Source organism: Pseudoalteromonas sp. NFXS53, assembly GCF_056629255.1.
Genome location: NZ_JBWVBR010000001.1, coordinates 461,369 through 576,711 on the forward strand (window position 1 = coordinate 461,369; position 115,343 = coordinate 576,711).

Below are 115,343 nucleotides of genomic sequence, written 5' to 3' on the forward strand. Positions count from 1 at the left end.
CGTCAGAAAAAGATGCGACAGATTATCTTAAGCGTTTGTCTGCGTTTGCAATTCTAACAGAGCAGGTACGCAGCAAGGTGGCAGATGATGCTAGCAAAGGCATTATCTTACCTAAACCACTTTTCCCGAACACCTTAGGATATTTAAATAATTTCACAGCGCCAGATGCATCTGAACACCCGTTGGTGAATAGCTTTGCAGAGAAACTAAACGAACTCAAAGCGCTTGATGATAAAACCAAAGCTGTTTTAGTTAAAAAAGCGGCAAATATTGTTGAGTCGGAGATTTATCCCGCTTTTGCTAAAGTAACCCAAGATATGCAGGCACTTGAAGCAACTGCGCCGACGAAAGTTGGTATTTGGGCACAGCCAAACGGTGAAGCATTTTATCAACATGAGATCACCTATTTAGCCGACTCAACCATGACAGCAGAAGAAATTCACAATGTGGGTTTGGCTGAAGTTAAACGTATTTCGGAGCAGATGGATGCAATTTTAACAGCGAATGGTTATACACAAGGCTCAGTTGGCAAGCGTATGCAAAAGCTAAGCGAAGAGTCGCGCTTCTTATTTGCTGACAGCGATGAAGGTCGCGAAGAGCTATTAGCGTTTTTACGTGGTGAAATCAAAACCATTGAAGAGAAAGCGCTCAACCTATTTTCATCTTTACCTCCTCAAGCGGTTGAAGTAAAACGTATTCCTAAAGCCGTTGAAGCCGGAGCTCCAGGTGGTTACTACAATGCCCCATCACTTGACGGTAGTCGCCCGGGTATTTTTGCTATTAATCTAAAAGACATGAAAGCAGTCCCAAGCTTTGGCTTAAAAACATTGACTTATCATGAAGCTGTACCAGGCCATCACTTCCAAATCGCATTAAATATGTTGCAAACAGATATCGGCTTAATGCGTCAAAATGCATCATTTAACGGTTTCATTGAGGGCTGGGCACTGTACTCTGAACTAGTCGCTTACGAGATGGGCATGTACGAAAACGACCCATTTGGCGATTTGGGCCGCCTGCAAGCAGAAGCTTACCGTGCAGCGCGTTTAGTGGTTGATACCGGTTTACATCACAAGCGATGGACGCGCCAGCAAGCAATAGAATACTTTGCAGAAGCGACGGGCTCTGCGATGAGTGATGTGGTGTCGGCAATAGACCGTTATATCGCATGGCCGGGTCAGGCGTTAGGTTATAAGCTAGGCATGATAAAGTTCGTTGAATTGCGTGATAAAGCAAAAGCAGAGCTTAGTGAGAAGTTTGATATTAAAGCATTTCATGATTTGATTTTGCTTAAAGGTGCACGCCCACTGGCCATTGTTGAAAGTGATGTTGATGCTTGGATAAAAGTACAAAACTCTAAAAGCTAAAGAAAAGTCAGTATATTTGTGATCAAAAATGGCCACGTAAGTGGCCATGGTCTCTCAGCTTTGGTTCAACTTACCAAAAAACTTTAGTCACTCGCATAGTTCCACCATCTGCTGTACAACGTGCACCTATAGAGCGATCATAAGTTGAAGAAATCTCAAACCATAATTGTTTACTATTACTGTCTAAACACTGGAAATGATAATAGCGAAAATCTTCTATACTTGAACCTCTAGCATCTGTGATTGCGCTAAAAGAGAACGTGCTTGCTGCAATCAATGCAGTTAAAATTAGTTTTTTCATTTTAGTATCCTTCATTTTTAGTTTTTTTCCTTTCACATCTGACAAATTCATTGTGGTTATTAAATTATCAGTATGAACAAAATTAATACTACTCACATGAAGGGGAGCTGTCTATATCTAGAATAATCTCTGATTAAAACGCACCATTTTCTTTTAGAAGTAGATGAATTGATTCAGCCATTGTTTTGTAGCCAGCCTTATTAAAGTGAATGTAATCAGACTTCATGGATGGCTTTTTCATTAGCCTAGCGATTAATGTGGGCTCAAATACAACTTGATGCTTGTCTGCTAGGGCTTGATAAAGCGGCGCGGAGCTCGAGAAAAGGCTTTTTTGAGGCACACCGATGAGCACAACTTCAACGCCGTAGCTTTTCGCTATGTTTATCATGTCATCGAGGTTTGCTTTGGTTTCGTGAAGGTTTTTATTTTGTAAAATATCATTCCCACCTTCTAATAAAATGACAATAGCAGGCGCATGTTGTTCAATGACATCGGCAAATCGATTTATCCCTTCACTGGTTGTTTCTCCAGATATCCCCTCGTTGATTACTTTCACACCAGAGAGCGATTCAAGCACGCTTGGGTAGCTATGTTGCTTCGACACACCAACACCTTGCGTTAAGCTGTCGCCAAAGGCCAGAATAACATCATGTTGCTGTAAACGGGTTAGCTTAGGAGCATCACTGCATCCTGTTAAAAAGAAAATGGAAAGTAAGCTGAGTATTTTGAAAAGTTGCATACTTAAACCTTAGACGAGATAAAATTGCTTTAAACAAGATATAAGCAACACCAAGTAAACCATTGAAAAGAATATAAAGGACTACTTTAAGAAGCAACAATTAGGACTTGGTTGTTCACCTATTGAAAGGTGTTAAATGTAGTGGGCTTTTTCGTTTTTTGCTCTTTAAATTTAAGCAGGTTAAAACGTTGGTTAATACCAAATAGCAGAGAAAGGAAAAATAAGCAGAAAAATAACACTACACTATAGATGTTATCTTCAATCATATTGAATACCAATAAAGCCAAAAAACAAAACGCAGCTAAAAAATACGAGCTTGGTTTAAAGACTTGCTTTGCCATTTAAAAGAGACGCCCTATTAAAAAGTTTATTAAGAATCATTATCAAGTTCCTAAATTTGCACCTAATTTTTAGAACTTGCAACTATTGTCGTTAGAATACATATAAAAACATCCTTTATTATTAATTTTAAATGATGCAGACAGTGCATCGATAAAAATGTTTCCACTATGAAAACGTACGGGATGAACTCACCGTATAGCAAGATGACTCTACTTGTGAGACTCGCCGTAAAGGCATAACTTAAACGTTAGAACAATAAAAAAGGCGACAATAAATGAAGGGCTACATACCTATTGCACTGTCATCGTTATTAAGTTTGGTTGCGACAACAGTGAATGCAAACACGCAAATAGATTACATCGATCAACATAAACTTCATGACATCAATAAAGCAGTATCGGCGGCGAATATTGAAAAAGACATCAAAAAGCTTGTCAGCTTTGGCACACGCCATACGCTGTCAGAAACAAAGTCGGACACACGAGGTATTGGCGCGGCTAGGCGCTGGATAAAGGCTGAGTTTGAAGCGATTTCTAAAGCCTGTGGTGGCTGCTTAGAGGTGTATTATCAATCAGAAGTTATCAGCGGCGAAAAACGCATCCCTAACCCAACTGAAGTCGTGAGTGTGATTGCCATACAGCGCGGACAAACAGACCCTAATCGCTATGTGATGATGTCGGGTGACATAGATTCTCGCATTACAGACGTGATGAACTTTACCGATGATGCACCGGGTGCAAACGATAATGCATCGGGTTTGGCTGGCACGCTAGAAGCCGCGCGTGTTCTGAGCAAATACAAGTTTAATGGCAGTATTGTCTATGCGGCGCTCGCGGGCGAAGAGCAAGGCTTGTTCGGTGGCAAGATCATGGCTAAGCAAGCAAAGGCAGACGGCTGGCGATTAAAGGCGGTATTGAATAACGACATGATCGGTAATATTGAAGGCGTGAATGGGGTGTTCAACAACACCACAGCGCGCATATTCGCTGAAGGCACTCGACAAACAGAAAGCGAAGATGATATTCGCAATCGCCGTTTTCGAGGTGGCGAAGTTGACTCGCCAAGCCGAAATTTAGCCCGTTACATAGATTGGATGGCCGACCGTTATATTCCAAATTTAGATACCATGGTGGTATATCGTTTAGATAGATTTCGCCGTGGCGGACATCATCGTCCGTTTAACGATTTAGGCTTTCCGGGTGTGCGCATCATGGAAACCAACGAAAACTACAACCGACAACATCAAGATTTACGCACCGAAAACGGTATTGTTTATGGTGACACCATTGATGGCGTGAACTTTGATTATGCGGCTAAATTAACTGCGCTCAATGCCGTTTCACTTGCTGGCATGGCTTGGGCACCGACGCCACCAGCACAAGTCAGCATTAAAGGGGCTGTTTCGCCCGACACCACACTGTCGTGGCAACTCGCAGATAACAAAGAAAACCCACAGCTAGCAGGTTATAAAATTTATTGGCGACTGACAGATGCGCCGCAATGGCAATATAGTAAGTTCGTTGGCAAAGTTGATAGTTACACGCTTAAAAATGTGGTGATAGATAACTATTTCTTTGGCGTCGCAAGTGTTAGTAAAGACGGATTTGAGAGCCCGGTGGTGTTCCCAGGTCATGCGGGTGATTTTGGCGATTAAGTCCACTCATCGCTAAAATACTTTAGCCGAGCCATTGAGTTCGGCTTTTTTATGCCAGATAAACGGTTTATTCATTCTTAAGTCAGTTAAATTTCCTATAATCCCGCTCTTTTTCTAAATTTAAATAAAATAATAGGCGGCGAGCGATATTGTGAAAACCTTATGGGCTTTTTTAGGTAACCGAAATTGGATGCTGTGGGCGCTATTGCTAGGTGTGGCAACGGGGCTTATTTTTGGTGAGCGGGTGGCATTTTTACAACCCATAGGCACTGGCTTTGTTAAGCTGATGCAGATCACGATTTTCCCTTATATTGTGGTCAGCTTAATTGTTGGTTTAGGTAAGTTTAACCCCGAGCAAGTACGGAGTATTTTAGTTAAAGCCGCCACAGTCATGGTTATGCTATGGGTGTTAGGCTTGGCAGCAATTTGGTGTTTTGCGTTCACACTGCCCCAGCATGATGCGGGCACGTTTTTTTCTCCTGCACTGATATCTCCGGCAGGGTCAATCGACTTTGTTGAGCAATATATTCCCGATAATCCATTTGCCTCTTTGGCCGAAGGTAACGTGCCAGCCATTGTGATATTTTGTATTGCACTCGGTATGTCACTGATTGCCAATAAGCGCAAAGGGCAAGTACTCGACTTTTTAGAAGTCGTTGGGCAAGGTTTAACGGTGATCTCTAAAAAAGTTATCGCGATTTTCCCAATTGGTATTTTTGCCATGACAGCCAGTACGGCGGGCACACTGAGTGTCGAGCAGCTCCATAACTTGCAAGTCTACTGGGTGCTGGTGCTATGTTTGGGTTTGTATTTAATGTTGGTGCTGATGCCCATGCTGGTGGCCGCTGCAACCCCCGTTAAATATCGAGATCTTATTTATGTGATGCGTAATGCGTGGATCACGGCGTTCAGTACCGGTAATGTGTTTATTGTTTTACCAGTGATCACTGAGGGTATTAAGGCGCATTTACGTAAAATAGGTCGCGCCGACGAGCAAGCCGATCATATTGCCGAAGTCTTGGTGCCGATTGCCTATACTTTCCCAAGTCTTGGTAAACTAACCACCTTAATGTTTGTGATGTTTGCAGCATGGCTAACGGGCAATCCCGTCAGCTTTAGTGATATTCCTAACGTGACCTTATCGGCCATGCTCAGTTATTTTGCCAATGTGCACATTGCCATTCCATTTATGCTCGATACGCTGCGCATTCCAGCCGACAGCTATCAGCTTTATCTGTCAATGTCGGTGCTGAGTGCCAAAGTTGTCTCGCCAACCACTGTGGTGTATATCTTTGCCTTTGTGCTATTGAGCATTTTTTATTGTCGAAAACAGCTGCACTTTAAGCGTTTAAGAGCGGCATATTATGTCATGTTACCAGCGGTGTTATTACCAGCATTTATGTTGGCCAGTTTCACTTTTAATACTCAACTGGCAGCGAGCAGCAAAGCAGCGAATGAAGTCATAGCGAACATGGCAGTGTCTGACAAAGTGCCAGCACATGTATTGAATCATGTGCCAAAAGCCTACCAAAGCGGTGAGCTATCTTTGACTAACATTGACGTCATTAAAAAACGCAATTTACTGCGTATTGGCTACGTAGTCGATAACGTGCCGTTTAGTTATTTCAATCAGAATAATGAACTTGTGGGCTTTGATATTAGCTTGGCGCACAAATTAGCAAATGACTTAGATGTTGAAGTCGAATTTATTCCATTCAAAAAGCACCAATTGAGCGAATACCTTAATAAAGGCTATTTCGATATTGCGATGTCGGGATTGGAGATAAATGTAGCCGACTTAACCAAGGTGCGCTTCAGTCACAAGGTGTTAGAACTGCAATTGGCTATTTTAGCGAAGGACTATGAACTGGCGCGTTTTAAAAGTGTTGAGCAGATCAGAAGTCTGGGAGATTTAAATTTTGCGCACATGGAATATGGTCCTTTGTTAAAGCAAGTGAGCCAGCGTACCAGCTCAATTCAGTTTAAACAGTTGTCGACCTTGCAAGATTACTTTAAATCCCCTGAGCAATTTGATGGCTTAGTTATTAGTGCTGAAGCTGGGTTTGCATGGAGTATGTTCTATCCTGAATATGGGGTGGTGGTGCCTGAAGGCGGTATGCAAAAGTATCCAGTTGGTTTTGCTGTTGCAAAACGTAATCTTGATTTATTGAGTTATGTAGATGCATGGCTGGCCATTCAGCAAACCAATGGTAGCATTGATAATGCCTACAATTATTGGATTTTAGGGCAGGGAACCCAGTCAAAAGAAACCCGCTGGTCAGTACTTGATGATGTAATTCAATATAAATAACCTGAGTTCAGGTTAAATAAAACTTTAATGCGAGGAGCTCTTAGAGCTCCTCCGTGTTGTGGCTATAAATATTCAAATTATTCACTAACCGCTTCTAATTGCTTTTGTTTACTAAAACTATATTGTAAGAAAACAGCAATACTCCAAATCGACAAAGACACTGCGGTTGCCATTGCAGCACCGGTTAAGCCAAATCTAGGAATTAAAAAGCCATTCGCGAGTACATTGATAATAATGGCCAAAACACCGTACTGAACCACCTGCTTACCTTGTCCTGTGTATTGTAGCCAAGTTGCCGTTAACGCCGCGAGAGCGCAAATACCATAACTTGGAATGAGGATCAGTAAAGCGTTTTTAGCATCTATATATTCGTGCCCAAAAAGTACTAGTAGTGGTTCTGACAGACTTAAAAGCAATAAAGCCACCAGCACAGTGACGATTAAGGTGATAGTTTTTGCTTGCTTAAATAGCTTTTCGGCGGTGCTGGGTTCTTTATCTAAATATTTACCGATGAGGGGTAAAAACAAACTGGCAATGGTCACTTGCGCAACGGGAATAATATGCGCGAGTGTATTGGCTGCCGCAAAGTGACCTACGCCATGTTCGTTCGACAGCCATTCAAGCATGAGTAAATCACTTTGATTTAGCAAAAGCGTCACCAGCATGGCTAGCATCATAGGAATTGATAGCTTGAGCAATTCATTGTCAGGCGTGTTTGATTCGATGGGGGTGAGTGTAACAATATTTCTTTTGACCAGTAGCCACATCTGCCAAACCACGATAGAAATAACAACCATGATCCCCGCGATAATGACAAGCTCGACACTCATATCAATATAAAACTGCGCTAGGATAAGTATGGCAAAGGTCTTAAGCAGAGGCAGTGCAACACGCCATGGTAAATTAGAAAATGCCAGTAGTTTTGCGCTTTGTAGAACGCGGCTTAATAGAGCGCCTAGCGCAATAATAGGCACAGCCACAATCATTAAAGATAAGGCATGGTGGCCATCAGCATCGAAGTGAATGACATGAAAATAACTTAAAAACCAAACTAACGAAATAATTAAAACGGAGATGATAAATGCATGTTTTATATAGCAAGCTAAATAAGCTGATACAGCAGAGTTATCATTATCAGCGATGTGTTTAGATAAAATTCGAGGTGCAAGCCTATCCCCGCCAAGTAACACTAACACTGAGGCTAACATAGTTAGGCTATAGGCGACTTTGTAGTCACCATATTGGTGTGCTTTTAAGTGTTGACTTAAAGTTAGATTAAAGCCGTAGTCGGCGGCATAACCTAAAATAATTGAGCAAACGAGTATCCAAGCACCTTTACTTAGATAAATTTTTTGGTCTTCCACGGTGTCATCCTAGTTCACGTTTTATCAGACTATAGACATAAATATTGAACAGAATGTGGAAGAAGCCCGAATCCAATACAATTTGAACCCGGGGGAAACCGGTATTACTTCACCATGACACTTTGTATTTTAATGTAAGCCTCACCACCTTTAGCATCAGTCAAGTCTGGGACAAAATACAACGCAGAGACATGCTTTGTAATAATGCCTTTATCGATTGAAGAAGCGGGTGTCCAACTTGGTCGTTGAAAATCATTCAGGGTGACGGTCTGAGTCGTCCAAGTACTGGCTGCAGGTAAAACAGTTTGGTAATGAGCATATGTTTTATCGCCTTCTCCCCCATAATCTTTTTGCGATAACTTGATGACCATGTCTTTATCACTTTGGTAGGTCAGGGTAATACTTGCCTGCTTCGGCAACTGCTTGTTTGGGAGGTCGTAAATGAGCTCAACCCAAGAGTTATTTAGCTTGTCTACTCGAGGAACTCGTTTAAATGCAATTTCTACACGCTCTGAGGTGACGAGTGAGCCATTGAGAATAGCTTGGCTACCGTGTGGATCGGTTGCATAACGCCATTGCGTTTCATCCAGTTTGGTTGAGCCTGTAACTTGGCAGCCAAGTAAAACAACAGAGAGTATGGCACCTAAGCCGAGAGCTAACTTATTCATGAGAGTGTCCCTTTATTATTGAAGACGCCACGATAAAGTTGAGGTGATATAAAAAGCAAAAGAATCCGACAAGCTGAAAAGTGCATATATGAAGGTTTTGAAAGCCATTGCACTGTTATAGCCAGTTAAAAATACTAAATTGGTGCAATATAAAGAAAGTAGTGAATTTTTCTCAATAAAATCAGAGCAAAAAACATGGTCTAGGAGTTGCTTGTAAGTTGTCGGATAATTTTAAAAGTGACTTTATTATGACAGCGGCATTATGTTACCAAAACACAGCTTCTCTGCATTTTTTACCGGCTCAAATACGTATAGGTGGGCTTGAAGAGCGACAAGTTATCAAGCTTTTAAAAGAGCATATCATTGATATGTATGCAACCTCACCAGAGGAGTGCGTGCATACTCTAAATATTAATGCACTACAAAGTGAGACCATTAAATTTTGGAGTGCGTGGCGCGGTGATGAAGCCGTAGGATGTGTCGCGATTAAATATTTATCACCTTATCACTGTGAAATAAAATCAATGCGCACCAGCAACAAAGCTAGAGGCACAGGAGTGGGTCGTAAATTGCTCGAGCATGTTATTCAGTATGCCAAACTCAACGGTGTAAAACGTTTGAGTCTAGAAACCGGCACCATGGATTTCTTTGCCCCCGCTCGCAAAATGTATAGCCAAAATGGCTTTGAACCATGTGGGCCATTTGGGGATTATGAGGTTGACCCGCATTCGTGTTTTATGACTTTGATCCTCTAGCAAGAAATATCTGTACCTAAATGTAATATATCTGAAATAAATCTGTAGTAATGTCAGTGCCTTCAAAGTTGTAGCAAGTTACCAATAAACTTGCTTAGGTCGCGGCAAAGTCAGGTTGGGTAAAGTGCCGAAATTCAGATATAAATTCAAAGCATTCAGTATTGCGCTGGCAGGGATGCTGATCGTCATCGCAATACTTTACCCAAGAGAAATTGCCAATAAAAAGCAAGCTTTGCTCACTCAGGTACAATCTGACTTTAATTGGTTACTACGAGATTTAAACCAACAGCTCGAACAACTTAATCACTTCTTTATAGAGCACGACGACCTTGATGCAGCTTGCACTGAGCAAACTTTGTATGAGCTTCGCCGTGCGCACTTTAAAATTCCCAACATTGCCGAAATGGGTATAGTGAACCCAAACGGTGAATTAATTTGTACCAGTTGGAGCAAGCTCACTACCCCTCTTAAAACCGCGGGGCCAAAGCCGGCTCGTTCGGCAGAGTTACGTTTCTTTGGGCCAATTCACACTAGCTTTATTGGCGAAGCTGCGCTGGTTATTGCGAAAACTCGCACCGATGGTTATGAGATAAACGCACTGTTACCGCAATCTATATTAAATCGCCACTTGGATGACTTAGATAGACCTTATAACTACATTGTGATTGCCGACTCAAAATCGGGTGTGCCTATTTTTAAAGTAGGGGGTTACAGCTTGCCGATAGACAGTCCGTTGTTTCCTATAAATAAGCCAATTAAGCTCGAAAGTAGCTTATTTGATGATGGCCTGTCGCACGTGCTGGTGGCATCTCCCCTTGAGAATTTGTCATCCTTGTCGTTGTTGTTAGCCATCAATGAAGATGCGCTTTATAAAAAAGTCTATCAGCCATCTACTATCAGCTTAGTCATTTATGGGGTGACATTTTTACTGCTGTTTTTATTAGTTAAAAACTATCAAAAATATTATCAAAGCCGTAAAAGTCAGCTCAAAGATGCCATTGCACAAGGGCAAGTGACTAATTTCTATCAGCTCATTTGGGATACCAGAACCCGTGGTTTTATCGGTGCAGAAACCTTAGTACGCTTAAATGATCCGATTGAGGGCATATTAACCCCCAACTTGTTTTTGGCAGATATTGAAGCCAATAACCTACTCAAAGAAATGACCTATGAAATCATAAAAACACTGATACAAGACGCCGAAGTGCTCACTCAGCAGCATAAAATTAAAAAGGTGAATCTCAATATCACTGGTGAGCATTTAAAAGACGCGCACTTTAAAACTCTTATTTTAGAATTAAATCAGCTTATTCCTTTATTAGTACTAGAGCTGACCGAAAATGAGCTGTTAGAGTTTGATAATCAGCAAATTATGCAAACCATTCAAGACTTTAAAGCCGAAGGTATTTTATTGGCGATAGATGACTTTGGGACGGGCTATGCGGGCTTACAGTATTTAAAGTCGCTACCGCTAGATATTATCAAAATCGATCAAAGTTATGTGGCGGCCATAGGCACTGACTCGCAACTTGCGACTATGTTAGATGCTCTAATTGAGCTTGCAAAAACCTTTAAGATAGATGTCGTGGCAGAAGGAGTCGAAACTCAAGCACAAGCCGATTACTTGATCGATAAAGGCGTGTATTTACATCAAGGCTGGAAATATCACAAAGCTTGTTTGCTCAGTGATATTCCCATTCGATAATAGGTTTATAGTTTAGTCAAAGCTATAACGTCTTTTAACCTCAACAACTTCGACGACATAAGATTTATACCATTTATCACGACCTAACTGTTGAGCAACGGCATGTTGGCTGTCTTGGTGCCAGCGTTTTATGTCATCTTCGTTTAGCCAGTAAGAAATCGCGACTTCTTGTTCTCCCTCTTGCACTGCTAAAAAGTCTTGGCAGTTGTACTTTTCAAAAGCGAGTTCTCGCATTACTTTGACCATTTTGAATAGTCTGCATCTTGTTGATTTGCGATGGCTTTAAAAATGACGGCGTACATACTTGCTCCTCTATACTCAATAAACGACTTATAAATGTGTGGTTCTGAAAGCTTGGTAGGCGGTAAGCGCTTTAGGCACCGATACCACCGGGTTCTCGCCATGTCCTGCGCCTTGGCTAAAGCTATGCTGCCAAGTGAGGTTTTCAGGCGCACCTTGCTCTAATACTTCAATTAAGCCATTAAATGATCCTGTAATGATGCTAGGCTCTTCTGCCCCTAGGCTTAAATAAAAGAGTTTAGGCTTTCCAGCTAATTGCTGAATGTCTTTTCGAAATTGCTCAACTACTACTGAATCGTCATACCAAGCAGCGGGGCTAAAAGCAAAGTAACCGTTAAATAAATCAGGTTTGGTGACCATGGTATAAATCACAAAACTGCCACCAGCAGAGTAACCACTTAAAATACGCTCGCCACTGAGAGAATAATGCTTATGCATATAAGGCAGTACTTCGGTTTCTATAAAGGATAAGAATAAATCTGCTTTACCAAATATCTCAGGGTCGTTATCACTGGCAGGACGTGGGTCTATATTTACATCACGGCGCGCATAAGGGGGCACTAAATCTCGGTTGCGGGTATTGGTCCAAAACTGATTGGGAATAGACACTAAAATTGCTTCGGGGTAAGTTTTTTGCTCGGCAAACTCGTCTAGTACAGCGTCCCAACGGGCTAGGTTAAAGTTGCCGTCAGAGCGAATAATGAGGGGATATTGTTTATCAGCAGAGTAATTTTTGGGCAGGCGGATAAATATTTTTCGAGATTCATTGAGCACCTGAGACTCAATCATTCGGTCTTCAAAGTCAGACATATAGTATTTGTTATATTGATAGGCTTTAAAACCTGAAAACCCTACCGCAGCAAGTAAAGCACAGCCTAACAGCCAAGATTTCTTATTTGATTTTATTTTTTTAAACATACTTTAAACGACCAAGTCCTTGTTTCTGAATAGGTAACTTAATTTAAAACAACGAGCATGAAAAGCAATCGGTGTTTTCTTGCTAATTAAATTTGTAAGCAAAGGTGTGAAAATGTTTCTTCACATTCCTTTCACAGCCAATCAGAAAGACTAAGCCCATACATAAAAATAAACGGAGTTCACCATGGGCATCGCAATCAACTTAACGAACCTGACACACCATATTCCTGTTAATAAGGACATGAACTTAGCGCTACTTGAAGACGCATCATTGCAAATTAAAGCAACTGAACAAGTTGCCATAGTGGGCGCGTCAGGCAGTGGTAAAACGACTTTGTTGAGCATTTTGGCAGGTCTTGAGCCGCTGCAAAGTGGTGAACTGTCTTTTATAAAACAGCAAGTAGCGCTTAAATCAGGCGATATCAATCAGCATAGTGGTTTTGTGTTCCAACAATTCCATTTAATTCCTGAGTTAGATGCATTGAATAATGTGGCACTGCCTTTGAAATTAAAAGGCGATAAACAGGCATTTGAAAAAGCGCGTAATTGGTTGTCTAAAGTCGGTCTTGCTGAGCGTGCAGACTTCTCTGTCAGCAAGCTCAGTGGAGGGGAGCAACAGCGCGTAGCCATCGCGCGGGCTTTTGTCTCTGAACCTGCACTTATTTTTGCCGATGAGCCAACGGGGAATCTTGATGAGCAAACCGCTGAGCATATCAGCCAATTGATGTTGCAATGCTGTCGCGAGACCAAAGCGACTTTAGTGTTAATTACCCATAACCAAGCTTTAGCTGAAAAGCTCGACACAGTTTATAAATTAGAACATGGGAGATTGCAGCTATGCTCGTAAATGCACTTTCAAGCCTCATTGATAGACGCGCGCCAGCGTCAGGCAATGGTTATTCTATTAAGTCGTTATGGGCGCTCTCTTGGCAATTTCATTGGCAGCAAACTCGCTCACGCGTCAATCTGGTTCAGTTACTTACGCTGTTCATCTTATTCTTCTATTTGAGTTTCACAACATTGCTTGGCAATGGTGTACAAGGGTATTTAAAACAAAACTTGCAACAATTGTTAGGTGCTGACTCTGTTGTACAAACCTTTCAATCTTTGAACCAAGCACAGCGTGAAGCGCTTACCCAACATAGCCACGAGTTTAGTGAAACCCAAACTTTTAATGTCACGTTGACTCATCAATTCGCTGATAAGCATTTGGCCCAATTAGTGAGATTAAAAGCCGTTGACGATAATTATCCAGTACTTGGCACGCTTGGTGTGAGTGAGGAACAAGGATTAACTACAACAGAGTATGTAAAAGGGCCAAACCAAGATGAAATTTGGCTAGAGTCACGCTTAGCCGCAGCTTTGTCACTTAAGATCAATGATGAAATTAACGTTGCGGGGCAAACCTTTAGATTCACTCATTATTTAATCTCAGAGCCTGACAGATTAAGTGAGGGGCATAACAGTGATATGCGTGCCATGGTGCACTTAGCCTCCCTTGCAAAGCTAATAGAAGGCAATACGCTTGAAGCCAAATCATATCGATACTTAATGGCGCATGGTGAAACACAACTACAAAGCCTAGTCGCGACCAGCGATGACATTGATGGCGCGACACTCATCAGTCAAACCCTGGGTAATCATCCTTTAGCTAAAAGCTGGCAGCGAGTCGAAAAGTTTATGGGGTTAGTGTCTGTGTTATTGGTCATTTTGGCGAGTATCATTTTGGCATTGAGCAATCAAAACGTCATTAAACCATTACAAACCTTCAGCGCTATTTGTATAGCGAATGGTTTAGCAAAACAGGCCAGTAAATGGTTGGTTATTTTTGGGTGTTTATTTACGACTGCAATTACCCTAGTACCAAGTGTTTTATTGGCAACAGCGACCACTTATGTTGCGGTGCAATGGCTAGAAAATTACCATATTGTGATTGCGCTTGATTGGCAGTGGACAGCGCTGTTCGAGGTGATAGCCATCGCACTTAGTCTTTATATTGCACTCACTCTACCAGCTTGGTATTCGGTACTCACTTCATCGGTTAAGCGTTTACTTATGAGCTATCAAGCGCCAGAGCGTAAGCAATGGCTCAAGATTATGATGCCCGTCGTCGCTATTATTGCACTTATTGTATGGTACTCAGACAATTGGACTTTAACCGTCATGGTCGTCGGCACACTGGCGGCTTGCCTATTCGGTTTAGTTTTGTTGACTTGGTGTGTACTTGGCTTGGGCAAATGGGGGCTATCAAAGCGCGCTCAGCTATTTGGTTTTGCACTTTATCTTATGCAGCAACGTATTTATGTTAAAGGCGCGCAGATCATCGCCTTAGGCTTGAGTTTGACCTTACTGTTATTATCACTGCGGATCACGCAAGATGTCACTAATATACTTGAGCAACTTACTTATAAAGATCAAGGCAATGTGGTGATAAGCCAAGTAACTAAAACTGAGCAACAGGCATTAGCGCAGTTTTTAACTCAATACCAAGGGCAAATTAACCATATCGCACCTTTTCAATACGCGCAGCTAACGCATATCAATCAAGTAAAGGTTAACGAGACTGGGCTGCAACCCAGTGAGTCATCAGCGCGTTTAGAACGACCAATTCGTCTGCACTGGCAAGCGCAAGTGCCGAGCAACAATGAAGTTGTATTGGGCAGTTGGCAAAGTGACCAAGTTCTTAAAGCAAATCAGTGGCCGGTTTCTATCGAAAGTGAAGTGTTTGAAGACATGCAATTTAAATTGGGTGATGTATTGCAAATGCGCATGGGGGATCAGTCTGTGGAGTTGTTTGTTGCCGCTAAACACGACTTTGTTTCGGGTGGTAGTAACACGACATTCTGGTTTGTGAGACATAGCAATGATGCGGTTGAAGACGTTGAGACATTTTATATGGGAGATGCACAACTGAGCGATGAAGCGCTGGCAAACCTTGGTCAAGTTTGGCAAGCACATCCAAGTATGCGCATGATGTCGGTGGATACTATGCTGGCAGATATACGTTTCTACATGAACTTTTTAATCATGATAGTGGTGATTTACAGTGTGTTTATTGCACTTCTTACAAACTTACTTTTAGCGGCGGCAATTTCGGTGCATCAAAAGCAAGATAAAGCCCGCAATGGTTTATTGACTGTATTTGGCATTGATAAAACAAAGCAAAAGCTACTGATATTTTATGAATGGGCAATTATTACTTTGTTGCCAGCATTGGTTGCCACCTTGTGCGTTTACTTATCAATTGCTAGTTTTTACAAATATGAGTTGGCCATGCCTTATCAAGCAAATTTTTTTGCTGTGTTAACGCAGGCTCTAGTGATGGCTTCAATGATAGCAATCACAGGTATTGTGATGTCTCTCAGGCAGTTAAAGTCACCAACACGGGGGCTACTCGAAGAGCAGTAATATTTTGTTAAGCTTTTTCTAAGAGTGGTGCTTGGCTAAAGCACCACTCTTGTGTGATAGTGCGTTCCTAAAGAGTGAACGTAAGCAATAAAAGATGATGAGCTAAAGGTGAAATCGTATGCACAGACCTTGGGTTAATTGGGCAATTAAAACCATTGAAGCAGATTACACGCGCTCTGCAGATACACATTTAATTCGTTTAGATCTAAAGTCTCACCCTGACGTGCTTTTGTATCTAAAAGATGAAAGTACACATCCAACCGGCTCTTTGAAACACCGCCTTGCTCGTTCATTATTTTTATATGCCTTATGTAACGGCCATATTACTGAAAATACTCCCATCATAGAGTCTTCATCTGGTAGTACAGCTGTCTCGGAAGCCTATTTTGCAAAGTTACTCGGTCTTGATTTTATTGCTGTAGTACCAAAGTCTACGGCACATGAAAAAATCAAACAGATTGAGTTTTATGGTGGTCGCTGTCATTTGGTTGAACAGACAGATCAGATTTACAGCGAGTCTCAGCGTTTGGCCGATGAGTTAAACGGTCATTATATGGACCAATTTACTTATGCCGAGCGTGCGACTGATTGGCGCGGTAATAACAACATTGCTGAAAGTATTTTTAAGCAAATGCAAGATGAGCCTCACCCTATACCTACTTGGATTGTGATGAGCCCGGGAACTGGAGGCACTTCAGCGACGCTGGGCCGTTATTTACGTTTTCAAAAATACGATACCAATTTGTTGGTGGTTGATCCCGAGCACTCAGTATTTTTCGACTATTTTCAAACCCGTGACAACAGTATTACGCTCGGTCGAGGCAGTCGAATTGAAGGCATAGGCAGACCGCGCGTTGAACCTTCTTTTATTGCAGGGGTCGTAGATGAGATGCAAAAAGTACCCGATGCCGCCAGTATTGCCACCATGCATTGGCTCAGTAAAAAACTAGGTAAGCGTGTTGGGCCGTCATCAGGGACCAATATGTTTGGCGTCTTGAATAAGATCTTGGAGATGCAGCAGCAGGGGCAGTCAGGTGCAATCGTAACGCTTTTATGCGACAGCGGCGAAAGGTACTTAAATACCTACCATGACGATCAGTGGGTTGATGAGCACATTGGTGATTACAGCCAATTTGATAAATTTTTGGCTCAATTTAATTAACAATAAGAAGTAAGCAGATGCATTTAAGAATCGCGACTCAGGATGATATAAACGATTTACTACACCTAGAGCAAGCCGTCGTTGAGGCTGAAAGACCTTACAACAGTCATATTAAAGCGCACAACGCGACATATTATGATTTACCCGCGTTGATAAGTGAAACAAACAGCCAAGTACTCGTGCTTGAAGAAAAAGATCAGATCATTGCGACTGGCTATATTCAGATCAGAGCAAGTAAACAGTCATTGTCTCACGAACAACACGGCTACCTTGGCTTTATGTATGTTGCACCTGACTTTCGTGGTCGAGGCCTAAATAGATTGGTCATGGATGCGTTAATGGGCTGGGGGCGAGCACATGGTGTAAACATATTTTACTTAGATGTGTATGCCGAAAATCAAGCTGCCATTAATGCTTATCAAAAGCTAGGCTTTACCCCTTCATTGGTCGAGATGAAACTTGAATGCGCATAACAAATTAGGGCGTGTATATTATTGATAACTTTGAGTAACCAAAGCTTAGGTTAATTAATTTCAGTACGCCCTAATTCATTTTAACTTTTAGTTTTTTAAAGGCTTGTCAGGCCAAAAAATGAAAATGACAAAGTAGCTACCGATCCAATCGCCAACATAGAGTATTCAGTCACCTTCTGTTGGTAGCGATTTTCATCATCTTTAGGTTCTAAAATAATCATCAAAATACCAGTAATGAAAAAAGCAAAAGAGTAGATAACGAGGATCGTTAAAAGCGTATCAGTAAACATGATGACCTCAATAAATTAAGCACGAATAATAAAGCGTTGTTTCATTGTGGAGCACAGTGAACACAGCACAGACCACGCAATTTTATCTCAATGTTCCTACCTCATCTATAAAATCTAACCTGACGATATCAAAATAAAATTCGACCTTTTTCATATGCTTTGCATATAACACCTCTAAACTAAATTTAAGAAATAAAAACAATATTGATAAATAAACTCCTTTGTTACATTATCACAATTGTGGTTAGAGTAATTGTACGAATTTAAATTTGGGGGGAAGTAATGGTCTCACGTAGACAATTTACATTCAGTGCTGCGGCATTGGCTTTTTCGGGGTTAACCGTCAATATGATGGGCTGTCGCAGCAAAGAAGGCAATAGTGTGGCTTTGGCTGACATGCCGCTGTCATCAGGGTATGGCGATTTAGTTTCCGACAAAAATAATATCCTAGACTTGCCGCCAGGCTTTAATTATCGAGTGATCTCACAATTCGGTGATAAAATGGATGATGGTATGCCAGTACCTGACAACGCAGATGGTATGGGGTGTATCAAACTAGATGAAGACCGTGTCGCTTTGGTTCGTAATCACGAGCTGGCTCAAAAGCACATAAAAAAGTCAGCAGTGCCATGGCAGTCTTTCCAATCGAATAAAAGCTACGACAACTTAAAGTCTGGTACAGCTTTACCGGGTGGTACCTCAACACTGGTTTACAACCTAAAAACACAAACATTAGAAAAACAGTACATGAGCCTGATCGGTACAATCAGAAATTGTGCGGGCGGTACAACCCCTTGGGGCACTTGGCTAACGTGTGAAGAGTCAGTCGATCGTCCCGATGGCAACATCTCAAAAGACCATGGTTATATTTTTGAAGTACCCGCAGAGGCGAATGGGTTAGTAGAGCCTAAACCATTAGTCGCTATGGGTCGTTTTAACCATGAAGCGGCAGCTGTCGACCCAAGAACTGGTATTATTTACCTGACAGAAGACAGAGGCGATAGTCTACTTTATCGCTTTATTCCAAAGGTAAAAGGTCAGTTAAGTGAAGGGGGAATATTACAAGCCCTTGTCGTTAAACAAAAACCACAGTTTGATACTCGAAACTGGGCTGAAAACAGCATGGCACTGGGTGATTGGCTAGAGGTTGAATGGATCACGCTTTCAAACCCTGAAAGTCCCAATGATGATTTACGTGAGCAGGGTTATGAAGCGGGCGCAGCGCTGTTTGCACGCGGTGAAGGCATTCATTTTGGCAGCAATGAATTGTATTTCTGCTGTACCAATGGGGGGCAAAAACAGTTTGGCCAAGTAATGCGTTATCAGCCATCTGCCTACGAAGGGACAAAGCAAGAATCTCAGCACCCAGGCTTATTACAGTTATTTGTTGAGAGTACTGATGGCAGTCAGTACAACTTTGGTGACAACTTAACGGTAACTCCACAAGGCCATTTATTAGTGTGTGAAGACCAATACACCGATATAACTCGAAACTTTTTAAGAGGCGTGACACCAAAAGGTGCAGTGTATCCGTTTGCAAAACTTCACATTCAAACAGAGCCAGCAGGTGCCTGTTTTTCTCATGACGGAAAAACGCTATTTGTAAATCTTTACTCTCCGACCAAAACTCTCGCTATTACAGGCCCTTGGGAGCAGTTTTCAACACAGAAAGCCTAACTACTTTTATGACTGAAATCATAGGATATTAAGTGGGCTCAGGTCTTAAGGAAGCAATTTATTACAATTGCTTCCTTTCAATTCTAATTTTGTGCTTGTTTAATTATTTGGCATTTGACACAACTTGTTCCTGGTATGGGTTTTTGTGTTAGCATCAATATGTAGCTAACTGTCTAAAAATTATAATTTTTTACTCTGTTAGGTAACAAGCAATAAGGAAAATAGAGAAATATAACAATGAAGAATATTATTTCAGCCGTTGCACTGGGCGTGATCAGTGCTTTTTCAGCCAATGCGGCAGATGAAACTCGACTGTTAAGACAACCGACGCTCAGCGACTCTCATGTCGGATTTGTTTATGGTGGAGATGTGTGGGTGTCAGACCTTGACGGTGAAAACGTTAAGCGTATTACCAGTACGCAAGCAGTTGAGACTGAACCACATTTATCACCTGATGGTGAGACCATTGCATTTAGCTCTAATCGAAATGGTCAGCAATCTGTCTACATTGTGCCTGTTGCCGGTGGAGAGCCAAAACGTCTCACTTGGCATGCAAACAACGCGTATGTAAGAGGCTGGACGCCCGATGGCAAAAAGGTGTTATTTGCTTCTTCTCGAGGTACCGCACCAAAACGTTATGAACGTTTATGGACCGTGTCTGTCGATGGCGGAGCACCAGAGCTTGTCACGCATCAATGGGGCTTTAATGGCGCATTTTCTAAAGACGGTGACAAACTCATTATTGACCGTATGAGTCGCTGGGATACCGAGTGGCGTAACTACAAAGGCGGCCAGAATACCCCACTTGTGTTACTTGATTTAGAAACACAAGAAGAAACCCAACTACCTCATTTCGATACGTCAACAGATATTGAGCCGGTATGGCTTAAAGGCAAAGTGTATTATTTGTCTGATAGAGATTGGGTATCGAACATTTGGGAATATGACCCAAAAAGCAAAAAGACCAAACAAATCACCCAATTTAAAGGTGGTGACATTAAGCAACTTGCCAGCAATGGTAAGCAATTAGCGTTTGAAAAAGACGGCTATTTGTATACTTATAATGTAAAGCGTAAGCGTGCTAAAAAGCTCGACATTAGCATTCAAGCCGACTTCCCATGGGCAGAAACTAAGTGGCAAAACGTCGCAAGCAGCGCTAAAAATGCCTCTTTATCGCCTTCTGGCAAACGCGCGTTATTCGAATCGCGTGGTGAAATATTCACAGTGCCTGTCGAGCATGGTTCAACGCGTAATTTAACCAAAGATCATAGCTCAGCCGATAGAGCGCCAATCTGGTCACCAAAAGGCGATAAAATAGCTTGGTTCTCAGATGAGGGTGAGCAAGGTTATAAATTAGTGTTACAAAACCAAGATGGTATGGGTGAGCGTAAAACCATTTCTATTGGTGAATCGAAAATGGCCTGGGAACCACAGTGGTCACCAGATGGTAAGTACATTGCCTTTGTTGACGACGATGTGCGTTACCGTTTAGTCGATTTAGAATCTGAGACGATTAAAACCATTGATGTCGGCGGTAACAATTTAGAACGTGGCCGCACAGGTTTAACTTGGGCACCCGATTCAAAATGGCTAGCGTATGCCAAGCAAGCTGATAATGGCTTTAAACAAATCAAAGTTTGGTCTTTAGAAGAAGGGCAAAGCCGTGCCATCACAAATCGCATGGCTAACTCAGTTTCGCCTGCATGGGATCAAAGTGGTAAACATTTATTTTTCTTAGCCAGTACTGATTATGGCTTAGACAGTGGTTGGGCAAATACCAGCTCAATGTCGGCAGATCATGAGTATGCGCCTTATATTATCAATCTTGCCAAAGATCTAGATTCACCTTTTGCGCTGCGTAGCGATGAAGAAAAGGTGAAAAAAGAAGCTAAGCCTGACGAAGGTAAAGCTGATGCAGATAAAAAGGCTGATAAAGCGGAAAAAGCTGAGTCTTCAGATAAGCCAAAAGATGCGGCTAAGAAAAAAGAAGGAAAAGACAAAAAGAAAGATGGCGTCGTTGTTAGCATAGATTTTGATAACATTGAACGTCGTATCATGCCACTACCTATGCCTGAAGGCCGTTACAGCGGTGTGATACATGGTCCAAAAGGCAGTGTGTTCTTTGCTAAACGTGCCGACAAAGGTTGGTCGTTCTCACTACATAAATACAGTGTTAAAAAGCGCAAGGCCAAACCATATGTAAGCGGTATCAGTGATGTGAACATTTCTGCTGACACTAAAAAGCTCATAGTGAAAAAAGGTCGCAGTTGGCATGTGGTTGATGCAACGAAACCATCTGTAAAGTTAGGTAAGCCACTTAAAGTTGATTTGGAAACGCGTTTAGACCGTCAAGCAGAATGGCGTCAGATGTTTGTAGAAGCATGGCGTTATCAGCGTGACTATTTCTACGACCCTGATATGCATGGTCGTGATTGGGATGAAGTGTTTTCGCGTTATGAGCCTTTGGTTGAGCATGTTAAACACCGCTCGGACTTAAATTACTTACTTGATATGGTTAACGGTGAGTTGTCTGTTGGTCACAGCTTTGTATTCGGTGGTGATATGCCAGATGTTGAAAAACGTCGAGCGGGTCTATTGGGTGCAGACTTAGTTCAAGATAACGGTTATTGGAAAATCGAGCGAATTTATACCTCAGAAAGCTGGAATCCAAAACTAAAAGGTCCACTTGATCAGCCAAATCTAAAAGTGGCAGAGCAGCAATATATCGTTTCGATTAACGGCCAGCCGCTTACAGCAAACGATAACCCTTATGCGCTATTAGACGGCACCGCGGGTAAACAAACGACCTTGAAAGTAAACGACAAGCCAGACTATGAAGGGGCGCATCAAGTAATTGTTGAGCCGATTTCAAGTGAGTATGGCCTTCGTCAGCGTGCTTGGGTTGAAGACAATCGTCGCTTAGTTGATAAGTTGTCAGACGGCAAACTTGCTTATGTGTGGGTGCCAAATACTTCAACACCTGGTTTCACTTCATTTAACCGTTACTTCTTTGCACAGCAAGACAAAATGGGCGCGGTGATCGATGAGCGCTTTAATGGCGGTGGTTTATTAGATGACTACATGGTTGATTTAATGAATCGCAAGCTGCGCGCGGCGATCACCAATGAAGTACCAAACGGCAAACCTATGCTCTTACCAGCGGGTATAAAAGGGCCAAAAGCTCTTCTTATCAATGAACTAGCGGGTTCGGGTGGTGACTATTTCCCATGGGCGTTTAGACAGCAAAAAGTGGGTAAGCTGATTGGTGCTACAACCTGGGGAGGCGTAGTGAAATCATCGGTGCATTATCCACTTGTTGATGGTGGCGCACTGACAGCACCAGATAATGCCGTGTTTGACCCTATCAACAATGAGTGGGTAGGTGAAAACAAGGGGATCGCCCCAGATATCAAGGTTTATCAAGATGCGCGTTCGCTTTCGCAAGGGAAAGACCCTCAGCTAGAGCGTGCAGTATCAGAGCTATTGAAAGAGCTTGAAGGCAAGTCGCCACTTGATATTAAACCGCCTAAGTACTCAACCCCAGCGGTAAAACCATAAATTAAAATTGATGTAAATCGATAATGAAAGAGGCTACTTCGCAGGAAGTAGCCGCTTTTCTTTGCAAAGTTGCAAGTCAACTTGCGAGAGAATGAACTTTTAATTGTTACATTATCTCGCTTTTATGTGGTTTTATCTTGTTTGTTTCTGATTTGTGACAAAATCATTAAACTATTTGCGCTATTACTGCTCTAAGTGGGTTAATGCTGAACAAAGAGCATAATTAAAATAACAAAATAGGAAGTAAAAAGGTGTCGACAAGTGAAGTAGCTCAGCCGAGCAGCGGTGGTGTCATCGCATTTATAGAAAAGGCAGGTAAAAAAATACCCGATCCCATCATTATTTTTATGTGGTTCTTGGTATTCGTATTTGCCTTAACCGCATTAATAGGCGGCTTAACGTTCGAAACGCAAAGTGCCGATGGCAGCGCAATAACCCATACCATCAAAAACATGACAGAAGCCGAACATGTCCGCTGGGTATTTGATAATGCCCTGCTGAATAATTGGCTCGGTTTTGGTGGCGGCGTATTAGGGGTTATCTTAATCGTGATGCTAGGTGTAGGGGTGGCTGAAAGCTCTGGTTTATTCAATGCCCTTATCAAGAAAATTGGAACACGTTTAAACGAGAAGTTCTTAGCGCCAGCGCTTATCTTTTTAGGGATCATGAGCTCAATCGCAACCGATGCGGGCTACCTTATTCTTATTCCTTTAGCCGGTCTTTTGTATGCAGGCCTAGGTAAAAACCCGATGATAGGTATGGCGGCTGCATTTGCCGGTGTATCAGCAGGGTTCAGTGCCAACTTAATTCCAGCCACGCCAGTGGATGTGATCATTGGTTTGAATGCACAAATTTTTGCTGAATCTCAAGGCATTCCTTTTCAAGCGGCAGATGGCAGTGCGCTTACGCCAGCAACCATGCATTACTACTTTATTTTTGTCTCGACCTTTATGCTGGTGGGTTTAGGTGCTTGGGTAACTAAGAAGTTCATCGAACCTAAGTTTAAAGACATGCCTTATGATCTGCCTGAAGGTATGGACTTGTCTGATTTCTCAGTGACTGAAGACGAGAAAAAAGGTCTTCGTGCCGCATTTTGGGGTCTACTTGCTTCAATTGGCGTAGTGGTTTTATTGGCGCTAGGGCCGCTAGCTCCATACGAAAATGACGCGGGCAAAACCGTGACGCCTTACCTAAATAATGTGATCTTATTGATCACCTTTATTTTTACCTCTGTGGGTGCTGCTTTTGGTGTCGCAACAGGTAAATTCAAAAGTCTGATGGACGTAGTAAAAGCCATGGTCGCGCAAATGAATACCATGGGTTACATCTTAGTGCTTACCTTCTTCTGTTATAACTTCTTAGGTATTTTAGGTTACTCAGGTTTAGGTACATATATCACTTATCTAGGCGCAAGTGGTTTATCTGCGATGGGGTTACAAGATTCCCCAATTATGTTGATCATCGGCTTTGTATTAACCACAGCACTGATTAACTTATTCGTTGGTGGCCTAACATCAAAGTGGATGCTATTGGGCCCAATATTCGTACCTATGCTGTATGCAGTCAACCCAGCCATGACGCCAGAACTTGTCGCCGCTGCGTATCGAGTTGCAGACTCTTCTACAAACATCATTACTCCGATGATGACGTATGCCGGCGTTATTTTAGCGTTTATGCGTAAGTACAATAAAAACCTCAGTTTCGGTGATGTGATCACCATGATGATCCCTTACTCGCTGACCTTCTTAGTGTTCTGGACTGGCTTATTAATCGCGTTCTTCGCGTTCAACATCCCGTTTGGGTTCTAGGTGCAAAATACATCTCGCTCCGCGAGATTACTTTTGCGCAAGGGTGACGAGTGACCGGAACGTAGTTCCGCAGCACGAGGAAGTGAGGGTATGGATACCCGAAGGGCAATGCTACAGGGAAGTAATACGGCTCGAATACTGCCTACTCTTTTAATTTTTTAGCAAGACTAGCGCCGAGCGTGAGGCCCAGGATGGCCGAACCGGATCCGCTACAGGGACGTAATACAACACAATACTTTTCTTACAAAGAGTTGCGCTTTAACCTTAGTCTTCAAATCTCTCATTTGTCGCATTGGCGACTACAACCAAAGGGAGGTTGAGTTAGCGGAAACATTCATCCATGAAGCTTCAGCCTGTCGGCATCCATGCCTCCACTTCCTCACGCTGCGGAACTGCGTTCCGGTCGCTCGTCACCCATCCTTGGACTAAATCAGACTTGTTGGCGCATTGCCTAAATGGATTTAGGTACTTGGGATTTGTCTGGAACAAAAATCCCGCCATGCGCTAACATTACTCATCAATTGCTTATTTTCAGGCGAGATAGAAGGGGGATAGGGCGTTGTCTGTTGGTTTTTTAAAATGGGGTGTACTATGCAGGGTCTAATAATTATTAAGATGTAGGTCGTGCTTTAGCGCGACACATTTAAGCCATCCAGTTTATCTATTTTGCACGATATAAAATCGCACTTACAAAGCAGCAACCTACTCAAACTCAACCTGTAGGCGCGGCTTTATGCCGCGCTTTGTTTAATTACTTCTGTGCAAAATTAACCAGCGTTTCACCACTCATGCGATAACCAATCCACTCATGTTGTGGCTCTGCGCCTAATGATTCGTAGAACTCGCGTGATGGCGTATTCCAATCTAAACAGCTCCATTCAAATCTGCCACAGCCTTTTTCAACGGCGATTTGTGCTAAACGTTTGAGTAGTGCAATACCAGCACCTTTGCCTCTATGTTCTGGTGACACGTATAAATCTTCAAGATAAAGCCCAGGCTTTGCTAGCCAAGTTGAGTAGTTATAGAAATACACTGAGAAACCAATGGCTTCACCGTCTAACTCACAAATTAAACCATGCACGCCACTGTGCTCTGCGAACATGCTCGACTTAATGGTTTCAGGTGTGGCTAACACTTCATGCTCTGCTTTTTCATAAATGGCGAGCTCTTTAATGAAATATAAAATGGTGTCGATGTCGGTGACTTCAGCTGGTCGAATGGTAAGTTGTGACATAGCGCTTCCTCTTAGAGCGTATTCGCTCGGTATTTACTTTTTTAATATATTAACCGAACAAGATAATGAAACCAGTGCATAATGTTCATAGTTAAATGAATATAGTGCAGGTTTATGGATCTCAAACAGTTTGACCTCAATTTATTACTGCTGTTCGATAAGCTTTATCAATATCGGTCGGTCTCAAAGGCCGCGGAGTCGTTATATTTAAGTCAGTCTGCGTTTAGTCACGGCTTAGCTAGGCTTAGAAAGCGTCTAGACGATCCTTTATTTATTCGAGTGAATAATCAAATGCAGGCGACTGAAAGAGCTGAGCAATTAGCCCAGTATGTAAAGCAAGCCTTGCCGTTACTAGAGCTCGGACTAGGTCAAGCAAGCGGATTCCACGCAAGTCACAGTGAGAAAACATTCCGTATCGCCGCGACCGATTACACTGAGTTTTGTTTTTTGCCTATATTAACTCGGCACTTTGCCAAACAGGCGCCGCATATTCAGATTGAGATCTTGCCAGCCAGCCCTTTACCAATTAAAGAACAGTTGGAGCAGCGAAACTTAGATTTCGTATTAGGTTTTCAGCATGACGAACACCCGCAAGCCGGTGTTGAGCAGCTTGCTTGGTTCAGCGACAGTTACAGTACCTTAGTGTGTAAAGCACACCCGAGAATAAAAAATGCGCTGTCTCTAGAGCAATTTTTACAAGAGCAGCATATACGCATCGCACCGTGGGGAGAGTCACAAGGTATTGTCGACCAAGTATTGGCGAATTTAGGTCATACGCGTCATGTCGCGTGTCAGCAAACCAGTGTACTTGTAGCGCCGCACTTAGTGGCAGGCAGCGAGTATTTATTAACCTTGCCGACTCAAGTTGCCAAACAAGTACAGCAAGGGCAAAAGCTAACACGACTTCCACCACCAATCACGGTACCTAACTATCATTTACAGCTTTATTGGCATCCTTTAAAAGCCAGTAATCAGGCCAATAGATGGTTTGTAGAGCAAGTTAAAGGCTTATTTTTATAGGCTTAATCAATACAGAAATAACTGGGGTGAAAAAACTTCAAAAATATTTCACCCCCTAATTCATAGTCGTCCGTTTATAGCAGTAAACCTTCTATAAAAAGAGACCGAATATGAAAACCAACAAAACCTTAATTGCATTAACCCTTGGCGCTTTGTTTAGTTCTTTATTAATCACTGGCTGCTCGAACCAAGACAGCAAGAGTGAACAAACGGCGCAAAAAAACCAAAAACAATCGCAACAAGAACGTACATCAGCTCAAGAAGCTGTAGAAAAAATTACGGTGACGGGCAGTCGTGTTGCAAAGGTAAAAGGCGATGGCCAAGCCGATGGTGCAGCAATTGGCACTGCGGTTGAATATATGCAGATTAGTCAACCACAGCTTCTAATGGCGGCGCCTGCAATGCGAAAAAGAATTGCACCGCCAGCCCCTGAGTTTTTTGCTCATTCCAAGAATCGTGATAATTACCTACCTAGCGATAGCAATGGGGTATTTCAAGCCGCAACCACCCCTCTGTCGACCTTTTCGGTGGATGTAGACACGGGCAGCTACGCCAATATTCGCAGCTATTTAAGTATGGGGCAAATGCCACCGACCGATGCAGTGCGCGAAGAAGCCTTTATTAATTACTTTGATTACAACTACAGCGTGCCAGAAGACAAATCTCAGCCGTTTGCGACTTTCACTGAGTTGGCTCCAGCTCCTTGGAATGATGAACGCCATATTTTGCGTATCGGCCTGCAAGGTTATGACTTACCGGCAAGTGAAAGAAAACCATCGAATCTGGTGTTTTTAGTCGATGTATCGGGGTCGATGCACGACAAAAATAAACTGCCTTTATTGGTGCAAAGCCTAACTATGATGGTAAAGCAGCTATCTGCCCGCGATACCGTGAGTTTAGTGACTTACGCCGGTAATGTGCAGGTGGTGTTAAGCCCTACTAAAGGCAAAGAAAAGCAAACCATCATCAATGCCTTAAAAGAACTCAAAGCAGGGGGCGGCACGCATGGGGAAAGTGGTATCAAAATGGCTTATCAAGAAGCGAAAAAGGCCTTTATAAAGGGCGGAGTGAACCGGGTGATTTTAGCCACTGATGGTGACTTTAATGTTGGCACCACAAGTATCTATGCGTTAAAAGACTTGATCGCAGAGCAGCGTAAGCAAGGTATTTCGTTAACCACACTGGGCTTTGGACGAGGCAATTACAACGACGCCATGATGGAGCAATTAGCCAACATAGGTGATGGTAATCACGCTTATATTGATACCCTACATGAAGCACAAAAAGTCTTGTTAAGACAAATGAGTGGCACACTGCAAAGCATCGCCAATGACGTGAAAATTCAACTTGAGTTTAACCCTGCAGAGGTTAAAGAATATCGTCTGATCGGTTATCAAAATCGTTTATTAAAAGATGAAGACTTTAATAACGATAAAGTTGATGCCGGTGAAATTGGGGTAGGTCATACGGTGACTGCATTGTACGAAGTGACTTTAGCAGGTAATAAAGGGCAAGTGGATGAGCTGCGTTACCAGCAAAAGAAAATGGTCAGTACCAGTGATGAACTTCTACAGGTGAAAATTCGTTATAAATTACCGGGCGACACGGAGAGTAAACTGATCAGCCAAGTGGTCAATAAACAGCAGGTGTTACCCGACTTTAATAGCGCAAGCTCCGACTTTAAATTTGCAACCTCGGTGGCCGCATTTGCTCAAAAGCTTAAACACAGCCAGTACCTTGGTGACATGAACTATCAAGATATTGCCAGTATTGCGCGCGCAAATAGAGGGGATGATCCGTTTAACTATCGCGGTGAATTTGTTAACTTGGTCGAATTAGCCAGTGCAATGTAACACATAGAAACTCTAATATTTATGACTCAAATCGCGCAATTACAATCAGACACGGACGAAGCACTGATGCTCAGCTATGGCAAAGGCTGCCAAGCCGCCTTTGCCGAGTTATACGGCCGACATAAAGGACCAATGTATCGTTATGTGTGTCGTCAATTAGGTGCAAAGCATCAGGCTAAAGCTCAAGAGCTATTTCAAGAAGTTTGGCTCAGAGTCATCGACAATCGGGCGAGTTATACGGTTGAGGCTAAATTCAGCACTTGGCTTTACCGCATCGCCCATAATTTGTTGATTGATGAACACAGAAAACACACTGCGCGCGGTGAACATCTAACGCTTGTTGATGAGGCGCATAATGACAATGAAAGTGCGTCACCTACTGTGCTTAGTTCAAGCCAAGACAATCAAGAAAGCGAGATACATAATGACTTTTTGCAACGGACGATTAAACACTGTGTAGAGTTACTGGTACCACAGCAAAGAGAAGCATTTTTGTTGCGCCATGAAGCCGGATTTAGCGCAAGCCAAGTATGTGAAATTGTTGAGGCAAAACCCGAAACTGTGAAAACACGATTACGCTATGCCATGTCACAGCTACGAGATTGTTTGCAACGCAAAGTAGATGCATCAGAAACAGGAGGCGCACGACAAGCATGAATAAGCAATTTAGTGATGACGAGCTCATCAAGCTTTATCAGCAAGATAACGACGCAATGCCGCCTAAACATATCGATGACGCTATTTTAGCCCGTGCTGCAGATGCCGTTAATGATGAAAATAAAGTTTTTGATCAAAAAGTATTTGGTAACAAAGCTTTAGAGAGTAAATCGCGAGCGCAAAAAGCAACGAAAACCTCAAGCAGGTGGTGGCAATATTCAGGGCTCGCAGCCGCCATCGTCGCCGTTGCTGTGTTAGCGCCTTGGCAGTATTACCAAGATCCTATGTTAGTTTCAGTTGAATCAGCTGAAGTGCCTGCGATGGCAAAAGCGAAGCAAGCACAAGAAAGCGCCACACAAATTGAGCGTGTAGAAATACTAGCTGAAGACGTGCAAATGGAACGAATAGAAGTCACAGGCGCGAGAGTTGAACGCGCAGCGCCAGAGCAAAAAGCACGAGCTGTTCAGGCTGTCTCACCAGTTATGTATGGTATTAATTTGTCTGAGCCAAATACCGAGCTGAATGCCAAGCTAAACGGCAAGTTTAAAGAGATTTTGGCAAAGCTAGAAAACAAAGATGAAGCAGGTGCCCAAAGCGCATTAATTAAGCTACTTAAAGTGAAACCTGAATATCATGATGATATTCCAGAGCAATTAGAAGGCTTATATCAAGCGCTTTTAAAAAGTGGCAAAATTGAGCGCCCAGACACGTCGTCAAAATCAAACGATAAATCAAAAGATAAGAACTAAAGTACTTAGCTTTACTAGAAGAACAAATATGTACGAAATTAAACAAGGTCAACTCAGCGATATTTTGGCTATCGAAACCAATATCCCTGAGTTTGGCACACCAAAAACGCTAGAAATCATAAAGCAAAAGCTAGCAGATAAAACCTATTTACTGCTGGTGGCTTATCGCAACGAGCAACCTGTAGGATATAAATTGGGTTATGCGCTGAGTGACACGGTTTTTTATAGCTGGTTAGGTGCAGTTATGCCTGAGCATAGAGGCCATGGTCTCGCACAGAAAATGCTCAACGAACAAGAAGCTTGGTTAAAAGCGCACAACTATCAAGCGGTGCAAGTGAAAACTATGAACCGCTTTAGAGCCATGCTCGCCATGTTAGTGAAAAACCATTACCACATCATTGATATTGAGCCGCGTGATATGTCACTCGACAATAAGATACGCTTTGAGAAAGTGTTTTAATCTTTACCGACCAAAACATTATTCTTTAAGTCAAAAAATCTAGAGTAAAAAGCTAAAAGGAAAGTAAAAACAATGCGGTTTATTTATGTGGTCGACCCAATGTGTGCATGGTGCTATGGCTTTGCGCCCGAGCTTGCGGCATTTTTAAAACAACACTCAGAGATTCAAGTCGATTGGATAATGGGCGGTCTCGCCCCCGATAATGACCAACCAATGGACGACAGCCTTCGCACCGCAATTGCTGGCTACTGGCAGCAAATTGAACAACGCACGCAAGTGCGTTTTAATCACGATTACTGGCAGTTAAACACCCCATATCGCTCTACCTACCCAGCCTGTCGCGCCGTGATAGCAGCAGAAACCTTAAGCCCCAACAGTGCAGAGCTTATGGTTAAAGCGATTCAATCAGCGTATTACCAAAAAGCACAAAATCCGTCTTTGCAACAAACGCTTGTTGAATGTGCGTTAAGCTTAGGTTTGGATGGTGCTGAGTTTGAAAAGGTGTTGTTATCGACTGAAACTGAAAGTCAGTTACAGCAGCATTTGGGGTTAGTGCAACAGCTTAGAGTGAGCGGTTTTCCTGCGTTGTTTTATGTGAATGACAATAATGAAGCGTTTGCTTTGGCGTTGGGGTTTTGTGAGGTAGGGGATTTAGAAGAAAGGTTTGATAAGTGTAAAAACGACATTGCATAGCAAGGTTACTTTTACGTAATTTGAGTTTTTTGTGTGTAGGTCGTGCTTTAGCGCGACAGGTCTGAAACCTGTTTTCAATTTAACCCTTTGTCGCGTTGGCGACGACAACCAAGGGGAGGCTGCCGCCGGTCTCCCCTTGGAACCCCTCGGCGCCCCTCTATCTCACTTTTTCTTCAAATAATGCAATTGATAAAAGTGCAAAATATACGTTGCGAAGCAAGGTTACTTTTGCGCAAGGTGAATTGAGCAATTCTAACTTTTGATGGGCTTTTAACCTTTCCATCCATGGACTAAATCAGCCTTGCAGCGCATCCATGCGCTGACATTACTCATCAATTGCTTATTTTCAGGCGAGATAGAAGGGGAAAGGGCGTTGCCTGTTGGATTTGAGAAAAGGTTATAGTATGCAATATCTGCCACCAAAAATTCTAGATTTTGCCTTTCGGTAGCAGCGGCTTTATGCCGCGATTTCTAACTGTTTTTAGTCATTCTGAACTTGTTTCAGAATCTATGCTTTGTTCATCATTTATTTTCAATTTAACCCTTTGTCGTGTTGGCGACGGCAACCAAAGGGCGGCTGCCGCTGGCCGCTCGGGTGCGACCTTCGCTCTGGACTCCCACGGCGCCCCTCTATCTCGCTTGTTTTTCAAATAATGCAATTGATAAAGGTGCAAAATAACCTTGCTTCGCAACGTGTATTTTGCACGTTAATCCGACACTTCAAAAAGAAGCACCTGATTCAATTGCGGGCCATGCACATTAAAATTATTATCCGCGACCATCAGCAAACTGCGATTGCCATTCGCTAAAGTCGGCCCAAACGTTAAACCTTCCAAGTTATCAATCTGCTTCGACCCTAACTTGTCGGTAATAGTCGCTAAATCTAGCACTAAGGTTTTCTTCGCGGCTTTAAACGACTGGTTTTTTAAAGAGGCAATGTTCGATGTGTCAGTCGCACCTTGCGTATCGATTAAGTAAATACTTACATTATTGCCACCATCTTTTAACCCTGACGTGTAAGAGCGTTCCATGGTTAAAAATTGGTGTTCGCTGATTTGTAAGATCTCAACTAAACCTGTGGTGCGAAATGCATCGGGTTTAGCGCCTTTGCGGTCTACCAGTGGTTCAACGTAATAGGCGAACTGTTTTTGCATTTGCTTGCTGGCAAAATCAAAGTGTGAAATACGCACCATGCTGCCATGTTTTAAAGTGGCTTCTTCACCATCTTGTTTCAGTGCACCTTCCATCGACACCCAAATACCTTTACCCGACATATCGAGTGTCACGCCTTCAAATACTGCGTTATGGCGTGGGCCGTTGTTTTTGCCGATGTTAAACATGCTAGGTAGCGTAAAAGTGGTTTGAGTTTGGTCTATGTCACCTGCGAGTGATTGCATAAAAATAGCAGGCGGTTTGTTGTATTTCACACTGCCTTCACTGGTCCAGACGATGCTGTTTTCTTTAGGGGCAGGAATTAAACTTTCAGGGTCGACGACACGCTTGCTCGATTTTTGGCCCATTAGCGGTAATGACTTTTCGAACGTAATATTGCTGATTTTCGTGTTTTCTATCTCAGTACCTTCGATACTGATTTTAGCCTGAAAATAGCGCGGCTTTTCATAATCATCAGCAATCATTAAATACTTGCCGTTTACGAACTCAATACTTGATAAACCACCGACCTTATCACCATCTACGCTTAGCTCTGCAGGGATTATGTATTCGTCGAGAAAGTTAAGTTTGATAGGGGTTGTGTGTGCAAATACGTTTGTAGAGAGCGTCGCCGATAACGCGAAAGCCAAAAATATTAAATTGCGCATAGTTTTACTGTGTCGAATTAAAAATCTAAACGACAAATATACGTGGCTGTAGCTCTGATTGCATCTTTTTTGGGTGAGGAGTGGCTGAAACGCAGTTTCGAGCTTGAGGAAGTGGAGGCATTGATGCCGACAGGCAGAAGCTTCAGGGGGGATTTCTGCGAGAGGCTAAATTGAAATGTTTAGCCTTCCCTTGGTTGTCGTCGCCAACGCGACAAAGGGTTAAATTGAAGACTAGGGTTAAGACTTTAAACTTTGTAAGAAGAGTTTTGTGTTGTATTACATCCTTGTAGCTTGGGTCCGGTTCGGCCATCCAAGGCCTCACGCTCGGCGCTAGTCTTGCTGCGCGCCCTCGCAAGCCTCAAGACGCGCCTCCCCCTTGCGCAGAAGTAACCTTGCTTCGCAATGAGAGTCCCGTGGCATTAGTTAAAACTGCTCATTTCACGTTGCGCAGAAATAACCTTGCTACGCAACGTGTATTCTGCACTTAAAACTTAACGTTCACACCTACCCAGATGTTTCTCGCTTTGTCTTTTACGTTGTAGTCATCTGTAAATACGACTTCGCTTACTGCGCCACGGCCACTTGAGTAAGTGAACTCGCCGTCACCATCTAGGTCTGTGTAATCAACGCTGTAAGATGTAAAGTCGTTGTCTAGTAAGTTGTTGATACGAGCAAACACAGTGACGTTTTCGTTTAGGTTATATTTCGCACCTAAGTGAAGCAGTTGATAGTTTTTATAGTACAGCGGCTTTTCAAGTGTGCTGTCCCAACCACGGTAACGGTCTGAACGTACTTCTGCGTTAAGAGTGACAGAGAACTCGTCCGTCACTTGCCAATCAAGGGTCGCGTTTGCCATGTGCTCAGCAGTATTTGTCAGCGGTTGGCCTTCTTGTGGGCCACTCTTTTGCTCGCTGTCAGTCCATGTGTAGTTTGCGTATAAAGACACTGCATCGTTAAACGCATAACGACCTGCGACTTCTAAACCTTGGATCTCGACTTTGTCGATGTTGATCTTTTGGCTATAGCTGTTGTAACCCAATTCGTCGTACTGACCTAGGTTTACACATGGCTTAACATTGCTGGTCGCAGTACAGCTTTGAATGCGGTCGCCACGGGCAATTTTGTCTTCAAACTCTGTTGTGAAGTACGTGATATTGAAGTTGTGCTCTTCACTTGGGTGATTCCAGTAAAGGGCAATTTCGTTGTTGGTACTTGTTTCAGGCTTTAGATCTGGGTTACCTGCAAACGGTGAGGTCCCTTGGCCACCAAAACCGGTAATACCGTTATACAAGTCAGTTGTTTTCGGTGTTTTATAGCCTGTGCTGATCCCGCCTTTTACCGTCCAGGCTTCACCAAGTTCGTAAACACCGTATAGACGCGGTGAGGTTTGGCTACCAAATACATCATGGTTGTCGTGGCGTACACCCACAGTAACAGTTAGTGGATCAGCAATATGCCAGTTATCTTCAACGAATAGGGCGGTCATTTTGTGCGATTGTAAGCCTTGTGTCTCACCTGACTCCATACCGAAAACACCGTCTTGTAATTCGCCATCAACCAGTTGGCCGCCAATAACAAATACATGGTCGCCCGCTAAATCGTCTACAGGAATATCAACACGTGCATCGAGGGTGTACTGGTTGCTATTTAGTGTACGTTTAGGGCGTGGCAAGAAAGTACGCTCAGCTAAGGCTTTACGCGCAGCGTCGTCTAGGTTTGCATACTCACCTGTCCCATCGTACATAGCTTGTAACTGCTTACGCTCGGCAACTGATAGCGGCATTGTACGGCCGTTGTTGTCTGTATCAACATAAGCCAAAGAAACAAATGTGGTGAAATTTTCAAAATCGCCGTTGTGGGTTAATGACCACCAAGTTCTGTCGAACTCCTGATCAGCTGCATAACCGGCACGTGGGTTTACAACACCTTTGCGGTCTTGCCAGATAGACTCAATATTGTCTTTGGTACCAAGCGGGTATGTAATGCGGCCAGTTTCAATATCGTAATTTGGCTTGTTGTCATACTCTTGGTTTGATACATCGTAATCAAAGGTAATGGTGTTCTGCTCGTTTGGCGTGAATACGAACGTTGCACCTAATTGTGTGTTGGTGTTATCAACGGTTTTACCACCACGGCCAAAACCAAGTTCGCGGTGATGTACTTTACCATTAGCATCGACAGCTGGCGCAAATTCAGGGTTTGACGCTTGGCGCTCGTATACGCTGCCGCGTGCAGAGAAGTTAACTAGGCCTTCGATTAGCGGGCCGAAAACACTGAAGTCAGTGGTGATGTCATCACCAAATTGATCGTTTGTTTGAAAGCTACGACCAAAATCAATGCTACCGGTCCATTCGTTTAATGACTTTTTGGTGATGATATTAATTACACCACCCATGGCATCGGCGCCGTAAAGTGTAGAAGCAGGCCCTCTGATCACTTCAATACGTTCAATGGCACTTTTTGGTGGAATGTGGTTAAACGCGTTGCCACCAAAGTTGTTTGGATAAATGTCACCATGGTTGTTTTGGCGCTTACCATCAATAAGCAAAAGGGTGTACTCGCCGGTTAAACCACGCATGCTCACACTACCTTGACCTGTTTTGTCGCGCGTAGTCCCCACATCGACACCCTCTTGATACTTAACAGCATCAAGTAGAGTTGTGTAAGACTGACCTTGAATGTCTTCAGCGGTAATAACAGAAATACTTGCTGGTGCGTCAGGTACTTTTTGTTCAAAACCTGTTGCAGTCACAACGATGCGTTCCATGTCATCTTGTTCAGCCTTAGGTGCTTGTTGGGCCAGTGCAGAAGTGCTTAATGTCGCAGCAATAAGCGAAGAAAGTGCGCAGAGTTTAAAAGGTGTGTTCATCTTGAGAGAGCCTAGTTTATTGCTATTAATGAAATTTTTTGGGTACTGTATAGATCAAAAATGCAAAAGTAAAGCGAATTGATAATAATTCGCATTAGTTCAATTTATAAAGATTAAGAGCAGGCTTTTAAATTACGCTTAAATTCCTAGGTTATTTAAAATATGAATTAGTTTTAGATAGTTAGAGCAAGCACTAAAAGTGCTTTTAAGGCCCAAATCACACTCATGAAGCGGGTATTACTGATTAAGAGCGCTTTTGCGCGCTTTTTCAGCGCGCAAAAGATTTTTATTTAACACTTTATAAGTTGTTGTTCATATTGGTATAAGTTTATCTCGGTATTTCGCTTTTAAGCTGGCATAAAATGACAGTTGCGTTAAACCAACAACAGCTAATAAACGTCTTTGCGATAAAGACCTTGTTGCTCAAGTTTGCTCAGGGTTGTTTGTCCTAAAATTTGCACTAAAGTGGCTTCAACATCTTTTGCCATACCTTGTAAGCTGCCACAGATAAAAATCGCCGCTCCATTTTTAACCCAGTCTTTTAACTTTGCCTGTTGCGCTAATATGGCATCTTGCACATAACCTGCGTGGCATCGACCTACTTTTATTTTGTTATCAGCGGTCTGCCTAGAAAAAGCGAGGTCGATTTCAGTTAAATGCTTGGCATTAAACCACTCTGAGAGCTCTTGATGCCATGGTAAATCATGCTCGGCGCAGCGCTCGCCATAAATCAGCCAATTGCTATGTTGCTGCGCGATTTCGCGATGCTTTATATGGGCCCTAAGCCCTGCTAAACCGCTGCCGTTACCGATCAAAATCAGCTTTTGGTTTTCATTTAAAGGATGAAATTTAGGGTTTGCTCTGATCGAGAATGCTTGCGCACTGTTCAAATCTGCTTGGTGGCAAAGCCAACCAGAGCCTAGACCAAGTTCGCCATTTGGGTGTTTTTGTTCTCGCACCAGTAGCTTTAAGTTTTGCTCTTGCGGGACACTGGCAATACTGTATTCACGTACTTTATTGTTAATGTGCAAACGGGCAATATCACCCGCCTGCCATGTTAAACCATCTGGCACAGCGAGGTTTATTTCAAATAAAGGAGCACCGGGGCTATTGATATTCACTTGCTCCCGAGCGGTCAGTAAGAGTTCTTGAACGGACTGCTGAACTTCAGTCAGGGCTGAACTGACAGCAAGTTGTTTTAAAACTCCTGCATTATGAAGATGCGCGTACCAATCGTCTATGCTGGCAGTGTTAAGCTTGTCGACTAAAATTGGCTCAAACAGGGGTTTGCAGTGTGTGTTTTGCAGCGCTTTACTGAGCGCAAGGCCAAATTGACAATACTGGCTATATGCTCTGTCTCCAAGAGCAAGTATCGCGTAATTTAGGTGAGCAAATGTGCTTTTAAAGGTGTTTAACTTACCCAGAAAATGCCTACCATTATCAGGGGCTTCGCCTTCGCCATAAGTGCTGGCTATGATCAATAAGGTCTCGGCTTGTTTTAATTGTTGCTCGGTGACTTGGTTTAGTGAAATACAAATTGCTGGGTCGCCCTGATTTTTTAGTTTTACATGTAATTCACGAGCTAGTTGCTCACCAGAGCCGCTTTCACTTGCATAGGCAATGAACGTTTTTGCGCGGCGCTGTTTATGGTTTTGCCATTTAGCAATAATGACTTTGCGATAGCAAAGCAGCGTAAAGGCAAAATAGCCGACCAAAAGTAGGCCGGCTTGTATAAAGGGAGATGCGTTCAGCATATTGGGTAATTAAAGCTCAGGTTAATCAGGTAAAACTTCTAACACAGCAACATAAGTACCACGACGCACAGTCGCAGGAGCCGCCGCTTTATTATCTTGGTACTCTGCTTCGAAGAAGTAACGGCCTGCGCCATTCCAGTTAAGCGTTACAACCCCATTTTCATCTGCTTTTACGCTGATCTCTTCTTGCGCATTGCGATAGCGAGTGCCTTCTCGAATAGCAACAACTTCAGCGCCAACAGCAGGTTTTCCATCAATTAAAAACTTAAACTTAGCTGCTTCACCCGCATAAAGCTCATTCGGATGGGTAATGGCAATCAGCTCTAAGCCTTTGTTTGTTGCTTGTAATGTTTTTTCGGTCGGCGCACCCAAAGTTACAAAGGTTTCCATACGACGAGAAAACTGGGTAACGGTTAGCTTGTCGGCATTTTTTGGTACGCGTTTTTTAAACTCTTCCATAGAGAAGGCTTCTCCACGACCTGGATACCACTTACGTTTGCCGTCTTCATACCATCTTGCCGATAGGCCACTGCTTGCAGTAAATACTTTATAAGTGCCTTCTTGGGTTAAGGCTAAATCGAACACATGGCGATACTTACCTTTATGCATATTCTCGACCTCAGTCGGAGTGCCATCAGGTGCATGCACTTTAACGCCCGAGAAACGACCCGGATTGTAGTTAGATAAAAAGATGTCATTCGATACCGCAGCATCAAAACTGACCCAGCGGTTTTCACCCGAAAGCTGTGTTTCTTGTGGTACGATCCAAGCTCGGTGGGCGTTTACGTTAAAACAGCTTGCAGCTAGGCCCGCCAATAATAGCGATTTAAGAAGGGTTACTTTCATGGTATTTCCTATGGGTTAATCGTGAATGAAATAGCGCCGAGCTCAGAGTTACCGGCTTGTTTAAATGTGGTTGTTTTAGTTTGCGGCCAAGTAAAAGGCAGATTAATGAGTTCGCGACCACCCACTTCGCGCGCGGCTTCAACACGCAGGCGATATTCTCCAGCAGGGAGGTTTTTAAGTTGTGCTTGCTCTAAAGAAAAACGCATTTGGTGTGTGCCTGGCCCGCGGGTCGCGCCGCTCATGCCATCAACAGGCAAGTCAAGGTTACGGCCCGTTCTTCGCCACCACTGACGCATATCTTTAAGCCATTTTTCGCCTTCGTTATTACGCATATCAACGTCATACCACACAGCTAGATTACTGACGACTTTGTTGCTGTCATTTTCAATCCAAACAGCGACATAAGGCTTGTGATATTCGGCAACTTGTAATCTTGGCAGCTCAACAGAGACGCTGAGCTCCGCGGCGAAGCTCGGAGCTGCGGCCGCAACAAGTAAAAGTGGGGCAATATAATGTTTCATCAAACGCTCCTTAATGCGCACTGAGAATTAAAATAATGACAGGGAAAACCGCACCAGCAACGACCAGTGGCCAAGTGCTAGGGCGTTGATTTGCATAGCGAATAAGTAACCAAAAACCACTGATTGAAAACACAATGCAAAGCACAGAAAAAAAGTCGATAAACCAGCGCCATGCTATGCTGGTATTACGGCCTTTGTGTAAATCGTTAAGATATGAGATCACACCGCGGTCGGTGTTTTCATACACGAGTAACCCACTATCAAGTTCGATACTCAACCAAGCATCGCCACCTGGTTTGGGCATGCCTAAATACACCTCGTAGTCATCCCACTCAGCATCTGTTTTTGGGGTCGTGATGTTGTGCTCGTTGATTAAAAACTTTCTAACGGCTTGAGGAAGTGGGCCGCTAACGCGATTGTTAAGCGTCTGCTTAATACCTTCACTCAGCTCGACTTCAAGTGTGGTTATCACTGGCGTGGCTTTTATATCTGCAGCATGGTTCAGCGTGATCCCCGTTACAGCAAATAACAGCATACCGACTAGGCATAATGCGGATGTGATCCAGTGCCATTGTCTGACAGTGCCAAGTAAATTTGAAAGTTTCATTATTAAATACAACGAGCTGACGACTATTTTATCTCGCGCAATTATACATATGAAATTTTAAATGAGAAGGATTTTTATTTGTGTTTGTTTTGGGTTCGAAGTTGCTCTCTAGAATGACTAAGGCGAAAGATTAATATCTAAACATGATTAAGTGATGTTACCGATTGGTATCATTTGCAAAGTGTTAGCTGATGAGCCCAGAAAACATCACACTGCTTTTTAGGCTCAAACAAAAGGGATTACTGGCCGCTTAAACGTTTACCAAATGAAATGGCATAAGCCATTGAACGCATTTTTAATACTGGGTCGTCACTGGCTGAAAAGCCTTGAGAAATAATATTTGGATCAAAGTTGATTGGCGTACAAGCATCTCCGCCTGATTGTTTAAGAACCACTTTGCCAAGTGCGACTTGTGCTCTGTCTGAAGGCCATTGAACAGACGGGTCATTGATCACATCTTGCGCTTCACCAATCGCAGCATTAAGCGTAAAAGAGACTGTGCCTTGGTTAATTTGATTGGCGAGCTTATCAGCTAAAAAAGCGGGCTTAAGCTGCTGGGCTTGCTCTTTAGACAGTGTTTTTACACCTAAGTCTGGCGTAAGCTGCCAGCGGAATTTTACTTGCTCAGCGCCATTACTGTAAAAGAAAGTATGTAGACCAAAAAACTCGGTGTTAGCGAATGAAGCGGGCGTTTTGGCTTGTGCATTCCATGCCACATTGCCTTGCACGCTTGGGTTATTCTTAATGTATTCTTGGGTTTTCTTTGGATCGTGCTTACCATTTTCATCGGGCAATAAGGTTGATAAAAAGCCAAAGAAGGTCTCGGGATCTTTGCCTGCAAAAACCGGGAAGTTATTGCCCGTAAAGATGTGTCGAGCGCCACCCGGTAAGTTAATTTGCATGCCCATACCACGCGTACCCGTTGTGCGTTCGTCTGCGATTGGGTTACCACCACCCATTGAAAACCTTAATGTGACGGGAAGTGAGCCGTTATTTAACAGTGGCGCATTTTTGAATAAGTTAGATTGCGTGTTGGGCTGAAACTCACCGACGGCGCATACACCCGAAGCATGAGCTTTACGAACGCCAGGGTGTTTACCGTTTAACTTTTCGAATAATTGAATAAACTCGTTGGCAGAGACGGGTTTTGGAGAAGCGATAGTTTGATTTGAAAAAGTTATTCCTAAGGCGGCACTAATTACGAATAAGTGCTTGATCATGATGAGCAGTCCTCTGTCTTGTTGAAGTTAACTGTTGTACTGTTAAAGACAGAGAATTGTTCAATTAAATTTCATAAAGAAGTCACTTTAATTTCTTAGTTGGAAATAAATTATTGTCGCTAATCATTATTCGCTCTTGGATGGACATAAACTGATTGCAGAGAATCTTTGTAGTGCTTGACGCAGTTCTTACCTTGCTCTTTGGCTAAAAACAGCGCTTTATCGGCTCCGGTTAATAAGCGTTTTGGCGATAAGTTTTCATCTGCCAGTGACGTATGGATACCGATGCTCAACGTTTGATGTTCTGGCCACTTTGATTCGTCATTAAAGAATTGCTTACGCAATCTTTGCGCAAATTGCAGCGAATCTTTAGGGCCTAAGTTAGGGCATATCAATATAAACTCATCCCCGCCCCAACGTACAATATGATCATATTGTCTCGAGTGGCTTTTTAAAAATTGAGCTAAAAACACGAGTGCTTTATCACCCATTTCGTGACCATATTCGTCATTAATTAATTTGAAGTTATCAAGGTCGATTAAGATTAATGACAGTGGCTGTTTTCTATGTTCGCATTGCTGTAATTCAACTTCTAGGGCGCTGTCAAAGGCTCTCCTGTTGAGTAAGCCGGTTAGGTGATCTGTGGTGGCGTCAATAGTGAGTTGTTTGTGCACGGTTTTGTCTTTTATGACACAGACAGAATGAAATTGCTTGCCGATTAACTTATTGGCTAAAGAGACGGCAACTTCGATTTCACCTCTGTCTTTGGTTTTACAAAATAAGTTTGTATGTCTTTGTTCCATATTCAAAGATTGTGGCTTAGACATAAATTTGGCTCTTTCACTCAGGTGTGCTTGTTTAAATTGTTCAGGCACTAGCTGCTCTACGGTCATTTTACAGAGCTCGTCAGAGGTATAACCCAAAATAGTTGAAGCAGATTCATTGCTGCGAATAATCTTACCTTGCTCGTTGATGTATAAGATGCCATCGGGAGAGAGGTTCAAAATAGTATTAAGTTGTCTTGAAGAGCGATATTCTTTTCTAAGAAACTTCAGAGTAAATAGGCTCGAGATCAGGAGTAAAGGCAATAATATGGTGAGTAGAATAATGTTACGTTGATTAATTTGTTTTGTTTCTTGTGCGGTTTGAGTTTTAAGTGTTTTTAATTTGGGTAAAATTGCGAGTCGCAGAGTTTCAAGTGCGGCTTGAGCGCGACTGTCATCGACTTTTACCAGCTCATCAAGCTGTGCAATATCCAAGTGTTGATTGTCTCGGGCATAGAGCAGTTTTTGATAATAAAGCTCAAGGGTTTCAAGGACAGCGGCTATATGTTGATCTGAGCTTGGGTCATTTAAAGTATTTTTTAATTGAGCAAGAGAGGCTTTACTTTTAACGTAGCGTCTTTCTGCTTGGTCAAAATAATGAGGCTCTCTGCGAATAACATAGTTTTTAAAATGGTGAATAAAACCGACATAGCCAAAATTTCTTTCCAGCTCAGCTAGTTCAATGGCATTCACAACTTTAATGGTGGCTTTGCCATCCCAGTTTTCTTGTAAGGCATCTGTACTGTTAATTTGTAATATCGTAAAAACGATCAAAGACACATTCACTAAAACAGTAAGGAGTATCACTAACATGAAATTAAGATTGATTTTTTTCATTGTCTTCCGTGTGAATAAACTAAAACGACGCTTATTAAATTTAGTTCATACTTAACAGTTAGTACAAAGTATAAGGTATATAGTTTATTCGGCCTTACCAAGCTTAAATGGTATTTATTAACTTTAAGCTGTTTTAACTTTTTAAAATAATAATGAAAACGCTCATCAATCTTAAACTGAGCACTAATGGATATTAAGTGCTTTTTTAAACTTATATTTTACAGAGCGCCAATGAGTCATTGGGGTGGTGGGCGCTGACTCTATCAAACTGTCGAAGTCTATATCAGCAAAGTCTAACTCGCCGTCATGAGCCAAAATAACAGACTTGGGCTGAAGTAATTTAATGGCCAGCAACGAGTTGCGGTAACGTCGCGGATAAAACAGTGGAAACGGTGGAATTAACTTGCCTTTTACTTTAACCATTAAATCAGCCACATAAACACGCTCTGATGGAATATGATAAGCGGCAATGTCGCGGTCGGTGTGACCAGGAATGTGCATGACTTGCCAGTCATCAAACCCTGGTATGGTCATGCCGTCTGCGAGAAAATGGTCGGCGCGCAACTTTCTTGGATAAAACAGATTTTGTTTTTTCTTCCCTTTTCGACCAGCAACATAAAGCGCGAGTAGCATATCAGTCCAATGCATTAACACGCCATCTAAGCCACGATACCAGTCCCCCGGCGCATTACATGCCGCAATTTTTGCCCCTGTGGTTTTAGCGAGTTTATGTGCGCCACCGGCATGATCTGGGTGCATATGAGTAACTAAAATAATTTTTAAATCACTGAGCGGGCGATTTAATTTTTGCTGAATAAACTCAGTGACGACATCATGATCAGCTCGACAACAACCATCTAATAACATGAGTTTGTTATTGTCTTCAACGAGATAAATGGTTTGGATATACCCTTCAAGCTGATGAATATTCATAGTTTACTCTAAAAAATTATGGCAAAAAAATGGACGCTAAAAAACAGCTATGATTGCATAGCCGTCTTTATTTATAGCGTGATTTAATGTTTAGTGTAAAGACTCTATTTTTGCAAAGGCACCTATCACAGTATTAAATCACTCACTCATCATGTCACTTTCTCTCTCCAGAGTTTTATGAGCCAGACCATCAGCAAAGAACTGTGGCGCTGTTGTAAAGTTATGCCAGAGTTGATGTTCGACGCTGTTTAAAGATGCGGGTTGATAGTCAGGTAATTTAGCGATGCGTGTAGCAACAGAGTAATGCACGAGAGGTTTTAATTGGTGACTAATTTGCTCATTTTCTATGACGCAACAGCGTCGATCATCTAGTGAGATCCATTCAAGTACCGAATTACGACTTTGTTGATGACTTTTTCCAAGCGGGTTTGGGGTACAAAACAAGTCGTCAATTTGAATTGTTTGTTGTAACGCGTCGGGACAAAGAGATTGAAGTTGGCTTTGTGTGGGTACCCTTAAATTGAAATGCGCTAAACAGTGGTAAGCTTGGTTATGATTGAGCCATTGCATTGCAAAGTTCAAACACACGTCAGATAGAGCGTCATGATAATAGCCTCCGCCGATGTTTGAGTGTGCGCCAGCAAACCATAATTCAAGCACTTTGTTAGCTTCATGATTCATCAAAGTTGGTTGGAAAGCTTTGCGTTTTTCATCGAGGCTCACTAAATGTAGTGCTTTCTTAACAATATCAGCCAGCTTATGGCCGTGTTCAAACACGACGTCAAAACGAGGTCTATTCTGGGTGCTTAAATCTGGCAATCCCATACTTGCAACGGTATCGAATACACACAGGTAAACAAAAGCGTCAGTGTTTTTATCTACATTAGATTGAATGAGTGTCACAAAGCGTCTCGCTATGGCAGCACCACGAGAAAATCCTGTGACTAAAAGAGTGTCACCTTGTTGGTAATGTTGACAAAAATCTTCAACAGCACGATTTAAAATGCTTGTGACATCTGCACTTTGCGGCGCTAACCCTTGATTGATGAGTTTGCTCAACCAGTTGCCGTAAGTGCCCACACCTTGATAGTAGAAGCAACGGTGAATACGACTTTGCAGGCAGTGACCTCTTAAATCGCTGCCAGAATACAAATTACCACCTAGCATTAGGTGTAATTTCAAAATATTACTGATGCTCTCATCTTTAAATTGATCAGAGATTACACCTTGATCAGCGTCTTTGGGTTCATTTCCTGTGCCATCAAAATTAAAGACTAACAAGCGACTCACAAATAAATCCTTTATTTATATATGTTTTTCAAGCAGTTGAGCATAACTGAATTTGAGCTTAGTTGTGTAGTTTTATTTGGAACGTTCAGGCACTTATTCTAAATGATATTGCAAATAAATATCATTTAGAATAATCTGTTGCGGAATTTCCAATAATAAACGCTTGAGGCGCTCTCATGAAAAGTCGTATTTTTAAATTAAATACTCTCTTTGTGGCCACTACTATGGCCCTTTCTTACCCTGTTTTAGCGGATAATGCTGATAAAAAAATCGAAAAGATAGAAGTACTGGGTGATAAACACAGTAACTATTTAGCTGTAGAGGCGGAGTCGGCATCAAAGCTTGGACTTTCAATTAAAGAAACACCTCAAACGGTACATGTAGTAACACGCGCATTGATGGACGACTTTTCATTGGATGATGTAAACCAAGTACTTGAAACAACGCCTGGTGTATCGGTTGAAAAAATAGAAACTGACCGAACTTATTATAAAGCGCGTGGCTTTGATATTTTAAACTTCCAAGTTGATGGACTGGGTTTACCGCAAGATCAAGGTGCACTGCAAGGCACGATAGATACAGCTATTTATCAGCGCGTTGAAGTTGTGATGGGCGCAAACGGTATGATGACTGGGGCGGGTAATCCATCTGCTACAGTGAATTTTATTCGTAAACGCCCAACGGATGACTTACGTGCCAATGTTTCTTTTACGGCGGGTTCTTGGGCAAATAAACGATTAGAAGCTGATGTATCAGGGCGCCTGAATGATTTAGTGTCTGCACGCGCTGTCGTTGTTAAGCAAAAGCGTGATTCGTATTTAGATCGTTACTCGGTCGACCGAGATGTATTTTACGGTATTACCGAGTTGGCGCTGAGTGACTCAACAACTTTAACCACCAGCTTAACTTATCAAAGTAATGATGCTGATAGCCCACTTTGGGGCGCATTAGCTTTATTTGATAATAAAGGGCAGCCAACAAACTATGATGTTTCAACGTCAACAGCTGCTGATTGGGCATATTGGAATAACACTTCAAAACAAGCATTTGTCGAGCTCGAACAATATATTGGTGATGATTGGAGTGTGGTAGCGCGTTATGCACATACGCAAAACGAACAAGACTCAAACCTTTTCTACGTTTATGGTACGCCAGATTCAGAAACAGGCTTAGGCTTAACAGGGTACGCCAGTGACTATCAGTTGCAGCAGCGCTTAAATCTATTTGATGTATATACCCGCGGTAGTTTTGAATTGTTTGGTCAAATACATTTAGTGGCATTGGGGGCCAGCGAAGCAGATATGGCTTATCGCGACCGCTCTCTGTACGATTATCAAACCGGAAATGGTTTTCCTGCTATGCCAAACATGCATGAATGGGATGGGGTAGCGCCAGTACCAACATTGGTTGATGTTAACCCTTCTGCGCCTGGCTCAGATGTTGACAGCGATCAAAGCTCACAATACGCATCGGCGCGTTTTTCGTTGTCTGAAGACTTAAAGTTATTAGCTGGTTTACGTCACACAGCTTGGCAAAGCAAGGGCATGTCTTACGGTAAGAATAAAGGCACCAAAGAAAGCGATCTAACTCACCATTTAGGTGCGGTGTACACCGTGAACGATAATGTGAACCTATATTCTTCATATAGCGAAACCTTTGCGCCTCAAACCGAAAAAGACGTTAACGGCAATCAATTAGCACCGATTGAAGGCGACACTAAAGAGTTGGGTATAAAAGCTGAATTGTTCGATGACAACATGATGGTGAACTTTGCCATTTTCAATGCTGAGCAAGTGAATATTGCAGTAGGTGATACGGTTAATTCAACCCCAGATAATAGTGTGTATATTGCAGCACCAGGCATTCAGTCTCAAGGCTATGAGCTAGAGATCAGTGGTGAACTAGGTTGGGGCGTAAGCGCCAATTTAGGTTACACCTACACAGATATTGATGTTTCTGACACATTGAATGCGGGTAACAGCGAAGCACAATTAGTGAAAGATTACACGCCAAAACAAGTCTTTAAGCTTGCTGTTAAACAAGACGTTGCTGCAGTTGAAGGCTTAAGCTTTGGTCTTAATATGCGTTGGCAAGACGACATCAGTCGTGTGCAAAATGCTGCAGCGAACTTTGTCACAAAGCAAGGTGCTTATGCGCTTGTGAATCTCATGGCCAGCTATGATGTGAACGAACAAGTGAATGTGACCTTTAATATCAATAATGCATTTGATGAAAAATACATTAATTCATTGTATTGGGCACAGGGGTTCTATGGTGCACCTCGTAACTATGCATTGACCCTAAACTGGTCGATGTAATTCTACACTTGAAGGCTGCGATCGCAGCCTTATCTATTTTAGCCTTCTGTCACATTATGGTTTTCAATTCATGAGAGGGCTTTAAAGGGGCATAAATTTATGAAAAAAACACTCCATTTATGGCATCGCTATCTTGGATTAGTCGTCGCCATTCCACTTATCATTATTTCTTTAACAGGCAGTATTTTAGTTTTTAAAGAAGAACTTGATCATTGGTTAATGCCAGAACTTGCAGTTGTTGCCGGCGAAACAGGGAACAGACTAAGTTATGACGAGTTAAGAGGTGAGCTCAACAACCAGCTTCAGGGCTATGAAATTGGCAGTTGGGAAGTCTTTGATGATGGTATAACAGCAGATCGTGTATATGTGCTCAAGCACGGTACGAGTGAATGGTTTAAAGTCTATCTTGATCAATACCAAGGGGTTGTACGCTCTGAGCCCGTTGCGGTCAATCATTACCTAACAGACTGGCTGCTTGATTTACACTATAAGTTTTTGATTGGTGATACCGGGCTGTGGGTTACGGGTGTCGCATCACTCATTTTGCTTTTTATGGGCATTTCCGGGCTAATTATTTATCGCCAGTTTTGGAAAAAGTTTTTTACCTTGAGACTAAAGGTGAAACGTATTGCATTATTTAGCGATATTCATAAGTTAGTTGGCATTTGGTCTGCGCCTATTTTGATAATCATTGGTTTTACAGGTGTGTATTGGAATATTTCTGAGATCATTCATCATGAGCTAGAACATGGTGAAGAACATCAGTATGTGGTCACTGAAAGACTTTATAATCACCAGCTTTCACTAGATGAAATGGTGACAGAATCAACTCAGCAAATGGGTGGGTTTAGGCCAACTTATTTACTTTTTCCATATGAGCCTGAACTTCAAGTCACATTCTTTGGAGAAGTAAATAACACCAGTTTTGTTACCAGCGAATATGCTTCTATGGTCACCTTTAATAAGCAAACAGGTGCGCGCATGCCGAATTATGATATTCGTGAAGCGCCGTTTTTTTTAGTGGCAGTTGATAGCTTTCGTAAGCTCCACTTTGGCTATTTTGCTGGTCTAACTAGCCGAATTATTTGGTGTATCATTGGCTTAACGCCACTTATTTTTGCTATTACAGGCTGCTATTTGTGGCTAAAAAGAAGAAGACCAAAGAAACGTGCGGTGAAAGTTGCACAGCCAATTTGAGCTGGCTTGAGCTCCACACAGAAATAAACTTACCGAATAAGCAATAATTAAGCCTCTTAAAAAGAGGCTTAATTATATTTGGGAGGACTAATTTAGGCTTGCTGTAGAGCAATAAATGCAGGTTCTTTGCGTAAGCCACTGAAATAAGACTCCCTATCGAGCTCTTCTTTAAGGGTGCTAGATAGAGTCAATGCGGTGCGAATATCTTCAAGGGCTTCTTGAACTTGTGCCAATTTAGATTTAGCACAGGCTCTTTGCCAGTAGGCAAGTGCATAATTACTATCAAGTTCAATAGCTTGATTTACAAGCGATAATGCCCAAGCATCATCATTCATATCTAATAATAAATCCGCTTTGTAAGTCAGAGCTTCAACGTCATGTGGATTGATTTCTAAAATTTGGTCGTAAATATTCAGCTTTTCTTGATCGCTTTTTTCAAGACCCGCTCGCATCCAAAGTGAGTGCACCATGTTGCTTTCGGATATGACTTTTTGTGCTTCAACAATCTGATTCGAACGCTCTTTAATGGTGTCTTCTAGTTGATTTAAGCGGTCTTCATATTTGGCAGTTAGCTTTTCAATACGTCGTGTCGTTGATGCTTCCATACTTTCTTTGATATCACGAATCGATTTCCATCCGAGTAAGACCAAGATAGAAGCGGCAGCGGTAATGATGTAAAAAATAGTATTGGTGGTGTCAGCAGTGTAACGGATCGCTCTGTCAGACGACTCTAATTTGGCATTGACGACTTTTTCAATCAGCTCTGCACGCGTAGCCTGTTGGTCTTGGCGCAGCTGTTTGAGCTCATCCAAAATATAGCGTTCAACAAGCGGTTTATAGAGTGGGGACTCAATCTGTTGCACGGTCTTTTCTGAGTCATTATCGGTTTTTGCGTGGCTGATAAATGTCAGCAATGTAAAAAGAATACTGAGTAATATTGCGTGAGGGCGCATCTTTAAGTTGGCTCCTTTAATTTGATTTACGTGATGCAAATCGTGAAGTTCAATCTTTACCTTAACAAAAATCGAGCTGTTTTTCTCTTCAATAACAGAATCTTGTTGGTGAAAGCTTGTTTTTTGTACTTTACTTAAGCGCAATGAATATATTTTGGATAAAGTTAGATGCTCTCTTTTATTAAGAATATTTTTGCACCAAATCAGACGTCCACATCATCGTCAGCAAGTGACGGACAAAGCTATTACCAGGCCGTATTAGAGCAAGCTATTGATGCGGTGGTATCGATAAACCAACATAACCAAGTGACTTTTTTCAACGCGGCAGCCGAAGCTCTTTGGGGTTATCAAAGAGAAGAAGTCATTGGCCAAAACGTAAAAATGTTGGTGCCTAAAGGTATACAGCCTCAGCATGACCAATTCGTAAATAAAAACAGAACATCTGGTATTAATAAAATTGTAGGCTCTGCAAGAGATGTAGAGATCAATCGAAAAGATGGCTCAAAACGCTGGGGCAAGTTGTCTTTATCGAAGTTTTCAATTGGAGATGAAATTCATTACACCGCCTTTTTAAGAGACATCACCGCAGAGCGCTTTCAAAGTGAATTTATTAAGCAGCTATTAGAAGACGCATTAGATGCCATAGTCAGTATTGATGAACACAATAATGTGATCCAATTCAACAAAGCGGCTGAGCAGCTTTGGGGTTACTCACGACAAGAAGTGATAGGACAAAACGTTAAAATGTTGGTGCCCGCCAACATACAAGCTAATCACGATAATTTTGTGAATGCCAATCGAAAAACGCGACAAGATAAAATAGTAGGCTCGAATCGAGAAGTTGAGATTTTCCGTAAAGATGGCACTAAGGTGTGGGGCAATTTATCCTTATGTCGTGTTGAGTGCGACGGTAAAATGCAATACACCGCGTTTGTCCGAGATGTGACTGAACAAAGAGTACAGCGAGAGTATTTAAATCAAGTGCTAGAGCAAGCAATTGATGCCGTCGTATCAATTAACCCAGACAATATAGTCACGCAGTTTAATGCCGCGGCTGAAGCACTTTGGGGGTATGACCGCAAAGAAGTGTTAGGCAAAAATGTGAAAATGCTGGTGCCGATGGATATTCAGCAAAATCATGATGCTTATGTAAATAAAAACCGCACAACGGGTCAGAATAAGATTGTCGGCACTAGTCGTGAGGTGCCTGTTTTTAGAAAAGATGGGTCGCAAGTGTGGGGCAGTTTGGCACTGTCTAAAGTGGTAATAGATGGAGATATTCATTACACCGCCTTTGTGCGTGATGTAACTGAAGAAGTTGCAAGGCGAACTACTTTCGAAACCTTGTCATTAGTGGCGAATAAAACTGACAACTCGGTGGTTATTACTGATGCTGAAGGCAAGATTGAATATATAAACCCGGGTTTTACTAAATTAACGGGTTATACCTTAGAAGAAGTGAGGGGCAAAAAGCCTGGTGACTTCTTACAAGGGCCAGATACCGATGCAAATACGGTAAAAAGAATTCGCGAAAAATTGAACGCACAAGAAGCCTTCTATGATGAAATTCTAAACTATGACCAAGATGGTGGCTCATACTGGATTTCGCTGGCGATTAATCCGGTATTTGATGCCGAAGGTACACTCACGAAATTTATTTCAGTTCAGGCGAATATCACCGAGACTAAAATGAAAGCGCTCGAATTTACCTATAAGCTGGATGCAATTAGCCGTGCAAATGCAGTGGCTGAGTTTTCTACTCAAGGTATTTTAGAGCAGGTGAATGAAAATTATTTGTCGGTGTTTAACTGCCATCAGGCCACTGATATGGTCGGTATGAGCTTAGAATCATTGTTACATCCAGACTTTATTTCATCACCTGAGTACCAAGATTTCAGTCAAAAGCTATCGAGCGGTGAGTTTGTGACCGGTGACTTTAAACACCAAACTCAGTCAGGGGAAGCGCGTTGGATCAACGCATCTTTCAACCCAATTTTTAATACCGCGGGTGAGATCACCAAAATCGTCATGTATGGTGAAGATGCAACCCAGCGTAAGCAAGGTACTGATACCATTGCTGAGGTGCTGTCTTATTTAGAGCAAGGCGATCTATTGCAAAGAGTCGAAGGCGACTTTGGCCCTGAGCTTAATTTGGTCAGAGATTCCCTCAATGCGTCAATTGAAAAACTTAAATCGACCTTAGTGTCTATTTTAGATCTCGCTGATAACGTGAGCTCTGGTGCATCGGAAATCTCAACAGGTAATGCCGATTTAAGTACGCGAGTTGAGTCACAAGCCTCCTCTTTAGAAGAAACCGCTGCAACGATGGAAGAGCTCACGGCATCGGCGAAAAATAATGCTGAAAATGCTCAAAACGTTAACACACACGCGCAGCAAACCAGTGATGCGGCTGAACGTGGCCGTGAAGTTGTCAAAGGCGCCATTGATGCGATGGGAGAAATTTCTGATTCGAGCAAACGTATTTCTGACATCGTTGGTATGATTGACGAAATAGCTTTCCAAACCAACTTACTGGCACTAAATGCCGCAGTGGAAGCAGCAAGGGCTGGCGAGCAGGGGCGCGGTTTTGCGGTGGTTGCCGGAGAGGTGCGAAATCTAGCCCAGCGTTCATCTTCTGCAGCCAAAGAAATTAGTACCCTGATCCAAGATTCGGTCAGAAAAGTTGAAGAGGGCACAGTGCTGGTAAATCGCTCTGGTGAATCCCTCGATGAAATTACCGCTTCAGTTAGAGAGGTGATGTCGATGATCAAAGAGATCACCGATGCCAGTAATAACCAACTCAATGGTATTCAGCAAGCCTCGTCGGCGGTGTCTGAGATGGACGAAATGACTCAGAAAAATGCCGCTTTAGTAGAGGAAGTGACAGCAGCAAGTACCGAGATGAGCGAGCGAGCACAAGATATGCACAAAGATCTGAGCTTCTTTAAAACACAGTAATGGTTAGGCAAAGAGAGTATTTGAATAAAACGGCGTGTTCTTATCACGCCGTTTTAAATGAATTAAGCTACTGCTGGAATTCGTAAACCGAGCCTAAGTTCATAATTTGTGTCAGTTCATCTAACGCGTGTTGAGATTCCTGCATTAAACTTGGATCTGCTAAGTCAGCTTCAACTAAGCGATCACGATAATGTTTATTTACCCACTGGGTTAATCTGTCGTATAGCAAATCGGTCATTAAACAATTTGGGTTAACTGCGTTTAATTCTTGTTGTGATAATGCAACTCTTAATCTCAGACAAGCCGGTCCTCCGCCATTTTGCATACTTTGTTTTAAGTCCATATAAATGACTTCGTTGATAGGGTTGCTGGCTTGGCAAAGTGCCGCCAAATAGCGCTCTACAGAATCAATTGTTTGGCATTCACTCGGTGCAATCAATGCCATGCCACCATTTGGCAAGCTCACTAACTGGCTGTTAAAGATATAGCTTTTAACAGCTTCATCAACACTCAAGTCTGCGTCAATGACTTCGATTAAATGTAACGGGCGCGTGCCAGTGTAATTTTGTCTGATTTGCGCAATGACTTTTTTCTGTTGATAGAAAGCCTGCTCATGAAATAAAAAGACATTTTCATTACCAATGGCAATCACATCGTTATGGAATACACCTTGATCTATGACTTCTGGGTTCTGCTGAATATACAGGGTTTGTGCTGGATCTAGTAAATGACTGCGGGCAATTGCTTCACTGGCTTGGCGAGTTTGTCTCGCCGGAAAAACTTGCGGTTTTACTTTGCTGTTCATGTCTTCGCCATACACAAAAAGCGCTAACCCTGGATGACCATAACTGTCGGCTAAACGGGTATAATTTGCAGCGCCTTCATCACCAAACAAAGCATGTTGAGGCAAAGGGGCATGATGCTTGAACACAGAGTCATTCGCAAAAGTGGCTTTTAAAATGTTGCTGGTGGTTTTGGCTTCAATGGCTCGGTGAATTTTATTATTCAAATTCGCTGGGGTGAAATGCACTTTTCCGTCGCCACTGTCTGCACTCGGTGACACGGTTGCCGCATTGGCTGTCCACATAGAAGATGCTGAATAACAGGCTTTCAAAAATTGCGGGGCTGATTTTGCTGCTTGTGAAATAACATTGGCATCTGAGCCTGAAAAGCCAAGGCTTCTTAATGTGATTAAATCAGGTCGAGCATTGGGCGCTAATACACCTTGATGTAACCCCATCTGGTTAAGCGTATGCATTTTTTCTAAACCCTGTAGCGCAGCTTTTTTTGGATTTGCGACTCTATTGGCATTCGACTTAGATGCCACGTTGCCATATGACAGCCCGGCATAATTATGTGTTGGTCCAACTAACCCATCAAAATTGACTTCAGTGTAATTCATAGTTGCCTCATTGTGGTGCAATCGTGCACTAATTCAGTGTTGTTTTTATCCCGATAGTTAGTTCTATAATTAAAAACTCAATTATTTCATTGGTTTATTTTTGAATTAACTACATTTAGCTATAATTAGTTCAAGCTATGTGCCAAGCGGCTTTAATAAACAGAATAAAGACGATTAATCCTGTATATTTCTATGGCTGTGACTGAGTCACAATAGTCAATAAGTGGTACAGACCTAAAAAAGGATAAATTATGCTCGCGAAATTAAGTGCGCTTTTGAACCATGCCATTTTTACATTCAATGAAGAACCGCTCACCGTTGGTGAAGTACTGATCATTCCTTTATGGCTGATATTGAGCTTCTGGCTAGTGCGAGTGATCGTTAAATCTGTCGAAAAGCGTTTAGCAGCGAAAAAGCGAGACCCCAATATCATTCAGCTAATTCGTAAAATCATCGTCATCGTGTCTTTGGCGATTATCTTCTTAACGACGCTGTCGATGCTTAATGTGCCGATCACGGCATTCGCGTTTTTATCAGGGGCGATTGCAATCGGCTTTGGTTTTGGTGCGCAAAACATCATTAATAACTTTATCAGTGGCTGGATTTTAATTGGTGAAAAACCCATTCGTATTGGTGATTTTTTAGAGGTTGAGGGAGTTAAGGGCATTGTTGAAGAAATAAATACCCGCTCAACACGGATCCGTCGTGTTGATGGCGTACATATGCTCATCCCAAACAGCAAATTGCTTGAAAATACAGTGGTGAATTGGACGTTAAGAGACAGATTAGTGCGTGGTACGGTGAGAATAGGCGTGGCTTATGGTTCTGATTGTGAGCAAGTCGCAAAGCTCATGTTAGCAGCTACCAAAGCCCATGACAAAGTGTTGGATGACCCTGAGCCTTCCGTATTTTTCTTAGACTTTGGTGATAATGCATTGATCTTTGAGTCTTATTTTTGGATCAACTCAACTGTCGAAGGTGGACTGAGGCTCGTCTCTAGTGATATTCGTTTTGCCTTAGATAAAGCATTTAAAGACGCTGATATCGTGATTGCCTTCCCACAAAGAGATATTCATATCGATGGTGAATTGAAAATCACCAGATAAAGCATAAATAAAAAGGGCTCATCGTGAGCCCTTTTTAGAATGAGGAGGTTGCCAAAATAGTGCTAGAGGTTTTAGGTTGCATTACTTGCCTGTCCCGTTTCCTTAGGCATCAGTGCAAAAGCAGTTTTATTACTCAGCCTTTTCGATATATGCCAATACATCAGCCAGTGTTTTAAATGTATTGTACTCACCTGCGATCATTTCTTCATTCACGCAATCAAGTAGCTGTTTCTCATCTTTGTCACCGTAAGCCTCAACACAGTATAAATACGCGTCTTTTACTTCCCATGGCGAAGCATTTTCAGACTCGGCGGCATTGACTAAGGTCATTGCAGATGCAAACAAAAAGACAACACATAAAAGGTATTTCATCGTTTTTCCTAGTGAGGTTATTTCCGAGATAAATTTATGGTGGAAATTCCAAAAAGAAAAACTAAAAAGTTTTTATTTCACGACAATTATTATTTGTTTTTCAAACTTTAAATCTTCTTTTATGTTTGCTTTGTCCCTAGCTTGTTAGGGCCTACATTTTGGAGACAGTTATGATTGCGGATATTCGTCCGGGAAGTAAAAAGTTTTATGCTGAAGAGCACTTCTTTGGGGGTATTGACCGTTCTGGGTTTTTTACAATCTCAGAGGCAAATTATTTAATTCATTATGGGCATACACTGAAAGGTCTTTATGACGGTTCGTTGATGCCAGAAACTGAAACAGAACACAAATTTGTGGCGGCATTAAGTTCGCAAGAACCCGTTTTGCTTTACGAGCACAAGTTGTGGCAGAAGTTTTTATATGCGGTTTATCGCGCTTCTCACCGCTCAAGCGCTGTGAGTAATAGCAAAGGGTCGATGAGCCCAAGTGATTACTATAATGAGATGTTCCATGATGCGTATTAGTTGTGACTCACTCAGAAATGACAAACAAGAAAGACGTAATAAGAAGATGCGTGATGAAAAACGCAAAAAACAAAAGCGAAGTTATATCGAAGCCGATAAACCAAAGTGGCGTTAATTTAAAACAGTATTAAGGCCCTCATAATTTAGTGTCTTCATTGCCCTTGGTAAATGACTATTCGGATGTGGTTATTTATGCAAGGGTAATTTTATTCGCGTTATGAAATAGACGACGCTAAGATTCTATAAGCGCCCTGAATCATAACGAATAAAGTCATTGTCATTCACAATTTATTTAACAAGAAATAATAATGACGACATCCAGCACGGAACCTGTAATGGAAAAAATGAATACCACACAACGCGTTTATAATTTAAAGTCACAAGCTCAAGTGTCGCTTGAGTCTCTTGATCAAAGCCAGCCTTTTTGGGTACATCTAGATTATAGTGAAGCGCATGCAGTTGAGTGGATTGAACACGCTGCGTTTTTATCTGAAACAGTAAAAGAAGCTCTCATTTCTGAAGAAACTCGCCCTAGAGCACAGTTTTTTGGTAGTGGTTTGTTTGTTTCTTTACGCGGTATTAACTTAGCGAAATCGGCAAAACCAGAAGATATGGTGTCTATTCGACTTTATATCACTGAAAATTGCGTGGTTTCGACAGCGCACAGGCGTATTTTTTCAGTATCAGAAATTGCAGCTTTACTGAATCAAGCTGAGGGCCCCAAAACGAGCTCTGAATGGCTCGTGAGTATGATTGAACACTTAACTGATAACATGTCTGATACGGTTCATTTTATTGATGACAAACTCGGTGAATATGAAGACTCGGTATTGACGGGAGAGCAAGCGAGCTTTCAATCTGAGTTGGCTAATTTACGCAGGCAAATTATCGCGATTCGTCGTCATTTATCGCCGCAGAGAGAGGCTTTACAGTCATTACTTCATGATAAAAACATTCTGCTAAGCAGTGAATGTAAACACCAAATTCGTGAATCGCTTGACCATATTACGCGCTATATCGAAGAGTTAGATTCATGCAAAGAGCGTGCAGCCGTATTGCAAGAAGAGATTAATGTGCGAGTTGGACAGATCATGAATGACCGCATGTATGTGTTGTCGATTGTGGCTGCGATTTTCTTACCGCTTGGTTTTTTAACCGGGTTATTAGGCATTAATGTGGGTGGAGTGCCAGGTACAGATAATCCAATGGCTTTCTACATATTCAGTGGCATGCTGTTTGTTTTAGTGGTGGCACAAGTGATTTATTTTCGCCGCAATAAATGGGTGAGTTAAACTGAAATAGACACAATTCCTCAATGCTGATCAGCTATGGCCGATCAGCATATTACTGAATAATACTAAGGCATAGCCAAATACAGCACCAAGCGGAGGCCCCCAATGTTTTTTGAGCTTAGACTGCGGTGCTATATCTTGGAATATTAAGTATAAGATCCCGCCAGATGCAAAGAGCATGATAGCGCCTAACATGGCTTGATGTCCTGCCAACACGTAATAACCAAACAACCCAGATAAAGGGCCCAATGGCACCAGTAAGAACATAATCATTAAAGTGGTTTTAGTACTCTTATTTTGTTCTTTTAATTCGCGAAAAGCGTTAAAACCCTCAGGCAAATTTTGCAAACCGATCAGCAGAGCGAGCATTAAAGCGGTTGATGATCCTGTGGCGACCAGACCACCTAATGCAATTGCTTCTGGCACAAAATCTAAAGTCATACCCATTAGTTGAGGTGATTCGCGTCGTTTGAGTCCAAGTTGTCGCTCTATAAAGAAAAAACTCAGCGCACCTAATAACAAAATCGCAATTGCAATGAACTGACTTGGTAAATTATGCATGCCTTCAGGCACTAATACAGTTGTTACGGCACCCAATAAAATGCCACCGCCAAATGCGATAAGAAAATGTCTCAGCTCTTTTTCTAGCCAATAAGGGCGAATAGATTCAATACTGGCAATTAAACCGCCAACAGGGATACATAATCCAGCTAGGCTGGTGAGAAGAATAATATTTAGATATTCGGGCATATTTGCGCAGCCATTCAAGTTACCTATCAAAGCAAAGCCTCTTCAATATAGAAGATTAATTCAGCTCTGTTAAGGGTTTTATTACAAGTGTTTAGCTTTACATTATGGTGGTTGGCGACTAGCTTTTTATATTAACCGTGTGGCTGAAAACATACAAATTTGCCACTTGGAAGTTGGTTGCCATTTTATATTTATCCCATCCAAAGAGATGCCATGCAATTATCAACAGTCACGTTATTATTAATGAGTGGTGTCGGTGTATTTACTTCTGCCGTTTCTTTGATTTTTCTGTGGTTGGCAAACAGAGATATCACAGCGGTGCGTTATTGGGCCATATCATCTTGTTTCCTGATGACAGGCTTATTGTTATTTAATAGCCAAAGTGTGTTACCAGAAGCGCTTAAATATGTACTCCCTAATTTTGTGGTACAAACGTCATTTTTGTTTATTTTACAGGGTACTTACCGAGCTTGTGAGCAAAGTATTCCAAAAGTTGAACTCGCAACGTTGATAACTTGTTACGTCGTACTGCATCTTATTCTGACCTTTATTTACCCTAGTTACCCTTTACGGTTCACGCTTGGAGTAACGACTGTTGTGATTTTTCTGAGTTGGGTCTTGTGGTGTTTATATCGCCATAGCCGAGGGCGTTTTAAGGTCTCCAGCTTTTTAATACTACTCAGTGTGGTGATTTTATTTGTGGTGTCGTTCAATAAGATCATCGATATGAATTGGCAAGGGGTTAATAATCTGCAACAAGATGACTCTATAAAAGCCCAGTGGTTTATTATTGCTGTGTTCATGAGTCAGCTATTGTTTAATTTCGCGTTTGCGATCATGACGGGTGAAATAAGAAATAACAAAAATAAATCAGTACAAAAACAACTTATCACTGCCAATGAAGCCTTGAAAATTGAAAAAGCACGAGCAGAGAAACATTCAAAACTCAAATCTGAATTCTTGGCAAACATGAGTCATGAGATCAGAACGCCCATTAATGGGGTGATAGGGTGTTTGGAGCTTTTACAAAATACCCCTCTGTCAAAACAACAAGATCAATACACAGAGCTCGCTCATGCGAGTGCAAACTCATTGCTTGGTGTGATAAATGACATTTTAGACTTTTCAAAGATTGAATCAGGAAAGCTAGAAATTAACAATGAACCGGTTGAGCTAATTGCATTATTAGACAGTGTCGCCAAATCATTCGCCATAGCGTTAAGTAGCAAACCAGTTATGTTATTTGTCGATTGTCACCAAGTCACAGATCATAATTTACAACTAGATCCAGTCAGAGTTCGGCAAATACTCAATAATTTATTGAGCAATGCGATTAAGTTTACCGAGAAAGGGCATGTCAAACTTGAGCTCATGTCTGAATTACAAGAAGGAGGCAGAGTCCGGTTAACTGGCAAAGTTATAGATACTGGGATCGGGATAGATAGCCAAGCTCAAGATAAATTATTCAATGCATTCAGCCAGTGTGATGCATCAACAACTCGATTATATGGTGGAACAGGGCTTGGGCTCGTGATTGTAAAGCGCTTATGTAATTTGATGGCAGGCGATGTGACACTAGTATCAAGCTCACCTGAAAAAGGCACTGAATTTGTTTTTTCTTTAGTTGCCGAACGGGATGGGTCTAAGTCAAGTGATAACTGTGAATTACAGATACCTAAGTCTATTGGGTTATATAGCCCTAGCTCCACTTTTGCTGAAATCATAGAAAGTCAGCTTGTAGCAAAAGGTTTACCCCTTAAATTGCTGACACCTAAATCTTTGCATCAATCCTCATGTGATTTAATCATTTTAGATTTGGTGAATTGCTCTGAATCAGGTTTAGAAAGTACTTACTTAATTGAAAGTGCACGAAGACAAGCGAAGCAGACCTGCATTATTTGTAATGTTAATAGTGATTTTCCAAATAGTCAGTTAGCGAGAGAGTCTGCTTGTCGCGTGTTTTATCATCCCTTTACCTGTTTTGACTTGATGCAGATATTTACAGAAAAAGCATTCGAAAATAACTATAAATCAACTCAATCAGAGCCCGTTGAAACGTCGCAATCTTTAGCTGGGCTTTCTGTGCTGCTTGCCGAAGATAATAAGGTAAATCAACTAGTAGCCACTAAAATACTCAGTAATTGGCAAGTTAAATATAAAATAGCGAATTCAGGGAGAGAAGTGCTCGATATGCTTGAACATGCAACACCAGAGCAATTTGATGTAATTTTAATGGATTGCCAAATGCCTATTCTCGATGGTTATCAAACGACAAAAGAGATCCGAGAAAACCCACGCTATAAAGTGTTTAAAGATATTCCAATTATTGCGCAAACAGCCAATGCAATGAGCGGTGATAAAGAAAAATGTTTAGCTGAAGGTATGAGTGGTTATGTGAGTAAACCAATAGATGCAAATATGCTTTACCAAACAATCCTCTCATTTTTTAGTAATAACGAAAAAAGGCAAGGTTAACCTTGCCTTTTGTGTAAGTTCAGGGAGATTAGAACTTATAAGTTACGTTAGCAAATACTCGACGACCCCAAGGATCGTAAAGTGATGAGCCAGAACCATTACCAGAAACGTAGTCAGGTAGTAGCTTATCGAAGACGTTACGGAAACCTACTTCAACAGTCGCTTTGTCTAAGTTGTATCGCGCAGAGATATCATGCGTGAAGTGGCTACCAATATATGAGTGTTCTTGGTCTTCTGTAGTATCACCGCGAGGCTCGCCATCAGCAGTCAAAGTGTCTTCTAAGTCAATTAGCGCTGAACGGTCAATAAAGCGTGTTGACCAAGTTACAGATAGATCATCTAAGCGGTAGTTGACACTGAAGTTACCCTGTAATTCAGGGTCACCAAGCTCACCATGCTCTCTACTAATTAGCTCTGGACGGTTTTGGAACTGATATGTGTTGAATTCTAAAGTATGACTTAGGAATAAGTTAACTCTTGCTTCACCTGGCAGGTTGAAGTCGGCAAGGTCAAGTTTATATTTCAGATCAAAATCGATGCCTTTTAATTCAAGCTTCGCTGTATTTAACTCACCTGATTCAACTTGTGTAATTTCTAAAGTACTCGAGTCACGTGTTACTTGACCACAGAAAGTCGGGTCAAGGTCAGGACCGTCTACACAGTTATCAGCTACAGTTTGTACTGAAAGGCTGTCGATCGCATCGGTGATCTCAATATCGTAATAGTCAATACTGAACGTCAGATCGTCGATTGGGTTCATTACTAAACCAACCGTTAATGATTCTGATGATTCAACGTCAAGATTTGGGTTACCACCGCTGATAACGCGTTTACTTACCGCATCATCAGGCTGGAAGTTAGTCGGAATACCTAGTGCTGCACAGTTCTTAGCACGGTTCGGTTGGTCACCAACATTATCAGCATCACAAGGATCAGCAACACGACCAAAACCAGGTGAACGAGGTGAGAAAGCTTCAGCAATGTTTGGTGCTCTTACTGCTTCACCATATGTACCACGAAGACTGTAGCCTTCAATTGGCGACCACATAAAGCCTGTTTTCCAAGAATCTACTTTACCTGCATGCGAGTAATCTGCTTTACGGAATGCTGCATCTAAAGTTAGTTCGTGCGCTAAGAAAGCATCCGCTAAAATAGGTAAACTTGTTTCAATAAAGGTTTCAGATACATCGTACTCACCGTACGTATTCGGTGTTGCAGCGTTCGCCATTGCACCTGAACGAGTCAGTTCATCAGTTAATGTTTCAGACGATTCCCAGCGCTTTTCATAACCTACAGCTAAACCTACCGCGCCACCTGGTAATTCAAAAAACTCAGCTGTATCAAACGATACTGAACCACCAAAGTAACGTTGCTTGATTGTATCGTTACGCTGAACGTCAGCTGTTACCCAGTCTTGCGCTGCTTGCGAAGCTAAGCCATGACCGAATGGGTTGTAAGGTACACAAGCATCACGATTCACAGTTGCAGGGTTTGAGTAGCCATCAGGTTGGGCTGATGGTACGTTTGCTCTACATGCTGCTTTACCTGTTTCTGGGTCGATTACAGCATCAATCGCAGCAGCATAGTTGCCTACAATTAGGTCATTTTGAGTGATACGGTCGTTTTCTGTGCGACCATTTGAGTAGTAAACATCGTAATCGAACGGTGTTTCGCTCAGCTCAAAAGCACCTTTTGCACCAAATACCATTCTGAACGTTTCACGTTTGTTATCTGCAGAACGGTTACCAATTTCATCAAAGAATTTGTTTGCGAAAGCGGTTTCTATCCCTTCAGCAGCAAAAAAGTCTTTTGTTGCTTGAGGAATGAATGGGTTCTCTGCAATTGTTACTCGGTCTCTGTTGAAACGGAAGCTAGGTTGGAATTGCTGAGCAATATCAGCTCTTACATATTTCACATCAGAGTAGAAGTTTAGTGCTTCAGAAACTTCATAGTTGAAGGTAGTAGCAACAGTTACTTTTTCTCTCTGAGGAAGGAAGTTTTCATAATCAGATGGGTTGAAGCAGTATTTACAGCCATCAGGGAAAGAACCAAATGCAAAGCTGCTTGTAAGATCACGAGTAGGCATTAATTCACCCACACCATCATTAGAGAAAGTGTAGTTGTAAGGGCCTGCTAGTAAAACACCATTAGGACTAATTCGTTCTGAAGTAACATTCTTAACCCAGATACGGTCTAAAATACCATCTTCTTCACCCTTGTTTTCTGGGTTTGGAACGTGACCATCAGTATTATAATTTCTGATGTCTCTCGCCATTACTTCATCAATAACATCTTTACCAACGAAGAAAGTTACATTACCTTTGCCGTCTGAAGTCGTCGCACCAGCTAGTAAACTAGTTGTAAGGTTTCTATTACCCACACCTTCAGTCGAGTTGGAGTAACTAGCTTTAACTTCTAGACCTTCAAAGTCATCACGTAAAACAATGTTAACAACACCTGATACAGCATCAGAACCATAGATTGCAGATGCACCACCTGTGATTACATCAACACGTTTTATTAGAGAGCTAGGGATTGTAGATAAATCGACTGTTGAGCTACCAGCAGAACCAGCTACATGTCGCTTGCCGTTTACTAGAACAAGAGTACGTGCCGTACCTAGACGACGTAAGTCGATGCTACTTGAACCTGCTGCAGAGTTGCTACCAGAGTTTGCACGAATTGTCGCAGTTGCACCGATAGCCGGAAGTTCAGATAGTACAGAAGCAAGGTCAGGAATACCTGCTCTTTCAATTTCTTCGCCAGTTAAAGTGATTGTTGGTGCTGGTTGAGAAAATTCATATCGAGCGATACGAGAACCAGTGACTTCTACACGTTCAATCTTACTTGCTTCATCTTTTGAATCAGCTTCATTTGCAAAAGCTGGAGCAGCAACAAACCCAGATAAGGAGGCCGCAAGAGCTGTGCTTATTGCTATGTTCAATTTATTTTTTTTCATTGTTTTCCCTTTATGATTTTATTCAGCTCATTTCAAAAGCTGAAACAACATAATAAGGAAAGTAAATATATAATAAATATTTGTTACAAAATTGCGATATTTGCATTAATTTATTTTTGCTTAGTATTAACTTTTGTACCTTTTTAGGTTTTTTGCGGGTTATCATGTAATTTTTTTGTAAAGATATACAGTATACATAGAGGTTCGCGGAAAGTTTGTAAATAAATCAATACAAAATCTGGTTTTTAAGTGTTTGAACAAAAGCAAACTTCTTTCTAATTAAAGAAAAAAATCTAAGTAGAGAACATAGAAACAAGGTGGTAATCTGAGTATTCAATAATAAAAGGAGAAAACATGGATCCAGTTAGCCAAATTTTAGAATTTGTATTTCAAGTCGAATTCTTTCTACTGCTTTTTGTGATTATTGTCTTAAAAAGTAGCATCAAATTTGTACCACAAAATCGTGCTTGGATGGTTGAGCGTTTTGGTAAGTATCAATCAACCAAAGAAGCGGGTTTGAATTTTATTGTCCCTTTCATTGATCGTGTCGCTGCGGATAGAAGTTTAAAAGAGCAGGCGGTTGATGTGCCTTCTCAGTCAGCTATTACCAAAGACAATATCTCTTTAATTGTTGATGGTGTTTTATATTTCAGAGTGCTAGACCCGTATAAGGCCACTTACGGCGTTGATGACTATATTTTTGCGGTTACCCAATTAGCACAAACTACAATGCGTAGTGAACTGGGTAAAATGGAGCTAGATAAAACTTTTGAAGAACGTGATTTACTGAATACCAATATTGTTGCTGCGATTAACTCAGCATCAGAGCCATGGGGTATTCAGGTATTACGTTATGAGATTAAAGACATTGTGCCACCTAATTCTGTAATGGAAGCGATGGAAGCTCAAATGATCGCTACCCTTACAAAAATAAAGTGTGAAACAAGTGAAAAGCAAAATAAAACAAAAGCTTACTCATTTTCACTGCTTAACCCCAATTTTCAACAAAATGTGTGAAAATTCTGTTTTAAATTTCACACAAATTTTTGACTATTAAAATATTACAGAGTACTAAGCTTACCCTTATTTAATTAGTATTTCACTCTTAGAGTGTTTCTTGGTCGCATTTCACTTGTATTTTTCTTTATAACTTTTATAAATGCTCGAGAGAAAGAGGCGTCTGATTTGTATCCAGTTCTAATGCAACACTTAAATCATAACGAGTGTTGTCTTGCAAAAGAGTAGAAGCGAGAGATATTCTCCATTCGGTTACATAATCGGTAAGCGTTGTTCTGACTAACTCCCTAAACATTTCAGCAAAGCCTGTAAGTGACATTGCACCCTCTTTTGTCTTTAAAACCTTTGTGTTTGAGAACTTTAATATCATCCTTTTTTGGCTCACTTGCTTCATCATCTTATAATGAAAAATATTGGTTATACGCTTAATGTTTTCTTCGCTAATAGATTTGATGGTTAGGCTCTTTGGTAGTGCTTCAATCAATTTTTTGGGTAACTCCTGAGGTTTGAGAGCTAATACACAGTAAAGTATTTCGATCTTTTCTCCCTGTCACTGTCTAAATGATGCTATGAAATTGTTTTGCGCAACTAAATCAGGAAACTTTTCTTGAGGAACTTTGCTCATATTCGCTGATTTTAAAGTCCTCCTTGCATAACCTCTTTCTCAGCCCTCTACAACCTAAGCTATTTCTGTTTTGATTGAAGGTGGCTTTGGCTCTTTTACGTAAATGTAATTCCCCGCTGTTATAACTTTTGCGGGGCACCTCAGATAAGCATAATAGACTAAGCGCCTTACACTCATTAATTAACAAAGCTTACTGGAAATACCGAAGATAGTTTCTTAAAGGTTTTAAACGTCACTTTGTTTTTTACGCAGGAGGGCTTTGGCTTTTTAATACCTATTTTCCAACCAGAATTCTTTATTTTCCATGAGAAGCCTTAACAGTTTTGCTCACTCACCTTCAAACTTAGCTTTCCTGCTGTAAAGTATTTTATCTTATCTTATCTTTGCCAGACACGGACTTCATTACTTCTGAAAAAGAGGCACTTTTAAAACAGCTTGATGAAGCTGATTTGAACAGAAAAAACCTGCATTATAATGAAAAAGGTGCACTGATATATACATTAAGTAATGGTGAAACTGTTGCAATATCTGAAAGGCGCTTAAAAAGTGCAATCAGTAAAGTGTTAACTATTAATTAAATATAAATAAGCCTATTTTTTGTGAAAAATATGAGCCATCGCTTCAATTTACTAATGATTAATCTAACTTTAGGTGGTCACTTTTAATGTTTTTAATTCTTCAAGGATGTTTATAGCTTTAAGTTTATTTTTCATATGTTCTGAGTTCAATGGGGCTGTATCAATTTTTAGAGATTCTTTCATCCCCGTAAGGAAATCACTTCTATCATCTTGTTTTTCATGCATTGACGTTGGTGCAATTAAATGCACGCCCACACCAGAATAAATTAAGCCTGAATGCATAAGTTCCTCAGTCATGAAAATTCGTTCTCTTTGTGATATGTCATTAACATCATACTTTTGAGCAATATTATTCAAGTTTAGTGAAGCTTGATTTGCTTCAGGGCTTATTGAAATAGAACTGTTAGTAAAAGTACTTTCTTCTGTTTTTAAATTATTACCATTTATTGGTTGATCTTGTTTATAAAACTCTACTGAATTGGAGGTTGTAACTTTCACATTATTTCTCTTGTATTGAATTTAACTCACTTATTTCAAAATTAATTATATGTATATTCGCTGAATAAAATTAAGTCTGAACCTAGAACTACGTTCACTAAGTATATAGATATGAACTATCTGCATAGTGAAGGGGTAAAAATACATTGCGTGTTATCTACAAATGAACAATCCCAATATAGGTTCATCATTGCTGCTATCAGGGTATGTTTAACAGCTCAAAATAGACAATAGACTGAACATTTGTTCAACTACTTCATTATTATTGAAACCTTCCACTTGGCTTGTAATTTTCAGAAGACAAAACCTTACTCTTTTAGCCTAAATAATAGTTCGTCTCTAAAGTAATCTAGATATCCATCCAAAACGCTTTCTTAGTAGTAAAAACTTTTAGTGTTAGTAATGATTTCAACTACTAGGACTAAAGGAAGTGCGAAATGTACTTTCTATCATGTGGATTTTGTGTTCACAGAATGCTCAATCGATATCATCACTTTTAAGTGAACTTAAGCACGAAAAGAAAATATTTAGTGCTGTTATTAGGACACTCAACACAAACAACAAAGCCTTGATAGGCAACTAATTTGAGCGTGTTTGAACCTCAGCATTTAAAAGTGCTTTCTCGCTCTTAATCTAGGAAATTATAAAATGAACAAGCTTTTTACTTCACTGGTAGCTTTTTCAGTCTTGAGTACAGCGTCTATTGCAAGCACGAATAATGTCGTGCTTGGAAAGTACGTTGGTAATGGGACGACCTCTACATCCCAAAAATCTATAGATGTAGGTATTGATCTAGTCAATCAAGAAGGTGTGATAATACATCGTGCTCCAGTTGACTCTGGTGTGCTTTGGTTTGACACCATAAATGATGGCGGTAGTTATTTGGATAGTACTATGAACGAGGGCCTTAGCTCTACTAGTACATTTCTTGGCTTTACAGAACAAGGTTTTACTGTCCAAAGCAATTCGAATTACATGAACGCACAAGATCAAGAGTACAACTATTTAGCACTAGCCGAAAAAGCAGGCTTTCTTGATATTGTTACTTATACCGGTGATCAGTCTGCCAGTCGTACCATACCTCATAATCTCGGATCCAATGTGGGAATGGTGATAATAAAAAATATTTCTGATGCGCAAGATGGCATTGTTTGGCATAAGGCCTTGTCGTCAGATAGCGATATGGAGAATGTATGGCTGTTTGGCAACTCTGGTTCTAACTCTTCTACACAATATGCTTATGCATTTGGTAATAAGCAGCCCGATAATAACAGCTTTCATGTTGGGGCAAGCTCTTTTACCAACGGCAATGGCAAGCAATATATTGCATATGTTTTTGCTGATAACCCACAAGCTGGTGTCACGGTTGGTAAATACACAGGTAATAACACAGACGGTGTTCTCGCATCTTTTCCTTGGCAACCTGACGCTCTAATACTAAAGCCAATTAATACAAGTTTAGCTAGCAACTTTACTATGTGGAGCCCTCATATAGGCAAAGATCGATACAACATTCTCGATAGAGTAAGAGCAGGCTACGACACCGTACTTGGGGCCTTCATGGAGTTAAATCGAGACGGAGAGTTAGTTAAAACCACTCGTGTTTCAGGGCATGAAAATTCTTTTAATGAAACTGGAAAGGACTATATATATATAGCCTTCAAGAATATGGGCCCAGATTCAAGTTCGCCAATTGAAGCACAAGATGACTCTTTTATTTTGACGCAGAATGCAGAGTACACAGTTAATATCTTGGGCAACGACTTAATACCAAATGGTATGGAAACCAGTTTGGTAATAGAGAGTAACAGTAACCCAGCCTTCAGCTCTCAAGTTATAGACGGGCAATTAGTAGTGACAACTCCAAGTTCTGGCAGTACTACAATTACATACTATTTAGAAGATGCATCGGGCTCGGGCATAAGCTCAGCAACTGCGACTGTCACCATAAATGTAAAACCTAAAGATCTTTACGATGAGAATTTAGTTGGAGAATATCACTTTGATGATCTAAATAATGTAGCGGTTGATTGGTCTGGAAATGGAAATAACGGAGCGTTAGTTGGCTCTGTTGAACAGCATAATATGGGTGGGAGTACCGCTTTAAGTTTTGTCGATGGCGCTAGCATTGTTATTCCAGATAGTGATGACTTTTCTATCACCAGCGAAGGTATGAGCTTTTCATTTTGGGCGAGCCTACCGAGTGCTTCAAGTCGACAAGGAGTATTGAGGAAGGGTGACCCAACCATGTGGGAGTGGGAAGTTGGCTTAAATAGTAATGGTCAAAAATTTGGTGCTATGTATCACAAGAATTCAGGTGGTAATATCAAGCACGAAGCAGCTTCAATAAGTACTTACGACTTTAGTCACTATGTCGTCGTTATATCCGGTAATACTGGTTCAGATACGGTGAAGGTTTACAAAGATGGTAAGCAACAATCCACCCAAGTTATCATTAACTATAGCGAAACTGGTTATAACAACGCAGATGCTAATCTTTTCTTAGGTAGTGGTCGAAATGGAAACGGCCACCTACCTTTTAAGGGTAAACTAGCTGACGTTCGTATTTTTAACACAGCGCTAGACGATGTGAGAGTGTCATTAGAGCACAACCATGCAATAAAAGATCGAGCAAAAGCAAGTTTAGTTGCCGAATATCTGTTTGAAGACCCGTCGGATTTAGGTAAAGACACGTCTGGAAATAGTAACCATGGTGCAGTAATAGGCAGTAATCTGTCATCGGTAGCCGGCGCGAATGATGGGCAGGCCGCAGATTTTGGTGGTGGTACATACATCAAAGTGCCGTCATCGCCAGAACTGAGTATTGACGCAGAAAATGGTATGTCAGTGTCTTTTTGGATGAAGCCAGATAGCACAACAAGTTACGACCCTATTATGCTAAAGTCCTCCCCTGGCGAAAATAAGGTAGAATGGGGAGTAACTCAGGTCAATGGAAAGGTATATCCGTTTATATTTGGTACTTCAGGCTCAAATCTAGATAAATCTAGCGGAGTATTGTCATCAAGTAGCTGGCAGCATGTAGTTATTACCTATGAAGCAATAGCACCGGGAACTAGAGAGCCTGCAAACCGAATAAAGGTGTTTGTTAACGGTGAGGATGTAACGCAAATAGATGGCCCAACACATACTCTTTATTATGACAATAGAGACGCGCCATTGAATATTGGTCAATGGTATAACATTTATGGTGCTTCTTACTACATAGGCGAACTAGACAACCTCCGCATATTTAAACGAAAGTTAACCTCAGAAGAAATTACACAAGAGTATCAAGGTACATTAATCTCACCTGCACAACCAGAAAACCCAGCAGATGACAGTTATTCACTATCTTTATATGATGTTCATTTACTTGATGTACTCGCTAATGATTCCCTACCTGAAGGGCAAACTGTTGAATTAAGAGTTGCGGATATCGGCTCTACTTTATTCAGTGTATTTAGCGTAGGTGATAGGCTAGCATTTGTGGCTACAGAACCTGGTAGCTATGAATTCTCATACTCAGTTGTATCAGATGCTGGTGAAGTGCTAAGCACAGCTAATGTTGAAATATCTGTATCAGCGAGTACTGTTTCGAATGATGAAGCTTATGCTATATCTGATGACTATGTTGCAATTGTAGGCTACGAGAGACAGTTAAATATTCTTGAGAATGATTATTTAGGGTCGACAGATGTATCACTTGATATTCCTACAAGAACCTCACAAGGCGCATCTTTAGGTTATCAAAATGGCATTGTAACTTACACCGCACTAAGCGAAGGCAAAGACGATTTTGTATATAACTTAAGGGATGCTTCAGGTAACGTACTTTCCAGCTCTCTGGTTCAAATTAATGTTTTGGCACCTAGTGCAAATATTCCACATATTAACTTTACTAATATAGATGTTCAGACCTCTACACATAGTGTTGATCTGATGCTATCAGTCGAATATTCAAATATAACATCTTGTGTTATTAGCAGTTCTAAGAACAAAAAGTTAGAAAATGACATTCTAGTTTATGCAGAAGAACAGGGGGGATCTTCAACTTCTTTTAGTAGTTCAGTGGCCTTACCGCTAGAGTTACTTGGCAGTAAAGTTACTCTAAGTTGTTCAACTTCAGAAGGTTTAATCATAGAAAAAGTTATCAGTGCGACAACTAATGATGGCCTTGCAATCCCTTCTTTAAAAATAGCACCTCTAAATGCAGTAAAGGGTCAGCCAAGATTGCTCACAGTCAACTATAGCAATGCGGAGCGTTGTTGGATTACTGAACCTGGCTCTTCATCAGAAGTTGTACTTTTTGAAGGTGCAAGTGAGCAAAGTGGAACAATGAGCCACGAAATAACGGCAAAAGATTTTATTGGTATCTCGAAGATAAATGTCCACTGCTCAAATACCTCACAAGGTGAAGTTATCAGTTCGAAGACCTACTCAACTTCTGAATTCAAGCTAGATAAAGACACAGTATTAATAGGCGAAAGTAACACTTTGAACTGGAACCTCCCGAATGTTGCTTACTGTGATAGCGGTGTAACAAACAGTATTGGAACTGAAGAAATTCTCAGTACTGAGGCCGTCAATTTAAAAATCATAAAATGGCATTGCTTAACAATAGACGGAGAGCCAACTCAATTCTCTACAAGTTACAAAGTCAATAAACTTGAGAAGCCCACAGGGCTATCTATTGAGGTTCAGTAGTGATGAAGAAGAAAATGATGAAAAAAAGAATAATTTTATCGAGTGCTTTTATCTTTGGAGCACTTAATATACAGCCTATCTTTGCTAATCAACTTCCAAATATTTCTCATAGTGTTAGCTCGGATGGTAAATTAATAACAGGGACAGCGGTAGACCCAGATAGTTCTAACACAGTTAGAATTGGTGTTTGGATAGATGGTCAGTCACAGACAACACTGTATGCATCTGGCGGTCATTTTAGTTACAACATACCTGTAAGCTTTTGGGACGGGCAAACTCATACAATAAAACTTAATGCAGTTGATATTGCACCCGATGGAACAGCTTCTGGCAGTGTTATTAACTCTGTAAGCACTAACTTTATCGTGCATCCAAAGCCTGAGGCTACAATATTCTGGTCTCCTTCTTACGTTGCTTATGGTGAAAGTTCAACATTAATCTGGTCATCTAAAAATGCTAATGACTGTTTTATATCTGGTGAATCAAGAGGCACTTCAGGATCTTGGGTTGGGCAGAATAGAACTTACAATCAAACAGTTTCAATGTACTGTTCTGGCGCAGGTGGAAACTCAGCATTAGTGTCTTCCCAGCTTACTGTAGGCGCAAAAGTAAATAATGCTCCATCTATTAACATGAATGTGAATTCATTATTTTATGAAGGGAATGTTGTTTCAGCTTCAGCAACAGCATCAGATAGTGACGGAACAATTAATAAGGTTGAATTTAAGTTGTATTCGTCTTCTGATTTAGTTAACTCTATAAGTGAATCTTTAGATTCAGTAGCTCCTTATGAATTTACAACTTCTGGGCTATCTAAGGGCAGCTATACTTTAATCGCAACTGCTGTGGATAATGAGCAGCTATCAACTAAAGTTCAGTCAGAGTTTACTGTAGAAGAAGAGCACAAGCCGCTTTATTTCAGTGGTTTGAGCTACTCCCCTAATCCTGCAAATGTTGGTGATGTTCAAACATTCTCATTCTCTTATCAAAATGCTGTTAAATGCTGGATGGACAGCACTAAAAATGCTCGATGGAGTAGTGATACTATCTATGTCGACAGCGGTATTAACAAGAGCGTTTCAGGTACATACGAATGGACAAGTAGCCCTAGAACAATTGCAGACTCATGGACTCAAACAGTTAGTTGTTTAGCTGAAGACGGTACTATCGAAGACAGAACGATCACTAATACTATTAATAGTGTTAGTACAGAAGCTCCTATTGTTTCAGCATTAAATACTCAAGAAAGTTATCTTAGCTCTGAAAGCGTATCTTTTACTGCAGAGGTTGTTGACCCTGAATCTCGGTTATCTAAAGTTAAGTTTGTTGTATCTTTGGCAGCGACGGGGCAGCATATAACGACAGTAGATGGAATACACTTAAGTAATAATATTTATTCCTTTAATCAAAACTTGGTCCCTGGTCAGTATTTAGTGAGAGTTATTGCAGAAGACTTAGATGGTGGTGTTTCTAATACTTCCTTTAAAGCTTTTAGTGTGACAAGCCCTAGCTCTCCAAAAATTAAACGTCTTGCATATTTTAATAACCCAGTAAGTATCGGAGAAAGCCAAACTTTCATTCTTGAATATGAGAATGTTTATAGTTGTTTTATGGATCATAGGCTAAACCCAAGGTGGGATGCAGATGTAATTTATGTTGCAGATACTGGCTCTTTGAAATCAGGTAAGTTTGAAGTTCAAACAGGAGTTAGAAATAAACCTGATAGTTGGGTTCAAACTGTTAAGTGTGTAGGCTTTGATGGTGAAGAAGTTACTGCGTCTACCCAAAATGTGATTGAGGACCTTCAAAATAACACAGGTTCAGATCAAGTAGTTGCTATTGAAAACTTATCATATGAACCTTTTAGAGTAGCGGTAGGTCAAACACAAGTTTTTTCATTTTCTTACAGTAATGCAAGAAGATGCTGGATGGACGCATCGAAAAACCCGAGGTGGAATAATGATGTTACTTATGTAAAAGATGATGGCACACTTAAAACGGGCACATATACAGTAACTTCATCGCCAAGACTAGAAGAGGATACTTGGACACAAACCGTTTCTTGTGAAGGTGCAGATGGCACTGTAGTTGATATGTCAACAACCACTGGCGTATTTGCTAAAACGGATATTTTTAAAGCCAGCTTTGGGCCTAATAACCCTGCATTCGTAGGTGAAAAACAATACTTAGAGCTAGAGTATATCAAAGTTAAAAGATGTGAAGCTCGAGCGATTGATAATGAAGACTTAGTCAATGATATTGTATATTTTGACTATGGAGTTAAAGAAAAGTCAGGAATTTTTAGAACAGAGCTGTTTTCTTCTCCAACTGTTAAGTCATATCAAAGACATATCACTTGTTATGGTGCCGATGATTCAATAGATCAGATAACTGCATCAAACGAAATCATCGAAGGTACCTCTAAATCTCTTAATCTGACGTGGAATCCCGTAGAAGGGGCTGATCTTTATAAATTGGAATTAACAAGATTAGGTGAACCTAATAATGGCGTATATAGCTGGTATACGGATTCTAGTTTTGCAATTGTAGATATTAGAGAAACAGATAACTATTCTTTAACTTTATCTCCATGTATTAACAATCCTTTAGGTACATCTAATCATGTTTTTTGTTCCAGCTTAGAAGACTCCTTAAGTGTGCAATTCGATTTATCTGATGTGTGGGATGTTAATAGTACCAGTCAGATTATCTCTGAGGTTTTATCGTTCCAGGATAATAAGCGGTTCGACTATAAGGAAGATTTTGTAGCTTCTTTTGCGGCACCTTCTGATTTAGCCAATAACATCCAACAGGTAGAGTTTATTTTGTCTAATGGTCAAAAGGGGATAGCTCAACTTATCGATGGAAAGTATCAATTTAATTTCGGTAGCTTAGATATGGGTAAGTACAGATTAACTATAGAAGTTACCTCAAAGCTTGGCGCTAAAGTATCAACAACAATAACAGTGCTAGTTGTTATTACAAAGAGAGGGACTGTTTATATTCACTCTGATGCCTTTGGTTCTCCATTAAAAAGTACAAATGATAATGGGGAGAATTTGTAATGAATTTAAGTGTAATAAAATTAGAAAAGCTTGGGAGTACTAAGTTGAACAAACAAAATATTATATTTAATCCCTTTCTTCTTTCAGCTTCATTAATAGTTGGGTCCAGCTTGCCTGCATTTGCAGCAACAGATATTGCGTTCAATTATCAAGAAATGATGAGAAAGTCTAAAACTGACATAACTTTAACAACTAACTTATTTGGTGATAGTGTAGACCGTTTTTCAGGTGCATTAAACTTTGAACAAGTTGATGTCTCGATACCTGGTAATTTTAATCTACCAGTAGAAATCAGGAGAGCCCTAAAAGGTCCTAACAACTGGATCAGAGAAACAAGAGATTTTGCCAACTGGTCACTTTCATTGCCTTATATAAAATCTAATTATTTAACTAAAGAAGATGGTACTAGTTCATCATCATGGGCTGGCAATGCGCCTTGTTCAGCTAGGTTAAATAGTAATCCATACTATAGAGTGAATAAGAGTGGCGTAGATTATTATGCTTATCCTGTAGAGTATTGGATCGGAGAGCATTTATCCATTCCAGGCAGAGGTGAACAATCTGTTCTTGACAATAATGGAGAGAGGGCTCTTAAAAATGGTTGGAAAATTGAGTGCGGAACGAATAACGGCAATGAATTTTTTATTGTCACAGATGATGATGGCAATAAATATACGTTATCTGAGCCGAGAACTCTAAAATCATCAAGAAATTATAGATTGTCAGTAACTCCCCCTAACATCGAATGTAGCACTTTAACGTTCGAGAACTTAGTAGGTGATACAGGTGATCTAACTAGTTCGGGGTCAAAAGATAATAGATCTGGAGACCCGGTGCAAACAAATACATGTGCTGAGAACGAAGAGTTGACAAAGCTTGAAGGCTCTGGGGATACAGCCACTCTGCCGATGTATTATAAGTTCTATCTTGCTACTAAAGTTGAAGATAAATTTGGTAATACCGTAGACTATCAATATTCAAATGGAAAATTATCTAGTATCGATGCTTCGGATGGCCGTTCAATATCTATAAGTTATGACTCAAATGGTAGAATTGGCTCTGTTACCGCAAACGCGCAGACATGGGAGTATCATTACGATGAGAATGGCCCAGTTACTTTAAGTGAAATTATTTTACCTAATAACAGCCGCTGGAGTTTTGAACACGATAAGTCAGCTACAGGCCTTTATGGCAGCTATGGTTTTAGTACCCCTCAATTGTCGTTAAGTGGCGATTATTGTTTGGCAAGTGAGATTGTAGGAAATGGTAAACCATACATTAAAATAACACACCCATCAGGTGCTAGCGGTCAATTCAATATGGACTATCGTTGTCAGAATAGTTCTGATGTGCCTAAGTTTAGAGTGCCGAATACACAGTTCTTTGCTGATTCTCATTGGATCCCGAATTCTGTTAGAGTACCTTCATTAGCATATAAACAAATAGCGGTTGGAGGGAAAGATTATATTTGGAAATATGCTTACTCACATACAAAAGGATTATTTAAAGGTGATGATGTAAATAGTACACATAGGCTTGGTTATAGTATGCCGGATCTTGCTGCGGAGCATTTAGCTTCTACAACCATTGTTAAACCAGATGGAAGCACTGATGTTCATCTCTATGACCGTAGATTTGGAGAAAGCAATGGACAGTTGAAGAAAACAATGCACCTAGATAAAGACGGTGTGCTTCTTAGGGATAAGGTTTTCAAGTATAGCCTTGGTAAAAATTATGGGCAATCCATGCTTTACCACAATATCAGAATCACTAAAGACTATTGGGATAAGCTTCCATCAATTAACCCTGTTGCAGGAAGAAATGTAAGGCTTGTGGAGTCGGTCGTAACTGACTACACGAATGATAATAAAGAAACTAAGTTTAAAACTAGCATAACAGCATTCAATGAATTTGATCTGCCCTCTATAAAGAGGGAATATGCTCCTAATTCAAATGAGTACAAACAGTCATTAATTGAATTTGTTCATGATGAGGCGAATAATGATCTTAACTTGCCTTCAGGGTTGCAAGTTAAAATGTCATCTGAAGCTTCTTATACTCCTGTTGAAGAGACGATTTATGATGATTTTAGCTTTGGTAGCTCTAAGCTTGTAAAGCTTCCTAAAGAAAATTATCGAAATGGTGCGCTTGTCAGTGTTATCGATTCTTATTTCGATGATGGCAACATAGAGAAAACTACATTTAATAAGTACTTACTCGATGAAATAAATAAGCTATCAATCGGGTTCAGTGATTACAAGCGTGGCATGGCTCAATCAATAGAGCTACCAAATAGGTATAACTCAAATACTCAATTTATCAAAAAGGAAGTTGATAACAGAGGATATGTAACGAGTATAACTGATTTAAATGGCGTTAAAACAAGATATAGATATGATTCTATCGGTCGATTAGTGGCAGTAGACTTAGCTGATGACTCTGGGCTTACAACTAGTCAAGAGTGGTATGACACTTTATATGTTTGGTCTGCAGACAATAGAAAGAAAGAGACATTTAAGTGTAAGCTAGATGGTAGTATGAATACTTGTTTGTCAGAGTCAAAGCTTATTTCTAATGAATATTATGATGAGCTATATAGAGTGACGAGAAGAGAGACTTTTATTGATGGCGCCTCTCAAGCAATATTTAACCAATATACTTACGATTACGAAAATAAGAGAACCTTTAGTAGTTACCCGTCATATTCTCAGGAAGAAACTAAGGGAGAAACAATTGTTTATGATGCATTAGGTAGAACTCTTTCAAAAGAATTGTCAGGGCTTGGTACTATAAGTTTCGAATATGGGCTCCTTAACTCGGTAATAACGAGAAAACCCAATGGCTCTGAAACAACTTCATTTTATCAGAGCTATGGGCACCCAAGCTTGAATTTAAAAGAGAAAATAATTCTACCTGAAAATGTCGAGATGAGCCTGAATTATGATGTTTTGAATCGAGTAATTGAAATAAGCCAAAAAGGAGCTTCTCAAGATGGTATTACCAAAGAATTTGTAGAAACTAGAACATATGACAATTTCGGGAATCTTTGTAAGGTTTCTAGACCTGATATCGGGGATACATATTATGGTTATAGCCCGTTAGGCAAATTACTTTGGTCAGCTAATGATTCAACATCTCAAGCATGTTTGTCTGCTGCTCCTGATGGGGCAACTACTTATAGCTATGATAATTTAGATGATGTGCACCGTATTGATTACCCGAATAACTCAGATTTTATCGACTATATAATGAGTGCGAATGGTGAGTTACTTATTTTAGAAAACTCATCATCAAAGTGGTTATATGACTACAATAATCAAGGTCTTCCCACAAAAGAAGAACTGGTTATAAATGGCGGTAAAAAGCTCAGTGTTGAATATAAGTATGATAGTTTTCAAAATATTAGCAGTACATTATACCCAGATGGAATGAGTCTAAATCACGAGCCAAATTATTTAGGGTTACCTACAAGATTAATAGCAACCTATCCCGATGGTGCTGTAAAAACGCTTGCAGACAATATCAATTATCACCCTAACACTCTTTTGTCCACATTTGACTATGGTAATGGGGTAAGTTTTAAACAAAATTTGCATGATGAGAGTCAATTCATAAAATCGGTTGAGAATAGCTTGAATTTGACGCTTATTACATCGAAAACCTATGAATATGATTCTGTTGGTAATGTGTCTTCTATAGTGGACGCAAAGAATAACGTATTCTCATTAAACCAATTAAATTATGATGGGTTAGATAGATTCACAGGTAGTATTGGTGTGTCTTCATTTGGTGATTCTACCGTAGTTTATGATGGTTTTGGCAATATAGTTAGATATGAAACACATAATTCGAAGTATGACTACAGTTACAATTATGATATCGATACCTCTAAATATGCTGACTCTAGAGCGAACTTGCTAAGAAGTGTTCAAGGAACCGGGAGCAAGAGTAGAGCCTATGGGAGTTTTAGGTATGACCAGCAAGGAAATGTAATCGAGAATGGCCTAGGTAAAATGCATTACTCGGACTCGAATAGGCTAGTCTCATATGAAGATTCTTCTGGTACTGTTGAGTTCGAATATGATGGATATGGAAATAGAATAAAGAAAGTACATGCTTTGAACGAAACTTTCTATTTTTATAGCTCTTCTGGCAACCTTTTATATTCGGAAGCTCTAAGTGGTGGTGTAAATTACATCTATCTTAAGGATCAACTAATAGCTAAGGATGGCTTTGTTGAAGGGCAAAGTGCGGAGGAATATAAAGCTTTTGGCGAAAGTCAAATAGGGGAGAATAGCACAGGTTACACCGGTCATCAGTTAGACAAGGAGCTTCAACTTAATTATATGAAAGACCGATACTACGATCCTGCAATAGGTCGGTTTTATTCAAATGATAGGCTAGACACTATTGGACACAGTGGTTTAGGCAATTTAGTACATGGTTTTAACCGTTATAGTTATGCTAATAATAATCCATATAAATATAAAGACCCTACAGGCTTAGTAGGTATACCGTATAATTTTTTAAACTTTGGTTGGAATCATGATGATGCAAGTGAGGTAGCTTTTGCTTCTCAAATGGAAACTGCATACAACAGTGCTGTTGCTTCCAAAAAGGCAGCGAAAGCTGTTGAAACAGGAGCAAAGACTGGCGCAGTTTTAATTCCAGGGAACGCAGCTTCTACTGTACTTATGGCTGCAACGTTGGTAGAGGTTGGTGTAGCAACGGCTAATTCTGATAGTTTAGCTCCAAGTGTTGCGGAGATTGCAAAAGAATTAGTTGGTAGTGTGATTTCGACGAAATTGAAAGTTGTAAAAGGTGCAGCCGATGTTAAAGATAACCCCATAACTGAAGCTGTTGAGAAGACAACTACCAATGAGTTAAAGAATGCTATTGGAGACGCAATTTATAAGGCCCCTGAACAATCAATAAAGCCAATACCAACTTGTAAAACAAGATCAGAATGTTAGCCTAATTTTCTAAGCTTTTGATTATTAAAACGCTCAGATAAGTTCCTGAGCGTTTTTTATTATGAATATCTTATATGTATACAAGTGTAACTCCACCCAATTTAGTACAGCTCTTTCGTAGAATTTTGTGCAGCCTCAAGGTAGCTAGCTGGTGTCATATCACCAAGTGAATTATGTGGCCGTTCATAATTATAGATATCTAACCACTCACCTGTGATTTCACCTACTTCTTGCAGTGATTCAATGGTACTTCGATTGGAACTCGAGACCATTAGTAGTACTGAACATTTTGATTTTAAATGTAAACTTATCAATAAAGGCGATGGCACATGTTTACTTGCGCTTTTAATAGAATTTTAATGCTCTGATACGGGTAGCATCGTCGAAGGCAGTAAATTGGAATCTACGAGTTTGCTTTCCTGATTTATCTAAGAGGGTCAAGAGCTTAACGTTAACTTGAACATAATTTCCTGGCACTTGCTTCTCGTATTACTTTACAGACTTAACTTGTTGTGTTCTTAAGTTCTGAGAAATGCAGTTAAGTCCATGTCGACAAAACACGTTATAAACGTCAGATATAGAGACTTTGAACCCATGTTAGCGAGCAAAATAATAACTTATTTTAGTTTGCCCAAAATGATAGTTTTTACATAAATATAAGATATTTATACAATGAACGAGGCAGCACAAACGCCTTGATTTTCATAGCATAGATTTTATCAATCCAGCTTTTTCTTTAGTTAGATTATTTTTACTTAGGTATCTTGTTACTTAGGCATGACTGAATACTTTAAACTTATGCCTAACTACTGCATATTTAAAACTTTAACTTGAATATTGTAAATAAAAAAATGTGTTAGCTAAGGGCTAAAGATTCACAGCTACTGAAAACTTTTTGGTCGTATTTCACTTGTATTCTTTTTCATAACTTTTTTAAATGCGCGTGAGAAAGAAGCTTCTGATTTATACCCGAGCTCTAATGCAACACTCAAAACAGAACGAGAGTTATCTTGTAAAAGGGTATAAGCTAGAGACATTCTCCACTCGGTCAAATAATCGATAGGTGTTCTTCCGACTAATTCCCTAAACTTTTCAGCAAAGCCTGTACGTGACATTCCAACCTCTTTTGCAAGTGAGTTAAGTGTCCATTGATGTTGCGGTCTTTCATGAATTAACTCAGTTGCTTTGAAAATCTTAGGGTTAGAAAACTTTAACATCATTATTTTTTTTAAGTCACTTGTTTCATTGAGATATTCTCTAATACAAGAAATGATTAATAAATCGGACAGCCGAGATAGAGTGGCATCTGAACCTACTCTCAAATTCTTAGCTTCATCACCTATTAATGAAAATATGTTGGTTATATTTTTAATATTTGCTTCACTATTAGATTTGATTGTTAGGCAGTTGGGAAGTAAATCAATTAATTTTTTTGCGTTTGGAGAATCGAAAACTAATACACCGCAAAATATTTCGGTTTCCTCTCCTCGTCCCCCTAAAGTAAGGTTATCAAGTTTTGGCGTTAATGAATTTATGGGTAAATCATCCAATTTTATGTATGTGCTAGAAATATGATCCGAGAATTTATGTGCTTTCCCTTTGGGAAAGATGATCATTTCCTGACTTTTTAACTCGTATTTATTTTCGTTATCAAAAAATAGTGCTTTTCCCTTGGTTACTATATGAAAAATGACACTGTTTTTCATATATGGTAGGTCAATACCCCAAGGGGCCCTCAGGTTACATTGGGTAAAAAACAATCCTTCCATAGATAATGTTTGCATCATACTATCTAATGGATGCTTAGAAGTCTTAAATGCTCGCTGATTTGATACTGAATTACTCACGGACTAATTACTCGAATGCTAAATAATTGAAGCTTTCTCGTGATATTCTTAGGAGATAGCTGTATTTTTTAATTGAATTTGGTTATACCAATCAATCCAAATCTATTCTATGCAGTGTTTGAATTTATGAACGGCTGGTCATGAGTCTTGAACTATTAGTCTCGGGCATAATGAATTTATGTTAATTTCCTAACTTAGTTACCTTTCAAACAAGGAAGATGTCTTTTTGATTTCAAAAAAATAACAATTTGTTTAATTTGATTGTCATGTTGTTACATTTGAAGTTCGTAGGTGCAATAGAGAAAATATCAGTTGCAAATTAAAATATTTATTGATTTAAACGCTTCCACTCCTGTGGGAGTTATTTGTGACATAACTGGTATAGCTTTTTGAACTCAGTCAATTTAAGTTAGCAAGGAAGGTTAAATTGTGACAGTGTTGAACTGTTTATACACATAGGACATTATCACATCTGTATTGAGTTACTATAAAACGTGATAATGCCCAGTAATCTAACTAATGGTTGTTGGCTATTTATGCACTAAAATGCACTCTCGGCTAGGGTCATTAGCTCTGATAAGTGTCTTCCCATCGATCTCCAATTTATCAAATCCATTACCTAACTCTACAAAATGTGGCCTTTCGCCGTTATTTGATGTTGAAGAGTTAAATGCGCCTTGGCAGATGAAAGCAGCTTTCACTGAACTTCCCCATCCTGCACCACCGTAGCTAATGTTTACATCATCACCGATAGCAATATATTGTCTATAGTCACCTGTTAGTTGGTAGTCCTGAACATGGACTAACGCTTGTTTCGAGTTAGTGATATTCACATTATTGATGTAAGAGCTATACAATTTTGCAGTATTTTGCCCCAATTCAGGCTCGAGATTTTTATTTCTGAAAAAGTTAGTTACGTCTGAGTCATCAATATTCATAGAAGAATCATTTACTGGCTGCAAAGATACAGCAAATAACGCGTTGTCCCCTTGTACGTTTTCTATGTGAGAGAGAACCCCTCTAACTTTTACAATAGCACCTCTAATGGAGTCTGTTTTTACGTCTTTAATAGTTACCTTTTTACCGTAACTTACGTACACGCAGTTATCACCATGGCTACCCAAATCAATTGTGTTTTCAAATGGGTTGGTACCTACATTACACTGGATACCAGTAATATAAGAATGGTCATGTGTACCTTGTTGAACAACTGCTGGGCCATTGTTCCAAACTTTTACATTATCAATAGTACGGTTACAGCTTAAAGGCTTGCCATTTTCGTCTTCATCACAATATGCTTGGGTCTGGTTAGGTTTACCGACAACGATTGCAATGTTTGCATTATCTGTATTAATGCAGTCTTTATAACTTAGTTGTGGGACTTTAATATTTACTCCTTCTTCATCTTTTTCAGATAGTTCAAAGTTATTGTAAGATTTAGCCCATGGAGCACATAGTTTTTCATCAAAAGTAGCTGTGCGATTCCGCAATGTATCATGATATTTAAATCCCGAAACCATTGATTCAGATGGTTGGCTAAAATCAACGAAGTTATTAAATGCACTTGTGTAAGTACCTTCAAGGCCTGCTACTTGACTGAATACAACTGATGGAGAAACAGTATTTTTCTCACCATCCGCTTGACCATATAAATCAAGTTTAAATGGTATCAATGCATGAAGATTATCAAGAATGCCATCGAATTGGATATTATCAATATCATAGTTGTAATTCGTTTCAGCATTAGAAATAAAAATCCCTTTAACAAAATCTTGGATTTTTAAATTGTTAAGATTTACTGAATCAACGCTTTCAGTATAAATAAATGAATGGTCAAAAGTAACCCGCTCAGTAAATGACAATTTATACCAGTGTGACCACCATAAGGCTGAAGCTAACTCATCATTTGAAGCATCTCGACATTCAGCGTTAATGTCACAGTCTTTAACAAAGTGCTTAAGTGATATGTTAGATTTAGGTTGGAACGAGCCTGATAAGTCATTGACTGTCAACGTGCCAATATTATTAAAATGCAGCAGACCTAGATTTGTAGTTCGGATGAAATTTTCAAAAAGGTCTTGTTCATCTTCATTTTCAACCATCAATTTACATTGAATAATTTCAGCGTTATTACCATTGATCGTTACGCTGTTTTTATTGCTTACGTTTAATTGTGACCTTAAACAGTACTGCTGATTCTGGGCTAAATTGATGTTTATATTCTGTAGAGAACTGTTTTCTAACTCAGTCTTAAACCAAGCTTGTTTTTCAAAGCTTTCTACATGTGATGATGTTTTTAGCAAAGTATTTGATGCTGAATAGTCATAAAGTGTAAAAGTAATATTTTTCACAAGGCCAGTGCGTAACTCTTTTGGTAAATCAATCATAAATTCATTAGCCTGCCCATCATTATCCCCATCAAAAAAATTAATTTCAGCGTTGTGGCTAGCAGTGAGTTTTAGTTCGCTTACACTTGCTGCTGCATCAACATTTAATTTTCCTTTTAATTGATTTGATGTGTAATCTGTTGTCTCAAATGTGATAGTGGGCTCAACATTTATTGATGCAGTTTTAGTTACTGTGTCACCAAACGTGTTTTGACATGAAAGCTTGTATGATTGAGATGCTTGAAGATTACTTAGTGTTTGCTGTCCAGATAGAGGGACGGTAACGTCGTTCAATTTACATGAAGATGAATCTGAAGAACTCCACTGAATTTCTGCATTACCTCCAAACGGCACGGATGTGTTGCTTAAGTTTAAATTAGCGATGGGCTTTTTTGGAATGTTGACATCAAATTCTCTAACAGTATACCTACTTGCATCGTAAGTCTTGTTCTCATAAAAGCTTCCAACTGCTAGTCGAAATTTATGGTCTTGCCCATGATAATCTACAGGAATTTCGAAAGTAGCAGGGGTGTACTTACCTACTTTTTTACTTGCAATATGTTTATTACTAGAACCAGGGGTAACCTTCCAAAGGTTAAGAGTAACCTCCATATCATCGACATCAGGATCGTAAGCACTTGCTGAAAATGTTTGCGATGTAACTATGTCTTGGGAGAAGTTAATCTTAGGGAGTTGATCTGGACGTACTGTAACTTTTGAACTACTTGAAACTACTTTATCATTCAAGTCTGTACAGTTAATCGTTGCTGTTATGCTATTTTTTAGTAAATCAAAGCTTTTAGTACCAGACACTTTATTTGAATTATAGGTTCCTGCTGTGAGATTGCAGTTTTTTACCTCCGATGCACTCCAGCTTAGAGTAACATCATCACCATAACCTATACTGTTATCTGGAGCACTCCAACTAATATTTAAAATAGCTTCAGGGTTTATGGTTACAGAATGACTACTAACAGTATAAAGGCTACCATCGTATCCCCCACCTTTCAGTAAGCTTCCAGCAGCTATCTGGGCTGAATAGGTTTCCCCATCATAATATTCATCAGGGATTACAAACGAAACAGAATTTTTAAAACTCTTTTGAAAACTGATAAAATCTCTTTCACCAGCCGAGTTAACCATCCAAAAGTTAAGGCTAATCGGATCATCTCTGTCAGGGTCGTAACCACTAGCAGTAATAGTCTTTGTTTCTTCGTTGTATGACGAGTTGATTATAGGTTTTTGGTCGACTGCAGCATGTGCAAATGCACTGTTAAAAATCAGTGCAGGGATAAATAAAAAGGTTTTCTTTTCCCTCATTTCTTTGTAACTCCTAATAGATGATTTGATTCATCTCCTATTTTCTGAAGTAAGTGACAGTGCTGCTATTTCAGGGAGTACATATTGTCACTCTATTAGTACAGTATTAATGAAAGATTTTTACTATTGTTTAGAAATAAACCCGAGTCATCATAGCTTTATTCATAATGAAAGTTATTAGTGTCGACATTAAATATTTATTGTTTTCGGAAAGTCCACCTCTTATTTGTGTTGGACCTATTTTGGGTTCTGGTAAATAGCTGAACCAGCATGACGGATTCTATATGTTTTTGAAGGTTTGTATTAATTGGTGTATTTATCAGAGATATAGCTGAACACCGAATAGACGCTTTATTCAAGTGTTGATTTTACAATTTTTATTATAATTACCATAAACTATATAAGTTACTATTTCATATATACCACCCATTTTTGGAGCGGGTTTCCTGATAAATAATATTAATTACTTTTATTAGATCAAGAGTAGCTATATTGAGTTACTATTCACTAATTTGGACTAATAGTGCTGTTCAATGTACTTCCTGTATGCACATAAGGCTATTTGATTAATCTTAATAATTGTAATTTACAAAGTATGTTTTTTATTCGTAGGACTATATTATGAATAGGTACTTTCAAGGTGTTATAACTGTAAGTGGACTGATGTTAAGTATGATAACGAGTGCCGAAGAAACTCAATGTTATACAATGGAACATGGAGAGGCAGGTAAAGGGTCAAGGGGAACAGTTGCAACTCCTGCTTTTACTACCATGGGCTAGAAAGTAGTAGAGTTTTATATAACTAATATCGGCCACAAAGCAGTAAACTTTTCTATCAAACTATTTGATGAGAATGGAGAGCTTTATGAGCCAACAAAAGGAATGAACTTAAGAGGAGTGTTTTCGGCATCCAATAACCCTGTGAGAAGTTATGACACTTCAACACCAGCTTCATTATCATCAAGAAATACGGGCTACTTAATGATTAATGATGACTATGCTAAATACCTATCAGGGGAGTTATCATGGCAGGCAGATGCATGTATAGAGACGCCAATGATATCAGCCCGAATTGTTGAAACTGTTGTTTCACCAGAAGCTGGTCGCTTTAGTTGTAGTAGCTCATATCTGATCTTACAGTTTCGATGAATAGGTTTAGAATTCATCTGACAGACAGCTATGAGCGTTCAAGAGACGGTCAGCACCTTTTAATGCTATTGGCTCACCTCTACAAAGCGGACGTTCCGCAAACTCATTTATGCCCCAAAACGTGCTAACGTAAATACTCTATTAAGTTATTCACGACCGACACAGAGATAATTATTGGGTTATATTTTCTGCAAGAAACAGAGTTGTTATATCAACGACTTTAACTAAGGAATCGACATCTTCAGTCTGCCAAGCAACAGGAGAGTTAACAGCCTCACAACAAATGACCCCCGCAGGTTTGTTATCAACTACAAAGATGTAATCTAATAAAGAATGTATGTTTAGTGGCTCAAAATACGATTTGTTAAAACATTGAGTATGTTCATTGTTTCTCGCATCAGAAGCGTCAAGAACTTGATTACTGACAATGTATTCAAAGTATTGTGGGAAATCTGTAGCCTTTAATTCGATACCGTTTGATATTTGGTTGTTTTCGTCAAGGCAAGTTATGCACTTGATGGTTGAAAAGTTATCTTTAAATAACCATAAACTGACTCTATCCGCTTTGGGGATTAACCTTTTAAGCTCAACACATATTGCGTTTAACTTTTCCTTTGAGTTGACTTCTGGGTCACTCATAGCGGTAGCAAAGCTTTTGAGACTCATTAGGTTGGGATTGAAAACATTAAGAAGGCTATTAAGTTTATCTTTATCAAAAGGTTTCGTTAAATACCCATCCATACCAATAGATAAATAATGCTCGATATCTTCTCTCATGGTATTGGCTGTCATTGCGATGATGGAAATAGTTTTACCGCTATCCAACTCTCGAATTAATTTTGTTGCTTCTACTCCGTCCATTTCAGGCATTTGTATATCCATTAAAATCAAATCTACAGGATGCTGTTTAAAATAGTCAACGCTGAGCTTGCCATTTTCTACTAATACGACTTTAGCATTGTGAGTTTCAAGCATTTTAGTCACAATGAGTTGATTGATTTTATTGTCTTCTGCAACGAGCACTGTTGCGCCTTTTAAATCAACAACGACTACTTGTTTTTTGTCTACATTGTTAAGCTGAGAAACTGTAAACTCTTGTTGATATATGAATGTTGAGCCTTCGTGCTCTGTACTCTTAAAGTCGAGCTTGCCATTCATTAACTCAGACAGTTTGGCACAAATAGATAATCCTAAACCCGTGCCTCCATACTTCCTTGATGTCGAATTATCGGCTTGATGGAACTCTTGGAACAAAGCCTTTTGTGCTTTCTTACTGATACCAATCCCCGTATCAATAACTTGAAACTGAAGAGTTTGTTTATCTTCATTGGATTCTAAAACATCAATTTTAAGTGTGACTTGGCCTGATTCCGTAAATTTCACAGCGTTAGAGCATAAATTATTGATTATTTGAGATACACGGACAGGATCACCAATAAATACATTGCCAATGTTTGGTGATAGGTCGGTGATAAATTGTATACCTTTGTCACTCGCCATTTGTAACATAGGTTTTTCAACAGAGTTTATAAGTTCCCGTAGGTTAAAATCGATGTTTTCTATTTCAAGTTTACCAGCATCTATTTTCGCAAAGTCTAAAATATCGTTAACGATATTAGTTAAAATTTGAGTAGAGCTTAAAATGCTTTTAAGTGCGTTGTTTTTTTCTCCTTTACTCTCTTCCTTAATTGCGAATTCAGCTAAATTTAGGATCCCATGAAGTGGTGTTCTTAGCTCATGAGACATATTGGCAAAGAATCGATTGCGAGATAAAAGCGCATATTGAGCCTTTAACTCAGCATTTTTTAAGTCAGTAACGTTTGTGTGGGTGCCAGTAAAGCGAATCGGTGCGCCATCATCATCCCACTCAACAACTCGGCCTCGGTCTAGGATGTAACGCCAGTCACCGTCAGTATGCTTCATACGATGCAGGTTTTCATAAAAATCGACTTTCCCTTCCATGTGAGCTGTAATATCAGCAAAACAGCCTTCAATATCGTCAGGATGAACTCTGTCCTGCCAGTCTGATAAGGTTTGAGTTAAATCAGAAAGCTTTAGACCAAGCATATCAGCCCATCGTTCATCAAACGTGACATCATTAGTTTGTGGGTTCCAGTCCCACATACCTAAACGAGTTCCCTCCAATACAAGTTCTAAACGTTGTTGGATTTTTTGACTCGCATTTTTCTCTTCTTCAAGTTGTGTAACATCCGTGAAAAAAGAAACAGGAGGTAAATCATTTTGAAAAATAATTTCTTCTTTTAAATAATGAACTTTTCCATCATTGCCTTTTATCTCATATGTAGGGATTATTAAAGTAGAGTTGTGGTTGGCATCAATCATTTCCTTTCTAATCAATGCGAACTCATCATCGAGATTAGTTGAAAAGTCACCATCTTTGCATAACTGTAATAAGGTCAAAGCATTCTTAGAGTATTCGTCAATGCTGTCGCAGTCGTAACTCTTCCACTTGATGGCAAAAATATTGGATGTCTGATTAATTAAATTGAAAGCCTTGTCCAAAATTATCACTTTTTAAAGTAATTATTTGTTAAATATAGACAAGTATGCAAAATAGTATAGAAATAGATGTTTATTTTGAGTGAGTCGAGAAAAACCAAGAGGTGTTTTTAAGGTTGATTTAGATGTTATAAGAATACAAATTACCAATCCGTACATCCAGGTTACTTTGTACATATCAACCTACTCAAACTTACCCTTGTCCAAAAATGAGTTAGGATTAACGTCCGTTGTTTTGGTTTTATTAGGTGTATGAAAAATTAGCTGACCGGCCGAGTTTGGCACATATGCGACTGTCAGATTTGATTAAGTTCTATTATTTGAACCTGACAGATCAAGTTAAGACTTATTCACTTTAGTCAAACAGGTATTAGTGTAAATGGAGGTAAGCCATTCTAAAAAAGAGTGGCTCATACTTCACAACAAGAAATATTTATAAAGCTCTAATTTAATAAATTGCCCTTATTAACTTCGTGCTCAATTTAACAATTGTTAGTGGCAAGGTTACTATGAACTAGATATTCTCATAGATATCATGATAGGGCTTTCATTGAGCTTTATTTGCATTGTACCATTAGTTCCAAAATGAATATTTATATACGGTTAAACTATTAGAACAGTTTATATTTCGGAAATTAACTCCTTTTTCATATATTGGATATTGCTATATCCACAACTTGCACTCACAGCTTTTTGCGACTGGCTAATTTGATTAAGTCATATCAAGTTTATGTTAAGAAGCTCATTAATTGAGTTGATTTTCTAAATTTAATAAAAGTAGTTCGTCTTTGAATTGACCAAATGTATTTATCGCATTTTCGTAAGCATCAGAAAGTAAACATGAATTATGGCTGCTTTTTCCTTGCCCAGAGGTTCTCTCAGGGAAGGCTCCCATATCTATAGAAATAAATTTTCCATCACTTAAATTTTTTTGTGGGGTCTTTGTATTTTCATTTTTGCTCTTAAAGCAAACTGAATCCATGCTTTTAAAATCTAAAATAGATGCTTCTGTGGGTATATCTTCGCCAACACGTAATGCATAACTCACAAGCTTTGGCTCTGCCGGGATGAATAAAAAAGCATCTTGGTTGATTTCACCAGTTTTACGCAAAATACGCCCAAGAATTTGTCGAAAATGCATTTCTGTTTTTATATTTGTTAAGTGGCAGCAGACCTGTAAACGAGGTATGTTGGTGCCTTCACTAATCATTCCAACAGAAATAACCCACTTTGAATTACTATTCCGATACTCTTGTATAAGCTTAGTCGGTTCATTCTCTTGATAAGTAATTAATGTAGGCGTTTCAAAAAAATGTCTGGAAACTAAATTGCATATCATCTTTGCGTGTTCTACTGATGATGCAACTATGAGTCCTCCAGCAGCATGGTTAACTTTTCGGATATCTTCTAGCTTTTTATTTGCCTCGCTAATTATATAAAGCACTAATTGCTCATTTTCTATTAAATGTTGATAGGGTATCGAAGAATCCGCTAAAAGTTTTTCAAAAGAGTTGAATAATTTTAATTGCTTATTTTCTCTTATAGATATCATGTGATTGTCGACTACGACTATATTTGGTGTACGACATACATCGTCTGTGATTGAATGTGGTAAGCCATAAATATAGTCACAAGCAATTTTATTACTGTTGTTACAGTAACGAGATAACACGATTGGTAAAGAATCAGATCTCCATGGTGTGCCTGTTAAAGCTAAAGTATAAGCTGCGTTATTTTGTATATTCAGTAGAATTGATTCTCCCCATCCATTTGCATTTGTTAAGCTTGAACCAGCACAATGATGAATTTCATCAAAGATTACAAATACTCTAAAGTTCTTGAATAAGCTCCAAAAATTATTATCTAAGTACTTCATGCTTTGATAAGTTAGGGATTGGCCCTTAGAGCCAATCAACCCATCGAACCTTTCTTTGGTTACATGCTCGAGTGACTCCCTAAAATCTTCGCATACAATAGAAGATGGAGTGAAGCATATAACAAGTTCACACAAATTTTGTTCAAGCATTTTCTTTGAAAGAACAGAAGCCATGAAAGTTTTTCCTGCCCCAGGAGTGGCAAGTGTCAAAAAGTGTTTTTGTCTTGCTGAATATCTATCTAGAGCAGTACTAATACACTCAGTTTGCCAGTTTCTTAATTTCATTGTTCTCTATTGTACCGGATTTAATATTTTCAATTGCTTTAATGCAGCCAAGCAATTTGTTGTTATTCTCTCTTACTTGGTTATATTTCGGCTGAAGTATTGATTGAAGTGCTGGGTATTGTGCGCATAGCTTTTGATACTCTTCTGCTTCACCAATACCAGATAGTAGATCATTTTTATAGCGATTAAGGCGCTCCACTAATGTTGTACGAATTGCCTTATCATTATCTATGGGTTTTTCATTATTAATCGATGTTATTTTGTCTTCTTTAAATATATCACTCTTGGGATCGAACTCTTCTGTTTTTATAAAAGTTGTTACAGCTCTCTTCTTTGAGACTGTTTTTCTTAACCACCCTTTTTTAACTAGTTTTAGCAGTTCTGCATAAATAAAGCGTCTAGCTTTATTTATATCAATATTGGGATCGTTCTTAAGCGCTAGGTAAGCTGTACGGATTTCAACCGTTGAAAAGTGATCTATATTTTCAAAACAAATTATTTTACTAACTATGTTGTCTATTTTCATCACCAGATTGCCTAAATGATATAAATTGGTGCTTTTAAGCGTCTTTTGGGTGATTATAGGCGGTCGAGCAGTGATAGGCAATATGTCATATTTTTTCATTTATCAATTGAGTTTCTAGATGAATGAAGTTGCACGAATATTAGGCAAGAAAATAAAATTGATTCGTATTGAAAAAGATCTTTCTCAATTAGACTTGTCATTCAATGCTGGAGTGAATAGAACATACTTAGGTAAAGTCGAAAGAGGGGAAGTTAATATAACTATCGATAAGTTCAATGACATATGTAGAGCGCTAGGGCATAAGCCATCGGATATTCTTTCCAAAATAGGAATGTAAGTTTTTAATAGGTACAGTTAGGCTTAAAAAAATATTCAATATTATTAAATTGTTATGAGTCAATTTTGATTAAGTCACACTCATGGCGCTTGAAAGGCGTTACCGTCAAGCTGTTTCGTACAGTATTGTTCTCCAATAAAAAAGGAGTCAAAAATGTCTGTGAAAAAACTAAGAGTAAATAAAGGTTGGTCTCAAGAGCACTTAGCTTTGATTTCGGGTTTAAGCCTTCGAACTATCCAGAGAGTTGAGGCTGGTAACACTGCGAGTATAGAAACTCTCAAGGCCTTAGCTTCAGTGTTTGAAGTGGATACTTCAAAATTAACTAAAACTATTACAATAGTCGATAAAGAGTCGGGTGAATGGCTGGAGGTTCCTTTTTGGGTCTCAATAGGGTTATTTGGCGTAAAATCCAGGAAAGCTTCAATTTACATAGAGAAATTTTGTTTAGCCTTAGGTGTCTTAGGGGCATTGGCATATTTTGCTTACCCTCCACTTTCGATTTTAATTGCCTTTTTCGGTTCGGCATATTGGATTGCTGTATGTGTCAGGTGGTTAGATAATGAAAACCTTTGGTAAATCAATATAATATTGCGTGAAGCCCTCTAAAGGTAAGCCATGAATCGCCTTCAGCTTGCAATATCAACTCTAGTTTTGAGTTCACTCTTCCGCTCAATATTGGAAGAGTGAACTCAAAAAAATTCTCTCAGAGTTTAAATGTACTCTCTGCAAATATAACTGTACTCACGGAAAACATAAAAGTCATCTTACCTGATAACGTCATAGCTAAGGTTTAATGGAAGATTAGTTAGTGGTTATCAATTTGAAAAATTCCACCTTAATTGTCGTATTTATCTAGTTGAAGTTTTTTGGTTCTAAATAATTACTTTTCGATTTTATCAAAGTCTTTTTATGTCTTTTAAGGTTGGTATCTTGAGCAATTTGAAATTTATGAATGTTATGAATAAAACTATTTCAAGAAAAAACGGGCTTATTTGGGATGCTCATAGTTGCTTGCCCATAGATGGCTCTGAAGAGGTTTCTAGCATCGAATTACATAAAGAGTCGGGCTTTGATCACGTTTCTATCAATATTGGTATGGATAAACACTCCATTGAGAATGTTTTTAATACATTAGAAAAATTTCATTCATTTTTCGATAAACCAAATAGTGGATACAAGGTAATTGAAAACACAGAGGATGTAGCTCTAGCCAAAGAGTCAGGAGTGCTAGCTGTGAGCTTTGATATGGAAGGATTGTCTTCAGTTAGTCATGATTTGGAATTGTTAGTTAAGTTACACTCACAAGGTTTGAGGCAGGTTTCTTTTGCTTATAACAAGAGTAATGAATTAAGTGGTGGGTGCTTGAGCCCCTCAGTAGGTCTTACTCCTTTAGGCAGAAAAGCACTAAAAAAAGCAAATGACTTAGGTCTCCTTATCGATTGTACGCATGTTAGTACAAGAGCTAGTTTAGAAATCATTGAGTTAAGTGAAAAGCCTGTTGTTTTTTCTCACTCTAACTCTCAAGTGCTACACAAGCATCCTCGAAATATTTCGGATGAACAAATAAAAGCCTGTGCAGCCGCAGGTGGTGTGATAGGTATAAATGGCATTGGTATATTCTTAGGAAATAACGAAGCTAGCATCGAGCAGATGTATAGAAACATAGACTACATTGCTAATTTGGTCGGTTGGGAGCATGTGGGAATTGGACTTGATTATTGTTACTCACAACAGGAGCTTACTGAGTTTGTAAAAGCTAACAAAGAGCTTTGTTACCCATATGATGAGATTAAAATGGTGAGCCCTCTAGAGGTTCACATGCTACGAGACCTTTTTGTTAGTAAAGGTTACAAAGAGGAAGTAATAGAAGGGATATTTGGGGAGAACTTTCATCGCATAGCTTCGGAAGTATGGCGTGCTTAGCAAAAGAATATTTACTAGAGGTCCTATAATGAAAAATAATTTATCAGTATTGTCTACTCTTTTTGCATTAGGTATTGGTGCTTGTCTGCCATCATGTGCGTCACTCAAGCAAGTTTCAGCAACTGACTCAAACAACACTTCTTTTTCTGTAGGGAGTATAGTCTCAAAGAGTGAACAACTTAGTGACTTAAAGCAGATTGCAACTTTGTTAGAGAGTACCCATCCAGACCCAACATTTACGATGGATATAAAGGAAGTTAAAAAGCAGCTTGCTAAGCTTGAAAGAGATATCAAATCTCCAATGTCTCAACATGACTATTGGAAAGTATTGTCGCAGCTTAACCCATACTTTGAAGACGCGCATATGGCGGTTATTTATCCTGACTATGAGGCAAAAAGAGATGCTTACTTAGAAAGGGGAGGCAAAATGTTTCCATTTGAAGTAACTATAGATAATCAGCTTAGAATTTTTGTATCAGCCTCAAACACTTCTGAAAAATGGATAGAAAAAGGAGATGAAATAAAGTCAATTAATGGTATTAGCGCTTCAGTAATTATATCTGAAATATTGAGTCGAACGCATGGTGACTCAAATAAATTCCGTTTAGCCTTAGCTTCTAAAAGATTCTCAAAAATGTTCTTGCTACTTTTTGGTGGTGCAAGTAATTATGATATTGAAATAGAGCGTAATTCAATTCCTAGTTCTTACACAGTTAAAGGCGCATCTAGTGAAGATCTAAAGCTCGGTACAGATACGGATAACTTCGAGCGTAAAATATTAAGGAATAATATAGGCTACCTTAAAATTGATAAGTTTATGTATTCAAGGGAAGGTGCAAAACAATATTTTAGTTTTATGGATGAGTCTTGGAAAGAGTTTAAAGATGCAAATGTTGAAGATGTAATTATAGATGTTCGAGAAAATGAAGGTGGAACAGATATTTTTTGGCAAATTGGAATAGCTCCTTACATTGCCAATAAGCCTTTTCCTTTTATATCTCACTTCAAGGCAAGAATGACTGAGAGAAATATTAAATTAGGGCCATTAAAAGGTGAATTAGGAACAATACTTGAAGGGCCTTTTACTCAGGAGGTTCCTATCTCCAAAGAAAAAGAAAATAGAATTTCAGGAAAAGCATATTTGCTTATGGGTCCTCAAAGTTACTCATCAACCATTTTGTTTTTGACTTCTTTTCAGGACTCAAATCAAGCAGTTATTGTTGGAGAGCCCAATGGTGCAAGATCTTGTTCGACGGGACGTGTTGAAAAGTATAATTTAACAGGTGCTCAAATCGATATAGTTCTTCCAACCGTTTTATTTTCAAGACCTGCAGGAAAAAGCATGTGTGAAAACGCAATAAATCCTGACATATATATTCCAAATAATCCATTCGATAAAAACGCTGCTATTGAAACTTTAGTCGATAAAATCAGTTTTACCCAAGGCAATTGAGTCATACCACATTCAACTTCATACTTGCCCCTGTCTAGTAATCAACTCAAGGAAGAGTTTGTTACTATATTTTAATAGCAGAATCTGTATTAATTCTTTAAATCCAATCCACATCATTAAAACCCATCTTAAACAAATAGGTTTATCAGTTTGAAGCGTTATTGGCCAATACAATATTTACGGAGTACTTCAGTCACAGGAATACGTAATTCAGATTCTTTGATCATGCTGACAATTTCAGTTTAGGTGAACTTGCTTTTCTGCGACATGTACAAAGTAGTAATAATCGTTGAGGTCTAATTTCACTAACATTTTAAATCGTTCTAAATATAGAACGATAAGTTCGGTTTTTGTCTGTTTTTGTGCCGATTCCGAGTTGTTATAGTTATTCCATCTCAAAGAGTTCATCAGGAAATAGAAAAATGACGACTTATGAAAACAAAAATGAAACAATTAATTTCTCACCAGTGACAGGTAACCCACTTAATATTGGTGAAGGCTTCACCGGCCTGGGCTTTCGCCACAAACAATTTAATGGTGTGATGGACCCCTTGATCATGGCGGATCATTATACGATGACAGTACCGACTTTTGGCGCACATCCGCATGCCGGCATCTCAGCGGTATCTGTATTGTTTGAAGACACTAAGGGAAAGTTCAATAATCGTGATTCGCTGGGCAATGACTTTGACATTGAAGCGGGTGATTTATATTGGCTCAATGCCGGTAGCGGCGCAATTCATGATGAAGCGCCAAGACCTGGAGCTAAAATTCATGGCTTACAGGTATTTGTAAACCTACCTGCAGAGCTAAAACATAATGCGCCAAGTTCACTGCATATAAAGCGTGAAGACATGCCAACCCTTGAGGGGTTGGGTTATAGAGTTCGTTTGGTATTAGGTGAAAGTAATGGTCACTCTTCACAAGACAATGCAGTTTGGCCTGTGACTATTTTAGATGGTTATGCTGATAAACAAGCCCAGTTTACTCATCAAGTAGAAAGCGGATTTAACACATGGCTGTATGCCGTTGAGGGTGAAATTGAGTATCAGTTAAGTGGTCATTGGGCAAGTTTAAAGCCAGGGTCATCAATTGCACTCACTTTTGAGCAGTTACAACAAGTAACGGTTAGAGGTGCAGCCTCTACAAAGAGCCACTTTGTAGTAATGTCGGGGGAGCCCATCAAAGAGGCGTTTATTCAACAAGGTCCATTTGCCATGACAACGCAACAAGAAATAGATGATGTTGTGGCTAAGTATGAAGCGGGCGAGTTGGGGAAAATAGGTAAGAATTACATTTGATTGCAAAGAAATCTTCACTCACTGTGTACGAGTGAGTGAATACATGTGTTGAGTAAGGTACAAAGCTTTTTATAAAAAGAATTAGTTGCGACTTGATTTGACATTTCGATTTGAAAAATTGAGAGTTCCCCGTTTTGATAAAGGTGTCGAATCTTTTAATAAAAACAACCAAAAGCTAGCTTTACAAGTAATTTAATGCACGCCTTAACCACTGAGAGTGCTCTGTTTTTATATCTCGCATTTGCTTTTATTGTATCTCGATGTCTGTCATTGAGGTGTTAACAGGTTCAATGACTTTACTAATACATAAATGACGACCTGCGAAGTAAACCTCAACGGCTCTTTAGTTATACTAGTTATATTTCGAAGTTCTATTTTCTGACGGGCTATCGAATGCTCTTCAGTGATTCAATGAAGTTGAGTTTATTACTGTAACTAAAGATATGATAATGAAGAGTTTTATGGTCTGCCTTGGTAACGCAGATATCATCAAGGTTAATGTGAGTTGGTAACGGTTTATGTTATGAAGAGCTTGATTTTGGTTTAACTTTCAGTTTTTATTCCAGAGCTGAGGAATAAATATTGGCTGGCCTTTTCATATCGTTGATATTGTTCAACCTTAATTAATCTGGTAATCAACGACCTTGTCAGGTGCCTAAGGCGCTTTCAACTCGTCCTTTTCTTCGCCGTGAACTAACGAAGATGATTTCAATACCAAGCTCTTCACAAGCTATTTGTATTTTGGGGAGTTACTAAAAAGCTTACTTTAATCAAATAGGTTTATCAGTTTGAAACGTTATTAATCTTCTGTGTAATGTTTTTGACTCTGTTCATAAAGCATTCGCCGACTTGAGTGTTTTCAGAAAATACTTGGGTTTGAGGTTTGACCTATAAATGGAAAAGTAGACTGTTTGCTTTATTAGACATTTTGTACTATCAAGCAAGAGTAGAATACACATAATCAAAATGTATAAGAATAAGTTTGTTAGTTTAAGCCATCCAAGTTTGATTCTTTATTTTATTATTATGAGCAAAAAAATTTATAAGATAATTTTAATTGTAGTTTTTTTACAAAGTTACTCATCTTTTGCTGAAGTAATAGAAATACAAGCAGCACCAGATAAAGGTTTTAACTTCCCATTTTTACTGAAAATTCCAGAAGATATAAAAACTAATTATTTAGTTGTTGAAACTAATAACACAGGAAAGGTTTCAGATAATTTTGATGAGCACTACAGCAAAGCGCTTAAAATGATAAAAAGCAATTCGATAGGTCCATGGATTGCTAATAGGTTGAAAGCTCCAATATTAATTCCAGTTTTTCCGAGAGCAGAAAGTACCTGGGGTTTATACACGCATGCATTAGATCGAGATACATTACTTGAGAAAAATGATCCTATAAATAGGATTGACTTACAGTTGCTTGCCATGATTCAAGAAGCAAAAAGGGTTCTCGAAAACCGTTTTCTACAAGTTGAAGAAAAAATTATTATGACGGGCTTTTCTGCCTCAGGAACATTTGCAAATAGGTTTTCTTTATTGCACCCGGACGCTTTGAAAGTTGTAGTTGCAGGTGGGCTAAATGGTATTTTAATGCTTCCAACCGACTCTGTGAATAATATGCAACTTAATTATCCGTTAGGAATAAATGATTTTGAAGAGGTTACAGGTAAAGCATTTGGGAAGAAAAATTGGAAGAAGCTACCTCAGTTTCTTTTTATGGGGGAAAAAGATACAAATGATGCTGCTATATATCATGATGCATATTCAGACAATGAGCGCGAAATAATATTCTCGGCCCTTGGTAAAAACATGCAACCTCAGAGATGGCAGTTTTCTCAAAACTTATATTCTTCATTTGATGTAAACGTAGTGTTTAAAACCTATGAAGCTATTGGTCATGGAACAAATTTATCAATTCATAAAGATATTCTAGCTTTTATTAATAAACATATTTCAAGTTAGTTATGAATCAATTTAAGTATGTTGCGTATCATTTTTTATTCTTATTTATATTTTCAAAAAGCTCGTGGAATAATGTTCGAGGTGGAGAACTATGCGTATTGTAAAATTAAAGTCATTGCTGGTGTTAGCTCTCAGCCTAAAGACTATTGAGTGTTACTCAAGCGAAACATCGACTGAGCTAGCCAGACCGTTTGAGGTTGCTTATGTTTCTAGTAAGACCGAATTCATTGAAGTGCTCAGGGCTGATGCTGAAGGTAATCGGGAGATAACAAAAACAAATGTCAAAGGAGGGTATTTAGCTTGGTCACCAGACGGTAGCCAGTTTTCCTATTATGGGAAATATGATGATAGAAAAACATGGTCTATTCATATTATGAATCCAGATGGTTCGAATAGGACTAGACTTACTCATGCAAGCAATAAATGGGACTACGCACCAGCTTGGTCTCCTGATAGCAAAACGATAGCCTTTGCTCGAACTTATAAGGATGCAAACAATAAAGTACAAAATGAAATCTGGACAATGAGGCCCAATGGTTCAGAACAAAAGCGAATAGGTGGCCTGAAGGGAGGTGCCCCCATATACACTCCTGACGGCAAAAAGTTTATATTTCATTCTCAATTCGAAGGTTTAAGTTCTGAAATTAGCATTGCCAATGTCGATGGAAGTGACTTAGTCCAACTAACTTTTAACGATGCTGACGAGTGGCATCCTGACATCTCACCTGATGGCAAACACATTGCTTTCATGTCTAACCGAGACGGCAACTATGAAATCTACGTGATGAATATTGATGGTTCAAATCAAACGCGACTTACTTTTAGTGACAATGCAAACTGGTATCCAGCATGGTCACCAGATGGAACTAAGATCATGTATTCGACCGTAAGCAAAGACGGAGAAAATAAAAACGTTTATCTAATGAACAAAGACGGTAGTGCAAAAGAAAGAATTATTTCCGACAGTGAATATGCCATTTTTAAATAAAGGTAGGATTAACACTAAAAGCATGACTCCCTAGGATGCCATACGCTGGTGTGTAAGTAATGACTCAAGTTTCTATTCTAGTTACTAATATGCCTGATAATTCACCTGAAATATATGGTAGATTTAAAGATCACTTGGCTATTCTTTCAAGGGCTTGTGAGTCAGCAGTTTCTAATATCATGAAAAGCCAAGCCGTAATGATTCAAAAAGGCGACTCTGTAACTCAAACTTTATCTTCCACGTCCAAGGCAGTAGAGACTTTTGCGCAATCATATGACTCCTTCAGGCAAGGGACTATGAATCTAGTTGAAGACATGATTCAAGATCTTGAAGATATTTTGTACACTGTGTGTGAGAGTAAAGAGCAAGAAGCCTCTATAATGAAGGTTTTTGAGAGTTCTAAAGATAAAATATTTTCATTGGCTGACTCTGGAGCAACTACTTCATATTTATTAGAGTCCTTAAAATTAGATTTTAGGTCTGTACAAGAGCAACTTAAATTTTGAGATTTCTCGAGGGAGTCACAAATTAATTTGTTTGAAACAAATGAATGCGAAGATTGTACTTATGAGCATAAATTTAATACAACCAATCAACAATTAGAGAGTTTCAATTGCTACTTTGAAGGTAGGTTTATTTTTAAAGTATTAATATGAATGTTTCTATCTATCAACGCTCTTTAATTGCTATATGGAGCCTTGTTGCTCCTAAAAATTGTGCAAAGCATGTTATAGAGTTACCGTTTGTTCCCAAAAATAAATATCCTTTCAAGAGGTTACCGCCTGCAGATTCAACACTTTTTATATCCGATGAAACTACATTGTCACATTGGTTAGGTGAGAATGATAAAGCTATTCTTTTAGTCCCAGGTTGGAATGGTTATGGTGACCAGTTCTCTGAAGTCTTTGATGAGTTCCGCAAGAAAGGCTATTCAATATATATTGTTCAATCGAAAGGGTTTGGCTTTTCACAAAGCAAATCTTCCAAACCTATTCAGTTTATTAAGTCTATAAAGCAATCTTTACCTTACATACATGAACCTTTAAGTGCAACAATCGGCCACGGTTCTGGAGCTGCATTTGTCTTGAATGTAGCATCTCATAGAATAGACTTAGGAAAAATAATCTTAGTTTCTTGCCCAAGTGATCTTAAAAGTTATTTTCAAATGGAGTATTCGAATTACGCAGTTAGTGAAGCATGTATTAACTCTATGAATCAAGGTCTCTCAAGAAAATTTACAAATGTTAAAACTAACTTAGGTATGTGTATTGGCCAGTCTTCATCTAATACAGACTTTTTGATTATTCACGATGACAGTGACGAGGTTGTCTCCGTTTCTCATGCAAGAGCCTTAAGTCGATACTCAATCAAGTCTGAGCTTCATATTACAAGAGGGCTGGGCCATAGACGAATTCTAAAATCAAGAAGTGTCTGCAAAAAAATGCTTTCTTTCTGTTCGTAGTTTGTAAATTCGGAATATATAAAATGATTGTTCAAGAAAAAATAATAAATCCGCTTGAATTAAGCCGAGATAGAGCTGCAAATCCTTCGGGTAATTCACAAAAATTAGAAAGTGACCATAATGAAAGTAACTCTGGAGTTGAGGGGTTAAAAGCTTTATCTACAGAATTCAATCTCCAGTCTATGACAGAAACAGAGCGAGTTAATTTTGCTAATAAGGCTGTTTCTTTAGGTTTTCTGAGTTTGCAAGAAGCTGGGGCGCTGCTTCCTCCGGCTGTTAAGAAAGTGGAAGGTCCAAACGGTTATACTATCAAACAACAGGCATATTCCCGTAGTCATACGTTCAATGTAATGGATGAATTGAAGAACTCTATAGCATTCAGTAAAGCAAATGGTGGCTCCGAAGGTTTAGAAATTAGAGAGAAGTTATTTTCGAAGTTAGAGCACATTTTAAATGGAGGCTCAATAGATGTCAGTGCCTAATCAAAGTGATTATAAATGCGCAAAAGTAATTAGTTTTACTTTAAAATATGGACAAGTTTTTTTAATTAGCATTATGAGAAGTCGATAATGAATATTAAGTCAGTTGAAGGTAGCTCATCATATACACGAAGTTATAGTTCTGATAATAAAGTCGAAGTTCAAAGCAAAAAAAGCTTAACAGGTAGTCAAGGGTTAGATACACATTCGAAAGTTGATGTTAGAAATATCTCCATTGAAGACATTAACAGGCTCATAAAGTCTGGTGAAAATAAACTTCTTGATGTTGTTCCTTTTATATCTCCGGATGTGCTTCAAGATTACGATAATAATCGTCACGCAATTAAACATATAAAGATTAACTTAATGGATCAGGTTGAGAAGTCAATTGAGTTTAATAAAAGTATAGGAAAAGAAACTCATATTCTTGAGGGGGTATTTAATCGACTAAATGAAATTGACGGAACAGATATATATAGTGCTATTGAAGTGAAGGCTTGACGAACAGCCTTATGAAATTTTCATTTAATTAAAGATGTTTTATATGCTTGGTATTTTTCAGGGGCTCTTACGTTGCAGTTTTATAAACAAGTTTGGATTTCATCTCATAGTTAACTAAAAGTGGTTAACGACCTCACTAACAATCATTTAGAAAGTACCTTTTCAAACTCTGTTGTTAAAAATGTCAGATCAAGTCGAGACTAATTCACCTGAGTCAGTGATTTCTTCACTGACTCAGGGTCTTATAAGCAAAGAAAACAGAAACAGTTGCGTTTGCTGTCACAAACTCACTCTGTGTCTACTTCATTTTACCCCATAAATGTTCTGTTAGGAATTCAAGGAAAGTTACAAAGTGATTTGTATCTGTACTCCTGATTCTCTTGCAAAGTCAATATCATGGCTAACGAGAACAAAAACACCACGGTAATTACTTAGAGCTTGCGCCAGCATTGTTTTCGAATCAAGGTCGAGATGATTGTCTGGCTCATCGAGAAGTAGTAAAGGTTGCTCTGGCTGATGACTAACAATAAGCATGGCTAACTTCATCTTTTCTCCGCCGCTGAGCACATGACCAAGACGAAATACACTATCCCGGCGAAAACCAATACCTGCCAATAATGTTCTGGCATCACTCTCTTTCATGCCAATGCACTGTTTTATCAAGTTCTCAAGTATCGACAATTCAGCTCGAATGACACCAAATTGCTGATCAAGATAATACAATGGCGTATTCAGTTGTAGACTTCCTTGATGAAGCGAAATCTCACCGATTAGTGTTTTTAGCAGAGTTGATTTACCACTACCGTTTTTACCTATGAGATGTATCTTATCATTGGCATATACTTGCAATGAGATAGGCTCTTTACTACCAAAAGGTATTACCCCTTGAAGAATTGAAATCACTTTGCGTAAGCGGCTTGGGTTGTCCTCCAGGTAGAGTTTTTGTTGTTGCAACTGCTCTTTTTTTGCATTTAATGAAAAAGCTTTATCTAGTAAGTGAGTTCGGCGAAGTTGTTCATTTTTATTGCGATTAGAAGCTCGGGCGGATGCTTTGTCCTTTTTTCCATCAATTAGGACTTTGGGCTGACTCCCTTCCAGACGTAACTTAGTGCCTTGTGCGACTCTTTGCTCAGCTTTTTCAAGGTTTTTCTGAGCTTGCAATTCCAGCTTTTTCCTTTGCTTATCAACACTTGCTAGTTTTCGCTCTACAGCTTTTAACTCGGCATTTTTTTGTTTAGAGTAAACATCATAATTTCCACCAAATACTTGTAATCCAAGTCCAGACAACTCCCAAACCTCGTTCATTTCGCGTAATAACATTCGGTCATGACTGACAAGTAAAATAGCACCTTTGAATGCACGCATTGATTCTAGTAACCACTTCTTTGCATGCGAATCAAGATGGTTAGATGGTTCATCAAGGATCAGCAATTCAACGTTGCTTTCAAACAACTTCCATAGTTGTAATCGTGCTAATTGACCTCCACTCAGTTTATCGCAAGGTAAATCAGTGTCTTGTGGCAACCCCAGCTCTTTAAGTTGCCGAGTGAGCTGCAAGGGTAAATCCCATTGCTCCTTAATTATATCAAACCAATGCTGTGAACAATCACCTAATTCAACATGATTTATCGCTCTAAGCACCTCGTTTTTACCCAAAAACTGGGCAATAGAAAGCTTGGCTGATAGTAACTGAGATGGCTGTTGAAAATACAGCCCAAGTGACTTAGGTAGCGTGACAGTTCCACTTGACGGTTGTTGCTCTCCACTTAAGATCGAAGCAAGTATCGATTTACCAACACCGTTACGGCCAACTAAGCCGACACGGTTGTTGGTCATAGAACATGACAATTGTTGAAACAGCATTTCGCCGTTGTCAAAATAATGACTTATGTTATGAGTCTGTAATAATGGCATAATTTGCCTCCTGTATGACAGGGACAACAGCCGCAGCTAGATAATTCAAAAAATAAGAACAATACAAATCCTCGATAATATTTAAGCGCAAAATTATGAGAGTATTCTTATATAGAAACAATTGAAAGTGAGCTACGCCTACTAACCCTGTAAATCCAAAAATAAAATGAAAAAATGGATGACAGGTTTAGTTGTTCATATCGGCGTAATCTCCTTAAGAAGTAGGTGAAAAACTCTACTGTATCGACCCTTCTCAAGTCAAGGTACATAGTACAAGAAAAATACTTTTCACACGACTTTTGGTGGGGAAATGACGTAAATTGTATAGTACATAGTTTTTGAGCCTGATTGTGTCAGTGCTTGCTTTATTTGAGCTATAGAGAGACTTAGCTTCTCAAGACTTTCTAGTTAGGCTGAGACTCTTTTTAGAAATTTAACTGAGTGGCAGAGAGCATAGATTGACTTCAGCATGCTTTTTTGACATCAATTATTGATACTTATTGATACTTATTGATACTTATTGATACTTATTGATACCAACATTGTTCATTTCTGAAAGAGTTATACCTTTGCTTTCAATGAACTGTAACATACTGAATTGGAGACAATTCTCATTCGGCATTATTTATAATTAAAAGGCAACTGATATGTTTTTAGGGTGCTATTGCTTTGTCTATTAAAGACCGCTGGGTGAGTGACTTTTAATATGTTCTCGGCTTAAATTATCTCGGTAATGTGCGAGTTACGTTTGCTATTGTAATTCAAAAAATTCTTTAAATAATAAAATCAAAGGCTTATGCTCAATTTTAAAAAAAGAGCATAAACTATATTTCACTTTAAGTTATTTCAGCTTTGATACCCAATTACTCACAACATCAACATAGGCCTTTGGTAATACATGACCGCCTTCAAAATCAACTCGTTTGTACGAAGAAGTTATAGCTTTTTCGATCTCATCATTTTCTTCTGGGGAGCTATAATCATCTTCATTTGCCATGAGTAGCAACCAGTTTTCTACCTTTGCTTTCTTTGCAAATTCAACAGTACTGACCTCCTTCAAACTACCTGTATGTGGCGGAACCATAGTAATTAGGTGGGTTATTTCAGGATTGTTTGCAGCTAACATGATTGCCATTTGAGCCCCCATACTATAGCCAACAGCGACGATATGACGTGCTTCTTTGAAGTTCTTAGATAACCGTCCTAAGACATACTCATAATCTTTTACGCTATTTTTAATCATGGCATAATAATCACCAGTAAAGCCAAGTTTAGCTTTTGTTAGTGCTGTATCGGGGCTTCCTTCTTTTCTAGTATAACCATGCCAGCGCGCATCTAATGCAACTACTCTGTACCCTTTGTCTAAAAAAGACTGTGCCAATTGTTGTCCGTACATCGGTCCTGAACTAGCAAACCAATGAAAAAAATGTGTTTTCATTCCATGCATTAGAATAGCGATGGGGGCATCTTTCGATGTTTTCTCATTTTGCATAATGAATCCTCTCATTACTTTTCCATCATGAGTATCATAATTTATAGGACTGACTCTTGTAGCTGAGTTTGCATTTAATGAGGATATTAAAAGAATCACTCCGAGTAGATGAATCATTTTGTTGCTCATCATATTAGCCTCTTTATTTGAAAGCTGATATCGAATAACACCAGCCAAAGTTTCTAGTTAATAAAAGAAATCAATTAATGTTAATTTCTCAAGAATTTGCCTTCCTCGGTAAATTGAAAATGAACGTGAAGATTGCTTTTTTAATTTATTCTTTTAGTCATTTAATTGTTTGCAGATGTTTCTTTTCTTATGACTGACCGTACATAAAGGTTGTTAATGTTGTCTTTATATCTACGTTTAGTTGTGTATAAAACGAGACTTAAATAGGAAAAGCTATTCATATCAAAAGGGGGAAAGAAACAATACCACAACCTTAGAGATTGGTTTGAATTAAGGCTTTGCGAGATTTGTGTACTATCTGCAATCGTAAACGTATCCCAAGCACATACTTCCTTCCCTTTTCAGCTTAAACTTCTTTTTAAAAGTAGAGTGGAGATTACAATGTTGTTCAAAAATACTTACCTGACACTAGCAACTATTGCACTGAGCGTTACGTTAAGTGGATGTGATGTAATGAATAAAGTTCGCTTAATGAATGCGAACAACGACCTCAAGCCTGTGTGGAACAATAAAGAAAGAAGTACAACACCTGAGGCCGATTACGTTTATGCTAAACCATATGTTTATGCTTCAATCAACGGTGTTAAGAATCTCAAGTTTCTAATAGATACAGGTTCATCTATATCGATGATTTTCGATACAGAAAAAATAAATACACTTAACTTAAAAAAAGGTTACGAATTAAAGGTCGGAGGCTTTGGTGGTCATCAATATACCGCAGCGTATCAAACCAAAGTCGAAGAAGTTAATCTTGGCTCAATTTCATTTCATAACGTTAACTTTGGTTACATACCTATTTCTAAAACTAAGTTTTTTATCAGACCTGATCAGGTAGGATTTGATGGTGTAATTGGTAATGATCTTTTAAAAGACTTAGTTTGGTACTTTGATCGAGACTCGAGCAGGATTTCTGTTTATGAATCATTGCCCTCCTTTTTGAAAAAAAAGGAAGTAACGTGGACAACATTTGATACTTTTTTTGGAAAAATAAGTTTCGACGTCAAAATTACATTTTCGGACCATGTATTAGAGCGTAATCTTATCCTCGATACCGGCAGCAGGTATCATATGAGTATAAATGATGCGTATTTTTCAGATGGAAAGGTTTTTCCAAACCCAACTATAAGATCCGCTGGCTATAGTTTAAGTGGGATGGCTAATCATTTAAAAGCAAACACTCCTCAAGTTGAAGTAGAAGGTCTTAAATTTAGTAATGTTTTGACGAACATTATAGAGGAAGAAGAAGACGATTTTTGGACATTTGGTAGTGCTTTGTTGAGTCAATATGAAATTATTGTGGACTATCCAGCTAAGAAGTTAGGATTTATCGAACGAGAAGGGCAGACTTTTAAGAGTCAACATAACTTGGTCGGTTTAGAATTAAGGAAGCTACAGAATGGGAATTTTGTTGTGGTTTTTAGTTCCCCAGATTTACCAGCAAAAGAGCTAAATTTTCAGATTGGCGATGAAGTCAATAAAATTAATGGTCTAAGTGCAGAGAATATTTCTGTCGACGAATGGCTCATGATGGCTTCAAAAGAAGGAATGTTTGAGTTTTGTTTAAAAGATTCAACTTGTAAGATTGTTCAAGCTAAACCGATTTTAGGATTTTCAAAATAACAACATGTATAAAGGCTCTGAAAATAATTTTAATTTTTTAGAGCTATATATCGAGTTTGAGCGATTTAAAATATTAGCTTAATAAGTGTGATTACCAAGAGATACTCATGGTATGAGTGCCAAGCTGTTTTGACGTAATCACACTGCCCAGTTTCAGCAAGTTTTACAAATCGTTACACTGTGCATTGTCCCATGAGTGGGCTAGCTTGTGAGAGTTCGACGATTACCTCAATAGCTCTGTTAGCACGATTTTGTGATAGAGGTTTTGCGCTTCCTGATGTTTTAACTATTTTATTCCACCTTATTTTTAAGCTTACGATGGCGTTAAGTTGTATCGTGGGAGAGAGCACTAAGGTGGGAAGTTTCTGTCACATTTCCTAGCTTGTAAGCCAGAGCCAAAACATCAAGCTTCTACTGGAACTCATGGTCATCAGTGGATAGCTTACCATGCTCCTGACTTCGGTTACCTATAGTTTTCGTCCAGCAAAGTACATATCGGCAAAGAGCGAAAAGAAAACAGTTGCTCTAAAAAGATTTTGGACAAAAATGAGTTAGAGGCTATGGGCGGTTCTGTTCCAGAAGTAACCTTTAAATGACACTTACGAAACCAAAGACACTGATCCCATTGATTTCCAAAGCCGCATTATGATGGTGAATATGTTCCTGTGTTTGGAAATAACTCGAACCCCATACTATCAGCAAGCATTTCTTTGCATAGAATACCGTTACCTTCCAACTTTGAAAACAAGTTACTCTTATGCTCAGAAGAAGCTTTTAATCCAAACAGCACCATATCAACAGCTTCAGGGTTAAACGATTGAGTTGAATGCTTCTCTAGTGATTTTGTCCGACGCTTTTCGAGTATCAAACGATACTCTTTCTCGTATTTCCAGTGTTTTGATTTTTGAACTAACAGCCTATCTACTTGTTTCTCAATATTATAACTACTAACAATATCGAGGAAGTTCATTGGGGTATCTGTGTAACTCACTTCATCGTGGAACCGTAATGGCAATGAAGCTACCAGTTTTTCAAAGTGATACCTTATACAAAAACCTCGGTGGTTATCCCCATAGTGAGCCCAGAGAAGTGGATTTCGTGAACTAGTAGAGAGGCATGATATGTATGAGTCACACATCCTTTCTTGAATTGGTTCTCTATATTTCTCTAGAATTATCTTCTGCCCATCAGGTTTAGCCAGTTTTTGCATTAGTTCATGCTTAATTTGTTCAGGATGTCTATTCTCCGCTTGAGATCTTATATCAATAATATGTTGAAAATTATTATCAATGTATCGTGCTAACGTGATGTCTGTAGCAAAGATAGACGGAAAGAGAAGTGTTGCATCGAATGGATCATTAAAGGTTTCACCTATGGAAAAAGACAGCTCGTTATTTATCAAGTTGTTCACATGCCTATTTTTGTCAGATGTGAATGAGCGATATTGATATAGATACTTAACACTCAAAGTTTTTCTCCCCTACACTAAAACTGATTGATGCATTCAGTATCATACAGGCATTAGGAAAATTTGGTCAAATCACCACTTGGTGTTGTAGAGCATCAACAAATCTAAACAAAGATTATAACCCACCGATGGACAAAGGTTGAGCCAACGTTAGTCTCACTGAAGCTATAATCTTGATCGTAGGCTTGGACGTCTCGTCAATAGTTTTTCATAACTTGATAAGTGAACGTGACATGCTCAGGTATGTACTCTTTTTCATTAACTTCGGGTTGCACTTCATCAATTGTTAGAACACAGAGAGTTCCGTCTGTATTCAAAAGAATAGCTCTCTGCCCAACCTTTGGTTTGATACTCCTTCCATTCGTTAAAAATGACTCTAAAGTATTGATGGGGGCCTCTTGATTAGTAATTAACCCGATGGCTTTGAGGCCTGCATCTGTATAGAGATAGACACTCTGATTTGAACACCCACTGAACATTATTTTAAATTGGTATTCACCATTACCAACAGTGTAGTGCGGATGCTCTTTGTAGTAAAAAGTCACACGACCATCAAGGGATGGATTAACGTAATTACCTGGATCGGCTAAAGCATCTATTCTTTCAAGTCGTGCAGCACGTCTATGAATTACTGATAATGGAACTGCATGCGTTTTATCTGTGGGTAGACCCTCAATCCAACGCCAGATCGCATCAATCTGAACTGCCCCTGGGAACTCATTTTTGTTAGGGAGGGAATTAAAGTCAAAACCTTTAGGGTTATATTTCTTAAGCCACTCAGGTAATTTATACTCAGGGTTTCGCACAAAAAGAACTGACAACCATGTAGCTGGCTTGCTAGCAAAAGCTTCACTTATCCATTTGCTTTCGATACCAACACCTGAATATGGTTGATTATTTGCTCGCTCGACATAGTTTTCGTCTACAATCAACAGCACATGTTTAGCTTCAGTAACCTCTCTCATGAAGCCACTGAGGCTTGATCCATAATCAACAACCTCATCAATTTTTATAGTATACCCAATAAGGTGAAGTTGGTTTGCTAATAGACGGACCCACTCTCGATGACCTTCTGATGTCCATGCGTAAGAAATGAATAGATCAGTCTTCATATTTTTACTTCCTTTTTTTGCTCATAAATCCCTAATATTACTGACACTTTAATAACATAAGAACAAGTATGTCAAATTACATTTAGGCGATGTATACGGCCTAATACTCAAATTAACTTTGGGGCAGAAACAAGTTACACGAAGGTTCGCTATTGGCAAGATTGCTAGCCTTATTTATAGAACCATTCTTAATTTAACGTTTTTTGAATCACATTTAGTAGAAAAAACTTCCTGTATATTTGTTGTCCAGAACATAACTTTTACGATTAATTATTCAAATTTAAAAGGTTTAATAACAACTTGAATCACTGTTAAAATTTAACGGCTCCTCAATCTTAAGAGCTATGCTCATTATTTATAAATACTGATTCCGCCAAAGATAGAGATTGATATATATCCTTTGCTATATCAGAGATATGTTTGTAGGTTTCATGGAGTATATTTAAGTTTTCATAAGGGAATTGGAGAGAGCATTCACCTTGCTTAAATTTGATAATTGAGTTGTTCAGGTCAAAATATGACTCTAATCTATAAATAGACTCTACTCCTTGATTAAACAGTACTTCGTTATCTTTATGCTCTGATTTTTCAGAGCTTTGAATAAGAGAATTTTTTTTGAGTTGAATTGTGTTATTTCGTTTCACTGAATCGAATGTAGCTTTATATGAGCAATAGCGAAGATATAGTTTTTCAAGGTTTTGTAGTTGGGCTGAGATTCTTTCTAAAAAGTAAACCGAGTAGCGGAGTTCAGAGCTTGTATAGTTCGATTGAAGCATGCTTTTTTCACATTAATTACTGATGCTTAAACGATAACAACACTTTTAATTTCTGAAAGAGTTACACCTTTGTTTTCAATTAACGGTAACATATTTAATGAGAGCCAACTCTCACTTGGCTTTATTAATAATTTAAAAGGCAACTAACATGTTATCAGGCAAGTATTACTTAATTTATCACCAACCATACTCGGTGTGACTTTAATGATTTATTGGGCCTAAGTGAGTTCGTTAACGTTCAAGCATGAATGTGTTGTGTAGTTCAACTCAACAAGCCATGATAAGTTATTAAAATCAATATGCTACATTTTTTAAACAAAAGAGCATAACCTGCATTTCATTTGTATTGTTCAAGTTTTCACCGCTCTGATATTCAAATACTTACAACATCAACATTCGCATGTGGTAATACATGACCGCCTTATAAAATTAACTCTTTGTAGTTGATGTTATAGCTTTTCGATTTCACAGCTCTCCCCTGGAGAGCTGTAGTGATCTTCTTTATAGCAACTTACCTGAAAGCATTGAAAATTAATGTCAATTTTTAGACTCATATATCGAGTTTGAGTGATTCATAAAATTGAAATTTTTTAGCCGTTCTTTTATTGAAAAGGCAATCGTAAAACTATGCCTTTTTACACTTCTTCTGAATCATTCATGTCTAAATCTTGCAGATAAAACATAATTCCATGCAGGCAGTTCAGAAACGATGAAATCAATTGCCATTACAACTGATTCAATAATAATTAACAAATGTTTAGTTGTATAAAAGGAAAAAAAATGAATAAAACTCTCTTAGCATTACTAGTTTTAGGTGCCTCTTCATATGCACAAGCTGAGTCTAATAAAGACACATACAATGCCTCATCTTGTGAATTAAAGTATGGCAACGCAGAGATTGACTATTCTAAGGGCACAGTGACTAATCGCTCTCCGAATTATGACATTTTATATTGTTCGATCCCTATGCGTTCTGAAGTTGATGTTCAAGACGTTACTGTAAACATGTATTTGTCTGATATGAAAGAAAGGCAAAGCAGTAATTGTTTTGTGACATTTTATAGCTCTAAATCAACGGCAGTCCTTTCTAATAGTAAAACTAGTAGTGCTGAAGCTGGTTTAAATCTCTTAGCTACAGGTTCACATTTCTTTGGCTCTGAGGATGCTAGAGGAGTACTTACTTGTAATGTTCCAGGGGTGGAAGAGGGTGGTTTAGTGAGATACAGCTCTTACTCGATAGAGTATCTCTAATTAGATATAAGTTTCGTAATTAACCCCAATCAACAAAGAGTGTTTTAGTTATTAAGTAAGAGGGCACTCTTTATTTAAAATAGCATTTATTGAGTTATTAAGATCTTAAAAGAATTTATCAGCGGACTCATTATTACTATTAATGGCGCATTATTTAGGGAGGCTTATAAAACCCTACTGATTATCCTCTTTACTTAACTAATCAAGGACTGTGATTCGGTTTTTTTGTATTTAGTTTGAGTTTTTAGAAAGGTTGTAAGTTTATGCTTTTTGATTACAGGAAAAGAATGTCAGAGCGTCTTGAGGCTGATCAAGTTGGGCGGTTTATAAACAAGCTAGGAATGAAAAATGTTTTCTTAGCACATTCAACACTTAGTATGCCCTGGGCATTAGAAATGCCTCCAATTGTAAATTGTATTATGTTCCACTTTTGTATATCAGGAACTGCGGTATTTAGAATCGGACATCAAAAGATTGTAGTTAAACAAGGAGATTTCATTTTATTTCCTAAAGGTGAGGGACATATATTATCCGATGGTCAATGTAATACAGTCACACCTCTTTCCAAACTTCCTATTAAAAAAGTTTCAACTAGATACGAACAATTGGAGTTTGGAGGTACCGGTTCTAGAACAAATCTGATTTGTGGTGCGGTCGAGTTTAAAGATCTAAATAGTTTAAACTTGATGGCAGTTTTTCCTTCACATATTACTACTTCTCAAAAAGATAATACTAAGGATAGTTCATTATTCAAACTGTATGGGTTATTACAAAATGAAGTGATGAATATGGATATTGCGTCACAAACTGTTATTTCAAAGCTATTTGATTTAATGCTGGTTAACGCTATTCGGAATTATTTGAACAGCGAGGGAACCGAACTACAAGGTTGGTTAAATGCGCTTGAAGATGAACGTATAGGTTACTCACTTGAACTTATCCATGCTTATCCAGAAAAGCATTGGAGCCTTGATGAATTGGCTAAGTTGATAGGTATGTCAAGGACCAGTTTCATTAATCAGTTTAAAAAGTTAATTGGTAGCACTCCTATTGATTATTTGACTGAATGTAGAATGAAGCTTGCTTATAAAAAGCTTTTACTGGGTAAAGAATCAATCATAACTATCGCTTTAGATGTTGGGTATCAATCTGAGTCAGCTTTTTCTAGAGCGTTCAAAAAAGTAATGGGTACAAACCCTAGAGATGTTCGTAATATGAGCATTGTTTAGAATCGCTTTTCTTAAAGTAACTAAACCTGATTATTTGGAATTTTATAAGAAATTAGAAAAAACAAACTAGTGGTAACTTAACACTAGTGTTAAGTTGATAATAGTGTTAGTGTGTAGCTACTGTTAACTTAACACTAGATTTATGAGTATTAATAATATTGAAATCAATGAAGCTGAAGTTTTAGAAAAGCAGGTGAAAAAGTTCAAGAAGGAACTGAGTTCGGGCACGGTTGCATTAATGCTCTTATCTGTGATTAACAAATCAAAATCACCTATGTATGGCTATGAAATTGCTCATGCCTTGCAGTTGGGAAATGATGGTAAGCAAGGTGCAATTTATCCTGTGCTTCGAAATCTTCACAGCAAAGGTCTACTTGACTGTGAAGTTAAATTGTCTGAAAGCGGGCCTCCTAGAAAGTACTTCAGTATCTCGGTATTAGGTAGAAAAGTTCTTGAGCAATGGTTGTCTGCATGGTGTGAAACCCAGGCTCAAGTTAATAAAATTATAGGTTTGGGTGAGTATAATGAGTAAACATTACGATGAAATTCAAAAGTATTTAGATGAGTTAAAAGAAGCATTGAATGGTCAATCCAATGGTTTGATTCAAGATGCACTTTATGACGTTGAAAACCATTTTTTTGAGGCGTTTGAGAATGATAAAAATGCTGATCTTAATAAACTTATAGAATCATTTGGTAACCCACAAGAGGTTGCGCTTCAGTACATTCGATTAGAAGAGGACTCTAAGGCCTTTCTATATGGTAATGAATCTAAAAAAACAAATTTCAATGGCTTTTTTCAACCTTTATCAAGTTTTAAGGATTACAAAGTCTTAAGCTATTTTTTTGTCTCATTCCCATTAAGTATTTTGTACTTTGGTTGGACTATGTTATTTGGTGTGCCAGCACTACTTCTTTCATTGTTATTTGTCGGGCTACCTTTCCTTACACTATTTCTCAAAACGCAACCTTACATAGCCCTAATTGAAGGTCTGTTAATTAATAATTTTCTCAATATTCGAATGCCGAGGCGACCAGGCCGAGAAGCTAGACTTGACTCATCTGAACCCCGTGTGCCGCAGGTTATTAAAAGAACATTGAAATCTACACATAATTGGCGTGTCGTACTTTATAGTGTGCTGAACCTTCCATTGAGTGCAACATATTTTACAGCGGTGTGTGTGCTTTTTGTCAGTTCGCTAGCACTAATAGCTACACCAATAGTAGATCCGTTAGTTCATATATTAGCTCCACAGTTTGCAATTGACATTAATTGGTATTGGATGCCTGTTACGACGATTGTAGGAATGATTGGGGTGACTTTATCTATGCACATTGCAAGAATACTGGTGATCCTTCATACCAGCATTGCAAGTTCATTACTTATACAGCGATGATTCATTCGAACATATTTTACTCAGAACCCGTCTTTTGACCCAACGGTACTTAAAGAATTAGCGGTTTTAAATCTTAATTAACATGATTGAGGTATCACTATGACTTCTTCAAGTCGAAAGTTTGTTTTATTAGAAATTCTATTTTTTGTAGTTTTTGCATTGGGGACGAAGGCGTTAGCTTTGCAGTGGATCCCAAAATATGCAGGACCTGTTACTTTAATCCTTACTCTGTTAGTACTCACGAAATATATGTATTCTCAAGGTAAGTCTTGGTCTGAGTATGGTCTTAAGCCACTTGTTGGGTTGAAACCTAAATTAATGGTCATACCTCAAGCTTTACTTGTTTCTGTAGGTTTTGTTTTAGCGGTTGGCACAGTATTGGTTCTTGCAAATGTCTTCCAAATTGAAGCATTAATGAAAGTCTCAGAAGGTGTTGAAGGTCGCTTTGGAGAAGTAAGAGGCAACTTACCAAAGTTTCTGATGTGGCTGGGTATTATTTGGGTATCGGCAGCATTCGGGGAAGAAATGTTTTTCCGAGGGTATTTAGTTACAAGGCTGAAAGAGGCATTGCCTAGTTCATTTATCTCAACGGTAATTGCAGTTCTGATACCAGCTCTTATTTTTGGTTACGGTCATTATGACTATCAAGGTATAAGAGGGGTTGTATTGACTGGCTTAATAGGTTTGTCTTTTGGTATTTCTTATTTGTTCTTAAAGAGAAGTTTGTGGCCAATTATTTTAGTTCATGGTGTAGTTGATTCAGTGGGTTTTACAGCTTTGTATCTCGGCTTGGACTAACTTAAGGAAACCTTAGAATAGTTACAGTTATAAAGTCGAGTATAAAATAAACTCGGCTTTATAGTTTAAAAATATAGATGACTAATCCAACCATTGAACTCAACACAAATAATATATAAATTATGAAGTATCAAAATCTCAGCAATAAACTTAACATGCAAACTCTTAGGTTAAATTTATATAGAAACCTTGAGCCTATTAATAAAGCTCCCTTGAGAGAAGAAAATAATAAGAAAATTTCACATACCGAAACCTCAAGTAGTAAAGTAACCATTAGTGATAAAGCTAAACATACAGGTCAAATACAGTCTGAACTTTCTAAAAAGTATAATGTTAGTTCTATGACAGAAGAAGAGATGAGTAAACTAGCTAAAGAATTAAAAGAAAATGGTTTAATCACATCAGATGAATATGCAGTTATGAGTTTCCCAAGAAACAAAGCAAGGGAAAACCTTGGAGTAGATATCAACAAAAATGAGAAAATTGATTACCTAAAACAAAGCAAAGACCAATTAAGTTACATGATTTCTTCTTCATTTAGTGCAAGAGAAATTAATATTCAGGAAGGCATATACTTAACGCTTAAAAGCCTGTCTTAATTGAAAAGTAATGGTTGGTTGTAACTCCCCAAAAAATGAAACAGTTCATAAGTAGAATTTTCCATTAACTAAAATAGGGAAATTTACAATGAGAAAAAGCAAGCTTTCCTTGTAACTCATGATTTTAGCTATGAGTTAAATCCTTTTGCTTTTTGTTCAACTTGATCTTACCTTCAAAAATTTAGCTGTGATATTTGCAGCTTTGACAAATTGTGGATGAAATAGAATAAATATGTGCTATACCTTTGCTGGTAGGTGTAGAATTTATTGTGTTTAATTAAAAAAGAAATCTTCAGCATCTACGTGAATTACAATTTAGCGAATCATACCTTTATTTCTACCTATTTTTACCTAAGATAAGAGGTACATGAGAGCATGTAAATTTCTTAAAATCACACGATTAGATTCGGTTACTAATATTAAATG

84 protein-coding genes and 1 pseudogene (1 of these 85 cut by a window edge) are annotated in these 115,343 nt (G+C 39.3%); 49 read left to right on the forward strand and 36 right to left on the reverse strand.

Annotated elements, in window-relative coordinates; all coding sequences use genetic code 11:
* Positions 1–1,367: the 3' portion of a DUF885 domain-containing protein gene (locus AC1HJP_RS01890; protein ID WP_480359976.1), read on the forward strand. It extends 502 nt beyond the left edge of the window; only the last 1,367 of its 1,869 coding nucleotides appear in the window; the start codon falls outside the window, past its left edge; its stop codon occupies positions 1,365–1,367.
* Positions 1,368–1,437: 70 nt separating this feature from the next.
* Here the strand turns inward: AC1HJP_RS01890 and AC1HJP_RS01895 are convergent, their stop codons facing one another.
* Both AC1HJP_RS01895 and AC1HJP_RS01900 read right to left on the reverse strand, forming a co-directional pair.
* Positions 1,438–1,668 (reverse strand): hypothetical protein, encoded by a 231-nt coding sequence (locus AC1HJP_RS01895; RefSeq protein WP_480359977.1) that lies wholly within the window; start codon positions 1,666–1,668, stop codon positions 1,438–1,440.
* 133 nt (positions 1,669–1,801) lie between these two features.
* Positions 1,802–2,407 (reverse strand): arylesterase, encoded by a 606-nt coding sequence (locus AC1HJP_RS01900; RefSeq protein WP_480359978.1) that lies wholly within the window; start codon positions 2,405–2,407, stop codon positions 1,802–1,804.
* A 616-nt stretch (positions 2,408–3,023) separates the two neighbouring features.
* Here AC1HJP_RS01900 and AC1HJP_RS01905 point away from each other — a divergent pair.
* Positions 3,024–4,403 carry a M28 family metallopeptidase gene (locus AC1HJP_RS01905; RefSeq protein ID WP_480359979.1) on the forward strand — a complete coding sequence of 460 codons (1,380 nt, stop codon included), beginning with the start codon at positions 3,024–3,026 and terminating at the stop codon, positions 4,401–4,403.
* Between the two features lie 190 nt (positions 4,404–4,593).
* Complete coding sequence (locus tag AC1HJP_RS01910) at positions 4,594–6,714, forward strand: cation:dicarboxylate symporter family transporter (RefSeq protein WP_480360251.1); 2,121 nt, start codon at positions 4,594–4,596, stop codon at positions 6,712–6,714.
* Positions 6,715–6,791: 77 nt separating this feature from the next.
* On the opposite strand, the gene AC1HJP_RS01915 is transcribed toward AC1HJP_RS01910, so the two are convergent.
* Both AC1HJP_RS01915 and AC1HJP_RS01920 read right to left on the reverse strand, forming a co-directional pair.
* Positions 6,792–8,078 carry an oligosaccharide flippase family protein gene (locus AC1HJP_RS01915; RefSeq protein WP_480359980.1) on the reverse strand — a complete coding sequence of 429 codons (1,287 nt, stop codon included), beginning with the start codon at positions 8,076–8,078 and terminating at the stop codon, positions 6,792–6,794.
* 104 nt (positions 8,079–8,182) lie between these two features.
* Positions 8,183–8,746: a hypothetical protein gene (locus tag AC1HJP_RS01920; protein ID WP_480359981.1), complete on the reverse strand. Its 564-nt coding sequence runs from the start codon at positions 8,744–8,746 to the stop codon at positions 8,183–8,185.
* A gap of 248 nt (positions 8,747–8,994) precedes the next feature.
* Here AC1HJP_RS01920 and AC1HJP_RS01925 point away from each other — a divergent pair, with 248 nt between their 5' ends.
* Both AC1HJP_RS01925 and AC1HJP_RS01930 read left to right on the forward strand, forming a co-directional pair.
* The gene (locus tag AC1HJP_RS01925; RefSeq protein WP_480359982.1) at positions 8,995–9,501 is read left to right on the forward strand and encodes a GNAT family N-acetyltransferase; all 507 of its coding nucleotides are present in this window, start codon (positions 8,995–8,997) and stop codon (positions 9,499–9,501) included.
* 124 nt (positions 9,502–9,625) lie between these two features.
* Entirely contained in the window at positions 9,626–11,206 is a 1,581-nt protein-coding gene (locus AC1HJP_RS01930) for an EAL domain-containing protein (RefSeq protein ID WP_480359984.1), read from the forward strand.
* Positions 11,207–11,218: 12 nt separating this feature from the next.
* Here AC1HJP_RS01930 and AC1HJP_RS01935 read toward each other — a convergent pair whose 3' ends face one another.
* Together AC1HJP_RS01935 and AC1HJP_RS01940 are read right to left on the reverse strand one after the other, a co-directional pair.
* Positions 11,219–11,440, reverse strand: coding sequence for an antibiotic biosynthesis monooxygenase family protein (locus tag AC1HJP_RS01935; RefSeq protein ID WP_480359985.1), 222 nt, complete (start codon positions 11,438–11,440; stop codon positions 11,219–11,221).
* 96 nt (positions 11,441–11,536) lie between these two features.
* Entirely contained in the window at positions 11,537–12,424 is an 888-nt protein-coding gene (locus AC1HJP_RS01940; RefSeq protein WP_480359986.1) for an alpha/beta hydrolase, read from the reverse strand.
* 184 nt (positions 12,425–12,608) lie between these two features.
* Between AC1HJP_RS01940 and AC1HJP_RS01945 the strand changes: the two genes are divergently transcribed.
* The 4 genes from AC1HJP_RS01945 to AC1HJP_RS01960 all read left to right on the forward strand — a co-directional run bounded on the left by AC1HJP_RS01945 (position 12,609) and on the right by AC1HJP_RS01960 (position 17,467).
* Positions 12,609–13,271: an ABC transporter ATP-binding protein gene (locus AC1HJP_RS01945; RefSeq protein WP_480359987.1), complete on the forward strand. Its 663-nt coding sequence runs from the start codon at positions 12,609–12,611 to the stop codon at positions 13,269–13,271.
* Positions 13,262–15,832, forward strand: a complete 2,571-nt coding sequence (locus tag AC1HJP_RS01950; RefSeq protein ID WP_480359988.1) for an ABC transporter permease — start codon at positions 13,262–13,264, stop codon at positions 15,830–15,832. Before AC1HJP_RS01945 ends, AC1HJP_RS01950 begins: the two co-directional genes overlap by 10 nt.
* A 118-nt stretch (positions 15,833–15,950) precedes the next feature.
* On the forward strand, positions 15,951–16,994 hold the full coding sequence (locus AC1HJP_RS01955; protein ID WP_480359989.1) for a PLP-dependent cysteine synthase family protein: 1,044 nt from the start codon (positions 15,951–15,953) through the stop codon (positions 16,992–16,994).
* A 17-nt stretch (positions 16,995–17,011) separates the two neighbouring features.
* The gene (locus AC1HJP_RS01960) at positions 17,012–17,467 is read left to right on the forward strand and encodes an N-acetyltransferase family protein (RefSeq protein ID WP_480359991.1); all 456 of its coding nucleotides are present in this window, start codon (positions 17,012–17,014) and stop codon (positions 17,465–17,467) included.
* Between the two features lie 95 nt (positions 17,468–17,562).
* Here the strand turns inward: AC1HJP_RS01960 and AC1HJP_RS01965 are convergent, their stop codons facing one another.
* Entirely contained in the window at positions 17,563–17,757 is a 195-nt protein-coding gene (locus tag AC1HJP_RS01965) for a hypothetical protein (RefSeq protein WP_480359992.1), read from the reverse strand.
* Positions 17,758–18,039: 282 nt separating this feature from the next.
* Here AC1HJP_RS01965 and AC1HJP_RS01970 point away from each other — a divergent pair, with 282 nt between their 5' ends.
* The 3 genes from AC1HJP_RS01970 (at position 18,040) to AC1HJP_RS01980 (ending at position 24,800) form a co-directional block, all read left to right on the forward strand.
* On the forward strand, positions 18,040–19,434 hold the full coding sequence (locus AC1HJP_RS01970; RefSeq protein ID WP_480359993.1) for an alkaline phosphatase PhoX: 1,395 nt from the start codon (positions 18,040–18,042) through the stop codon (positions 19,432–19,434).
* Between the two features lie 237 nt (positions 19,435–19,671).
* Positions 19,672–22,992 carry a S41 family peptidase gene (locus tag AC1HJP_RS01975; RefSeq protein ID WP_480359994.1) on the forward strand — a complete coding sequence of 1,107 codons (3,321 nt, stop codon included), beginning with the start codon at positions 19,672–19,674 and terminating at the stop codon, positions 22,990–22,992.
* A 251-nt stretch (positions 22,993–23,243) separates the two neighbouring features.
* Positions 23,244–24,800, forward strand: coding sequence for an AbgT family transporter (locus AC1HJP_RS01980; protein ID WP_138483902.1), 1,557 nt, complete (start codon positions 23,244–23,246; stop codon positions 24,798–24,800).
* A 751-nt stretch (positions 24,801–25,551) separates the two neighbouring features.
* Here the strand turns inward: AC1HJP_RS01980 and AC1HJP_RS01985 are convergent.
* On the reverse strand, positions 25,552–26,034 hold the full coding sequence (locus AC1HJP_RS01985; RefSeq protein WP_480359995.1) for an N-acetyltransferase family protein: 483 nt from the start codon (positions 26,032–26,034) through the stop codon (positions 25,552–25,554).
* 114 nt (positions 26,035–26,148) lie between these two features.
* Between AC1HJP_RS01985 and AC1HJP_RS01990 the strand changes: the two genes are divergently transcribed.
* The 6 genes from AC1HJP_RS01990 (at position 26,149) to AC1HJP_RS02015 (ending at position 31,466) form a co-directional block, all read left to right on the forward strand.
* Positions 26,149–27,054 (forward strand): LysR substrate-binding domain-containing protein, encoded by a 906-nt coding sequence (locus AC1HJP_RS01990; protein ID WP_480359996.1) that lies wholly within the window; start codon positions 26,149–26,151, stop codon positions 27,052–27,054.
* Positions 27,055–27,164: 110 nt separating this feature from the next.
* The gene (locus tag AC1HJP_RS01995; RefSeq protein WP_480359997.1) at positions 27,165–28,907 is read left to right on the forward strand and encodes a vWA domain-containing protein; all 1,743 of its coding nucleotides are present in this window, start codon (positions 27,165–27,167) and stop codon (positions 28,905–28,907) included.
* Between the two features lie 21 nt (positions 28,908–28,928).
* The gene (locus AC1HJP_RS02000) at positions 28,929–29,564 is read left to right on the forward strand and encodes a sigma-70 family RNA polymerase sigma factor (RefSeq protein ID WP_480359998.1); all 636 of its coding nucleotides are present in this window, start codon (positions 28,929–28,931) and stop codon (positions 29,562–29,564) included.
* Complete coding sequence (locus tag AC1HJP_RS02005) at positions 29,561–30,313, forward strand: hypothetical protein (RefSeq protein WP_480359999.1); 753 nt, start codon at positions 29,561–29,563, stop codon at positions 30,311–30,313. The genes AC1HJP_RS02000 and AC1HJP_RS02005 overlap by 4 nt, the downstream gene beginning before the upstream one ends.
* Before the next feature lie 28 nt (positions 30,314–30,341).
* A complete protein-coding gene (locus tag AC1HJP_RS02010; RefSeq protein WP_480360001.1) occupies positions 30,342–30,773 on the forward strand; it encodes a GNAT family N-acetyltransferase in 432 nt (143 codons plus the stop codon).
* A 72-nt stretch (positions 30,774–30,845) separates the two neighbouring features.
* Positions 30,846–31,466: a DsbA family protein gene (locus AC1HJP_RS02015; protein WP_480360003.1), complete on the forward strand. Its 621-nt coding sequence runs from the start codon at positions 30,846–30,848 to the stop codon at positions 31,464–31,466.
* A 707-nt stretch (positions 31,467–32,173) separates the two neighbouring features.
* On the opposite strand, the gene AC1HJP_RS02020 is transcribed toward AC1HJP_RS02015, so the two are convergent.
* From AC1HJP_RS02020 to AC1HJP_RS02065, 10 genes are all read right to left on the reverse strand, one after another.
* Positions 32,174–33,286: an esterase-like activity of phytase family protein gene (locus AC1HJP_RS02020; RefSeq protein WP_480360004.1), complete on the reverse strand. Its 1,113-nt coding sequence runs from the start codon at positions 33,284–33,286 to the stop codon at positions 32,174–32,176.
* Positions 33,287–33,770: 484 nt separating this feature from the next.
* Positions 33,771–36,155, reverse strand: a complete 2,385-nt coding sequence (locus tag AC1HJP_RS02025) for a TonB-dependent receptor domain-containing protein (RefSeq protein ID WP_480360006.1) — start codon at positions 36,153–36,155, stop codon at positions 33,771–33,773.
* A gap of 389 nt (positions 36,156–36,544) precedes the next feature.
* A complete protein-coding gene (locus tag AC1HJP_RS02030; RefSeq protein ID WP_480360007.1) occupies positions 36,545–37,909 on the reverse strand; it encodes a sulfite reductase subunit alpha in 1,365 nt (454 codons plus the stop codon).
* 21 nt (positions 37,910–37,930) lie between these two features.
* Entirely contained in the window at positions 37,931–38,755 is an 825-nt protein-coding gene (locus AC1HJP_RS02035) for a DUF4198 domain-containing protein (protein ID WP_475165673.1), read from the reverse strand.
* Between the two features lie 8 nt (positions 38,756–38,763).
* Positions 38,764–39,276 carry a DUF2271 domain-containing protein gene (locus tag AC1HJP_RS02040; protein WP_480360009.1) on the reverse strand — a complete coding sequence of 171 codons (513 nt, stop codon included), beginning with the start codon at positions 39,274–39,276 and terminating at the stop codon, positions 38,764–38,766.
* Between the two features lie 10 nt (positions 39,277–39,286).
* Positions 39,287–39,883, reverse strand: a complete 597-nt coding sequence (locus AC1HJP_RS02045) for a PepSY-associated TM helix domain-containing protein (RefSeq protein WP_480360010.1) — start codon at positions 39,881–39,883, stop codon at positions 39,287–39,289.
* 239 nt (positions 39,884–40,122) lie between these two features.
* Complete coding sequence (locus AC1HJP_RS02050) at positions 40,123–41,103, reverse strand: catalase family peroxidase (RefSeq protein ID WP_480360011.1); 981 nt, start codon at positions 41,101–41,103, stop codon at positions 40,123–40,125.
* Between the two features lie 119 nt (positions 41,104–41,222).
* Complete coding sequence (locus AC1HJP_RS02055) at positions 41,223–42,764, reverse strand: sensor domain-containing diguanylate cyclase (RefSeq protein ID WP_480360012.1); 1,542 nt, start codon at positions 42,762–42,764, stop codon at positions 41,223–41,225.
* A 183-nt stretch (positions 42,765–42,947) separates the two neighbouring features.
* The gene (locus AC1HJP_RS02060) at positions 42,948–43,697 is read right to left on the reverse strand and encodes an MBL fold metallo-hydrolase (protein ID WP_480360013.1); all 750 of its coding nucleotides are present in this window, start codon (positions 43,695–43,697) and stop codon (positions 42,948–42,950) included.
* 138 nt (positions 43,698–43,835) lie between these two features.
* Positions 43,836–44,987, reverse strand: coding sequence for a phospholipase effector Tle1 domain-containing protein (locus AC1HJP_RS02065; RefSeq protein ID WP_480360014.1), 1,152 nt, complete (start codon positions 44,985–44,987; stop codon positions 43,836–43,838).
* 176 nt (positions 44,988–45,163) lie between these two features.
* On the opposite strand from AC1HJP_RS02065, the gene AC1HJP_RS02070 reads away from it, so the two are divergent.
* Both AC1HJP_RS02070 and AC1HJP_RS02075 read left to right on the forward strand, forming a co-directional pair.
* Positions 45,164–47,305 (forward strand): TonB-dependent siderophore receptor, encoded by a 2,142-nt coding sequence (locus tag AC1HJP_RS02070; RefSeq protein ID WP_480360015.1) that lies wholly within the window; start codon positions 45,164–45,166, stop codon positions 47,303–47,305.
* 99 nt (positions 47,306–47,404) lie between these two features.
* The gene (locus AC1HJP_RS02075; RefSeq protein WP_480360017.1) at positions 47,405–48,502 is read left to right on the forward strand and encodes a PepSY-associated TM helix domain-containing protein; all 1,098 of its coding nucleotides are present in this window, start codon (positions 47,405–47,407) and stop codon (positions 48,500–48,502) included.
* Between the two features lie 92 nt (positions 48,503–48,594).
* On the opposite strand, the gene AC1HJP_RS02080 is transcribed toward AC1HJP_RS02075, so the two are convergent.
* Positions 48,595–49,455, reverse strand: coding sequence for a tetratricopeptide repeat protein (locus tag AC1HJP_RS02080; RefSeq protein ID WP_480360019.1), 861 nt, complete (start codon positions 49,453–49,455; stop codon positions 48,595–48,597).
* A 168-nt stretch (positions 49,456–49,623) separates the two neighbouring features.
* Between AC1HJP_RS02080 and AC1HJP_RS02085 the strand changes: the two genes are divergently transcribed.
* Complete coding sequence (locus tag AC1HJP_RS02085; protein WP_480360021.1) at positions 49,624–52,413, forward strand: methyl-accepting chemotaxis protein; 2,790 nt, start codon at positions 49,624–49,626, stop codon at positions 52,411–52,413.
* A gap of 67 nt (positions 52,414–52,480) precedes the next feature.
* Here AC1HJP_RS02085 and astB read toward each other — a convergent pair whose 3' ends face one another.
* Positions 52,481–53,815 carry an N-succinylarginine dihydrolase gene (astB, locus tag AC1HJP_RS02090; protein WP_480360023.1) on the reverse strand — a complete coding sequence of 445 codons (1,335 nt, stop codon included), beginning with the start codon at positions 53,813–53,815 and terminating at the stop codon, positions 52,481–52,483.
* A gap of 251 nt (positions 53,816–54,066) precedes the next feature.
* Here astB and AC1HJP_RS02095 point away from each other — a divergent pair, with 251 nt between their 5' ends.
* Positions 54,067–54,921, forward strand: coding sequence for a mechanosensitive ion channel family protein (locus tag AC1HJP_RS02095; RefSeq protein WP_480360025.1), 855 nt, complete (start codon positions 54,067–54,069; stop codon positions 54,919–54,921).
* Between the two features lie 129 nt (positions 54,922–55,050).
* Here the strand turns inward: AC1HJP_RS02095 and AC1HJP_RS02100 are convergent, their stop codons facing one another.
* A complete protein-coding gene (locus AC1HJP_RS02100) occupies positions 55,051–55,293 on the reverse strand; it encodes a hypothetical protein (RefSeq protein ID WP_480360027.1) in 243 nt (80 codons plus the stop codon).
* Positions 55,294–55,463: 170 nt separating this feature from the next.
* Here AC1HJP_RS02100 and maoP point away from each other — a divergent pair, with 170 nt between their 5' ends.
* The 3 genes from maoP to AC1HJP_RS02115 all read left to right on the forward strand — a co-directional run bounded on the left by maoP (position 55,464) and on the right by AC1HJP_RS02115 (position 57,109).
* A complete protein-coding gene (gene maoP / locus AC1HJP_RS02105) occupies positions 55,464–55,817 on the forward strand; it encodes a DUF413 domain-containing protein (protein WP_480360029.1) in 354 nt (117 codons plus the stop codon).
* A complete protein-coding gene (locus AC1HJP_RS02110) occupies positions 55,804–55,932 on the forward strand; it encodes a hypothetical protein (RefSeq protein WP_480360031.1) in 129 nt (42 codons plus the stop codon). Before maoP ends, AC1HJP_RS02110 begins: the two co-directional genes overlap by 14 nt.
* A 220-nt stretch (positions 55,933–56,152) precedes the next feature.
* Complete coding sequence (locus AC1HJP_RS02115) at positions 56,153–57,109, forward strand: zinc transporter ZntB (protein ID WP_480360033.1); 957 nt, start codon at positions 56,153–56,155, stop codon at positions 57,107–57,109.
* Between the two features lie 30 nt (positions 57,110–57,139).
* On the opposite strand, the gene AC1HJP_RS02120 is transcribed toward AC1HJP_RS02115, so the two are convergent.
* Entirely contained in the window at positions 57,140–57,859 is a 720-nt protein-coding gene (locus tag AC1HJP_RS02120) for a ZIP family metal transporter (RefSeq protein WP_480360035.1), read from the reverse strand.
* A 213-nt stretch (positions 57,860–58,072) separates the two neighbouring features.
* On the opposite strand from AC1HJP_RS02120, the gene AC1HJP_RS02125 reads away from it, so the two are divergent.
* Positions 58,073–60,334 carry an ATP-binding protein gene (locus tag AC1HJP_RS02125; RefSeq protein ID WP_480360037.1) on the forward strand — a complete coding sequence of 754 codons (2,262 nt, stop codon included), beginning with the start codon at positions 58,073–58,075 and terminating at the stop codon, positions 60,332–60,334.
* Between the two features lie 28 nt (positions 60,335–60,362).
* Here AC1HJP_RS02125 and AC1HJP_RS02130 read toward each other — a convergent pair whose 3' ends face one another.
* Positions 60,363–63,293, reverse strand: coding sequence for a TonB-dependent receptor domain-containing protein (locus tag AC1HJP_RS02130; protein ID WP_480360039.1), 2,931 nt, complete (start codon positions 63,291–63,293; stop codon positions 60,363–60,365).
* A 354-nt stretch (positions 63,294–63,647) separates the two neighbouring features.
* Between AC1HJP_RS02130 and AC1HJP_RS02135 the strand changes: the two genes are divergently transcribed.
* Positions 63,648–64,310, forward strand: a complete 663-nt coding sequence (locus tag AC1HJP_RS02135; protein WP_480360041.1) for an SPFH domain-containing protein — start codon at positions 63,648–63,650, stop codon at positions 64,308–64,310.
* A 136-nt stretch (positions 64,311–64,446) separates the two neighbouring features.
* Here AC1HJP_RS02135 and AC1HJP_RS02140 read toward each other — a convergent pair whose 3' ends face one another.
* Positions 64,447–64,794 carry a hypothetical protein gene (locus tag AC1HJP_RS02140; protein ID WP_480360043.1) on the reverse strand — a complete coding sequence of 116 codons (348 nt, stop codon included), beginning with the start codon at positions 64,792–64,794 and terminating at the stop codon, positions 64,447–64,449.
* 788 nt (positions 64,795–65,582) lie between these two features.
* Positions 65,583–66,011: a hypothetical protein gene (locus AC1HJP_RS02145; protein WP_480360045.1), complete on the reverse strand. Its 429-nt coding sequence runs from the start codon at positions 66,009–66,011 to the stop codon at positions 65,583–65,585.
* Positions 66,012–66,659: 648 nt separating this feature from the next.
* On the opposite strand from AC1HJP_RS02145, the gene AC1HJP_RS02150 reads away from it, so the two are divergent.
* The 3 genes from AC1HJP_RS02150 to AC1HJP_RS02160 are packed head-to-tail and all read left to right on the forward strand — an operon-like array spanning position 66,660 to position 78,753.
* The gene (locus AC1HJP_RS02150; RefSeq protein ID WP_480360046.1) at positions 66,660–70,715 is read left to right on the forward strand and encodes a LamG domain-containing protein; all 4,056 of its coding nucleotides are present in this window, start codon (positions 66,660–66,662) and stop codon (positions 70,713–70,715) included.
* 2 nt (positions 70,716–70,717) lie between these two features.
* Positions 70,718–73,780: a hypothetical protein gene (locus AC1HJP_RS02155; protein ID WP_480360252.1), complete on the forward strand. Its 3,063-nt coding sequence runs from the start codon at positions 70,718–70,720 to the stop codon at positions 73,778–73,780.
* The gene (locus tag AC1HJP_RS02160) at positions 73,780–78,753 is read left to right on the forward strand and encodes an RHS repeat domain-containing protein (protein ID WP_480360047.1); all 4,974 of its coding nucleotides are present in this window, start codon (positions 73,780–73,782) and stop codon (positions 78,751–78,753) included. The genes AC1HJP_RS02155 and AC1HJP_RS02160 overlap by 1 nt, the downstream gene beginning before the upstream one ends.
* A gap of 101 nt (positions 78,754–78,854) precedes the next feature.
* On the opposite strand, the pseudogene AC1HJP_RS02165 reads toward AC1HJP_RS02160, so the two are convergent.
* The 3 genes and pseudogenes from AC1HJP_RS02165 to AC1HJP_RS02175 form a co-directional block, all read right to left on the reverse strand.
* Positions 78,855–78,995 (reverse strand): annotated as a pseudogene (locus tag AC1HJP_RS02165) (integrase core domain-containing protein); the annotation flags it as partial.
* A 639-nt stretch (positions 78,996–79,634) separates the two neighbouring features.
* Positions 79,635–80,600, reverse strand: coding sequence for an AraC family transcriptional regulator (locus tag AC1HJP_RS02170; protein ID WP_480360049.1), 966 nt, complete (start codon positions 80,598–80,600; stop codon positions 79,635–79,637).
* Positions 80,601–81,130: 530 nt separating this feature from the next.
* The gene (locus tag AC1HJP_RS02175) at positions 81,131–84,307 is read right to left on the reverse strand and encodes a hypothetical protein (protein WP_480360051.1); all 3,177 of its coding nucleotides are present in this window, start codon (positions 84,305–84,307) and stop codon (positions 81,131–81,133) included.
* Positions 84,308–85,189: 882 nt separating this feature from the next.
* Here AC1HJP_RS02175 and AC1HJP_RS02180 point away from each other — a divergent pair.
* On the forward strand, positions 85,190–85,456 hold the full coding sequence (locus AC1HJP_RS02180) for a hypothetical protein (protein WP_480360053.1): 267 nt from the start codon (positions 85,190–85,192) through the stop codon (positions 85,454–85,456).
* A gap of 171 nt (positions 85,457–85,627) precedes the next feature.
* Here the strand turns inward: AC1HJP_RS02180 and AC1HJP_RS02185 are convergent, their stop codons facing one another.
* The 3 genes from AC1HJP_RS02185 to AC1HJP_RS02195 form a co-directional block, all read right to left on the reverse strand.
* On the reverse strand, positions 85,628–87,979 hold the full coding sequence (locus AC1HJP_RS02185) for a response regulator (RefSeq protein ID WP_480360055.1): 2,352 nt from the start codon (positions 87,977–87,979) through the stop codon (positions 85,628–85,630).
* 742 nt (positions 87,980–88,721) lie between these two features.
* Positions 88,722–90,137 (reverse strand): DEAD/DEAH box helicase, encoded by a 1,416-nt coding sequence (locus AC1HJP_RS02190; protein WP_480360056.1) that lies wholly within the window; start codon positions 90,135–90,137, stop codon positions 88,722–88,724.
* Positions 90,112–90,762, reverse strand: coding sequence for a hypothetical protein (locus AC1HJP_RS02195; protein WP_480360058.1), 651 nt, complete (start codon positions 90,760–90,762; stop codon positions 90,112–90,114). The genes AC1HJP_RS02190 and AC1HJP_RS02195 overlap by 26 nt, the downstream gene beginning before the upstream one ends.
* Before the next feature lie 19 nt (positions 90,763–90,781).
* On the opposite strand from AC1HJP_RS02195, the gene AC1HJP_RS02200 reads away from it, so the two are divergent.
* The 11 genes from AC1HJP_RS02200 to AC1HJP_RS02250 all read left to right on the forward strand — a co-directional run bounded on the left by AC1HJP_RS02200 (position 90,782) and on the right by AC1HJP_RS02250 (position 101,072).
* The gene (locus AC1HJP_RS02200) at positions 90,782–91,000 is read left to right on the forward strand and encodes a helix-turn-helix domain-containing protein (protein ID WP_480360059.1); all 219 of its coding nucleotides are present in this window, start codon (positions 90,782–90,784) and stop codon (positions 90,998–91,000) included.
* A gap of 153 nt (positions 91,001–91,153) precedes the next feature.
* Positions 91,154–91,576, forward strand: coding sequence for a helix-turn-helix domain-containing protein (locus tag AC1HJP_RS02205; protein ID WP_480360060.1), 423 nt, complete (start codon positions 91,154–91,156; stop codon positions 91,574–91,576).
* A gap of 381 nt (positions 91,577–91,957) precedes the next feature.
* Positions 91,958–92,923: a dipeptidase gene (locus AC1HJP_RS02210; RefSeq protein WP_480360061.1), complete on the forward strand. Its 966-nt coding sequence runs from the start codon at positions 91,958–91,960 to the stop codon at positions 92,921–92,923.
* A 28-nt stretch (positions 92,924–92,951) separates the two neighbouring features.
* The gene (locus AC1HJP_RS02215; protein ID WP_480360062.1) at positions 92,952–94,376 is read left to right on the forward strand and encodes a S41 family peptidase; all 1,425 of its coding nucleotides are present in this window, start codon (positions 92,952–92,954) and stop codon (positions 94,374–94,376) included.
* 422 nt (positions 94,377–94,798) lie between these two features.
* Positions 94,799–95,677 carry a pirin family protein gene (locus tag AC1HJP_RS02220; protein WP_480360063.1) on the forward strand — a complete coding sequence of 293 codons (879 nt, stop codon included), beginning with the start codon at positions 94,799–94,801 and terminating at the stop codon, positions 95,675–95,677.
* 966 nt (positions 95,678–96,643) lie between these two features.
* Positions 96,644–97,642 (forward strand): hypothetical protein, encoded by a 999-nt coding sequence (locus AC1HJP_RS02225; protein ID WP_480360065.1) that lies wholly within the window; start codon positions 96,644–96,646, stop codon positions 97,640–97,642.
* Positions 97,643–97,733: 91 nt separating this feature from the next.
* Positions 97,734–98,630, forward strand: a complete 897-nt coding sequence (locus AC1HJP_RS02230; RefSeq protein WP_480360066.1) for a DUF5050 domain-containing protein — start codon at positions 97,734–97,736, stop codon at positions 98,628–98,630.
* Positions 98,631–98,689: 59 nt separating this feature from the next.
* A complete protein-coding gene (locus AC1HJP_RS02235) occupies positions 98,690–99,136 on the forward strand; it encodes a hypothetical protein (protein ID WP_480360067.1) in 447 nt (148 codons plus the stop codon).
* A 146-nt stretch (positions 99,137–99,282) separates the two neighbouring features.
* Complete coding sequence (locus AC1HJP_RS02240) at positions 99,283–100,092, forward strand: hypothetical protein (protein ID WP_480360068.1); 810 nt, start codon at positions 99,283–99,285, stop codon at positions 100,090–100,092.
* A 23-nt stretch (positions 100,093–100,115) separates the two neighbouring features.
* Positions 100,116–100,574, forward strand: coding sequence for a hypothetical protein (locus AC1HJP_RS02245; protein WP_480360069.1), 459 nt, complete (start codon positions 100,116–100,118; stop codon positions 100,572–100,574).
* Between the two features lie 87 nt (positions 100,575–100,661).
* Complete coding sequence (locus tag AC1HJP_RS02250; protein ID WP_480360070.1) at positions 100,662–101,072, forward strand: hypothetical protein; 411 nt, start codon at positions 100,662–100,664, stop codon at positions 101,070–101,072.
* Between the two features lie 345 nt (positions 101,073–101,417).
* Here AC1HJP_RS02250 and AC1HJP_RS02255 read toward each other — a convergent pair whose 3' ends face one another.
* Both AC1HJP_RS02255 and AC1HJP_RS02260 read right to left on the reverse strand, forming a co-directional pair.
* A complete protein-coding gene (locus AC1HJP_RS02255) occupies positions 101,418–102,986 on the reverse strand; it encodes an ATP-binding cassette domain-containing protein (protein WP_480360072.1) in 1,569 nt (522 codons plus the stop codon).
* Positions 102,987–103,827: 841 nt separating this feature from the next.
* Positions 103,828–104,610 carry a dienelactone hydrolase family protein gene (locus tag AC1HJP_RS02260; protein ID WP_480360074.1) on the reverse strand — a complete coding sequence of 261 codons (783 nt, stop codon included), beginning with the start codon at positions 104,608–104,610 and terminating at the stop codon, positions 103,828–103,830.
* Between the two features lie 438 nt (positions 104,611–105,048).
* On the opposite strand from AC1HJP_RS02260, the gene AC1HJP_RS02265 reads away from it, so the two are divergent.
* Positions 105,049–106,287, forward strand: a complete 1,239-nt coding sequence (locus AC1HJP_RS02265) for an aspartyl protease family protein (protein WP_480360076.1) — start codon at positions 105,049–105,051, stop codon at positions 106,285–106,287.
* Between the two features lie 643 nt (positions 106,288–106,930).
* Here the strand turns inward: AC1HJP_RS02265 and AC1HJP_RS02270 are convergent.
* The 3 genes from AC1HJP_RS02270 to AC1HJP_RS02280 form a co-directional block, all read right to left on the reverse strand.
* Positions 106,931–107,755, reverse strand: coding sequence for a DUF2971 domain-containing protein (locus AC1HJP_RS02270; protein ID WP_480360078.1), 825 nt, complete (start codon positions 107,753–107,755; stop codon positions 106,931–106,933).
* Positions 107,756–107,952: 197 nt separating this feature from the next.
* On the reverse strand, positions 107,953–108,867 hold the full coding sequence (locus AC1HJP_RS02275) for a toll/interleukin-1 receptor domain-containing protein (protein WP_480360080.1): 915 nt from the start codon (positions 108,865–108,867) through the stop codon (positions 107,953–107,955).
* Between the two features lie 335 nt (positions 108,868–109,202).
* Entirely contained in the window at positions 109,203–109,643 is a 441-nt protein-coding gene (locus AC1HJP_RS02280; protein WP_480360082.1) for a hypothetical protein, read from the reverse strand.
* 780 nt (positions 109,644–110,423) lie between these two features.
* Between AC1HJP_RS02280 and AC1HJP_RS02285 the strand changes: the two genes are divergently transcribed.
* The 6 genes from AC1HJP_RS02285 (at position 110,424) to AC1HJP_RS02310 (ending at position 114,917) form a co-directional block, all read left to right on the forward strand.
* On the forward strand, positions 110,424–110,894 hold the full coding sequence (locus AC1HJP_RS02285; RefSeq protein ID WP_480360084.1) for a hypothetical protein: 471 nt from the start codon (positions 110,424–110,426) through the stop codon (positions 110,892–110,894).
* 287 nt (positions 110,895–111,181) lie between these two features.
* Positions 111,182–112,123: an AraC family transcriptional regulator gene (locus tag AC1HJP_RS02290; RefSeq protein WP_480360086.1), complete on the forward strand. Its 942-nt coding sequence runs from the start codon at positions 111,182–111,184 to the stop codon at positions 112,121–112,123.
* 142 nt (positions 112,124–112,265) lie between these two features.
* Entirely contained in the window at positions 112,266–112,655 is a 390-nt protein-coding gene (locus AC1HJP_RS02295; RefSeq protein WP_480360089.1) for a PadR family transcriptional regulator, read from the forward strand.
* Positions 112,648–113,520, forward strand: coding sequence for a sensor domain-containing protein (locus tag AC1HJP_RS02300; RefSeq protein ID WP_480360091.1), 873 nt, complete (start codon positions 112,648–112,650; stop codon positions 113,518–113,520). The genes AC1HJP_RS02295 and AC1HJP_RS02300 overlap by 8 nt, the downstream gene beginning before the upstream one ends.
* A 99-nt stretch (positions 113,521–113,619) precedes the next feature.
* The gene (locus tag AC1HJP_RS02305) at positions 113,620–114,318 is read left to right on the forward strand and encodes a CPBP family intramembrane glutamic endopeptidase (protein WP_480360093.1); all 699 of its coding nucleotides are present in this window, start codon (positions 113,620–113,622) and stop codon (positions 114,316–114,318) included.
* Positions 114,319–114,440: 122 nt separating this feature from the next.
* Positions 114,441–114,917, forward strand: coding sequence for a hypothetical protein (locus AC1HJP_RS02310; RefSeq protein ID WP_480360095.1), 477 nt, complete (start codon positions 114,441–114,443; stop codon positions 114,915–114,917).
* Positions 114,918–115,343: the final 426 nt, after the last annotated feature.

What these genes read in the sequence shown, in the direction of transcription:
- AC1HJP_RS01895 (WP_480359977.1), bottom strand. Translation starts at nt 1,668, where the DNA reads ATGAAAAAACTAATTTTAACTGCATTGATTGCAGCAAGCACGTTCTCT.
- AC1HJP_RS01900 (WP_480359978.1), bottom strand. Translation starts at nt 2,407, where the DNA reads ATGCAACTTTTCAAAATACTCAGCTTACTTTCCATTTTCTTTTTAACA.
- AC1HJP_RS01905 (WP_480359979.1), top strand. Translation starts at nt 3,024, where the DNA reads ATGAAGGGCTACATACCTATTGCACTGTCATCGTTATTAAGTTTGGTT.
- AC1HJP_RS01910 (WP_480360251.1), top strand. Translation starts at nt 4,594, where the DNA reads ATGCTGTGGGCGCTATTGCTAGGTGTGGCAACGGGGCTTATTTTTGGT.
- AC1HJP_RS01920 (WP_480359981.1), bottom strand. Translation starts at nt 8,746, where the DNA reads ATGAATAAGTTAGCTCTCGGCTTAGGTGCCATACTCTCTGTTGTTTTA.
- AC1HJP_RS01925 (WP_480359982.1), top strand. Translation starts at nt 8,995, where the DNA reads ATGACAGCGGCATTATGTTACCAAAACACAGCTTCTCTGCATTTTTTA.
- AC1HJP_RS01935 (WP_480359985.1), bottom strand. Translation starts at nt 11,440, where the DNA reads ATGCGAGAACTCGCTTTTGAAAAGTACAACTGCCAAGACTTTTTAGCA.
- AC1HJP_RS01940 (WP_480359986.1), bottom strand. Translation starts at nt 12,424, where the DNA reads ATGTTTAAAAAAATAAAATCAAATAAGAAATCTTGGCTGTTAGGCTGT.
- AC1HJP_RS01945 (WP_480359987.1), top strand. Translation starts at nt 12,609, where the DNA reads ATGGGCATCGCAATCAACTTAACGAACCTGACACACCATATTCCTGTT.
- AC1HJP_RS01950 (WP_480359988.1), top strand. Translation starts at nt 13,262, where the DNA reads ATGCTCGTAAATGCACTTTCAAGCCTCATTGATAGACGCGCGCCAGCG.
- AC1HJP_RS01955 (WP_480359989.1), top strand. Translation starts at nt 15,951, where the DNA reads ATGCACAGACCTTGGGTTAATTGGGCAATTAAAACCATTGAAGCAGAT.
- AC1HJP_RS01960 (WP_480359991.1), top strand. Translation starts at nt 17,012, where the DNA reads ATGCATTTAAGAATCGCGACTCAGGATGATATAAACGATTTACTACAC.
- AC1HJP_RS01965 (WP_480359992.1), bottom strand. Translation starts at nt 17,757, where the DNA reads ATGTTTACTGATACGCTTTTAACGATCCTCGTTATCTACTCTTTTGCT.
- AC1HJP_RS01970 (WP_480359993.1), top strand. Translation starts at nt 18,040, where the DNA reads ATGGTCTCACGTAGACAATTTACATTCAGTGCTGCGGCATTGGCTTTT.
- AC1HJP_RS01975 (WP_480359994.1), top strand. Translation starts at nt 19,672, where the DNA reads ATGAAGAATATTATTTCAGCCGTTGCACTGGGCGTGATCAGTGCTTTT.
- AC1HJP_RS01985 (WP_480359995.1), bottom strand. Translation starts at nt 26,034, where the DNA reads ATGTCACAACTTACCATTCGACCAGCTGAAGTCACCGACATCGACACC.
- AC1HJP_RS01990 (WP_480359996.1), top strand. Translation starts at nt 26,149, where the DNA reads ATGGATCTCAAACAGTTTGACCTCAATTTATTACTGCTGTTCGATAAG.
- AC1HJP_RS01995 (WP_480359997.1), top strand. Translation starts at nt 27,165, where the DNA reads ATGAAAACCAACAAAACCTTAATTGCATTAACCCTTGGCGCTTTGTTT.
- AC1HJP_RS02000 (WP_480359998.1), top strand. Translation starts at nt 28,929, where the DNA reads ATGACTCAAATCGCGCAATTACAATCAGACACGGACGAAGCACTGATG.
- AC1HJP_RS02005 (WP_480359999.1), top strand. Translation starts at nt 29,561, where the DNA reads ATGAATAAGCAATTTAGTGATGACGAGCTCATCAAGCTTTATCAGCAA.
- AC1HJP_RS02010 (WP_480360001.1), top strand. Translation starts at nt 30,342, where the DNA reads ATGTACGAAATTAAACAAGGTCAACTCAGCGATATTTTGGCTATCGAA.
- AC1HJP_RS02015 (WP_480360003.1), top strand. Translation starts at nt 30,846, where the DNA reads ATGCGGTTTATTTATGTGGTCGACCCAATGTGTGCATGGTGCTATGGC.
- AC1HJP_RS02020 (WP_480360004.1), bottom strand. Translation starts at nt 33,286, where the DNA reads ATGCGCAATTTAATATTTTTGGCTTTCGCGTTATCGGCGACGCTCTCT.
- AC1HJP_RS02025 (WP_480360006.1), bottom strand. Translation starts at nt 36,155, where the DNA reads ATGAACACACCTTTTAAACTCTGCGCACTTTCTTCGCTTATTGCTGCG.
- AC1HJP_RS02030 (WP_480360007.1), bottom strand. Translation starts at nt 37,909, where the DNA reads ATGCTGAACGCATCTCCCTTTATACAAGCCGGCCTACTTTTGGTCGGC.
- AC1HJP_RS02035 (WP_475165673.1), bottom strand. Translation starts at nt 38,755, where the DNA reads ATGAAAGTAACCCTTCTTAAATCGCTATTATTGGCGGGCCTAGCTGCA.
- AC1HJP_RS02040 (WP_480360009.1), bottom strand. Translation starts at nt 39,276, where the DNA reads ATGAAACATTATATTGCCCCACTTTTACTTGTTGCGGCCGCAGCTCCG.
- AC1HJP_RS02045 (WP_480360010.1), bottom strand. Translation starts at nt 39,883, where the DNA reads ATGAAACTTTCAAATTTACTTGGCACTGTCAGACAATGGCACTGGATC.
- AC1HJP_RS02050 (WP_480360011.1), bottom strand. Translation starts at nt 41,103, where the DNA reads ATGATCAAGCACTTATTCGTAATTAGTGCCGCCTTAGGAATAACTTTT.
- AC1HJP_RS02055 (WP_480360012.1), bottom strand. Translation starts at nt 42,764, where the DNA reads ATGAAAAAAATCAATCTTAATTTCATGTTAGTGATACTCCTTACTGTT.
- AC1HJP_RS02060 (WP_480360013.1), bottom strand. Translation starts at nt 43,697, where the DNA reads ATGAATATTCATCAGCTTGAAGGGTATATCCAAACCATTTATCTCGTT.
- AC1HJP_RS02070 (WP_480360015.1), top strand. Translation starts at nt 45,164, where the DNA reads ATGAAAAGTCGTATTTTTAAATTAAATACTCTCTTTGTGGCCACTACT.
- AC1HJP_RS02075 (WP_480360017.1), top strand. Translation starts at nt 47,405, where the DNA reads ATGAAAAAAACACTCCATTTATGGCATCGCTATCTTGGATTAGTCGTC.
- AC1HJP_RS02080 (WP_480360019.1), bottom strand. Translation starts at nt 49,455, where the DNA reads ATGCGCCCTCACGCAATATTACTCAGTATTCTTTTTACATTGCTGACA.
- AC1HJP_RS02085 (WP_480360021.1), top strand. Translation starts at nt 49,624, where the DNA reads ATGCTCTCTTTTATTAAGAATATTTTTGCACCAAATCAGACGTCCACA.
- astB (WP_480360023.1), bottom strand. Translation starts at nt 53,815, where the DNA reads ATGAATTACACTGAAGTCAATTTTGATGGGTTAGTTGGACCAACACAT.
- AC1HJP_RS02095 (WP_480360025.1), top strand. Translation starts at nt 54,067, where the DNA reads ATGCTCGCGAAATTAAGTGCGCTTTTGAACCATGCCATTTTTACATTC.
- AC1HJP_RS02100 (WP_480360027.1), bottom strand. Translation starts at nt 55,293, where the DNA reads ATGAAATACCTTTTATGTGTTGTCTTTTTGTTTGCATCTGCAATGACC.
- maoP (WP_480360029.1), top strand. Translation starts at nt 55,464, where the DNA reads ATGATTGCGGATATTCGTCCGGGAAGTAAAAAGTTTTATGCTGAAGAG.
- AC1HJP_RS02110 (WP_480360031.1), top strand. Translation starts at nt 55,804, where the DNA reads ATGATGCGTATTAGTTGTGACTCACTCAGAAATGACAAACAAGAAAGA.
- AC1HJP_RS02115 (WP_480360033.1), top strand. Translation starts at nt 56,153, where the DNA reads ATGGAAAAAATGAATACCACACAACGCGTTTATAATTTAAAGTCACAA.
- AC1HJP_RS02120 (WP_480360035.1), bottom strand. Translation starts at nt 57,859, where the DNA reads ATGCCCGAATATCTAAATATTATTCTTCTCACCAGCCTAGCTGGATTA.
- AC1HJP_RS02125 (WP_480360037.1), top strand. Translation starts at nt 58,073, where the DNA reads ATGCAATTATCAACAGTCACGTTATTATTAATGAGTGGTGTCGGTGTA.
- AC1HJP_RS02130 (WP_480360039.1), bottom strand. Translation starts at nt 63,293, where the DNA reads ATGAAAAAAAATAAATTGAACATAGCAATAAGCACAGCTCTTGCGGCC.
- AC1HJP_RS02135 (WP_480360041.1), top strand. Translation starts at nt 63,648, where the DNA reads ATGGATCCAGTTAGCCAAATTTTAGAATTTGTATTTCAAGTCGAATTC.
- AC1HJP_RS02150 (WP_480360046.1), top strand. Translation starts at nt 66,660, where the DNA reads ATGAACAAGCTTTTTACTTCACTGGTAGCTTTTTCAGTCTTGAGTACA.
- AC1HJP_RS02155 (WP_480360252.1), top strand. Translation starts at nt 70,718, where the DNA reads ATGAAGAAGAAAATGATGAAAAAAAGAATAATTTTATCGAGTGCTTTT.
- AC1HJP_RS02160 (WP_480360047.1), top strand. Translation starts at nt 73,780, where the DNA reads ATGAATTTAAGTGTAATAAAATTAGAAAAGCTTGGGAGTACTAAGTTG.
- AC1HJP_RS02175 (WP_480360051.1), bottom strand. Translation starts at nt 84,307, where the DNA reads ATGAGGGAAAAGAAAACCTTTTTATTTATCCCTGCACTGATTTTTAAC.
- AC1HJP_RS02180 (WP_480360053.1), top strand. Translation starts at nt 85,190, where the DNA reads ATGAACTTAAGAGGAGTGTTTTCGGCATCCAATAACCCTGTGAGAAGT.
- AC1HJP_RS02190 (WP_480360056.1), bottom strand. Translation starts at nt 90,137, where the DNA reads ATGAAATTAAGAAACTGGCAAACTGAGTGTATTAGTACTGCTCTAGAT.
- AC1HJP_RS02195 (WP_480360058.1), bottom strand. Translation starts at nt 90,762, where the DNA reads ATGAAAAAATATGACATATTGCCTATCACTGCTCGACCGCCTATAATC.
- AC1HJP_RS02200 (WP_480360059.1), top strand. Translation starts at nt 90,782, where the DNA reads ATGAATGAAGTTGCACGAATATTAGGCAAGAAAATAAAATTGATTCGT.
- AC1HJP_RS02205 (WP_480360060.1), top strand. Translation starts at nt 91,154, where the DNA reads ATGTCTGTGAAAAAACTAAGAGTAAATAAAGGTTGGTCTCAAGAGCAC.
- AC1HJP_RS02210 (WP_480360061.1), top strand. Translation starts at nt 91,958, where the DNA reads ATGAATAAAACTATTTCAAGAAAAAACGGGCTTATTTGGGATGCTCAT.
- AC1HJP_RS02215 (WP_480360062.1), top strand. Translation starts at nt 92,952, where the DNA reads ATGAAAAATAATTTATCAGTATTGTCTACTCTTTTTGCATTAGGTATT.
- AC1HJP_RS02220 (WP_480360063.1), top strand. Translation starts at nt 94,799, where the DNA reads ATGACGACTTATGAAAACAAAAATGAAACAATTAATTTCTCACCAGTG.
- AC1HJP_RS02225 (WP_480360065.1), top strand. Translation starts at nt 96,644, where the DNA reads ATGTATAAGAATAAGTTTGTTAGTTTAAGCCATCCAAGTTTGATTCTT.
- AC1HJP_RS02230 (WP_480360066.1), top strand. Translation starts at nt 97,734, where the DNA reads ATGCGTATTGTAAAATTAAAGTCATTGCTGGTGTTAGCTCTCAGCCTA.
- AC1HJP_RS02235 (WP_480360067.1), top strand. Translation starts at nt 98,690, where the DNA reads ATGACTCAAGTTTCTATTCTAGTTACTAATATGCCTGATAATTCACCT.
- AC1HJP_RS02240 (WP_480360068.1), top strand. Translation starts at nt 99,283, where the DNA reads ATGAATGTTTCTATCTATCAACGCTCTTTAATTGCTATATGGAGCCTT.
- AC1HJP_RS02245 (WP_480360069.1), top strand. Translation starts at nt 100,116, where the DNA reads ATGATTGTTCAAGAAAAAATAATAAATCCGCTTGAATTAAGCCGAGAT.
- AC1HJP_RS02250 (WP_480360070.1), top strand. Translation starts at nt 100,662, where the DNA reads ATGAATATTAAGTCAGTTGAAGGTAGCTCATCATATACACGAAGTTAT.
- AC1HJP_RS02255 (WP_480360072.1), bottom strand. Translation starts at nt 102,986, where the DNA reads ATGCCATTATTACAGACTCATAACATAAGTCATTATTTTGACAACGGC.
- AC1HJP_RS02260 (WP_480360074.1), bottom strand. Translation starts at nt 104,610, where the DNA reads ATGATGAGCAACAAAATGATTCATCTACTCGGAGTGATTCTTTTAATA.
- AC1HJP_RS02265 (WP_480360076.1), top strand. Translation starts at nt 105,049, where the DNA reads ATGTTGTTCAAAAATACTTACCTGACACTAGCAACTATTGCACTGAGC.
- AC1HJP_RS02275 (WP_480360080.1), bottom strand. Translation starts at nt 108,867, where the DNA reads ATGAAGACTGATCTATTCATTTCTTACGCATGGACATCAGAAGGTCAT.
- AC1HJP_RS02280 (WP_480360082.1), bottom strand. Translation starts at nt 109,643, where the DNA reads ATGCTTCAATCGAACTATACAAGCTCTGAACTCCGCTACTCGGTTTAC.
- AC1HJP_RS02285 (WP_480360084.1), top strand. Translation starts at nt 110,424, where the DNA reads ATGAATAAAACTCTCTTAGCATTACTAGTTTTAGGTGCCTCTTCATAT.
- AC1HJP_RS02290 (WP_480360086.1), top strand. Translation starts at nt 111,182, where the DNA reads ATGTCAGAGCGTCTTGAGGCTGATCAAGTTGGGCGGTTTATAAACAAG.
- AC1HJP_RS02295 (WP_480360089.1), top strand. Translation starts at nt 112,266, where the DNA reads ATGAGTATTAATAATATTGAAATCAATGAAGCTGAAGTTTTAGAAAAG.
- AC1HJP_RS02300 (WP_480360091.1), top strand. Translation starts at nt 112,648, where the DNA reads ATGAGTAAACATTACGATGAAATTCAAAAGTATTTAGATGAGTTAAAA.
- AC1HJP_RS02305 (WP_480360093.1), top strand. Translation starts at nt 113,620, where the DNA reads ATGACTTCTTCAAGTCGAAAGTTTGTTTTATTAGAAATTCTATTTTTT.
- AC1HJP_RS02310 (WP_480360095.1), top strand. Translation starts at nt 114,441, where the DNA reads ATGAAGTATCAAAATCTCAGCAATAAACTTAACATGCAAACTCTTAGG.